The organism is Nitratireductor alexandrii (assembly GCF_004000215.1).
Taxonomy (GTDB): domain Bacteria; phylum Pseudomonadota; class Alphaproteobacteria; order Rhizobiales; family Rhizobiaceae; genus Mangrovimarina; species Mangrovimarina alexandrii.
In genome coordinates this window covers 57672-170684 of record NZ_RBVY01000010.1, presented here as the reverse complement: position 1 = coordinate 170684, position 113013 = coordinate 57672, and the positions used below count along the sequence as shown (strand labels likewise).

At 66.6% G+C, this 113013-nt stretch carries 110 protein-coding genes and 1 pseudogene (2 of these 111 running past the window's edge); 69 read left to right on the top strand and 42 right to left on the bottom strand.

Annotation, left to right across the window (positions count from 1 at the left end):
- The 7 genes from soxZ to EP380_RS20435 all read left to right on the top strand — a co-directional run.
- On the top strand, positions 1–240 hold the 3' portion of the coding sequence (gene soxZ, locus EP380_RS20465; protein WP_106570800.1) for a thiosulfate oxidation carrier complex protein SoxZ. The gene continues 87 nt to the left of window position 1, outside the view; the window shows 240 of its 327 coding nt (coding positions 88–327); its start codon lies off the left edge, out of view; it ends in the stop codon at positions 238–240.
- A gap of 74 nt (positions 241–314) precedes the next feature.
- Complete coding sequence (soxA, locus tag EP380_RS20460; protein ID WP_106570801.1) at positions 315–1169, top strand: sulfur oxidation c-type cytochrome SoxA; 855 nt, start codon at positions 315–317, stop codon at positions 1167–1169.
- 108 nt (positions 1170–1277) lie between these two features.
- Positions 1278–2969, top strand: a complete 1692-nt coding sequence (gene soxB, locus EP380_RS20455) for a thiosulfohydrolase SoxB (protein WP_127600399.1) — start codon at positions 1278–1280, stop codon at positions 2967–2969.
- A gap of 97 nt (positions 2970–3066) precedes the next feature.
- Complete coding sequence (soxC, locus tag EP380_RS20450) at positions 3067–4323, top strand: sulfite dehydrogenase (RefSeq protein WP_106570803.1); 1257 nt, start codon at positions 3067–3069, stop codon at positions 4321–4323.
- Positions 4307–5446 (top strand): c-type cytochrome, encoded by a 1140-nt coding sequence (locus tag EP380_RS20445; RefSeq protein WP_127600397.1) that lies wholly within the window; start codon positions 4307–4309, stop codon positions 5444–5446. Before soxC ends, EP380_RS20445 begins: the two co-directional genes overlap by 17 nt.
- Positions 5447–5488: 42 nt before the next feature.
- On the top strand, positions 5489–5923 hold the full coding sequence (locus EP380_RS20440) for a c-type cytochrome (protein ID WP_127600395.1): 435 nt from the start codon (positions 5489–5491) through the stop codon (positions 5921–5923).
- Between the two features lie 162 nt (positions 5924–6085).
- Positions 6086–7354: an NAD(P)/FAD-dependent oxidoreductase gene (locus tag EP380_RS20435; RefSeq protein WP_127600393.1), complete on the top strand. Its 1269-nt coding sequence runs from the start codon at positions 6086–6088 to the stop codon at positions 7352–7354.
- A 107-nt stretch (positions 7355–7461) separates the two neighbouring features.
- On the opposite strand, the gene EP380_RS20430 is transcribed toward EP380_RS20435, so the two are convergent.
- From EP380_RS20430 to ehuB, 11 genes are all read right to left on the bottom strand, one after another.
- On the bottom strand, positions 7462–8559 hold the full coding sequence (locus tag EP380_RS20430; RefSeq protein ID WP_127600391.1) for a YeeE/YedE thiosulfate transporter family protein: 1098 nt from the start codon (positions 8557–8559) through the stop codon (positions 7462–7464).
- A gap of 161 nt (positions 8560–8720) precedes the next feature.
- Entirely contained in the window at positions 8721–10091 is a 1371-nt protein-coding gene (locus tag EP380_RS20425; RefSeq protein WP_106570808.1) for an aspartate aminotransferase family protein, read from the bottom strand.
- A gap of 9 nt (positions 10092–10100) precedes the next feature.
- Complete coding sequence (locus EP380_RS20420; protein WP_127600389.1) at positions 10101–11252, bottom strand: M24 family metallopeptidase; 1152 nt, start codon at positions 11250–11252, stop codon at positions 10101–10103.
- 7 nt (positions 11253–11259) lie between these two features.
- Positions 11260–12744 (bottom strand): NAD-dependent succinate-semialdehyde dehydrogenase, encoded by a 1485-nt coding sequence (locus tag EP380_RS20415; RefSeq protein ID WP_127600387.1) that lies wholly within the window; start codon positions 12742–12744, stop codon positions 11260–11262.
- A gap of 116 nt (positions 12745–12860) precedes the next feature.
- Complete coding sequence (locus tag EP380_RS20410; RefSeq protein ID WP_106570811.1) at positions 12861–13355, bottom strand: Lrp/AsnC family transcriptional regulator; 495 nt, start codon at positions 13353–13355, stop codon at positions 12861–12863.
- An 11-nt stretch (positions 13356–13366) separates the two neighbouring features.
- A complete protein-coding gene (locus tag EP380_RS20405; protein ID WP_127600385.1) occupies positions 13367–14359 on the bottom strand; it encodes a cyclodeaminase in 993 nt (330 codons plus the stop codon).
- Positions 14349–15359 (bottom strand): hydroxyectoine utilization dehydratase EutB, encoded by a 1011-nt coding sequence (eutB, locus tag EP380_RS20400; RefSeq protein ID WP_127600383.1) that lies wholly within the window; start codon positions 15357–15359, stop codon positions 14349–14351. Before eutB ends, EP380_RS20405 begins: the two co-directional genes overlap by 11 nt.
- A 56-nt stretch (positions 15360–15415) precedes the next feature.
- Complete coding sequence (gene ehuA, locus EP380_RS20395) at positions 15416–16192, bottom strand: ectoine/hydroxyectoine ABC transporter ATP-binding protein EhuA (RefSeq protein WP_106570813.1); 777 nt, start codon at positions 16190–16192, stop codon at positions 15416–15418.
- 10 nt (positions 16193–16202) lie between these two features.
- Positions 16203–16871 carry an ectoine/hydroxyectoine ABC transporter permease subunit EhuD gene (gene ehuD / locus EP380_RS20390; protein ID WP_127600381.1) on the bottom strand — a complete coding sequence of 223 codons (669 nt, stop codon included), beginning with the start codon at positions 16869–16871 and terminating at the stop codon, positions 16203–16205.
- The gene (gene ehuC / locus EP380_RS20385; RefSeq protein WP_127600379.1) at positions 16868–17539 is read right to left on the bottom strand and encodes an ectoine/hydroxyectoine ABC transporter permease subunit EhuC; all 672 of its coding nucleotides are present in this window, start codon (positions 17537–17539) and stop codon (positions 16868–16870) included. Before ehuC ends, ehuD begins: the two co-directional genes overlap by 4 nt.
- 91 nt (positions 17540–17630) lie before the next feature.
- Positions 17631–18476: an ectoine/hydroxyectoine ABC transporter substrate-binding protein EhuB gene (gene ehuB, locus EP380_RS20380; protein WP_127600377.1), complete on the bottom strand. Its 846-nt coding sequence runs from the start codon at positions 18474–18476 to the stop codon at positions 17631–17633.
- A gap of 193 nt (positions 18477–18669) precedes the next feature.
- Between ehuB and doeA the strand changes: the two genes are divergently transcribed.
- The 10 genes from doeA to EP380_RS20330 all read left to right on the top strand — a co-directional run bounded on the left by doeA (position 18670) and on the right by EP380_RS20330 (position 31126).
- Positions 18670–19854, top strand: a complete 1185-nt coding sequence (doeA, locus tag EP380_RS20375) for an ectoine hydrolase DoeA (protein WP_127600375.1) — start codon at positions 18670–18672, stop codon at positions 19852–19854.
- Positions 19855–19859: 5 nt separating this feature from the next.
- Positions 19860–21020: an acetylornithine deacetylase gene (gene argE, locus EP380_RS20370; protein WP_106570817.1), complete on the top strand. Its 1161-nt coding sequence runs from the start codon at positions 19860–19862 to the stop codon at positions 21018–21020.
- Positions 21017–21787: a GntR family transcriptional regulator gene (locus EP380_RS20365; protein ID WP_238719954.1), complete on the top strand. Its 771-nt coding sequence runs from the start codon at positions 21017–21019 to the stop codon at positions 21785–21787. The genes argE and EP380_RS20365 overlap by 4 nt, the downstream gene beginning before the upstream one ends.
- Before the next feature lie 77 nt (positions 21788–21864).
- Positions 21865–22983, top strand: coding sequence for a 2Fe-2S iron-sulfur cluster-binding protein (locus EP380_RS20360; RefSeq protein WP_127600373.1), 1119 nt, complete (start codon positions 21865–21867; stop codon positions 22981–22983).
- Entirely contained in the window at positions 22980–25319 is a 2340-nt protein-coding gene (locus EP380_RS20355) for a mechanosensitive ion channel family protein (RefSeq protein ID WP_127600371.1), read from the top strand. The genes EP380_RS20360 and EP380_RS20355 overlap by 4 nt, the downstream gene beginning before the upstream one ends.
- Before the next feature lie 223 nt (positions 25320–25542).
- Entirely contained in the window at positions 25543–26763 is a 1221-nt protein-coding gene (locus tag EP380_RS20350; RefSeq protein ID WP_127600369.1) for a glycosyltransferase family protein, read from the top strand.
- On the top strand, positions 26760–28028 hold the full coding sequence (locus tag EP380_RS20345; protein ID WP_127600367.1) for a glycosyltransferase family 4 protein: 1269 nt from the start codon (positions 26760–26762) through the stop codon (positions 28026–28028). The genes EP380_RS20350 and EP380_RS20345 overlap by 4 nt, the downstream gene beginning before the upstream one ends.
- On the top strand, positions 28025–29176 hold the full coding sequence (locus EP380_RS20340; RefSeq protein ID WP_238719953.1) for a glycosyltransferase family protein: 1152 nt from the start codon (positions 28025–28027) through the stop codon (positions 29174–29176). Before EP380_RS20345 ends, EP380_RS20340 begins: the two co-directional genes overlap by 4 nt.
- Positions 29177–29228: 52 nt before the next feature.
- Entirely contained in the window at positions 29229–30368 is a 1140-nt protein-coding gene (locus EP380_RS20335) for a glycosyltransferase family 4 protein (RefSeq protein WP_164749927.1), read from the top strand.
- Complete coding sequence (locus EP380_RS20330) at positions 30365–31126, top strand: polysaccharide deacetylase family protein (RefSeq protein WP_127600363.1); 762 nt, start codon at positions 30365–30367, stop codon at positions 31124–31126. The genes EP380_RS20335 and EP380_RS20330 overlap by 4 nt, the downstream gene beginning before the upstream one ends.
- Here EP380_RS20330 and EP380_RS20325 read toward each other — a convergent pair.
- The 5 genes from EP380_RS20325 to EP380_RS20305 form a co-directional block, all read right to left on the bottom strand.
- The gene (locus EP380_RS20325; protein WP_106570825.1) at positions 31120–32295 is read right to left on the bottom strand and encodes an ABC transporter permease; all 1176 of its coding nucleotides are present in this window, start codon (positions 32293–32295) and stop codon (positions 31120–31122) included. The two genes, EP380_RS20330 and EP380_RS20325, sit on opposite strands and share 7 nt — an antisense overlap.
- Positions 32292–33290, bottom strand: a complete 999-nt coding sequence (locus EP380_RS20320; RefSeq protein ID WP_106570826.1) for an ABC transporter permease — start codon at positions 33288–33290, stop codon at positions 32292–32294. Before EP380_RS20320 ends, EP380_RS20325 begins: the two co-directional genes overlap by 4 nt.
- Before the next feature lie 5 nt (positions 33291–33295).
- Positions 33296–35215, bottom strand: a complete 1920-nt coding sequence (locus EP380_RS20315; protein ID WP_238719952.1) for an ABC transporter substrate-binding protein — start codon at positions 35213–35215, stop codon at positions 33296–33298.
- Entirely contained in the window at positions 35212–37104 is a 1893-nt protein-coding gene (locus EP380_RS20310; protein WP_127600362.1) for an ABC transporter ATP-binding protein, read from the bottom strand. Before EP380_RS20310 ends, EP380_RS20315 begins: the two co-directional genes overlap by 4 nt.
- Before the next feature lie 131 nt (positions 37105–37235).
- Positions 37236–37838 carry a histidine phosphatase family protein gene (locus EP380_RS20305; RefSeq protein WP_127600360.1) on the bottom strand — a complete coding sequence of 201 codons (603 nt, stop codon included), beginning with the start codon at positions 37836–37838 and terminating at the stop codon, positions 37236–37238.
- A 70-nt stretch (positions 37839–37908) separates the two neighbouring features.
- On the opposite strand from EP380_RS20305, the gene EP380_RS20300 reads away from it, so the two are divergent.
- On the top strand, positions 37909–40386 hold the full coding sequence (locus EP380_RS20300) for a mechanosensitive ion channel family protein (RefSeq protein ID WP_238719951.1): 2478 nt from the start codon (positions 37909–37911) through the stop codon (positions 40384–40386).
- A gap of 19 nt (positions 40387–40405) precedes the next feature.
- Positions 40406–41245 carry an FkbM family methyltransferase gene (locus tag EP380_RS20295; RefSeq protein ID WP_127600358.1) on the top strand — a complete coding sequence of 280 codons (840 nt, stop codon included), beginning with the start codon at positions 40406–40408 and terminating at the stop codon, positions 41243–41245.
- A gap of 14 nt (positions 41246–41259) precedes the next feature.
- Here the strand turns inward: EP380_RS20295 and EP380_RS20290 are convergent, their stop codons facing one another.
- The 4 genes from EP380_RS20290 to EP380_RS20275 all read right to left on the bottom strand — a co-directional run bounded on the left by EP380_RS20290 (position 41260) and on the right by EP380_RS20275 (position 47939).
- Positions 41260–42819 (bottom strand): carbamoyltransferase C-terminal domain-containing protein, encoded by a 1560-nt coding sequence (locus EP380_RS20290; RefSeq protein WP_127600356.1) that lies wholly within the window; start codon positions 42817–42819, stop codon positions 41260–41262.
- Positions 42820–42940: 121 nt separating this feature from the next.
- Positions 42941–46723 carry a methionine synthase gene (gene metH, locus EP380_RS20285; RefSeq protein ID WP_127600354.1) on the bottom strand — a complete coding sequence of 1261 codons (3783 nt, stop codon included), beginning with the start codon at positions 46721–46723 and terminating at the stop codon, positions 42941–42943.
- Between the two features lie 208 nt (positions 46724–46931).
- Positions 46932–47480: a copper chaperone PCu(A)C gene (locus EP380_RS20280; protein ID WP_106570832.1), complete on the bottom strand. Its 549-nt coding sequence runs from the start codon at positions 47478–47480 to the stop codon at positions 46932–46934.
- A 78-nt stretch (positions 47481–47558) separates the two neighbouring features.
- Positions 47559–47939 carry a hypothetical protein gene (locus tag EP380_RS20275; protein ID WP_127600352.1) on the bottom strand — a complete coding sequence of 127 codons (381 nt, stop codon included), beginning with the start codon at positions 47937–47939 and terminating at the stop codon, positions 47559–47561.
- A gap of 229 nt (positions 47940–48168) precedes the next feature.
- Between EP380_RS20275 and EP380_RS20270 the strand changes: the two genes are divergently transcribed.
- The 3 genes from EP380_RS20270 (at position 48169) to EP380_RS23815 (ending at position 51186) form a co-directional block, all read left to right on the top strand.
- Complete coding sequence (locus EP380_RS20270) at positions 48169–49581, top strand: MATE family efflux transporter (protein ID WP_420845883.1); 1413 nt, start codon at positions 48169–48171, stop codon at positions 49579–49581.
- Between the two features lie 150 nt (positions 49582–49731).
- On the top strand, positions 49732–50421 hold the full coding sequence (locus tag EP380_RS20265) for a helix-turn-helix transcriptional regulator (RefSeq protein ID WP_127600350.1): 690 nt from the start codon (positions 49732–49734) through the stop codon (positions 50419–50421).
- Positions 50422–50424: 3 nt separating this feature from the next.
- Positions 50425–51186 carry a helix-turn-helix transcriptional regulator gene (locus EP380_RS23815; RefSeq protein ID WP_238719950.1) on the top strand — a complete coding sequence of 254 codons (762 nt, stop codon included), beginning with the start codon at positions 50425–50427 and terminating at the stop codon, positions 51184–51186.
- 15 nt (positions 51187–51201) lie between these two features.
- Here EP380_RS23815 and EP380_RS20255 read toward each other — a convergent pair whose 3' ends face one another.
- The 6 genes from EP380_RS20255 to motA are packed head-to-tail and all read right to left on the bottom strand — an operon-like array spanning position 51202 to position 56150.
- A complete protein-coding gene (locus EP380_RS20255; RefSeq protein ID WP_106570836.1) occupies positions 51202–51636 on the bottom strand; it encodes a hypothetical protein in 435 nt (144 codons plus the stop codon).
- Positions 51633–52724, bottom strand: a complete 1092-nt coding sequence (flhB, locus tag EP380_RS20250) for a flagellar biosynthesis protein FlhB (protein ID WP_106570837.1) — start codon at positions 52722–52724, stop codon at positions 51633–51635. Before flhB ends, EP380_RS20255 begins: the two co-directional genes overlap by 4 nt.
- Before the next feature lie 58 nt (positions 52725–52782).
- On the bottom strand, positions 52783–53826 hold the full coding sequence (locus EP380_RS20245) for a FliG C-terminal domain-containing protein (RefSeq protein ID WP_106570838.1): 1044 nt from the start codon (positions 53824–53826) through the stop codon (positions 52783–52785).
- A 7-nt stretch (positions 53827–53833) separates the two neighbouring features.
- A complete protein-coding gene (gene fliN, locus EP380_RS20240; RefSeq protein ID WP_106570839.1) occupies positions 53834–54283 on the bottom strand; it encodes a flagellar motor switch protein FliN in 450 nt (149 codons plus the stop codon).
- A 51-nt stretch (positions 54284–54334) separates the two neighbouring features.
- Positions 54335–55270: a FliM/FliN family flagellar motor switch protein gene (locus tag EP380_RS20235; RefSeq protein ID WP_127600348.1), complete on the bottom strand. Its 936-nt coding sequence runs from the start codon at positions 55268–55270 to the stop codon at positions 54335–54337.
- Position 55271: 1 nt separating this feature from the next.
- Complete coding sequence (gene motA / locus EP380_RS20230) at positions 55272–56150, bottom strand: flagellar motor stator protein MotA (RefSeq protein ID WP_106570841.1); 879 nt, start codon at positions 56148–56150, stop codon at positions 55272–55274.
- Positions 56151–56297: 147 nt separating this feature from the next.
- Here motA and EP380_RS20225 point away from each other — a divergent pair, with 147 nt between their 5' ends.
- From EP380_RS20225 to EP380_RS20035, 39 genes and pseudogenes are all read left to right on the top strand, one after another.
- Complete coding sequence (locus EP380_RS20225; RefSeq protein WP_106570842.1) at positions 56298–57074, top strand: DUF1217 domain-containing protein; 777 nt, start codon at positions 56298–56300, stop codon at positions 57072–57074.
- 10 nt (positions 57075–57084) lie between these two features.
- Positions 57085–57804 (top strand): flagellar basal-body rod protein FlgF, encoded by a 720-nt coding sequence (gene flgF, locus EP380_RS20220; RefSeq protein ID WP_106570843.1) that lies wholly within the window; start codon positions 57085–57087, stop codon positions 57802–57804.
- Between the two features lie 22 nt (positions 57805–57826).
- On the top strand, positions 57827–59227 hold the full coding sequence (fliI, locus tag EP380_RS20215; protein ID WP_106570844.1) for a flagellar protein export ATPase FliI: 1401 nt from the start codon (positions 57827–57829) through the stop codon (positions 59225–59227).
- Positions 59220–59825 (top strand): hypothetical protein, encoded by a 606-nt coding sequence (locus EP380_RS20210; RefSeq protein WP_106570845.1) that lies wholly within the window; start codon positions 59220–59222, stop codon positions 59823–59825. Before fliI ends, EP380_RS20210 begins: the two co-directional genes overlap by 8 nt.
- Before the next feature lie 167 nt (positions 59826–59992).
- Positions 59993–60370: a flagellar basal body rod protein FlgB gene (flgB, locus tag EP380_RS20205; RefSeq protein WP_106570846.1), complete on the top strand. Its 378-nt coding sequence runs from the start codon at positions 59993–59995 to the stop codon at positions 60368–60370.
- Positions 60371–60375: 5 nt separating this feature from the next.
- Positions 60376–60795 (top strand): flagellar basal body rod protein FlgC, encoded by a 420-nt coding sequence (gene flgC / locus EP380_RS20200; protein WP_106570964.1) that lies wholly within the window; start codon positions 60376–60378, stop codon positions 60793–60795.
- Positions 60792–61118: a flagellar hook-basal body complex protein FliE gene (gene fliE / locus EP380_RS23810; protein WP_106570847.1), complete on the top strand. Its 327-nt coding sequence runs from the start codon at positions 60792–60794 to the stop codon at positions 61116–61118. The genes flgC and fliE overlap by 4 nt, the downstream gene beginning before the upstream one ends.
- 9 nt (positions 61119–61127) lie before the next feature.
- A complete protein-coding gene (flgG, locus tag EP380_RS20190) occupies positions 61128–61916 on the top strand; it encodes a flagellar basal-body rod protein FlgG (protein WP_106570848.1) in 789 nt (262 codons plus the stop codon).
- A gap of 4 nt (positions 61917–61920) precedes the next feature.
- Positions 61921–62391, top strand: coding sequence for a flagellar basal body P-ring formation chaperone FlgA (gene flgA, locus EP380_RS20185; protein WP_106570849.1), 471 nt, complete (start codon positions 61921–61923; stop codon positions 62389–62391).
- The gene (locus EP380_RS20180) at positions 62388–63584 is read left to right on the top strand and encodes a flagellar basal body P-ring protein FlgI (RefSeq protein ID WP_127600346.1); all 1197 of its coding nucleotides are present in this window, start codon (positions 62388–62390) and stop codon (positions 63582–63584) included. Before flgA ends, EP380_RS20180 begins: the two co-directional genes overlap by 4 nt.
- 23 nt (positions 63585–63607) lie before the next feature.
- Complete coding sequence (locus tag EP380_RS20175; RefSeq protein ID WP_106570851.1) at positions 63608–64132, top strand: MotE family protein; 525 nt, start codon at positions 63608–63610, stop codon at positions 64130–64132.
- Positions 64129–64833 (top strand): flagellar basal body L-ring protein FlgH, encoded by a 705-nt coding sequence (gene flgH, locus EP380_RS20170; RefSeq protein ID WP_106570852.1) that lies wholly within the window; start codon positions 64129–64131, stop codon positions 64831–64833. The genes EP380_RS20175 and flgH overlap by 4 nt, the downstream gene beginning before the upstream one ends.
- A gap of 16 nt (positions 64834–64849) precedes the next feature.
- Entirely contained in the window at positions 64850–65392 is a 543-nt protein-coding gene (locus EP380_RS20165) for a flagellar basal body-associated FliL family protein (RefSeq protein WP_106570853.1), read from the top strand.
- Entirely contained in the window at positions 65389–66126 is a 738-nt protein-coding gene (fliP, locus tag EP380_RS20160; RefSeq protein ID WP_106570854.1) for a flagellar type III secretion system pore protein FliP, read from the top strand. Before EP380_RS20165 ends, fliP begins: the two co-directional genes overlap by 4 nt.
- Positions 66127–66397: 271 nt before the next feature.
- Entirely contained in the window at positions 66398–67363 is a 966-nt protein-coding gene (locus EP380_RS20155; RefSeq protein ID WP_106570855.1) for a flagellin N-terminal helical domain-containing protein, read from the top strand.
- Positions 67364–67554: 191 nt separating this feature from the next.
- Positions 67555–67878 (top strand): annotated as a pseudogene (locus EP380_RS20150) (flagellin N-terminal helical domain-containing protein); the annotation flags it as partial.
- Positions 67879–67927: 49 nt separating this feature from the next.
- The gene (locus EP380_RS20145) at positions 67928–68650 is read left to right on the top strand and encodes a flagellin (RefSeq protein ID WP_127600344.1); all 723 of its coding nucleotides are present in this window, start codon (positions 67928–67930) and stop codon (positions 68648–68650) included.
- Positions 68651–68783: 133 nt separating this feature from the next.
- Positions 68784–70430 carry a flagellar basal-body MS-ring/collar protein FliF gene (gene fliF, locus EP380_RS20140; protein WP_127600342.1) on the top strand — a complete coding sequence of 549 codons (1647 nt, stop codon included), beginning with the start codon at positions 68784–68786 and terminating at the stop codon, positions 70428–70430.
- On the top strand, positions 70430–71083 hold the full coding sequence (locus EP380_RS20135; protein WP_127600340.1) for a valine--tRNA ligase: 654 nt from the start codon (positions 70430–70432) through the stop codon (positions 71081–71083). Before fliF ends, EP380_RS20135 begins: the two co-directional genes overlap by 1 nt.
- Positions 71080–72366 (top strand): MotB family protein, encoded by a 1287-nt coding sequence (locus EP380_RS20130; protein WP_127600338.1) that lies wholly within the window; start codon positions 71080–71082, stop codon positions 72364–72366. Before EP380_RS20135 ends, EP380_RS20130 begins: the two co-directional genes overlap by 4 nt.
- On the top strand, positions 72363–73685 hold the full coding sequence (locus EP380_RS20125; protein WP_127600336.1) for a chemotaxis protein MotC: 1323 nt from the start codon (positions 72363–72365) through the stop codon (positions 73683–73685). Before EP380_RS20130 ends, EP380_RS20125 begins: the two co-directional genes overlap by 4 nt.
- Entirely contained in the window at positions 73682–74926 is a 1245-nt protein-coding gene (gene fliK, locus EP380_RS20120; RefSeq protein ID WP_127600334.1) for a flagellar hook-length control protein FliK, read from the top strand. The genes EP380_RS20125 and fliK overlap by 4 nt, the downstream gene beginning before the upstream one ends.
- A complete protein-coding gene (locus tag EP380_RS20115; protein ID WP_238719949.1) occupies positions 74871–75428 on the top strand; it encodes a lytic transglycosylase domain-containing protein in 558 nt (185 codons plus the stop codon). The genes fliK and EP380_RS20115 overlap by 56 nt, the downstream gene beginning before the upstream one ends.
- Positions 75429–75618: 190 nt before the next feature.
- Complete coding sequence (locus EP380_RS20110) at positions 75619–76287, top strand: response regulator transcription factor (RefSeq protein ID WP_106570862.1); 669 nt, start codon at positions 75619–75621, stop codon at positions 76285–76287.
- A 143-nt stretch (positions 76288–76430) separates the two neighbouring features.
- Positions 76431–77690, top strand: a complete 1260-nt coding sequence (locus EP380_RS20105) for a flagellar hook protein FlgE (protein WP_106570863.1) — start codon at positions 76431–76433, stop codon at positions 77688–77690.
- Positions 77691–77722: 32 nt separating this feature from the next.
- Positions 77723–79174 (top strand): flagellar hook-associated protein FlgK, encoded by a 1452-nt coding sequence (flgK, locus tag EP380_RS20100; RefSeq protein WP_127600332.1) that lies wholly within the window; start codon positions 77723–77725, stop codon positions 79172–79174.
- A 7-nt stretch (positions 79175–79181) separates the two neighbouring features.
- Positions 79182–80234, top strand: a complete 1053-nt coding sequence (locus EP380_RS20095) for a flagellar hook-associated family protein (RefSeq protein ID WP_106570865.1) — start codon at positions 79182–79184, stop codon at positions 80232–80234.
- A 39-nt stretch (positions 80235–80273) separates the two neighbouring features.
- Positions 80274–80621, top strand: a complete 348-nt coding sequence (flaF, locus tag EP380_RS20090) for a flagellar biosynthesis regulator FlaF (protein ID WP_106570866.1) — start codon at positions 80274–80276, stop codon at positions 80619–80621.
- Positions 80618–81064 (top strand): flagellar biosynthesis repressor FlbT, encoded by a 447-nt coding sequence (gene flbT / locus EP380_RS20085; protein WP_106570867.1) that lies wholly within the window; start codon positions 80618–80620, stop codon positions 81062–81064. The genes flaF and flbT overlap by 4 nt, the downstream gene beginning before the upstream one ends.
- Positions 81061–81459 (top strand): flagellar hook assembly protein FlgD, encoded by a 399-nt coding sequence (gene flgD / locus EP380_RS20080; RefSeq protein ID WP_106570868.1) that lies wholly within the window; start codon positions 81061–81063, stop codon positions 81457–81459. The genes flbT and flgD overlap by 4 nt, the downstream gene beginning before the upstream one ends.
- Before the next feature lie 50 nt (positions 81460–81509).
- Entirely contained in the window at positions 81510–81776 is a 267-nt protein-coding gene (fliQ, locus tag EP380_RS20075; RefSeq protein WP_106570869.1) for a flagellar biosynthesis protein FliQ, read from the top strand.
- Positions 81777–81897: 121 nt separating this feature from the next.
- Positions 81898–83502, top strand: coding sequence for a serine hydrolase (locus EP380_RS20070; protein WP_127600330.1), 1605 nt, complete (start codon positions 81898–81900; stop codon positions 83500–83502).
- A 115-nt stretch (positions 83503–83617) separates the two neighbouring features.
- Complete coding sequence (gene flhA / locus EP380_RS20065; RefSeq protein ID WP_106570871.1) at positions 83618–85714, top strand: flagellar biosynthesis protein FlhA; 2097 nt, start codon at positions 83618–83620, stop codon at positions 85712–85714.
- A complete protein-coding gene (fliR, locus tag EP380_RS20060) occupies positions 85714–86457 on the top strand; it encodes a flagellar biosynthetic protein FliR (RefSeq protein ID WP_106570966.1) in 744 nt (247 codons plus the stop codon). The genes flhA and fliR overlap by 1 nt, the downstream gene beginning before the upstream one ends.
- A 2-nt stretch (positions 86458–86459) precedes the next feature.
- A complete protein-coding gene (locus EP380_RS20055; RefSeq protein WP_127600328.1) occupies positions 86460–86852 on the top strand; it encodes a hypothetical protein in 393 nt (130 codons plus the stop codon).
- A 60-nt stretch (positions 86853–86912) separates the two neighbouring features.
- Complete coding sequence (locus tag EP380_RS20050) at positions 86913–87470, top strand: rod-binding protein (protein WP_127600326.1); 558 nt, start codon at positions 86913–86915, stop codon at positions 87468–87470.
- A 20-nt stretch (positions 87471–87490) separates the two neighbouring features.
- Entirely contained in the window at positions 87491–87910 is a 420-nt protein-coding gene (locus EP380_RS20045; RefSeq protein WP_420845882.1) for a hypothetical protein, read from the top strand.
- On the top strand, positions 87907–88410 hold the full coding sequence (locus tag EP380_RS20040; RefSeq protein WP_127600324.1) for a hypothetical protein: 504 nt from the start codon (positions 87907–87909) through the stop codon (positions 88408–88410). Before EP380_RS20045 ends, EP380_RS20040 begins: the two co-directional genes overlap by 4 nt.
- 52 nt (positions 88411–88462) lie before the next feature.
- A complete protein-coding gene (locus tag EP380_RS20035) occupies positions 88463–89431 on the top strand; it encodes a fumarylacetoacetate hydrolase family protein (RefSeq protein WP_127600322.1) in 969 nt (322 codons plus the stop codon).
- A gap of 30 nt (positions 89432–89461) precedes the next feature.
- On the opposite strand, the gene EP380_RS20030 is transcribed toward EP380_RS20035, so the two are convergent.
- Positions 89462–90265 carry a crotonase/enoyl-CoA hydratase family protein gene (locus tag EP380_RS20030; protein ID WP_238719948.1) on the bottom strand — a complete coding sequence of 268 codons (804 nt, stop codon included), beginning with the start codon at positions 90263–90265 and terminating at the stop codon, positions 89462–89464.
- A 246-nt stretch (positions 90266–90511) separates the two neighbouring features.
- Between EP380_RS20030 and EP380_RS20025 the strand changes: the two genes are divergently transcribed.
- The gene (locus tag EP380_RS20025; protein WP_238719947.1) at positions 90512–91027 is read left to right on the top strand and encodes a MarR family winged helix-turn-helix transcriptional regulator; all 516 of its coding nucleotides are present in this window, start codon (positions 90512–90514) and stop codon (positions 91025–91027) included.
- A gap of 23 nt (positions 91028–91050) precedes the next feature.
- On the opposite strand, the gene EP380_RS20020 is transcribed toward EP380_RS20025, so the two are convergent.
- From EP380_RS20020 to EP380_RS19995, 6 genes are all read right to left on the bottom strand, one after another.
- The gene (locus tag EP380_RS20020) at positions 91051–91473 is read right to left on the bottom strand and encodes an acyl-CoA thioesterase (protein ID WP_106570875.1); all 423 of its coding nucleotides are present in this window, start codon (positions 91471–91473) and stop codon (positions 91051–91053) included.
- 13 nt (positions 91474–91486) lie between these two features.
- A complete protein-coding gene (locus EP380_RS20015; protein ID WP_127600320.1) occupies positions 91487–92731 on the bottom strand; it encodes a thiolase family protein in 1245 nt (414 codons plus the stop codon).
- Between the two features lie 115 nt (positions 92732–92846).
- On the bottom strand, positions 92847–94832 hold the full coding sequence (locus EP380_RS20010) for an acetyl/propionyl/methylcrotonyl-CoA carboxylase subunit alpha (RefSeq protein ID WP_127600318.1): 1986 nt from the start codon (positions 94830–94832) through the stop codon (positions 92847–92849).
- Positions 94833–94913: 81 nt separating this feature from the next.
- Positions 94914–96080: an acyl-CoA dehydrogenase family protein gene (locus tag EP380_RS20005; protein WP_127600316.1), complete on the bottom strand. Its 1167-nt coding sequence runs from the start codon at positions 96078–96080 to the stop codon at positions 94914–94916.
- A gap of 31 nt (positions 96081–96111) precedes the next feature.
- Positions 96112–97722 (bottom strand): acyl-CoA carboxylase subunit beta, encoded by a 1611-nt coding sequence (locus tag EP380_RS20000; RefSeq protein ID WP_127600314.1) that lies wholly within the window; start codon positions 97720–97722, stop codon positions 96112–96114.
- Positions 97722–98597, bottom strand: a complete 876-nt coding sequence (locus EP380_RS19995; RefSeq protein ID WP_127600313.1) for an SDR family oxidoreductase — start codon at positions 98595–98597, stop codon at positions 97722–97724. The genes EP380_RS20000 and EP380_RS19995 overlap by 1 nt, the downstream gene beginning before the upstream one ends.
- A gap of 143 nt (positions 98598–98740) precedes the next feature.
- On the opposite strand from EP380_RS19995, the gene EP380_RS19990 reads away from it, so the two are divergent.
- The gene (locus tag EP380_RS19990) at positions 98741–99022 is read left to right on the top strand and encodes an SCP2 sterol-binding domain-containing protein (protein ID WP_106570880.1); all 282 of its coding nucleotides are present in this window, start codon (positions 98741–98743) and stop codon (positions 99020–99022) included.
- 103 nt (positions 99023–99125) lie between these two features.
- On the opposite strand, the gene EP380_RS19985 is transcribed toward EP380_RS19990, so the two are convergent.
- Positions 99126–99716: a GNAT family N-acetyltransferase gene (locus EP380_RS19985; protein WP_127600435.1), complete on the bottom strand. Its 591-nt coding sequence runs from the start codon at positions 99714–99716 to the stop codon at positions 99126–99128.
- Between the two features lie 121 nt (positions 99717–99837).
- A complete protein-coding gene (odc2, locus tag EP380_RS19980) occupies positions 99838–100971 on the bottom strand; it encodes an ornithine/lysine decarboxylase (protein WP_127600311.1) in 1134 nt (377 codons plus the stop codon).
- Between the two features lie 548 nt (positions 100972–101519).
- On the opposite strand from odc2, the gene EP380_RS19975 reads away from it, so the two are divergent.
- The 4 genes from EP380_RS19975 to EP380_RS19960 all read left to right on the top strand — a co-directional run bounded on the left by EP380_RS19975 (position 101520) and on the right by EP380_RS19960 (position 105459).
- Positions 101520–102725: an amidase gene (locus tag EP380_RS19975; RefSeq protein ID WP_127600309.1), complete on the top strand. Its 1206-nt coding sequence runs from the start codon at positions 101520–101522 to the stop codon at positions 102723–102725.
- A 3-nt stretch (positions 102726–102728) separates the two neighbouring features.
- A complete protein-coding gene (locus EP380_RS19970) occupies positions 102729–103628 on the top strand; it encodes a LysR family transcriptional regulator (RefSeq protein WP_127600307.1) in 900 nt (299 codons plus the stop codon).
- A gap of 89 nt (positions 103629–103717) precedes the next feature.
- On the top strand, positions 103718–104371 hold the full coding sequence (locus EP380_RS19965; RefSeq protein ID WP_238719945.1) for a DUF1007 family protein: 654 nt from the start codon (positions 103718–103720) through the stop codon (positions 104369–104371).
- 8 nt (positions 104372–104379) lie between these two features.
- Entirely contained in the window at positions 104380–105459 is a 1080-nt protein-coding gene (locus tag EP380_RS19960; RefSeq protein ID WP_127600305.1) for a nickel/cobalt transporter, read from the top strand.
- A 9-nt stretch (positions 105460–105468) separates the two neighbouring features.
- On the opposite strand, the gene denD is transcribed toward EP380_RS19960, so the two are convergent.
- Genes denD through EP380_RS19935 form a run of 5 tightly spaced genes read right to left on the bottom strand, consistent with a single transcriptional unit; the run spans position 105469 to position 109013 of the window.
- Entirely contained in the window at positions 105469–106440 is a 972-nt protein-coding gene (gene denD, locus EP380_RS19955) for a D-erythronate dehydrogenase (RefSeq protein ID WP_127600433.1), read from the bottom strand.
- Positions 106441–106442: 2 nt separating this feature from the next.
- Positions 106443–106643, bottom strand: a complete 201-nt coding sequence (locus EP380_RS19950) for a hypothetical protein (protein WP_106570887.1) — start codon at positions 106641–106643, stop codon at positions 106443–106445.
- On the bottom strand, positions 106643–107401 hold the full coding sequence (locus EP380_RS19945; protein ID WP_127600303.1) for an SDR family oxidoreductase: 759 nt from the start codon (positions 107399–107401) through the stop codon (positions 106643–106645). Before EP380_RS19945 ends, EP380_RS19950 begins: the two co-directional genes overlap by 1 nt.
- 12 nt (positions 107402–107413) lie before the next feature.
- Positions 107414–108370, bottom strand: coding sequence for a cation diffusion facilitator family transporter (locus tag EP380_RS19940; RefSeq protein WP_127600301.1), 957 nt, complete (start codon positions 108368–108370; stop codon positions 107414–107416).
- 10 nt (positions 108371–108380) lie between these two features.
- Complete coding sequence (locus tag EP380_RS19935; RefSeq protein WP_420845885.1) at positions 108381–109013, bottom strand: GNAT family N-acetyltransferase; 633 nt, start codon at positions 109011–109013, stop codon at positions 108381–108383.
- Positions 109014–109150: 137 nt separating this feature from the next.
- Here EP380_RS19935 and EP380_RS19930 point away from each other — a divergent pair, with 137 nt between their 5' ends.
- Both EP380_RS19930 and EP380_RS19925 read left to right on the top strand, forming a co-directional pair.
- The gene (locus EP380_RS19930; RefSeq protein ID WP_106570891.1) at positions 109151–110320 is read left to right on the top strand and encodes a pyridoxal phosphate-dependent aminotransferase; all 1170 of its coding nucleotides are present in this window, start codon (positions 109151–109153) and stop codon (positions 110318–110320) included.
- A 63-nt stretch (positions 110321–110383) separates the two neighbouring features.
- A complete protein-coding gene (locus EP380_RS19925) occupies positions 110384–110758 on the top strand; it encodes a YciI family protein (RefSeq protein ID WP_127600297.1) in 375 nt (124 codons plus the stop codon).
- A 19-nt stretch (positions 110759–110777) separates the two neighbouring features.
- On the opposite strand, the gene EP380_RS19920 is transcribed toward EP380_RS19925, so the two are convergent.
- Positions 110778–112556 (bottom strand): SLC13 family permease, encoded by a 1779-nt coding sequence (locus tag EP380_RS19920; protein ID WP_127600295.1) that lies wholly within the window; start codon positions 112554–112556, stop codon positions 110778–110780.
- A gap of 165 nt (positions 112557–112721) precedes the next feature.
- Positions 112722–113013 carry the final stretch of an SDR family oxidoreductase gene (locus EP380_RS19915; RefSeq protein ID WP_127600293.1) on the bottom strand. The gene runs 464 nt beyond the window's last position, so 292 of the gene's 756 nt are visible here — the last part of the coding sequence; its start codon lies off the right edge, out of view; it ends in the stop codon at positions 112722–112724.

The window sequence follows — 113013 nt, the reverse complement described above, 5'->3', positions numbered from 1 at the left end:
ATGGAATCGGGCCAGCGCAAGGACAAGAACGGCGATCCGATCCCGCGCCAGATCATCAACAAGTTCACTTGCGAGTTCAACGGCACGCCGGTGTTTTCCTGCGATATTGACCCGGCGATTTCGGCCAACCCCTATTTCGAGTTCAACGCCAAGGTTCCCGAGAGCGGAACCTTCAAGTTCACCTGGATCGACGACGACGGCTCGGTCTACGAGCACGAGGCCGGCATCGAGGTCAAATAAGACGGCCGGGCAAAAGGGGATCCGCGCGAACGGTCCCGGCCCGCAACCGCGAGGCAAGAAATGGGAGGAAGGCCGTGAGGAATAGATACGCAATTGTCGGGCTTGGCGCGCTCCTGGCTGTCGCCACGGCCTTGCCGGCCGCGGCCGAGCCGGTCGACGACGAACTGGTTATCGACGGACAGGCCATGACGGTGCGCACCGCCGCGCCGGAGGGCCATCCCTTCGACGAACTCCTGTCCGGCTGGCTGTTCCGCGAAGCCGAAACGCGCGAATTGGAGGCCGATTCCTTCCAGAACCCGGGCATGCTTTACGTCGACCGCGGCGCCGACATCTGGAACGCGGTCGACGGCACGATGGGCAAGTCGTGCGCGTCGTGCCACGACGACGCCGCCGACACGATGAAGGGCATCGCCGCCAACTATCCCAAATGGGACGCCGACGCCAAGCGGCCGATCAACATCGAACTGCAGATCGACAAGTGCCGGGTGGAGAACATGGGCGCCGAGGCCTACAAGTTCGACACGCCCGACCAGAAGGCGCTGACGACCTATATCAAGCACCAGTCGCTCGGCACGCCGGTCGCCGTCGATCTGAGCCAGGGCGACCTGCAGAGCTGGTGGGATCGCGGCAAGGACATTTACTACACCCGCACCGGCCAGTTGAACTTCGCCTGCGCCTCCTGTCACGAGGCCAATTCCGGCCAGTATATCCGCGCCGACCATCTGAGCCAGGGCCAGGCGAACGGCTTTCCCACCTACCGGCTGAAACAGGCCGACATGGTGTCGCTGCACAACCGTTTCCGCGGCTGCATCCGCGACACGCGGGCGGAATTTCCGAAAGCCTTTTCCGACGAGCTGATGGCGCTGGAAGTCTACGTCACCTGGCGCGGAACGGGCCTGTCGGTCGAAACGCCGGCCGTGCGCCAATAACGCCGACAAGACCGTGCGCGGCGCGGGCCGTCGCGCGTCAAAGCCAAAGCAGAACGCATTCCGCCCCGTGTTGCGCCGGGCGGACGTGGGAGCCGTCGGGGCAAGGACATGATCTCAAGACGCGAATTCCTCATGGCAACGGCGGCGCTGTCGGCCGTCGCCGGTCCGGGCCTCGTCGGGCGCTGGTCGCGGGCCGCCGCGCAGCAGACGCTCACCGAAGACGCGCTGCTCGACTTCGAGGCGCACGGCAACGTCACCCTCGTGCACCTGACCGACATCCATGCCCAGCTTCGGCCGGTCTATTTCCGCGAGCCGTCGCAAAATATCGGCGTCGGGGCGGTTGCCGGCCTGCCGCCGCACGTCACCGGCGCCGACTTCCTCAAGCTCTACGACATCGCCCCGGGCAGTCCGCATGCCTATGCGCTGACCGCGGAGGATTTTTCCGCGCTCGCCCGCACCTATGGCCGCATGGGCGGGCTCGACCGCATTGCCACCATCGTCAAGCGCATCCGCGCCGAGCGCGGCGACCAGATGCTGCTTCTGGACGGCGGCGACACCTGGCAGGGCAGCTACACCGCGCTGAAGACCAACGGCCAGGACATGGTCGAGGCCATGAACGCGCTGGCGCCCGACGCCATGACCGGCCATTGGGAATTCACCTATGGCGCCGAGCGGGTCACCGAGATCATCGGTTCCCTGCCCTTCCCCTTCCTCGGCGGCAACATCTACGACGCGGAATGGAACGAACCCGCCTTCGAGGCCTACAAGATGTTCGAGCGCGGCGGCGTCAACATCGCCGTGCTCGGCCAGGCTTTTCCCTATACGCCGATCGCCAATCCGCGCTGGATGTTTCCGAACTGGTCGTTCGGCATCCGCGAGGAGGATATCGCCGCCAATGTGGAGGCCGCGCGCGCCGCCGGCGCCGATCTCGTGGTGCTTTTGTCGCATAACGGCTTCGACGTCGACCGCGCGCTCGCCGCGCGCGTCTCGGGCATCGACATCATCCTGACCGGCCACACCCACGACGCCCTGCCCGAGCCGGTCAAGGTCGGCTCGACGCTGCTGATCGCCAGCGGCTCGCACGGCAAGTTCGTCACCCGGCTCGACCTCGACGTGCGCGACGGCGCGCTCAAGGGCTTCCGCCACCGGCTGATCCCGGTCTTTTCCGACGTGATCGCGCCCGACGCGGAGATGGACGGCCTCATCACGCGGCTGCGGGCGCCGTTCGAGGACGAATTGAGGCGCGAACTGGCGACCACCGAAACGCTGCTTTACCGGCGCGGCAATTTCAACGGCACGTTCGACGATCTGATCTGCCAGGCGCTGCTCGACGTGCGCGAGGCCGACATCGCGCTTTCGCCGGGCTTTCGCTGGGGCACCTCGGTGCTGCCGGGCGAAAAGATCACCGTCGAAGACCTGCACAATGCCTGCGCCATGACCTATCCCGCCGCCTATCGCTCGACGATGAGCGGCGAGACCATCCACGCCATCCTGGAGGACGTGGCCGACAATCTGTTCAATGCCGACCCCTATTATCAGCAGGGCGGCGACATGGTGCGCGTCGGCGGCATGGCCTACACGATCGATCCCGGCGCGGCGATGGGCAACCGCATCACCGACATGACGCTGGTCAAGACCGGCGCGGCCGTCGAGCCGGGACGCGACTATGTCGTGGCCGGCTGGGCCTCCGTGAACGAGGCCACCGAAGGCCCGCCGATCTGGGAGGTGGTCGAGGACTATCTCGCCCGAAACCCGGTCGTGGAGCTAAAGGAAAACCGGCTCGTCAGGCTGAAAAACTGACCACCGGGACAGGGCGGCAATGGACAGGCGAGCTGCGGTTTGATATATATTAAAATTCATATGTGTAAATGGATACCCGGCCGGACGGAACCGAACCATGCCTGATCAGCCATCGAGACGCGGCTTTCTGAAGGGCGGCCTGGCCGCCGGCGCGGCACTCGCCACCGCGACGACCGCCGCGCGCGCGGCCGACGATCCCGCCATCACCGAAATCCAGGACTGGAACCGCTATGCCGGGCCGGGCGTCGACGCCGAGCCCTACGGCGTGCCCTCGCCCTACGAGGCCCATGTGGTGCGCCGCAACGTGCCGTGGCTGACGGCCGATCCGATTTCCTCGGTCAACTTCACGCCGCTGCACGAGCTCGACGGCATCATCACGCCCAACGGGCTGTGCTTCGAGCGCCACCACGCCGGCATCGCCGAGATCGACCCCGCGCAGCACCGGCTGATGATCAACGGCATGGTCGACACGCCGCTGGTCTTCACCATGGCCGATTTGATGCGTTTTCCGCGCGAAAACCACGTCTATTTCCTCGAATGCGCCGCCAATTCCGGCATGGAATGGCGCGGCGCGCAGCTCAATGGCTGCCAGTACACGCACGGTATGGTGCATTGCGTGATGTATACCGGCGTCAAGCTGCGCCACCTGCTGGAGGAGGCCGGCATCCGCGCGGGTGCGGCCTGGGTCATGCCCGAGGGCGCGGACGCCTCGGCGATGTCGCGCTCGCTGCCGCTCGAAAAGGCGCTCGACGACTGCCTGGTCGCCTTCAAGATGAACGGCGAGGCGTTGCGGCCCGGCCAGGGGTATCCGCTGCGGCTGGTGGTGCCCGGCTGGGAAGGCAATCTGTGGGTGAAATGGCTGCGCCGCATCGAGATCGGCGACAAGCCGTGGCATCTGCGCGAGGAGACCTCGAAATATACCGACCTGCTCGCCAATGGCAAAGCCAGGCGCTTCACCTGGCAGATGGACGTCAAATCCGTCATCACCAATCCGAGCCCGCAGGCGCCGGTCACCCACGGCCGCGGCCGGCTGGTTCTGGCCGGGCTTGCCTGGTCGGGCGGCGGGCGCATCAGCCGGGTCGACGTCTCGATCGACGGCGGCCGCAACTGGACGACGGCGCGTCTCGACGGGCCGAGCCTGCCCAAGGCGCTGCACCGCTTCTACCATGCCTTCGACTGGGACGGTTCCGAGCTCTTCCTGCAGTCGCGCGCCATCGACGAAAACGGCTTCGTGCAGCCGACCAAGAACGATCTGCGCGCCGCGCGCGGGGAGAATTCCATCTACCACAATAACGGCATCCAGACCTGGCATGTGGCGAAAGACGGAGTGGTCGAGAATGTCGAGATTTCCTAGGCTCGCCGCCGCGCTTGCCCTGTCGCTGCTGCCGGCAGCGGCCCTGGCCGAAGGCGACGTTGACGCCGGCGAAAGGGTCTTCGCCAAATGCAAGGCCTGTCACGCCGTCGGCGATGGCGCCAAGAACCGGGTCGGCCCGCAACTGAACGACGTGTTCGGCCGTATCGCCGGCACGGCCGAGGGCTTCCGCTATTCGCCCGCCATGATGAAGGCCGGCGAGGACGGGCTGGTCTGGAACGAGGAGACGCTGACGGCCTATCTCACCGCCCCGCGCGCCTTCATCAAGGGCAACCGGATGGCCTTCGCCGGTCTGAAGAAGGACGCCGAAATCGACGATGTCCTCGCCTATCTGGCGACGTTCTCGCAATCGGGCGACGACGACGCGGCCTCCGCCGAACCGGCGCCGGCCGACGCGCCCGACACGGCGACCGAGGATGGCGCGGCAGCCGAACCCAAAGCCGGCGAGCCCGAAGGGGCCGTGGTGGAGGCGGAAGCTGCGGCCGAGCCGCCCGCCCATGGCGTCTTCCATCTCGGCCGCCCCGCCACCGAGGCGGAGGTCGCGGCCTGGGACATCGACATCCGTCCCGACGGCGCCGGCCTGCCGGTCGGCAGCGGCACGGTTCTGGAGGGCGAGACGGTCTATACCGAGCAATGCGCGGTCTGCCACGGCGATTTCGGCGAGGCGATCGGGCGCTGGCCGGTGCTGGCGGGCGGCTACGATACGCTGACCCGCGAGCGTCCGGTCAAGACGATCGGCTCCTACTGGCCCTATCTGTCGACGGTCTACGACTATGTGCGCCGCGCCATGCCCTTCGGCAACGCCCGCTCGCTGTCGGACGACGACGTCTACGCCTTGACCGCCTATGTGCTATATTTGAACGACATCGTCACCGACGAGGCATTCGAGTTGAACCAGGATAATCTGGCCACGATCCGGCTGCCGAACGAGGACGGCTTCGTCGCCGACGACCGGTATGAGGAACCGCATTATGCGGCCGGGGCCGAGCCCTGCATGCGCGAGTGCAAGCCGGGCAAGGCCGAGATCGCCCAGCACGCCGCCGTGCTCGACGTGACGCCGGACGGCGACAGCGACGAGGACGGCTCCGGCGGCGGCATCGACTGACCGGCAATGCCAGCGCCAATGACGCAGCGCGGGAGGAACGACGTGCCGAAGAATGCCGGTATCGTGTCGCGGCGCCCGACACCGAGCCCGATACTGGGCCCGCTCTTGGGCCTGATGCTCGGTGCCGTTGCCCTATCCATGGGCTCCCCCGTCCTGGCCAGCGAGGCCGGCCCGCCGCCGCCATCGGCCGAAGACCTGCTGCGGGCCGAGCATCTGGAGACCGAAATTCTGTCCCTCGACGGCGACCCCGCTTTCGGCGAATATCTCGGCGGCGAATGCGTGACCTGCCACCAGTCGTCCGGCGCCGGCGGCACCATACCGCCGATCGCCGGCCTGCCGGTCGATCACACGGTGCGCGCGCTGGTGGAATACAAGCTCGGCCTGCGCGCCAACGAGGTCATGCGATTGATGACGGCGCGGCTGGAAGCCGACGAAATCGCCGCCCTAGCCGCCTATTTCGCCGAGCTGTCGCCTTAGAGCGTTTCCGGGCGAAGGGGATGCCGGTTCGCCGTCCGGAAACGCATCGAAACGAGAAGGTGAAGCCGGCCTGCGATTTCGTGACAAGCAGAACGGCACTTGGATTTGGAGCATGACGCGCAAGAACGTCTTTCACTGAAAACCGGTACTCGGGAGGATGCCATGACCGGATTGACGAGAAGGCAATTTACAACACTGGTCGGCGCCGGCGCGGCCAGCCTCGCCGCGCCCACATATCTGCGCGCCCAGGGCAAGCCGCGCGTGGTCGTGATCGGCGGCGGCGCGGGCGGCGCGACGGCGGCGAAATATGTCGCCAAGGATTCCAACGGGGCGATCGACGTCACCCTGGTGGAGGACGGCGACAGTTTCACCACCTGTTTCTTCTCCAATCTCTATCTGGGCGGCTTCCGCGACTTGCAGTCGATCACCCACAGCTACGACCAGCTGGTCTCGGCCTACGGCATCACCAAGGTCACGGGCCGCGCGAGCGCGGTCGACCGCGCCGCCAAGACCGTGACCATGGCCGACGGCGCCACGCTTGCCTATGACCGGCTGATCCTGTCGCCCGGCATCGATATGATCTGGGATTCCGTGCCCGGCTATTCCCAGGCCTCGGCCGAGATCGCCCCGCATGCCTGGCAGGCCGGCCCGCAGACCGAGCTTTTGAAAGCCAGGCTCGACGCCGTCGCCGACGGCGAGACGATCGTCATGGTCGCCCCGCCCAACCCCTATCGCTGCCCGCCCGGGCCTTACGAGCGCGTCTCGATGATGGCGCATGTGCTCAAAGCCAAGGGTTACACCGGCGCCAAGATCGTCGTCCTCGATCCGAAGGCGAAATTCTCCAAACAGGGCCTGTTCCAGGCCGGCTGGGAAAAACACTATCCCGGCATGGTCGAGTGGTACGGGCCCGACATCCATGGTGGCATCAAGACCGTCGACGCCGCTGCCGGCACGGTCGAGACCGATTTCGACACCTTCAAGGGCGTGCTCTTAAACGTCATCCCGGCCCAGAAGGCCGGCGCCATCGCCGACGGCTTTGCCGACGACAGCGGCTTCTGCCCGATCGACGCGGCCTCGATGCGCTCGACGATGGACGAGGCGGTGTTCGTGATCGGCGATGCCTCGATCGCCGGCGACATGCCCAAATCCGGCTTCTCGGCCAACAGCCAGGCCAAGATCGCGGCCATGAATGTCCGCGGCGACCTGACGGATTCCAGGGTCTTTCCGGCGAAATATTCCAACACCTGCTGGTCGCTGATCGAGACCGACGACGGCGTCAAGGTCGGCGCCCAGTACGAGCCCAAGGATGGCAAGATCACCTCGGTGGCGAGTTTCATCAGTCAGACCGGCGAGGACGCCGCGCTGCGCAAGGCCACCTACGAGGAATCGATCGGCTGGTATTCCGGCATCGTCTCCGACATGTTCGGCTGAGCGCACGCCGCTTGTCGGAAAAGGATCGGCTCCGTGGCGCAGACAACCGGGATGGCGGCCCTTTGAAACGCCATCCCGCCTCGGGGCCGCTGCGCCGCCTACGGGCTTTATTCGGCCGGCACCGCGTGCGAACGCGACGCCACGGCAGCCGCCGCCGGGCGGGCGTCGATCAGCCTGTCGGCCGCCGCCGCGCCGCCGATCATGGCGGCTAGGCCGAGCAGCGACGACAGCGCCAGCACCGCGCCGCCGGTGAAACCGGCGCCGATGGTGCAGCCGACGGCCAGGATGCCGCCGAACCCCATCAGCGCCGCGCCGAGCGTGTAGCGCAGGACCGAAGGCGTTCCGGGTTCGGAAAAACGGGCGATCCGGAACTCGCGGAACAGCAGTGCCGCCGCGAAGGCGCCGGCGAGCGTGCCGACCAGCACGCCCTGGTCGAGACCGGGTCCGTCGCTGCCGGCTGCCGCCAGCCCGCCCGTCGTGGCGAGTGGGCGGATATAGGACAGGCTCTCGGCCTGGATCGGGTCGAACACCTGCAGCGACAGCGTGTAGGTGAACCACCAGCCGGCGACCACGGACAGGCCGACGCCGATCCCGCCGACGACCCGCCAGGGCGACGGCCGCGCCTTCACCGCCAGCAGCAGCGCCGCAATCGCCAGCGCCGCGCCGATGACGACACCGGCCTGCTGGCCGAGACCGGCATGGGCGAGAACGTCGTTGCCGCCAAGCTGCGCCGTGCTCCACAGGCCGCCGATTGCGTCGCGCGCCGGCACCAGCACGCCGCTATAGGTGGCCAGTCCCACCACCGCGATCACCACGGATGTGTAGAGGGCGCGCAGATTGCCCGAGGCCGACAGCACGATCAGTCGCGATACGCAGCCGCGCGCCAGCACCATGCCGACGCCGAACAGGGCGCCGCCGATCAGCGCGCCCGACAGGCTCTGCGCGGTGGAAAAGAAGCGCGTTTCCAGGACGTCGAGACGGCCGCTTGCGAGTAGATATTGCACGCCGAGCACGGCAGCGGCGAAACCGGCCGCCCAGACGGCGAGCGCCTTCGGATCGCGCCCCCGCGTCAGGTCGAGCACGGCCGAACGGGTGCAAAAGGCGCTGCGCTGAGCGAAAACGCCAAAAAGCGCGCCGATCAGCGCGCCGCCGGCGATCGCGGTTCCGCGCTCGCCCAATTGATCGATCAGGGGGACGAAATCCATGGCTCGAGGCTCCGGATGACACTGGCTGCAAAATAAGCCATCCGGGGCGGATTAGCAGGAAACCGTCCTCTCACCGGAACCCGGCTTGCGGAACGGCTTTGCGCGGTTTTGCCGGCAAGCGGCATTTCATTCCACTTGCCGGATCGCGCGCAGCCGGCCGTTCAGCCCAGCACTTCGGCGACGGCCTCGGCCGTCTTGGCAACGATCTCGTCGGCCTCGGCCGGCGTCAGGCAGAGCGGCGGCGCAAAACCCAGTATGTCGCCCTGCGGCATCGCGCGGGCGATCACGCCGCGTTTCAGGAGCGCGGCCGCAACGGCCGGGCCGACCTTCCTGGAGGGATCGAGAAATGTCCGCTTGTCCTTGTCGTCCACGAATTCGACAGCGGCCAACATGCCCTCGCCGCGCACCTCGCCGACATGAACGTGGCCGGCGAGCGCGTCGCTCATCGCCGCGTTGAGATAGGCGCCGGTTTCGGCGGCGTTTTCGACCAGGCCGAGACTGTCGATCAGCTTCAGATTGGCGACACCGGCCGCAGCACCGATCGGGTGCGCGGAATAGGTCCAGCCATGGCCGATCGGCCCGTTCTCGTCGGTCCCCTGCTCCAGCACCGTCCACACCCGGTCGCCGATGATCGAGCCCGACAGCGGCGCATAGGCCGAGGTCAGCCCCTTGGCGATGGTGATGATGTCGGGCTTCATGCCGTAATGGTCCGAGCCCATCATCGTGCCCAGCCGACCGAAACCGGTCACCACCTCGTCGGCAATCAGCAAGATGTCATGCTTTTCCAGCACCGTCTGGATCGCCTGCCAATAGCCTTGCGGCGGCGGCACGATGCCGCCGGTGCCGAGCACCGGCTCGCCGATGAAGGCGGCGATGGTGTCCGCCCCCTCGCGCGCGATCAGCGCTTCGAGCTCGGCCACGCAATGGGCGACGAAATCGGCCTCGCTCATCGCCAGGTCGGGCCGGCGGAAATAATAGGGGGCTTCGGTGTGCAGGATGCGCTCGAGCGGCAGATCGAACTTCTTGTGGAAGAGCTCCAGCCCGGTCAACGATCCGGTCACCAGGCCCGAACCATGATAGCCGCGCCAGCGCGAGATGATCTTCTTCTTTTCCGGCCGGCCGAGAATATTGTTGTAGTACCAGGTAAGCTTGACGTTGGTCTCGTTGGCATCGGAACCGCCAAGGCCGAAATAGACCTTCGACATGCCCTGCGGCGCACGCTCCAGCACCATTTTGGCGAGCGTGATCGAGGCCTCCGTGCCGTGGCCGACATAGGCGTGATAATAGGCGAGTTCCTTGGCCTGTTCGGCGATCGCCTCGGCGATTTCCGGCCGCCCATAGCCGACATTGACGCAATAAAGGCCGGCGAAGGCGTCGAGCAACCTGTTGCCGTCGCGATCCTCGATGAACACGCCCTTGCCGCCCGACACGATGCGGTTCGGCGCTTCGCCGCGCGCGTGCTGGGCGAGATGCGTGGAGGGATGGAAGAAATTCTCCCGGTCCCACTGGTCGAGCAGATCGTTTCTGAGCATGGCTTCCTCCTATGTCACGGTCGGGCCGAGATCCGTCTCGGTCAGTATCTCGGCGCCGTTTTCGGTCAACAGCACGGGGTTCGACACGAAATAGTCGCCCCGGCCCGTACCCATCAGCCAGGAGAGTACGTGAAAACTCATCCCGGTCTTGATTTCCATGTCGCTGCCGGCGCGCAACCCGGTCACGCGGTTGCCGCCGGTCCACGATGGCGGCACGCCGATGCCGACCGCGTAGCCGCAATGATGGCGGCGGTAATGCGAAAGCCCGGCCGCATCGACCACGTCCTGCCAGGCCCTATAGACCGCACCGGCCGTCCGTCCCGGTCTGAGCGCGGCCAGAACCGCGTCGAAGCCCGCCTTTGCCGTCTCCGCCATCGCCGCGTCGTCGGCTTCGATCCCGCCGACATGGACCAGCCGGCCGATCGGCGCATGATAGCGCGCCACGCAGCCCGACAGTTCCAGAAACACCGGCTCGCCGGCCGGGTAGCGCCCGTCGCCCCAGGTCGCGTGCTCCTCGCCGAGCCGCGCGCCCGGCCGGATGAAGGGACCGAAGCCCGGCGTGTCGCCGCCGGCGCGGATCATCGCCGCGTGGCATTCCGCGGCCACCTCGCGTTCGTCCGCCCCCGCGCCGATCGCCGCCATCGCCGCCGCCACCGCCGCGTCGGTCACTCCGGCGGCCTGGCGCATCAGCGCCTGCTCGGCCGGCGACTTGACCAGCCGCATGGCATCCACCAGCCCGGTCATATCGTGCCAGTCGACATCCGCCAGCCCCGCACTGAGCGCCTGGCCGAGGCCGAGGCTCAGCCCCCCCGACCAGTGCTCGAGCCCCAGCCGCGCCCGGGCGGCGAACCGGCCGCGCAGGATCCGGACCGCCAGATCGGCCGCCGTCTCGGTGTCGGCATGCCCCTCGAAGCGGGCATTGCGCACATAGGTCTCGATCGAAACCCTTTCCATCGCCCGCGTGACCAGCACCAACTCGCCATCGGCCGGCACGATCAGGATATGCGGGGCGAAATAGCCCCAATGGTCGAGACCGGTCAGATAGAAGATGTTTTCCGGCGTGGAGATCAGCGCCGCGTCCAGGGCGAGCGCCGCAAGCGCCTCACGCAGCCGCGCCACGCGCCCGGCCAGTTCCGCGTCGGAAAACGGGTTGCGGTGCATCGGCGCCTCAATCGGTTTCGCGGCAGATATATTTGATCTCGGCATAGGCTTCCATGCCGTGGCGCGAGCCCTCGCGCCCGAGGCCGGCCTGCTTGACGCCGCCGAACGGCACCGGCGCGCCGGTGATCTTGGTGCGGTTGACCGCCACCATGCCGAATTCGAGCGCCCGCGCCAGGCGCGCCGCGCGCCCGGTATCGCCGGTATGCAGATAGGCCACCAGCCCGGTCTCGGTGGCGTTGGCCCTGGCCAGAACCTCGTCCTCGGCATCGAACGGGGCGAAGGCGGCCACCGGGCCAAACGTTTCCTCGCGAAAGATCAGCGCGTCGTCGTCGACATCGGCAAGCACGGTCGGCGCAAAGAAATTCTCGCCCGCCGGATGCGGTTCGCCCCCGGCCATCAGCCGCGCGCCGCGCGCCAGCGCGTCGGCCACCTGCTCGCGCTGCTTGGCGACCGCGCGGGCATTGATCAGCGGCCCGATATCGGGATCGGCAAGGCCCGGCCCAACGGTCAGGCGGGCCACGCGTTCGGCAAAAGCCGCCACGAAGCGCGCATAGATCGGCCGTTCGACATAAAAGCGGTTGGCGGCCAGGCAGTCCTGTCCCGAGGTGGCGAACTTGGCCGCGACGGCGCGCTCCACCGCGCGTTCGAAATCGCAATCGGCGAAGGCGATGAAGGGCGCATGGCCGCCGAGCTCCATCACCAGGCGCTTCACCGTCGGCGCCGATTGGGCGTAGAGCAGCCGGCCGATCTCGGTCGAGCCGGTGAAGGAGACGACACGCACCAGCGGCGAGGCCGTCATCGCGCCGACCACCTCGGCCGCGCGTCCGGTCAGGACGTTGAAGACGCCGGCCGGCAGCCCGGCCCGTTCGGCCAGCTCGGCCAGCGCCAGCGCCGAAAACGGCGTCTCGGACGACGGATGGGCGACCACGGTGCAGCCGGCGGCGAGCGCGGCGGCCGCCTTGCGCGTCAGCATGGCGGCGGGAAAGTTCCACGGCGTCACCAGCGCCGCCACACCGGCCGGCTGGCGGATCACCGACATCTCGGCCCCGGGAAGATGCGAGGTCACGCTTTCCACGTTGAGCCGTTTCGCCTCCTCGGCGTAGAACTCGATGAAGGAGGCGGCGTAGTCGATCTCGCCGCGCGCTTCCGACAGCGGCTTGCCCTGCTCCTCCACCATCAGCCGGGCGAGATCGTCGCCCGCCGCGCAGACCAGCTCGAACCAGCGCCGCAACACGGTGGCGCGCTCCTGCGGCAATTTCGCCGACCAGGCGGAAAAGGCGCGATGCGCGGCCGCGATCGCCGTCTCGACATCGCCTGCCGTCAGCGCCGGCACCGCGCCGATCCTGCGGCCGTCGGCGGGATCGGTGACGTCGATCGCCGTTCCCGACGCCCCGGCGACCCACGCGCCGTCGACATAGGCGAACTCGCGGAAAAGCCGCGGATCGCGCAGCGCGGACAGGGATGTCTTTTCCAGCTTGGCGACCGCGTTCATGGCAGGGCTCCTCCGTTCCGGTTGCGCCTGAAGTGTCGACCGGCGGCCGGCGAAGTTTTTCTTGAAGACCCCGCCCCGCGCAGACGGTTTTTCCGTTTTGCCCGCCCTGGGAGCGCTCATTCGTCTTCCGGGGCCGGCGGCACCAGCGCGGCAAAGGGCAGCCGCGCCGAAATCTTGACCGGCTTGGTCACGACATAGGTGAAATAGCGCGCCAGCCCGACCTGGCTTTCCAGCAACTCGTCGACCAGGCGCTGATAGGCGTCGATGTCGCGCGCGATCACCTGCAGAATATAGTCGAAACCGCCGCCGACCGCCCAGCAGGCAACGATCTCATCGTGACGGGCGACCGCGCGCTCGAAAATCTGGAAATGTTCGGCCCGGTGTCCTTCCAGTTCGGCCGCCATGAAGATCACGACATGCGGCGCGATCTTCTTCAGCGCCACCTCGGCCCGGTAGCCGGTGATGATGCCGGCGTTTTCGAGCCGCTTCAGCCGCTCCCAGCAGGGCGCCGCGGTCAGGTTGACGCGCCGGGCGAGCTCGGATTTCGAGATCCGCCCCTCCTCGCGCAGTATGGCGAGGATCTTCATGTCGCGATCGTCGAGTTTCAGCATGCGCGCGCCATTCAGGTCGAAATCACCGTGCCCGCCCCGCCGGCGCGCGCCGCCGCCAGCGCCACGGTGGCGATCGCGGTATCCTGCGCGCCGGTGCCGGTCAGGTCGCACACCGTCACCTGCATCTCGCTTTCCCGGCCGGGCCTGGCACCGGTGACGATGTCGCCCAGTTCGCCCGGCGTGCCGCCGCGCCAAAGCCCGGCCTCGATCGCGCTGCGCAACTCGCCGAGCCGTTCGCACTGGCTCACCCGGTCGGCGACGTAAAGCCCCGCCTCGACCAGCACGCGCGGCTCGATCTCGTTCTTGCCGCCCTGGTCGGAGCCCATCGCCGTCACGTGTAGACCGGGATGCAGCCAGTCGGCGAGGAAGATCGGCTCCTCGGCCGGCGTCGTGGTCACCACGAGCTGCGATTGCGCGGCCAATTCGGCCGGATCGGCGATGGCGCTGGCCTCGATGCCGAGTGCGGCCGAAATGTCGGCCGCACAGGCCGCGGCCTTGGCGCCGTCGCGCGCCCACACGAGCACACGCCGGAACGGACGCACCAGGTGAGCGGCCTGGATTTGCAGACGCGCCTGCACGCCGGCGCCGTAGACGCCGGCGGTCGTCACCGTCGCCGGCGCCAGATGCCGGGCCGCGACCGCGCCGGCGGCCGCGGTGCGCACGTCGGTCAGGTAGCCATTGTCCAGAAGCACGGCCTCGACCAGCCCGGTCTTCGCCGAAAACAGCACCATCAGCCCGTTCAGGCTCGGCAGGCCGAGCGCCGGATTGTCGAAGAAGCCGGGGCTGACCTTGATCGCGAAACCGTCGAAGCCCGGAATATAGGCGGTCTTGACGTCGACCTCGCCATTGGCGTCGGGGATCGCCATCGACAGGACCGGCGGCATCACCACCTTGCCCGAGGCGAGCGCTGCGAAAGCGCGCTCGACCGTGTCGACGGCGGCGAGATCGAGGCGCACCGCCGCGCGTAACTCGGTTTCGGTCAGAATGGTGATCTCATGCGGCATAAGGCGCTCCCGTGATGCGATAGTCGCCAAGCGTCACAGCCGCGCCGCCAATGATGGCGCTGAACACCGTCATGTCGACATTGCGGCCGGTGATGATGGTGGCGACCGGGCCGGCGAGATCGCCCAGCCTTCCGGCGAGGAGGGCGGCGGCGCCGACCGCGCTCGCGCCCTCGCACACCAGCCGGTCCTCGAAATAATGCGTCTGCAGGGCGCGGTAGATGTCCTCCTCCGTCACCAGGATCACATCGTCGAGAAAATCGCGGCAAAGCCGGAACGACAGCTTGTTGTCGAGCCCGATGCCGCCGCCGAGCGAATCGGCCAGGCTCGCCACCTCCTCGACCTCGACCGGACGGCCCGCCGCCAGCGAGGCGTGCATGGCGGCTCCGCGGTCCATCGATATGCCCACCACCCGCACCGACGGCTTGATCGTCTTGGCCGCCAGCGCCACCCCGCCGGCAAGCCCGCCGCCCGACAGCGGCACCAAAAGCGTCGCGATATCGGGGCGGCGCTGCATGATCTCCAGCCCGATCGTGCCCTGGCCGGCGATCACGTGCGGGTCGTCGAACGGCGAAATCTCCGTCAGTCCCTCCTCCGCGCACAGGCGCTGGCTTTCCGCCAGCGCCTCGTCCTGGCTCCGGCCGACGATGCGCACCTCCGCGCCCAGCGCCTTGATGCCGTCGATCTTGGTCTGCGGCACCAGCGAGGACATGCAGATCACCGCCCTGATACCGCGCGCCCGCGCCGCGAAAGCCACCCCGCGCCCGTGATTGCCGGTCGAACAGCAGGTCACGCCGCGCGTGGCGTCCTTCAGCTTGAAGACGGCGTTGACCGCGCCGCGCAGCTTGAAGGCGCCGACGGGCTGCGTCGTTTCCAGCTTGAGCAGGAATTCGCCGCCGGCGCGCGCGCCCAGATACGGCGACGGCACCAGCGGCGTGTCGCTCGCGATGCCGTCAATGGTGCGCCGGGCCTCGAAAATATCGCAAAGGGTCAGGGAAGTCATGTCAGGATCGATCGCAACAGAAAAGACAAAGCGGCTGTCGAACAAAACCCTGCCCGCTACCCCGCCTCCAGCACGGCGCTCAGGAACTGGCGCGTGCGGTCGCTGTCGGGGTCGTTGAACAGCTTGTCGGGCGGTCCCTGCTCGGCGATCTTGCCGCCGTAGAAGAAGCAGACCCGGTCGGAGAATTCACGGGCAAAACCCATCTGGTGGGTGACCATCAGCATGGTGAGGTCGTGCTCGGCGCCCAGTTGCCGGATGACGTTGAGCACCTCGCCGACAAGCTCTGGATCGAGCGCGGAGGTCACCTCGTCGAACAGCATCACCTTCGGCCGCATCGCCAGCGCCCGGGCGATCGCCACGCGCTGCTTCTGGCCGCCCGACATCTGGATCGGGAAATGCCCTTTCTTGTCGGCGAGGCCGACCATGTCGAGCAGTTCGGCCGCGCGGCTCTCGGCCTCGTCCCTGGGCAGGCCGAGGACTGACACCGGCGCCTCCATGCAGTTCTGCAGCGCGGTCATGTGCGGAAACAGGTTGAAGTGCTGGAACACCATGCCGATCTTGCCGCGCACGCGCCGCAAATGACGCTCGCTGGCCTTCACCAGCGTGCCGTTCCTGTCCATATGGGTCAGCGGCTCGCCGTCGACCCAGATCACGCCATCATTGATGCGCTCGAGCGTCATCAGCATTCTAAGCACCGTCGTCTTGCCGGAACCCGACGGCCCGATGATCGACACTTTCTCGTTGCGCTCGATGTCGAGATTGAGCTGGTCGAGCACGGTCAGCGCCCCGTAGCGCTTGGTGACGTTTTCGAAACGGACCATCGGATCGCTCATGGCGAGGCTCCTACTGCAGATGGTAGCGGCGGTTGAGCCACAGGCTGATCATCTGGACGATCACCGACGCGACGAGGCTGAACAGCAGATAAAGCGCGCCCGCCATGGTGATCGCCTCGATATAGCGATAGTTCTCGGCGCCGAAATTCTTGGCGCGCTGCAGCATTTCCAGGATCGCGATCGCCGCCAAGATCGGCGTATCCTTGAACATGCCGATGAAATAATTGCCGAGGCTGGGCACGATCGGCGGGATCGCCTGCGGCAGGATGATCACCCGCCAGGCCCGCGCCGTCGACAGGTTGAGCGCGGTGCAGGCCTCCCACTGGCCGCCGTCGACATTCTCGATGCCGGCCCGGTAGCACTCCGAGCAATAGGCGGCGTAATGGATGCCCAACATGCCGATGCCGGCCGTCCAGGCCGGAATGACGATACCGAATTGCGGACCGACGAAATAGACGAAGAAGATCTGCAAAAGCAGCGGCGTCGAGCGGATGAACTCGACGATCTCGGCCATCGTGCCGGAAACGATCCGGTTTTGCGATTGCCGGATCAGCGCGAAGACCAGGCCCAGCACCAGCGCGATCGCGAAGCCCAGAAACGTCGCCTGCACGGTGACGATCGCGCCCTGAAGGAGATAGGGCATCGCCTCCCAGACATACTCCCAGTCCCAGATGCTCATGCCACCACCTCCCGGATGAAGCCGCGCGAGAAGCGGCGCTCCAGCCAGCGCACCAGCGGCGTGATGATGGCGCGGGCGATCAGGTAATACCCGAACAGCGCGACGGCGAAGAACAAGAGATAATTGCCGGTGGCATCGGCGGCGAGCTTCGAGGCGGTGGTCAGTTCGGTAATGGTGATGAAAAAGATCAGCGACGTGCCCTTCAGCAATTCGATCAGGAGATTGCCCCAGGGCGGCAGCATGCCGCGGATCGCCTGCGGCACGATGATGCGCCGCATCATGGTCAGCCGCGGAAAGTTGAGCGCTGTCGAGGCCTCGTACTGGCCGCGATCGACGCTTTGGATCGCCGCGCGCACCAGCTCCGCCCCGTATCCCGAAACGTTCATGCCGACACCGACGATGGCCACGGTCCACGGCGACAGCGACAGACCGAAAATCGGCAGCACGAAGAACCACCAGTAGAGCTGCACCAGCATCGAGGTGCCGCGGAAGAACTCGATATAGGCCACGGCCAGCCAGCGCAGCGGCGCCAGCGTCGACACGCGGACCAGACCGACCACCAGTCCGAGCACGATGGCCACGATCGAGGCGCCGGTGGTGACGAGGAGCGTGACCGCCGCGCCCTTGACCAGGGCAGCGACGCTGAAACCGAGGGCGAACTCGTTCATGAAGCCGATTCCCATCCCGCGTCCTCCGGCTCACCGGCCGGAAGACGCCCCGGGTTCACATCGGATACGACACGCCAAACGCGGCGCCGTCTCAGCCCTTGCAGAGCTCCGCCGTCGGGGTTCCGTCGGGCAGATTGGCCTTGGAATAGCCGTAGGGCTCGACCGACTTCATCATCTCCTCGGACCCGACATACTCCTTGAGCGCGGCATTGAAGGCGTCGACCTCTTCCTGCTGGTTGGGCAGGAAGGCGAGACCGGGATAGCCGTCGATGACCGGCGGGGTGAACGGGTCGGCGAGTTCGACCGCCTCATCCTTGTCGGCGAATTCCTTCATGGTGAAGTAGGTGCCGCTGCCGGCCGCCGCGCGTCCGGCCTTGACCGCCTGCAGGATCTCGGCCGGGCCGGCGACCTGCATGATCTTGTCGTCGGCGATGCCGACATTCTTGGCGTTCTTGACGGTGTTGTAGCCGGCGCCGGTGACGAACATCAGCTCCTTGTCGCGCACGTCGTCGAAGGAATGCAGGTCCTCGGGATTGCCCGTCGGCACGAGCAGCGCGTCGGCGAACGTGCCCAGCGGCTCGGTGAACAGCGCGTTGCGGCAGCGTTCCGGCAAAATATACATGCCGCCGGTGATGATGTCGAAACGGCCGGCCTGAAGGCCCGGGATCAGAGAGCCCCATTCGGTCACCACCGGCTCGATCTTGGTCGTGCCCATCTTCTTCAGAATGTCGATGGTGATCGCGTTGACGAAACCGAGCGGCTCGTTGTTGTCGCCCGGATACGCCCAGGGAACTTCGTTCGAGAAGCCGACACGGATCGTCTCGCCGGCCTTGATCTTGTCGAGCAGGTCGCCCGCCGAGGCCGATCCGGCCCACGAACCGACCGTCAGCGCAGCGATACCGAGCGCGACGGCGCCTTTCAGGATTGCACGTCTCATAACGATACTCCCATTGTGAGGTTCACCCATTATGCTTTTGTTGTGTACAACATCACGCCCAAACGCAGGATGTCAACGGATTTCTGCTCTTATCGATAGTCTTGAGTATGTTTTTTTGCTTGCGCGCAAATAGATGTACACATTATCGTCCGACATCGGGCGACGCCGCGCAACCGTCGCCGAGGGAGGAACCATGCCGGCCGCCGACTTACCGTTCACGCAGACCGAATATCAGCGCCGCCTGACCAAGGTGCGCGCGGCGATGGCCAAGGCCGATATCGACGTGCTTTTCGTCGAGGATCCGTCCAACATGGCCTGGCTGACCGGCTATGAGGGCTGGTCGTTTTACGTGCATCAGGGCGTGGTCGTGTTCCACGACGCCGATCCGCTGTGGTGGGGCCGCACCCAGGACGCCAACGGCGCCCTGCGCACGGTATGGATGCCAGACAGCGACGTGGCCGGCTATGCCGACCGCTACATCCAGTCGACGCGCTATCACCCGATGGAGGACCTGGCCGAGCGGCTGCGCGCGCGCGGTTACGCCGGCAAGCGCATCGGCGTCGAGATGGAGAATTATTATTACTCCGCCAAGGCGCATCTCGTGCTGACCGAAACCCTGCCGCAGGCGACCTTTGTCGACGCCACCGCGCTGGTCAACTGGCAGCGCGCGGTCAAGTCGCCGGAGGAGATCGTCTTCATGCGCCGCGCCGCCTCGATCTCCGAAAAGATCGTCGACGGCATTCTCGCCCGCGTCGAGCCCGGCCTTCCCAAGAACGAACTCGTCGCCGAGATCTACGCCGACGCGATCCGCGGCACCGGCGAAGCCTGGGGCGATTATGCCGCCATCGTGCCGCTTCTGCCGAGCGGCGCCGACGCCACCGCCCCGCACCTGACCTGGGACGGGCGGCCCTTTTCATCCGGCGAGGCGACCTTTTTCGAGATCGCCGGCTGTTATCGGCGCTATCACGCGCCGTTCTGCCGTACCGTCTTCCTCGGCAAGCCGCCGCAGGAGATGCTGGACGCCGAAAAGGCGCTGGTCGAGGGGTTGGAGGCGGGACTGGAAGCGGCCCGGCCCGGCAACCGGGCCGGCGACGTCGCCCGCGCCCTGTTCGGGTCGCTCGAACGCGCCGGCATCAAGAAGGAGGGCCGCTGCGGCTATCCGATCGGGCTTTCCTATCCGCCCGACTGGGGCGAGCGCACGATCTCCTTCCGCCATGAGGACGAGACCGTGCTCGAGGCCGGCATGACCTTTCACTTCATGCCCGGACTGTGGATGAGCGACTGGGGTCTCGAGATCACCGAAAGCATCCTCATTCGCGACGGCGGCCCGGCCGAGTGCTTGTGCGTCCGGCCGCGCGAGCTCTTCGTCAAGGACTGAGCGCCATGGCCGATCTCGATCGCACCCGCGCGATCCTGGCCGACCTGGTCGGCTTCGCCACCGTTTCGGCGGACAGCAATCTCGACCTGATCACCTTCGCCGCCGACCTGTTGAGCAGCGCCGGGGCGACCATGTCGATCATGCGCGACGAGACCGGCGGCAAGGCCAATCTGTTCGCCACGCTCGGACCGCCCGGCGATGGCGGCATCGTGCTTTCGGGCCACACCGACGTCGTCCCGGTCGAGGGCCAGGACTGGTCGAGCGATCCCTTCCAGCTCGAAGAGCGCGACGGCCGCCTCTACGGCCGCGGCACCTGCGACATGAAGGGGTTCATCGCCTGCGCGCTCGCCATGGCGCCCGCCTTCGCCGAAACCGAACTCGCCCGTCCGGTCCATTTCGCCTTCACCTATGACGAGGAAATCGGCTGCTTCGGTGCCCGGGCGCTGGTGCGCGAACTCGCCGGCGCCGGCCTGCGGCCCGCCGTGGCCATCATCGGCGAACCGACCGGCATGGGCGTGATCGAAGGCCACAAGGGCTGCTACGAATACACGACCGAGTTCACCGGTCTCGAAGGCCACGGCTCGGCGCCCGAACGCGGCGTCAACGCCGTCGAATACGCCGTCCGCTACATCGCCCGCCTGCTCGATCTGGGCGAACAACTCAAAGGCCGCGCGCCGCAACAAAGCCGTTTCGACCCGCCCTGGACGACCGTCCAGGTGGGCCGCATCGCCGGCGGCGCGGCGCGCAACATCATCGCCGGCCAATGCGCCGTGGACTGGGAAATGCGCCCGGTCAGCACCGAGGACGCTGATTTCGTGAAGGCCGATCTCGGCGCCTATGTCGACCAGGTTTTGCGCCCGGCCATGCGCGCGGTCTCGGCCGACGCCGAGATCGTCACCCATGTGATCGGCGAGGTCGAGGGCCTGCGCACCGTGCCCGATTCGGAGGCCCGCCGCATCGTGTTCGAACTCACCGGCGAGACGCATGCCGGCGTCGTGCCGTTCGGCACCGAGGCGGGCCTGTTTCAAAGCGCCGGCATCTCGTCGGTGATCTGCGGCCCGGGATCGATCGACCAGGCCCACAAGCCGGACGAGTTCGTGGCACTCGACCAGCTCGACGCCTGCCTGGGCATGCTGGAGCGGTTGCGACGGAAGATGAGCCGATGACCGCCGTTCCGACGCTGGGCAGCCTGCCGGCCGCAGACGGCGCGATGCAGACCGGAGGGTCGCGCGAACGCATCGAGCGCATCTATGCGGTGCTGCGCAAGCGGATCTGCCTGCTCGACTACGCGCCGGGCGAACGCCTGCGCGAGGAAACGCTGGCCGACGAGTTCGACGTCAGCCGCACCCCGATCCGCCGGGTGCTCGCCCGGCTCGAGGACGAGGGCCTGCTGCGCTCCGTCCACGGCGTCGGCACCATCGTCACCGATATCGACATCGACGCGCTCGAGCAGGTCTATCAGCTGCGCGTCGAGCTCGCCGAGCTGATCGGCAAGTTGAGCCCCGTCCAGCCGGACGCGGACAAGATCGATGCCTTTCGCGCCCTGCTGGCGCGATGCGAGGCGCTGGTGGCGAGACCCGACGCGCGCGCCTTCGCCGAGATCAACATGGACTTTTTCCATCTGCTGAACTCGCTGACCGCGAACGAGCCGCTGCGCGCCATCAGCGAGTTGCTCTATTATCAAACGACCCGCATCTGGCTGAAGACCGCCTCGCGGCTGGAAAGCTACCAGGCGGTGCTCAACACCGAGATCACCATCTTTCACCGCGAGATGGCCGACATCGTCGCCGCCGTGGAGATCGGCGACCTGGAAGTCGTCGGCCATATCCGCCGCGCGCACATCTCGATGAGCTTCTTGCGGTTGCGCAACAGCGCCCACGCCGACGCGACCCGCGCGCACGACGCCGGTCACGACGCTAGTCACGACGATTGAACCGGGCGCGCGCCGCGCCTGTTGCCATGCCACCGTCATTTGCGGCAAGGTGATCGGCGGGCACGAAAGGGGGGTCGATGGCACGGCGGATCAGGATCATCAGCGGCCTGATCTTGTTCGTCTTCGTGACGATCCATCTCCTCAACGTGGCGCTCGGACTGCATTCGATCGCGCTTATGGACCGGGCCAGGCCGGTTCTCATGGGCCTGTGGTCGAACCCGCTCGGTACCGCCATATTGGCCGGGTCGATGATCGCGCACGCGGCATTGGGCCTTGTCGCGGTCTACCAGCGCAACACGCTTCGCCTGTCCGCCTCCGACAGCGTCCAGCTCGTGGCGAGCCTGGCCATCGTGCCGCTGCTGACCCCGCATGTCGTCGGCACGGTCGTCGCCGCCAGTTTCGGCATCGTGCCGAGCTTCGCCCTGCTGATCCCCTATTTCTGGATCGACCAGCCCCAGGAGGGTCTCAGGCAGGTGCTGCTTCTCGCCTTTTTGTGGGTCCATGGCTGCGTCGGCGTCTACACCTGGGCGCGCATCCAGCCCTGGTGGCCGCGCATCGGGGGCTTCCTCTACCCGCTCGCCGTCGCCATCCCGGTGCTCGGCCTGCTCGGTTTCGTGGAGGCCGGAAACCAGGCGATCGCCTATGTCGACGACCCGGCCGCGTTCCCGGGCGCCATACCGCCGCTCGATCCCCCGGTCCTGACCCGCCCCTTCGACGAGATCCTGGCCCTTTTGAAGCGGATCAACTGGACCGTCTTCATCCTCTATCTGATCCTGCTGGCCGCCGTTTTCGCCGCCCGCCAGTTCCGCGTCGCCGGCAGTCACGGTCGCGCGCGCATCACCCTTGCCGGCGGGCCGGTCATGACCGGCTCCACCAGCCTGAACCTGCTCGAAATCGCCCGGCTGAACCATACGCCGATGGCCAATCTGTGCCGCGGTCGCGGGCGTTGCGGAACATGTCGCGTGCGCGTGCTTGCGACGACGGAAAAACTGCCCGAGCGCACAGAGGCGGAGGAAAAAACCCTTGCGAGGCTGGCCGCGCCGCCGGACGTCCGGCTTGCCTGCCAGCTTAAGCCTCCGGCCGGCGAGATGACGGTCGAGCGGGTATTGTCGCCGTTCCTGCGGCCGCGCGACATGCATGACCTCGAAGCCGAGGCGGCGGACGGGCCGCGCCACGGCGAGCCGAGCACGGCATGATGATGCGCTCGGCTCGTGCCCTCGCCGCCTTGCTGATGTGGTTCGCCTGCATGGCGCCGGCGGCCGGCCAGGTCGCTCAGCCGGCCGCGCAGACTGAGGCCCAGGACGAGGCCGTCGGAGAGCCCTCCGCCAACGATGTCCAGGAATTGCTGCGCATTCTCGGCGATCCGCGCGTCGTCGAATGGCTCAAGACCCGCCTTGCCGATCTGCCGCAGCCGGAAACGGCGAACCGGTCGCTGCGCGCCGAGATCGAGGACCGGCTGAAGGCGGCCCGCCGGCGCATCGCCGAATTGGGCGAGGCCTGGTCCAATTTTCCTTATCTTCCCGATGTGCTCGCAGAGGCCTGGCGCGCGCAGCTCGAGCGCGGCGCGGCGCTGCGCAGCCTCACCTATGTGATCGTCTTCCTGTTTATCGGCGGCGGACTGGAATGGCTGTTCTGGCAATATTTCCATCCGGTTCTGCTGCGCATCGAACACACACCGCCGCACAGCCTTGCCCAGCGCCTGCGCGGGGCGGGCGGCCGCCTGCTGCTCCAGGCAAGCGGCCTGCTGCTGTTCGCGCTCGGCAGCATCGGCACGTTTTTGAGCTTCGGCTGGCCGGCCTTTTTGGAGCGGGTGGTCGTCAGCGTGCTGTTGACGGTGATCGGCATCCGCGCGCTCGCCATGCTGTCGCGCTTCATCCTCGCCCCGCGCAACGCCCAGTTGCGGCTGGTGCCTCTGGAAACACCGATGGCCGGGCGCATCCATCGCTGGCACCTGGTGGTGGCCGTCGTGTTCGCCAGCGCGATGATGCTGTCCGACACGTTCGCCTTCCTGGCGCAGGGCCCGTCGGGCTCGCCGCAGGCCGTCAATGCCGCGCTCGCCGTCGCCGTCGTACTCGGCGCCGGCGCCACGGCGGCGGTGATCGCCATGGTTTGGACGTTGTCGCGCGGGCTGGCCCGCGACCACGCACCGCCGGCAGGGGCCGCGCGGCGTTTCGAAACGGCCCGCCTGCGTGTCCAGCCGACGGTGATCAGCGTTGTCGTCTTCCTCGCCTATCTGTTGTGGGTCTTCGACGCCCACGAATTGATGTGGACCGTGCTGGTCCTCGGCATGTTCGTGCCGGCCGCGCGGCTGATCCGGGTGATGGCCGACCATTTCGTCGACCGCGCCGAGCAAAGCGCAAGAGAAGACGCACCCGTCGCGCAGCAGGCCGACGCCGCCGGGCCAGACGACGCGAGACCGGAAGAACCCGCCGACGGCGCGGTCGCAGACGCCCCCTCGGACGCGCGCGACCCGGCCCAGGCCGAAGACGAGCGCTACGCCATCTATCGGCCGCTGATCCACCGTGTCGCCCGGTTTGCCCTGGCAGGCCTGGCGCTGCTGGTGCTGGCGGCCGCCTGGAACACCAATATCGCCGCCTTGTCGGACTCGCCGCGCTTCGCCGGGCGTCTGGTCAAAATCGCCATCGACATCGCCGCCGCCGCGCTGATCGCCGATCTGGTCTGGGGCTGGGCCAAGACCGCGATCGACCGCCGCATGGCGGGTTACGTCGCCCCGCCGCCCGGCGAGCCGCCGGGCCCCGAAGCGCGCATGGCCACGCTCCTGCCCTTGACGCGCAACATTCTTCTGGTCGCCCTGATCGCGCTCGTCGGCCTGACGGCGCTCTCCTCGCTCGGCGTCAACATCGCGCCGCTGATCGCCGGGGCCGGCATTCTCGGCGTCGCGATCGGCTTCGGCGCGCAATCGCTGGTGCGCGACATCGTGTCGGGCATCTTCTTCCTGATCGACGATGCTTTCCGGGTCGGCGAATATGTCGAGATCGGCGACCTGCGCGGCACGGTCGAATCGATGTCGCTGCGCTCGATGCGCGTGCGTCACCATCGCGGCGCCGTGCATACGATTCCGTTCGGCGAACTGAAATCGCTGACCAATTACAGCCGCGACTGGGTGATCATGAAGCTGGAGTTCAGGGTTCCCTTCGACACCGACCTCAGACTGGTCAAGAAACTGGTCAAGAAGGTCGGTGCCGAGCTCCAGGCCGACGAAAATTACGGCCACTATTTGATCGAACCGTTGAAATCCCAGGGTGTGCGCCGCATGGAAGAGTTCAACATGGTCGTCGGCGTCAAATTCATGGCCAAACCCGGCGCGCAATGGGTGATCCGCCGGGACGCCTACCAGAAACTGCGCGACACGTTCGAGGCCAACGGCATCAACTTCGCCCAACGCAACGTCAAGGTGGAGGTGTTGTCCGATCGTCCCCTGTCGGCGGAGGAAAAGGAAGCCGTCACCGGCGCCGCGCAGGACGCGATCGACCCGCCCCGCCAGCAACAGCCGACCCCCGACGAGCCATGAGCCCGAAACGCGTCGATTTGACCATTCGGACAAAAACCTCGATGCCAAACCTTGAAACGGCGGCTGCGAATGGTCACTTGGCGCGGGAACCAGGTCGGATCGAAGCGTCCGCGGCAGCGGGAAAAAAGGTTCGTTTGGCCGAGCGCGCGAGCGTTTCGTTGCGCTTAAGAGTTATATCGCCTATCACCAGCTAATCGTTGGTGGCGAACCTTCCGGGCTGTGCATGAACCCGTTCGACAAGTTCAAAGTGCTCATGTACAGCCATGACACCTTCGGCCTGGGGCATTTGCGCCGTAGTCGGACCATCGCGCACGCACTCGTCTCCCATTTCCGCAACGTCGAAGTGTCGATTATTTCCGGGTCCCCGGTGGTTTCGGCCTATCCGTTCGAGGACCGCGTCGACTACGTGCAGATTCCGGCCGCGCACAAACTCTCCGACGGCTCCTACGTCTCCGGCAGCACCACCTCCACCTTCGACGACACCATCCGCCAGCGCGAAGCGCTGATCGACGAGGCGGCCGACCGGATCGATCCGCAACTGGTCATCGTCGACAAGGAGCCGCTTGGCCTGGCACGCGAGATGCTGCCGGCCTTGCAGCGGCTCAAAGACCGCGGCGCCACCACGGTGCTGGGCCTGCGCGACGTCCTCGACGCGCCGGAGCTTTTGCGCGAGGAATGGGCCCGCAAGCACATTCTCGACCATCTCGAAGCCCTCTACGACGAGATCTGGATCTACGGGCCGGGCAGCTTCTACAATCCGCTCGCCGGCATCGACCTGTCCGAGGCCGTGCTCTCGCGCACGCGCTATACCGGCTTCCTGCCGCGGGCGCTGCCCGAGACCGGCGACGCATCCAACGACTATGGCAGCGGCTACGTGCTGGTGACCGCCGGCGGCGGCGGCGACGGCTACGACCTGATGGCCGCCGCGCTCAACGTCATCAAGCAGGGGCTTTGCGGCCACCTGTCCTTCCTGTTCGTGCTCGGCCCGTTCATGACCGACGGGCAGCGCTTCGAGATCATGGCGCGCGCCTCGGGCGTTGCGAATGTGCGCGTCGTCGACTTCGACGCCAATCTCGAACAGATCGTGGCCAATGCGCGCGCGGTGATCGGCATGTGCGGCTACAACACGTTTTGCGAGGTGATGTCGTTCGACAGGCCGGCGCTGTTCGTTCCGCGCACCGCGCCGCGCCGCGAACAGTCGATCCGCGCCCACCGTGCCGAGGAATTCGGCTGGGTCGACGTGCTCGACATCGACAGCGCCAAGAACCCGCACCGCTTCCTGGCCGCGATCGACCGGCTGCTGGAGCGCGCGCCGCCATCGGCGGCCGTTGCCCGCCCCGACATGGACGGCCTCAACCGCATCTGTGCATTGTCGGAAATCCTGCTCGACCGCCGGCGCGAGGCCGCCACCGCCACGGCCTCGCTCAGGGCCGCCAGCCTATGAATTCACACATCGCCGTCGTCCTGAAATGCTATCCGCGCCTGTCGGAGACGTTCGTGGCGCAGGAATTGCTCGAACTCGAGCGCGCCGGCTTCCGTCTCACGCTGGTTTCGCTGCGCCACCCGACCGACAAGAAGACCCACCCGATCAACGACGAGATCCGCGCGCGGACCCTCTATTTGCCCGAATATCTCCACCACGAGCCCGGCCGCGTGTTGGCGGCCTGGCGCAAGGTACGCCGCCTTCCGGGCTATCGGCAGGCGCGCAACAATTGGCTGCGCGACCTGCGCCGCGATCCGAGCGCCAACCGCATTCGTCGCTTCGGCCAGGCACTGGTCTTCGCCGCCGAGTTTCCGCAGGACGCGGCCTGGATCTACAGCCATTTCCTGCACACCCCGTCCTCGGTCGCCCGGTATGCGGCCGAGATGCGGCAAATGCGCTGGAGCGCCTCGGCTCACGCCAAGGATATCTGGACCTCGCCGGATTGGGAGATCCAGGAAAAGCTCGCCGCCAGCGACTGGACCGTCACCTGCACGGCGGGCGGCGCGCGCCACCTCAAAAGCCTCGCCGACGACCCCGACAAGGTGAGCCTCGTCTATCACGGCATCGATCTGTCGCGCTTTTCGCCGCCAGCGGCGCCCGCCTACGCCCGCGACGGCTCCGACCCGCGAGACCCCGCGCGCATCCTGTCCGTCGGCCGGGCGGTGACCAAGAAGGGGCTCGACACGCTCGCCGCCGCGCTCGCCCGCCTGCCCGCCGACTTGAACTGGCACTGGACCCATATTGGCGGCGGCGAATTGAGCGAGGCGCTGAAGGCGCAGGTGGCCGAACTCGGGCTTGCCGGGCGGGTCAGCCTGCACGGCTCGATGCCGCAACGCGAGGTGCTGGCCGAGTACCGCAAGGCGGACCTGTTCGTGCTGCCCTGCCGGATCGCGCCGAACGGCGACCGCGACGGACTGCCCAACGTGCTGGTGGAGGCGCAAAGCCAGGGCCTGGTCTGCGTTTCGACGCCCGTCTCCGGCATTCCCGAACTGATCCTCGACGGCGAAACCGGCTTTCTGGTCGCCCCCGACGAGCCGGAGCCGCTCGCCGTCACGATCGAAACCCTCATTCGCGACCCGGGCCTGCGCCGACGCATCGGCGAGGCGGCCGAGCACCGCGTGCGCACGGCGTTCGACCATCGCGGGGCGATCGGACGCCTGATCGCACGTTTCGTGGCCTCCGGCGTCGCGCCGGCCAAACCGTCCGCGGAGAAAATCGCCTCGTGACCAAAAAGGTCTTCTTCTACGTCCAGCACCTGATGGGCGTTGGCCATGTCTTCCGGGCCGCGCGCATTGTGCGCGCCCTGGTCGCGGCCGGCTTCGAGGTCGATCTCGTCTTCGGCGGCGTGCCCATCCCCGATTTCGACAGCGGCGCGACGCGGACCCATTTTCTGCCGCCGGTGCGCGCCGGCGAGGCCGTTTTCAACAAGCTGGAACTGCCGGACGGCACGCCGGTCGACGACGCCTGGAAGGACCGGCGGCGCGACATCCTGCTCGACCTGTTCGAGCGAACCCGGCCCGACATCGTGCTCACCGAGGCGTTTCCGTTCGGCCGGCGCCAGATGCGCTTCGAGCTGCTGCCGCTGATGGAAGCCGCACGCGCGCGCAGGCCACGGCCGCTGATCGCCGCCTCGATCCGCGATATTCTCCAGGCCAACACCAAGAAGCCGGAACGCGACCACGAGGTGGTCGAGATTATCCAGTCCTATTTCGACCATGTCCTGGTTCACGGCGACCCGGCCTTCACGCGTCTCGACGACACGTTCCGCCTGACCGGCGAGATCGCCGACAAGGTCTTCTATACAGGCCTCGTCGCGCCCGAACCGCCGCCCCCCGCGCGCCGGCGCGCCGGGGTTGTGGTTTCGGTCGGCGGCGGCGCGCTCGGCCACACCCTTCTCAGGACCGCGCTGCAGGCCAAGCCGCTGTGCAGCCTGCGCGACGAGCAATGGACGGTGATCACCGGCCTGAGGACCAGCGAGGCCCAGAAGGCGGAATTGAGCGCGCTCGCCTCCGGAAGGCTCGAATTCCTGTCCTTCGTGCCCGACCTGCCCGCCCTTCTCGCCGCCGCCAGGCTGTCGATCTCGCGGGTCGGCTACAACACCGTGGCCGACATCTATGCCGCCGGCTGCCGGGCGGTGGTGGTGCCCTTGTCGGACGGCATCGAGACCGAACAGATCACCCGCGCCGCGCTGATGGGGCGCTCCGGGCTCGCCGAAGCCGTCGCCCATACCGACGAAACGCCGGACGGGATCGCGGCCGCCATCGACCGTGCGATTGAAGCGCCTGTGCCCGACCGGGCCGCGATCCGCCTTGACGGCGCCGCGGAAACGGCGCGGCTCCTTGCCCGCTTCGCCGCCGCGCCCGCGCCGGCGTGACACGGCCACACGGCTTGACCGCGCCGCCGCGTTCTCTCTAGCGTCGATGCCGATGCCCGCAAAAATCGCCTTTTACGCGCCCTTGAAATCGCCCGATCACCCGATCCCGTCGGGCGATCGCGAGATCGCCCGCGCGATGATGAAGGCGCTGCGCCTGGCCGGCTACCAGGTGACGCTCGCCACGGAAACGATCTCCTATCAAAAGCGCCCCTCGTCCACGCTGTTTTGCGAACGCCGGGCCGCGTGCGAGGCCGAGCGCGACCGGCTGCTCGGTGCCTGGTCGCACACGCCGGCGACCGCGCCCGATCTGTGGTTCACCTATCACCCCTATTGCAAGGCCCCGGACTGGATCGGGCCGGCCGTGTCCCAGGCGTTCGGCATTCCCTACGTGACGGCCGAAGCCTGCCGCACCCGCCAGGCAACCGACGCCGACTGGGCAGAGGCACGCGCCGCCGTCCAGGCCGCCGTTGCGGGCGCCGCCGCGAATTTCTGCCTCAAACCCTCGGACCGGGCCTATCTGGAGAGTTTTCTCGACGATCCCGGCATGATCGTCCCCCTGCCCCCCTTCATCGACACGGCCGCGCCGGCACCGCAGGCACCGCCGCCCGTTCCCTTCGACAACGACGCGCCGCTGCTTCTGGCCGTCGGCATGATGCGGCCCGGCGCCAAGATGGCCTCCTACCGGGCCCTGGCCACGATCCTGTCGGGCCTCGCCGCGCGCCGCTGGACCCTCGTCGTCGTCGGAGACGGTCCCGGCCGCGCCGATGTCGAGGCGATGTTTTCCGAGCTGCCCGCCGGCCGCGTTTTTTTCGCCGGCGCGCTGCCGAAACCCGAAGTCGCCGGCTGGATGGGCGCGGCCGACATTTTCGTCTGGCCGGGGCTCGGCGAGGCGTTCGGCATGTCCTATCTCGAGGCACAGGCGCTCGGCCTGCCGGTCGCCGCCTACGCCGCCGCCGGCGTGCCGGTCGTTGTCACGCCCGCAAGCGGTCTGCTCGCCCCCGAAGGCGACGTCGAGGCCTTTCGCGCCAATCTCGCCCGCCTCATCGACACGCCCGCGCTCCGGCAGGCGATCGGCGCCGCCGGGCGCACCAACGTCGCCGACCACCATTCGATCGAAGCGGCCGCGCGGCTGTTCAAACACACGCTCGACCCGCTGCTCGAGCGCGCCAGGCAATCGAGGCGACAACGATGAGCCCCTTCGCCGAGCTCGACCGCGAACTGGCGCGCTGGGCCGGCGAGGGGCTCGCGCCGCGCCTGTTCTTGCGCGACGACGACGCCACCCGTCCCTCCCCGGCGCTCGACCGGCTGATCGCGCTTGCCAGGCGGCACCGGGCGCCGGTCCTGCTCGCAATCATTCCGGCCGACGCGACGCCGGCGCTCGCCGAGCGCATCGCCATGGAACCCCTGGTGACGCCCTGCGTCCACGGTTATGCCCATCGCCGCCACACGCCCGACACCGAAAAGGCGGTCGAACTCGGCGGCGACCGCGACGTCGACGAGGTGCTGGCCGAGTTGCGCGCCGGGCGCGCCCGGCTGCAAGAGCTGTTCGGTTCCCGTCTCTCCGGCATTCTGGTGCCGCCCTGGAACCGGATCGCGCCGGCGGTGGCCGCCCGCGTCCACGAAGCCGGATTTCGCGCGCTCTCGACCCATGCCTGGCGCCCGACAGGCACGCGCTTGCCCGAACTCAACACCCATGTCGACATCGTCGACTGGCATGGCGGCCGCAAGGGGCGCCCGCTCGACTGGACGATCGCCGAGACGCGCCGCCGGCTCGGCGAGGCGCGCGCGCGCGGCGGCCTGCCGGTCGGCATCCTGTCGCATCATCTCGTCCATGACGACGACGCCTGGGCGACGCTCGACGGCCTGCTGTCCTACCTCACCGGCGACAAGGGACTGGCTTTCCGCAACGCCGACGATCTCGCCGCCGCGCTGCCTCCCCCCGCTCAGTGATAGGGGTCGGCGGCGTCGCGCAGGCCGTCGCCGAGGAAGTTGAAGGCCAGGATCACCAGGATCACCGGCACGACCGGCAGGATCAGCCACGGATAGAGCGCGACCACGTTGATGTTTTGGGCCTCGTTGAGCAGCACGCCCCAGCTCGTCACCGGCGGGCGCAGGCCGAGGCCGAGAAAGCTCAACGCCGTTTCGCCCAGGATCATGGTCGGGATGGTGATGGTCGCCGAGGCGATCAGATGGCTCATGAAGCCGGGGATCAGGTGGCGGAAGATCACCCGCGTCGGGCTCGCCCCCATCAGCTCCGCCGCCACCACATATTCCTCCTCGCGCAGCGACAGCAGCTTGGAGCGCACGGCGCGCGCCAGCCCCGTCCAGTCGATCAGGCCCAAAATGATGGTGATGCCGAAATAGACCAGGATCGGACTCCAGGTCACCGGCATGATCGCCGCCAGCGCCAGCCACAGCGGAATGCTCGGCAGGCTTTGCAGCACCTCGATCACGCGCTGCACGATATGGTCGACCCAGCCGCCGTAATAGCCGGCCGCGCCGCCGATCGAAATGCCGAGGACGAAGCTGACGGTGATGCCGATCAGGCCGATGGTCAGCGAGATACGCGTGCCGTAGATCATGCGCGACAGCACGTCGCGTCCGAGCCTGTCCGTGCCGAGCAGGAACACATCGCCCCCCTCGGCCGGGCAAAACAGGTGTACGTCGCTCTCCCACATGCCCCAGAAGCGGTAGCGGTCGCCGCGGCAGAAGAAGCGCAATTTCTGAACCTGGGACGTGTCGGCGGTGTATTCGCGCTTCAGCGTCTCCATGTTGAGCTCGAATTTGGTGCCGTAGACGAACGGACCGACAAACGCGCCCTCATGGAACAGATGCACGCTCTGAGGCGGCATGTAGATCGCGTTGACGTTGCGGCTTTCCAGATTGTAGGGCGCCAGAAACTCGCTGATCAGGATCGAGGCGTAAAGCAGCACCAGAAAGATGCCCGAGACGACCGCCGCGCGGTGGCGGCGGAACTTCCACCACATCAGGCGCAGTTGCGAGGCCAGATAGATGCGCTCCTGCGCCGGCGTCAGTTTCTCCGTCACCTCGGGGTCGAAGGCGGTCTGCGAAACGAAATGCTCGAGCGGTCCGCCGTCCGGCGGCAGGGGAGACGTCATCGCCGGCGTCCCTCCTGCAGCCTGATCCGCGGATCGAGAATGGCAAGCGCGATGTCGGAGATCAGCACGCCGATCACCGTCAACGTCGCCAGGAACATCAGGAACGATCCGGCCAGATACATGTCCTGGCTCTGCAGGGCGCGGATCAGCAGCGGCCCGGTCGTCTCCAGCGACAGCACGATCGCCACCACCTCCGCGCCGGAGATCACCGCCGGCAGGATACTGCCGATGTCGGCGATGAAGAAGTTGAGCGACATGCGCAGCGGATATTTCAGCAGCGCCCGCAGCGGCGGCACGCCCTTGGCGCGGGCGGTCACGACATATTGCTTCTGCAGCTCGTCGAGCAGGTTTGCCCGCAGCCGGCGGATCATGCCGGCCGTACCCGCCGTGCCGATGACGATCACCGGGATCACCATATGCTCGGCCATCGACCGGAATTTGGCCCAGCTCATCGGCTGGTCGATGAAGCGGGCGTCCATCAGATGGCCGATCGAGGTGCCGAACCACACATTGGCGAGGTAAAGCAGGATCAGCGCCAGCAGGAAGTTCGGTGTCGCCAGGCCCAGAAGGCCGATGAAGGTCAGCCCGTAATCGCCCCAGGAATATTGGTGCGTCGCCGAATAGATGCCGATCGGAAACGCGATCAACCAGGTGAAGATGATCGTCACCATCGAGACCACGATGGTGAGATAGAGCCGGTTTCCGACCACGTCGCTGACCGGAAGCTCATATTCGAACGAATAGCCGAAATCGCCCTGCAGCATGCCGCCGACCCAGGTGAAGTAGCGTTCGAGCAGCGGCTTGTCGAAACCGTATTGTTCCTTGAGATATTCGATCTTCTTCGGATCGACCGTCTCGCCCTGCGCCTGCAGTTCGGCGACATAGGTCTCGAAATAGTCGCCCGGCGGCAGTTCGATGATCAGGAACACCAGCGCGCTGATCAAGAACAGCGTCGGGATCGCGGCCAGCAGTCGGTAGACGATGTAACGCAGCAACCGGCCTAATCCCCTGCCGAGAACCAGAACGCGTCCGGCATGTAGACCCCGAAATAGGCGACCGGAGAAAACGCGTAAATGCCCTTGTCGGGCACGTTCTGCAACGTGTCGCGCACCACCACCGGCTGCAGCACCCCGTTGACCGTGCCGATCGTGTAGACCTGGTCGGTATAGATCTCCAGCATCTCGTGCCAGATCGCCCGGCGCTCCTCGGTCGTCGACGACACCCGCCAGGACTGGAACAGCTCGTGCAGGCGCAGCGCCTTCGGTTCGTCGACCATCTCCCCCGCCTTGCCGCCGGTCTCGACATATTGGCCCCATTGCGGCCAGATGCCTTGCACCGACGAAACCGGCGCCAGTTCCTCCGGCGGCATGTCGGCGGTGGCGAGCCCGACATTCAGGCCGCTCCATACCGACATCTGCGTGTCGCCGGCCAGGAACCGGCGGCGCAGATTGTCGAGCTGCATGGAGCGCGGGAACACCTTGATGCCGATCTTGCCCCAATATTCGCCGACGAGCTGGGTGACGTCGGATTCCTCGGTGCCGCCCGCCAGTTCCACGATCAGTTCGGCCGGGCGGCCGTCCGGCAGCCGGCGCACGCCGTCGCCGCCGCGCTCCAGCCCGATCTCGTCGAGCAGCCGGTTGGCGAGGTCGGGATCGTATTGCGCCCAGGCCTGGTCGTATTCCGGCCGGAACAGCGGCGAGGTGTCGAGCACCGTGTTGGCGGCCGGATGCGCCAGGCCGAAATAGAACTGCTGGTTGATCTCCTCGCGGTGGATCGCCACCGACAGCGCGCGGCGGAACCGCACGTCGCGAAAGAGCGTGCGCCAGACCGGATCGTTGACGTTGAGGTTGGGCAGGTAGGCGACCTGCGAACCGTCGCCGTCGCGCCACAGCTTCACCTCGTAGCCGTGCGACTGGCTGGCCTGTTTGAGGAAGGTGTAGTTGTCGAAGCGCAGATAGCGGGCCTGCAGGTCGCTGTCGCCGCTGCCGGTCTTGGCCGGAATGATGTCGGCCGAGCTGATGCCCATGAAGATTTCGTCGATATAGGGCAGTTGCCGGCCGGACTTGTCCACCCGGTGATAATAGGGATTGCGCTTGAAGATGAAGCGTTCGGCCGGCGGCGGCGTGGTGTTGACCCAGGGTTCCAGCGACGGCAGGTCCGGGTTTTCCGGCCGGTAGGCGCGCGCCCGGATCGTGTGCAGCGCCACCCAGTCGCGTACGCCGGCCTCGGCGACCTTGGCATCGAGTTCGGCCTTGTCTGTATATTTTTGGTGGAACTGTTTCAGATAATGCGCCGGCACGGCGATGTAGTTCGGGCTGCCGCCGGCGAGCGACGGCAGGAATTGCGGGTTGGGTTTCGACCAGGTGTAGCGAACCGTCTGCTCGTCGATCACCTCGAATTCCGGCGGCTCCCCGTCGACCAGCATGACCTGCGAGGGCCCTGCCCGCGACAGATCCTCGTTGGTCTCGACATCCTCCCAGGAATAGCGAAAGTCCTCGGCCGTGAACGGATGGCCGTCGGACCAGCGGTGGCCCGGCCGCAGCTTCAAGGTGAAGATGCGGCCTTCCTCGACTTCGAAGCTCTCCAGGATGTCCGGCACGAGATCCAGCTTCTCGTCGAAGCCGACCAGCCGCGCATAGCCGTAGATCGTCATCATGCGGATGTCCTTGGACTGGGCCATCAGCATGGTCAGCGTGCCGCCGTAACGCCCTTCGCTGCGGCCGAGCGCGGCAAGGTCGATCACGCGCGGCGTGTCCGGCAGCCTTTCGGCCATCGGCGGCAGGGCGCCGCTTTCCACCGCCTGTTTAAGCGCCGGAGGCTCCTGCGCCAGCACCGGCGCACCAGCAAGCGCGCACGCGACGATCAGGCCGGCCATGCAGGCCGACAGGCCCATGCGGCGGACGAGAGCTGAAACGGTCATGCTGATATCCTCTCCCGGGATGGCAGCGAACGGGCAAGCACCCAATGGTCCTGGGCAACCGGCACGAGCCGCAGCGGGTCGCCGTTTACGCCCGGCTTGAACTCGTCCGGCCAGTCCCGCGCGGGGTCATGGGTGTCGCCGTCGTGATGTGAGAAGTCGAGCTTGCGATCGAGGCGAATGGTGGGTACGGCCGCAAGCAGGCTTTTGGTGTAGGGGTGGACGGGCCGCGCAAACAGCGTCTCGACATCCGCGACCTCGACGATGCGGCCCCGTCGCATCACCGCGATCCGGTCGGCGATATATTTGACCACCGCCAGATTGTGGGAGATGAAGATCATCGTCAGGCCGAGATTTTTCTGCAGATCCTTCAAAAGATTGAGGATTTGCGCTTGCACGGAGACATCCAGCGCCGAGACCGGCTCGTCGCAGATCAAAAGGTCGGGCGACAATGCGAGCGCGCGCGCAATGCCGATCCGCTGGCGCTGGCCGCCGGAAAAACTGTGCGGATAGCGGTTCAGCTGGCTGGTCTGCAGCCCGACCAGCGCCATCAGCTCCGCCGCGTTGCGGCTGTTGGCCTTGCCGCTCGCGACGCCGTGGATTTCCAGCGGCTCGCTCAGCGTGTTGAGGATCGTCGAGCGCGGGCTGAGTGAACCGAACGGGTCCTGGAAAACGATCTGGATGCGCTTGCGGAACGCCTTCAGCGCGTGCCCTTCAAGGTCCAGCACGTCGCAGGCGTCGGTTCCGTTGTCGAACCGGATCGTGCCGCTATCGGCTTCGATCGCCCGCATGATCAGCTTGCTGATGGTCGACTTGCCGCAACCGCTTTCGCCCACGATGCCGAAACACTCGCCAGGCATCACGTCGAAGCTGACATCGTCGACGGCGAGCGTGCGCGTGCTCGCGCCGCCGAACCAGCGCCCCGCCTTGCCGACATAGCTCTTCGACAGGTTGCGCACGCGCAGCAAGGGTCCGTCGATGCGCGAAAAATCGCGGGTCTGGCCCTTCATCGAGCTCGGGATCACCGGGGTACTGTCGCGCAGGGCGACGAGCTTCTGGTCGCGGTCCATATCCAGGTCCGGCACCGCCTTCATCAGCGCGCGTGTATAGGCATGGCCGGGCGCCTTGAAGATCGCCTCCAGCGGCCCGGCCTCCACGACTTCGCCGTGATAGATCACCACCACCTCGTCGGCCATGTTGGCGACCACGCCCAGATCGTGGGTGATCAGAAGCAGCGACATGCCGAGTTTGGCCTGCAGCGACTTCAAAAGCCCGAGCACCTGGGCCTGCACCGTGACGTCGAGCGCGGTCGTCGGCTCGTCGGCGATCAGCAGGGCCGGCCGGCAGATCAGCGCCATCGCGATCATGGCGCGCTGGCGCAGCCCGCCCGAAAGCTCCATCGGATACATGTCGTAGGCGCGCTCCGGATCGGGAAATCCGACCAGGTGCAGCATTTCCTGCGTCGTCGCGCGCGCCTCGGTGCCGGCGATTTGGCGATGCAGGACAAGCGCCTCCTCGACCTGATGGCCGACCTTGTGCAGCGGCGACAGCGACGTCATCGGTTCCTGGAAGACGATGGCGATACGCCCGCCGCGCAAGGCCCGCATCTCCGCGCTGTCGGCGTCGAGCGCGGCGATGTCGCACTCGTCGTCCGGTCTCAGCGGATCGCGAAACCGGATATGCCCGCCGGTGATGCGGGCCACGCGCGGCAGAATGCCCAGAATGGATTGGGCGATGATCGACTTGCCCGATCCGGACTCGCCGACGAGCGCAACCGTCTTGCCGGCGGGGATGCGAAAGCTCGCATTCTTCACCACCTCCAGACTGGTATCCTGGATCGCGATCGAGATGCTGAGGTTCTCGACGCGCAGCAGGTCTTTGTTCGCGCTCACGCCCGATTCCCCCGATCGCGCTGTCTTCGCCGTAGTCGCGGCAGGGTAGACGCGCCTTCGATTTTTGCAATACGTCCCGTCGCCGCAGTTCTGGCAGGGCTGCATGACGCGTGTATTTCACCAGGCGGCCGTCACGCCGGCCGCGCTTGCCGCCCGTCGAAAAAATGCACCGTGCCATGGCCGACCGGGTCGCGCAGCGCCTCGGCCGGGTCGCGGCCCGCCGCGCGCATCATCAGGATGCGCAGATTGCCGGCATGGGTGACCAAAAGCGACAGGGGCGCCCGATCCAGCTCGTCGATCAGCCCGCGCATCGCGCGGTCGATATCGGCATAGCTTTCGCCGCCGGGCGGGGCGTAGGACCAGCGCTCGGCCTTGCGCCGCCGGCGCTCCTGGGGAAAGCGCGCCTTGACCTCCAGCGTCGTCAGCCCCTCCCAGTTCCCGAATCCCGCCTCGCGCAGTCGCACGTCCACGCACAGCGCCGCCTCCGGCAGGCCGAGCGCGTCGCGCACGATCTCGGCCGTCTCGCGGGCGCGTGCGAGCGGCGAGGTCACGATGCGTTCCGGCGCGGACAATCGCGGCTCGTTCGCCAGCATCGCCCGAAGACCCGCAGCACCCGCCCTGGCCTGCGCGCGGCCTGCGGGCGAAAGCGCGATATCGCTGTGCCCCTGGAAACGGCCTTGCGCATTCCACGCCGTCTCGCCGTGACGCATTGCGTAAAACGCGATTTTGACCATAATTTACTCTGATTGGGCGCCGTTTTGTGGCATTAAATCCGAAAAGATTGGCATTTTCGGCGCAGATTTCATGAAAAACCAATCCCTTTTCGGGCCGATCGTTCAAAAATTGCGGCTTTTGCGCCCGACCCTGTTTGTCCTGAGCGTCCTCGTGTTGCAAGCCCTGCTTCATGCCGGCGCGGCGTTGGCACAGGCGCCCCAGGCGCAACCCCGGGACGGCGCTGCCCTGGAAGCGTTTCTGGAAGCGGCCCGCAAGGACGGCTCCACGGTGATCGTCGTCCAGCCCGGCGGCGACGACAAGCAGGCCGCCGCCCCGCCGATGACGATGGCGTTTTCGAACAAGAATCTGCTCGAGGCGCGCGCCAACATGCGCCGCATGATCGCCAACGCGATGGTTTTCCTCGACGACCTGCCGAAATCGCTGAAGGCGGCGAGCCCGGACGGCACCGCCTGGTGGCTGGTCATCGCGCTGGTCACGGCGGTCGGCGGCCTGATTGCCGGTCATTACATGTTCCGTCTGGTGACGCGCTGGGGACGCGATCATTTCCGCGCGCTCTACGACGAAAACGAGCAGAAACGCTCCGGAAAGCTCGCCTATCTGCTGGCGCGGGCGGGCTGGATGCTCTTGAGCGCCGGCATCATGTTCGCCACGGCGATCCTGGTCGCGGTGATCTTCGACACCGGCCACGAACCGACCCGGGCGACGATTTTCATCGTCGTGTCGACCTATATCGGCTACCGCGTGCTGCGCGGCGTCGTGTTCTGGAATTTCTTCGCCCCCACCTCGCCGGCGCACCGCCTGGTCGAACTCGACGACGCCCAGGCGCAGCGCGTGTTCAGGCACTGGGCGGTCGCGCTGGCGATCGGCGCCCTCATCATCGGGCTGTGCCGCTGGATCCAGATCCTGGCCTTGAAAGACGGTCCTTCCGGCGCCTCGATGGACATCGTCAACGCCGACGCCCACAGCCTCGCTTTCATCGTCGGCCTGCTGATCTGCGCGGCCATGCTGGCTCTTCTCGCCGTCGTCCACAAGCAGGATCTGCGCATCATCATCCTGGGCAAGGGCGACCCCGCGCAGAAACCGGCCTGGCTGAAAACCATCGCCTTTCTGGCGGTGCCGCTGCTGCTTCTATATCTGGCGCTGGCCTGGTTCGTCAGTTCGGTGCGCCTCACGCTCGGCCTGCCCGGCGGTTATATTCCCGTCCTCGCCCCGATCATCGTCTTCGTGGCCGCGATCTTCGCCTACGCCGTCGCCTCCTATCTGATCGAGATCGTCTACGAACGGCGCGCGGCCGCACATCTCAGGCGCGAGGAGATGAAGCTGCAGGCCGAAAAGCAGGCCTGGGAGCGCGCGCAGGCCGCCGACGAGATGATGTCGGAGATGAGCGAAGACATGCGCGACATGATCGAGGAGGGGGGCGAGATGACCGTCATGCGCACCACGCCGGAGCCCTCGACCGCGATAAGGCCCTATTTTCCCGCCTTCAAGCCGTTTTTCGAAAACGTCGTCCAGGCCACGATCCTGGTGGTCTCTGCCGGCGAGCTCGCCCGGCTGTGGGGCATCGATATCGGCCGCGAGGGCGGGCATCCGCTCGCCGCCGCCCTCGACATCCTGCTTGCCGTCATCGTCGCGGCCTCGGCCTACCGGACCGTCAACGGCTACATCGATCACCGCATCGTCGAGGAGGGCGGCACGCTCGACGACCAGCCGAGCAATCCCGGCGAAGGCGACAGCGAAGGCGGCAAGGGCCAGTCGCGGCTCGCGACCCTGTTGCCGATCTTCCGCAACGTGCTGATCTCGGCCATCATCGCCATCGGCGCGATGGTGGTGCTGGCCAATCTCGGCGTCGATATCGGCCCGCTCTTCGCCGGTGCGGGCGTGATCGGCATTGCGATCGGCTTCGGCGCCCAGACCCTGATCCGCGATATTTTCTCCGGCGCCTTCTTCCTGATCGACGACGCCTTCCGCAAAGGCGAATATATCGAGATCGACAATGTGAAGGGCGTGGTGGAAAAGATCTCGATGCGCTCCTTCCAGCTGCGCCATCATCTCGGTGCCGTCCACACGGTGCCGTTCGGCGAGATCCACCAGCTCACCAACTATTCCCGCGACTGGGTGATGATGAAGCTGCCGCTGCGGCTGACCTACGACACCGATGTCGAAAAGGTCCGCAAGCTGATCAAGAAGCTCGGCCAGCAATTGCTCGAGGACGAGGTGGTCGGGCCGCTCTTCCTGCAACCGCTGAAATCGCAGGGCGTCTACAAGATGGAGGATTCGGCGATGATCGTGCGGGTCAAGTTCATGACCCGGCCGGGCGACCAGTTCGTCACCCGCAAGGTCGTCTATGCCGCGATCCGCGATCTGTTCGAGAAGGAAGGCGTGCGCTTCGCCCATCGCGAGGTCACCGTGCGGCTTGCCGACGGCGAAAAGGCAAGCGAACTGAGCCCGGCGCAGAAGGAGGCGATCGCGGGGTCGGTACGCTCGGCAATCGACGAGGAAGACACCGGCGACAAGAGCGCCGGCAAATCGACCACGCCGGCGCTCTGACCGGCAAGCGCACGACGCCATGACCACGCCCCGCCCGCCGCTCGACACGACGACCCCGTTTGGCCAGCGCCGGCCCGGCTTCGCGCCGGCGGCGGCGTGGCGTCTGGCCACAGCCGGCCTGCTTTCGCCCGCTTCCCGGCGCCTCGTGCGCAAGCGTCTCGCCGGCCGCTTTGCCGGCCCGTTCGATGTCGAGGTGGCGGGGCTGAAGCTGCGCGCCTATCCGACCGAAAACCGCGACGACCGCATCCTGCTCGGTCGCGCAACGATGCCGGAGCCGGCCGAGCTGGCGCTGATCGCCCCCCGGCTCGCGCCGGGCATGGTGTTCGTCGACATCGGCGCCAATATCGGCACCTATGCGCTGTTCGTGGCAGGAACCGCCGGACCGGCCGGGCGGGTGGTCGCCTTCGAGCCGCATCCGCGCACCTTCGCCAAGCTCGCCTTCAATGTCGCGGCCAACGCCAACCACACCATCGCCGCCCGAAACCTCGCGATCGCCGAAACGGCCGGCACGATGACGCTGCACAGCGACGGCGGCGGCAATATCGGCCATGCCTCGCTGCTGGCCGAAGCCGCCGGCACGGTGCGCGCCGGACACGAGGTCGCGGTCCGGCCGCTCGCCGCCGAAATCGCCGACCAGGGGCTTACGCGGATCGATCTCCTGAAGATCGACGTCGAGGGTTTCGAGGATCGGGCCCTGTTGTCGTTTTTCGACCAGGCCGAACCGTCGCTATGGCCGGCCGCGATCCTGATCGAGACCGTCTTGTCCCAATTGTGGCGCACGGACTGCCGCGCCGCGTTGGCACGGCGCGGCTATGCCGTGGCCGGCGAGACGGCGGAAAACCTGCTGCTCGTCCGGTAGAGGTCCCGTTTGCCTCAGGCCTTGCGATAAAACACGTCGCCGACGACAAAGCCGTCCAGCCCCGTGTCGCGGGCATACCGCACCAGATCGCTCATCCGGTTGATGAAGCCCTTGCCGGAAAAATTGAGCGAGGTGTTGCACAACACCCCGTAGCCGGTCGCGTCCTTGAACGCCGACAGCAGCGCATGGATCTGAGGGTTCTGGGCCTGCGTCACCGTCTGGGCGCGCGCCGAGCCGTCGACATGCGTCACCGCCTTCAAAGCGTCGGTGGTCACCGTCTGGAAGAACAGCATGTGCGGGCTCGGCCCGTGATGACCGAAATACCGGTCGAGCTCTTCTTCGAGAAGGATCGGCGCGATCGGCCGAAAACCCTCGCGCTGCTTGATGGCGTTGAGACGCGTGTGGGTCTCGGCCGAAAACGGTGCCGCGATCAGCGAGCGGTTGCCGAGCGCGCGCGGTCCGATCTCGTAGCGTCCCTGCACCCAGGCAAACACCGCCCCCGCCTTCAGCCGCGCGGCGAGTTCACCATCGTCGCGGGCGACGGCCTCGAAACCGGACAGGTCGGCCTCGTCATGCACGAAATCCTCGCCGGCATAGGCGTCCCAGGCGATCTTGGCGTTGCCGGTGTAGCGATACTGGGCGTCGGCGGCGGTGCCGATCGCGGACCCGGAATCGTTGGTGCAAGGCTGGACGAAGACGTCGGCGAACAGGCCCGAGCCGATCCAGGCGCTGTTCCAGTCGCAATTGAGCCCACAGCCGCCCGACACCAGCAGCGGCAGGCCCTCGGTCATCTCGCGGCGCGCAAACGCGGCGAAACGCTCGAACACGGCATCCTGAAACCGGCGGGCGAGATTGCGGAACGCCTGGCTGTCGAGGCCGATATCGAAAAACGGCGTGTCGGTGAAATCGGCCTTGCGCAACGGCGCGGCGACCGCGTCCCAGGCGATCAGCCGTTCCATCAGCGCGCGCTCCTCGGGCGTCTCCGGCGTGTCGTGTCCGTACCCGGCGATCGCCATCAGCTTGCCGGCATCCTCGCGCCGCGATTTGCGCGCCTCGACCGGCAGTTTCGGATCGGCGAGCCCGTAGAGAAAGCCGTATTTGTGGCCGGGGCCAGACATCGGCGTGCCGAGCCTTCTCACGCCGAGCTTTTCGTCGATCCGGTAGAAGCTGCCGATCACGCCTTCCCAGACCAGCGCGTAGCAGGGCTGGCCCTGCGGAAAGGGCGACATCGCATAGCTGCCGACAATATGGGAGCGTTCGTGCGAGGAAGAGAAATAGCGAACGTCGCGGCCCTGGAAACGATGCGGCCGGTCGATGATGCCGGCCTCCGTTTCGCCGAAATAGCCCGCCCCGATCGGATCGGCCATCGGCCGGAACGAGCGCAGCCAGCCGGATACGGCCAAGACGTCGGGTACGTTGTCGGCCAGCGACAGTCCGTGCAGCATCAGTTCCGGCGTGATCGGCCCGTAGCGCGGGCCGGAATCCTTTTCCGCCTCGATCGAGAAGGCGAGCCGAGCGTCCTCCAACAGCGCGACATGGCCGTCATGGCCAGGCTTGTAGGCAAAGATTTTCATGAAAGCTCCGAACTGCGGGAGAACGAGACGGCGGCGATCCGACCTCCAGTCCTTACCCGATCATCGTTCGGCATGAAACCGGTCCCGGCGCCCGAGGCGCCGGGATCGTCCGCGAGGCGGCTTATTCCGCCGCCTCGGCATATTTCTTCGGAGTATAGTTGAGCACCGGCCCGAGCCACCGCTCCACCGCCGCGACCTCCATGCCCTTGCGGGCGGCGTAATCCTCGACCTGATCGCGCTCGACCTTGGCGACGCCGAAATAATAGCTTTCGGGATGCGAGAAATAGAGCCCGGACACGGACGAGCCCGGCCACATCGCATAGCTTTCGGTGAGCTTCACCCCGATTGTCGCCTCGGCGTCGAGCAGGCCGAACAAAGTGGCCTTTTCGGTATGGTCGGGCTGGGCCGGATAGCCGGGCGCCGGACGGATGCCGTGATAGGGCTCGCCGATCAGCTCTTCCGGCGTAAACGCCTCGTCGGCGCCATAGCCCCAATAGTCCTTGCGCACGCGCTCGTGCATACACTCGGCGAAGGCCTCGGCGAAGCGATCGGCCAGCGCCTTGACCATGATCGAGGCGTAATCGTCATTGGCCCGCTCGAAACGCTCGGCGATCGCGATCTCCTCGATGCCGGCCGTCACCACGAAGCCGCCGATATAGTCCGGTTTGCCGCTTTCGACCGGTGCGACAAAATCGGCAAGCGCCAGGTTCGGCTTGCCGTCGCGGCGGGTCAGTTGCTGGCGCAACGTGTAGAACGTCGCCAGCTCCTTGTCGCGGCTGTCGTCGGCGAAAAGGCGGATGTCGTCGCCGACCGCGTTGGCGGGCCAGAAACCGATCGTCGCCTTGGGCACGAACCATTTTTCGTCGATGATCTTTTTCAGCATTTGCTGGGCGTCGTCGAAGAGCTGGCGCGCGGCCTCGCCCTGCTTTTCGTCCTGCAGGATCTTGGGATAGCGCCCCTTCATCTCCCAGGTCTGGAAGAACGGCGTCCAGTCGATATAACGCGACAGCTCCTCCAGGTCCCAGTTGTCGAAGACGCGCGTGCCGGTGAAGGACGGCGCCGGCGGCTCGTAGCCGGCCCAGTCGGGCTTGAACGTGTTGGCGCGCGCCGCCGCCAGCGGCAGCCGGCGCTTTTCGGCCTCGTTGCGCTCGTGCGCGGCCGCCACCTTCTTGTATTCGGCCTGGACGGTCTCGACATAGGAGGCGCGGGTTTCCGGCGACAGCAGGCTCGACACCACGCCCACGGCGCGGCTGGCATCGGTGACGTAGACCGCCTGTCCGCGCTCATATTGCGGATGGATCTTGACCGCCGTGTGCACGCGGCTGGTCGTGGCGCCGCCGATCAGCAGCGGAACGTCGAAACCTTCGCGCTCCATCTCCGCCGCGACATGCGCCATCTCGTCCAGCGACGGCGTGATCAGGCCGGAAAGCCCGATAATGTCGACCTTTTCCTCGCGCGCGGTCTGCAAAATCTTGGTTGCCGGCACCATCACGCCGAGATCGATGATCTCGTAATTGTTGCAGGCCAGCACCACGCCGACGATGTTCTTGCCGATATCGTGCACGTCGCCCTTGACGGTAGCCAAAAGCACCTTGCCGGCATTCTTGGTGTCGTCGCCGCTCTCGCGCTTCTCGGCCTCCATATAGGGCAGCAGATGGGCCACCGCCTGCTTCATGACGCGGGCCGACTTGACCACCTGCGGCAGGAACATCTTGCCGGCGCCGAACAGGTCGCCGACCACGTTCATGCCGGCCATCAGCGGCCCCTCGATGACGTGCAGCGGCCTTTCCGCCTTGGTCCTGGCCTCTTCGGTGTCGTCCACCACATATTCGGTGATGCCGTTGACGAGCGCGTGTTCGAGCCGCTTTTCAACCGGCCATTCGCGCCACGACAGGTCCTTTTCCCGGGCCGCCTTGCCGCCGGTTCCGCGGAAGCGCTCGGCAAGGTCGAGCAGGCGCTCCGTCGCGCTCCCCTCGCCTTTCGGCGTCCGGTTCAGCACCACGTCCTCGCAGGCCTCGCGCAGTTCGGCGTCGATCGTGTCGTAGACGGCGAGCTGGCCGGCATTGACGATGCCCATATCCATGCCCGCCTGGATGGCGTGATAGAGGAAGACCGCATGCATCGCCTCGCGCACCGGCTCGTTGCCGCGGAAGGAGAACGACAGGTTCGACACCCCGCCCGACACGTGGGCGTGCGGCAGGGTGCTGGTGATCTCGCGCGTCGCCTCGATGAAGTCGACGCCGTAATTGTCGTGCTCCTCGATGCCGGTGGCGACCGCGAAAATATTCGGATCGAAGATGATGTCCTGCGGCGGGAAGCCGACCTTTTCGGTCAAAATCTTGTAAGCGCGGGTGCAGATCTCGACCTTGCGCTCTTTGGTATCGGCCTGGCCGGTCTCGTCGAAGGCCATCACCACGACCGCCGCGCCATAGGCCCGGCACAGCCGCGCCTGCTTCAGGAAGGCCTCCTCGCCTTCCTTGAGCGAGATCGAGTTGACCACCGCCTTGCCCTGCACGCATTGCAGGCCGGCCTCGATCACCTCCCATTTGGAGGAATCGATCATCACCGGCACCCGCGCGATGTCGGGCTCGGAAGCGACCAGATTGAGATAGTCGACGATGACGGCCTTCGAATCGATCAGGCCCTCGTCCATGTTGATGTCGATCACCTGGGCGCCGTTTTCGACCTGGTCGCGGGCGACCTCGAGGGCGGCGGCGTAATCGCCGGCGGTGATCAGCTTGCGGAAGCGCGCCGAGCCGGTGACGTTGGTGCGCTCGCCGACATTGACGAACGGAATGTCGTCGGTCAGCACGAACGGCTCCAGCCCGGAAAGGCGCATGCGCGGCTCGATGTCGGGCAGCGCGCGCGGCGCGTATTTGGAAACCGCCTCGGCGATGGCGCGAATATGCTCCGGCGTCGACCCGCAACAGCCGCCGACGACATTGACAAGCCCCTCGCGCGCGAAGGCCTCGACCTGCTCGGCCATGAATTCCGGGCTTTCGTCATATTCGCCGAACGCATTCGGCAGGCCGGCATTGGGATAGGCGCAGGTAAAGGTGTCGGCGACGCTCGAAATCTCGGCCAGATGCGGACGCATCTGCTCGGCGCCGAGCGCGCAGTTGAGCCCGACCGTGAACGGCTTGGCATGGCAGATCGAGTGCCAGAACGCCGTCGGCGTCTGGCCGGACAGGGTGCGCCCCGAAAGGTCGGTGATCGTGCCCGACATCATGATCGGCAGCTCGATCTCCTTTTCGGCGAACACTTCCAGCGCGGCGAAGATCGCCGCCTTGGCGTTCAGCGTATCGAAGATCGTCTCGATCAGCACGATGTCGGCGCCGCCGTCGATCAGGCCGCGCAGCTGGTCGGCATAGGCGATCCTGAGGTCGTCGAAGGTGACCGCGCGAAAGCCGGGATTGTTGACGTCGGGCGAGATCGAGGCCGTGCGGTTGGTCGGTCCGAGCGCGCCGGCGACGAAGCGGCGGCGGCCGTCCTTCTGCTGGGCGCGGATCGCGGCGCGGCGCGCCAGCCGGGCGCCGTCGCGGTTCAGCTCGTAGACCATCGCCTCCATGCCGTAATCGGCCTGGGCGATCGAGGTCGAGGAAAACGTGTTGGTCTCCAGGATGTCGGCGCCGGCGAGCGCGTATTCGAGGTGGATGTCCTCGATCGCCTTGGGCTGCGACAGGATCAGGAGATCGTTGTTGCCCTGCTGGTGGCAGGCGCAGCCGGCGAACTTGTCGCCGCGATAATCGTCCTCGCCGAAGCCGAGGGCCTGAATGCGCGTGCCCATCGCGCCGTCGAGAACGAGAATGCGTTCGCGCGCCGCCTGTTCGAGCGCGGCGCGAATTTCCTTGCCGTCCGGCTTTTCCGCAACCGGGCCGAACAGCTCATCAAGGCTGGAAGCCATAAAATATACTCGCGTGATCGTGTTCTAGAATTCCTTCCATGGTCACATAAGGATATCTTTATGTCAACATGACGTCGCAATCGGGTGCGGCATGTGTCGCATTCGCGAATATGGCGCCGGATTCCGACCGCGCATGAGCCGGGCAAGGTCCGGCGCAGTCGGGTTCTGCCCGAAGCGCCGGACGCCGATCACGGCCAAGCCGGCGGGGTCAGTCGCCGTGCTTCTTGTGGCCGCCGCCCATGCCGGTGACCTCGAAGGTCAGGTCGACCGGCCCCGCCTTTTCGAAAATCAGCCGCACGGCGAAGGTCCCGCCTTCCTCCGGCTGGGCAGTGAGCCCCATGAACATGAGGTGGAAGGAGCCCGGCTTCAATTCGACGGTTTCGCCGGCCGGGACAACCAGCCCGTCCGCCAGCGGGCGCATGGTCATCACGCCCTTGTCGTCGATCGCCATCTCGTGGATCTCGCCGCGCGCGGCGATGTCGGTCTCCGCCGCGACCAGCCGGTCGTCGGCGCTGCCCTGGTTGCGGATGACGACGAAGCCGCCCGCCACCTTGGCGCCGGCGGGCGCGGCGCGCGACCAGCCATGCTCGACGACGATGTCGCCGACCCTGGCTTCGGACGCCATCAGTGACAATGCGCTCGCCAGGAGCAGCGCGAAGGCGAGAACGGCAAGGCCGAGCCTTTCCTCGACGCTGGCGAGGAAGGACGGTTGCGGACGGAAGAAACGCGCGAAAGCCGCGCCGAAAACAGTCGACATGATAATCTCCAAGAACAGTCGGGAGCCGGGGCCTGCCCGGCGACAAATCCAAAACGGAACCGTCGAGAACGGTCCGGATCAGCCCGAAAGCGGAGGCGCGCGCGGCCGGCCCGGTTCGCCGCGCCCGCGTGTCGTCGGGAGGGCGCGATGGGATACGCGAACGGAGGCGTCGTCGAAAAGGGCGGGAAATGGCGCGGTTTCGTGCGCGGCGGTCGCCATGACCGGCGCGAACATCGAACAGGCCGCCGCACAGCAAGCCGGCACTTGGTGGCCGCCGCCGCCGTTTTCGCCCGGATCGCCGACGCTGTTGCCGATGCACAGCGGATTGCCGAACGCGTCGAGCGCCGGTGGAGCGGCATTGGCGCCGCCGACAAAGCCGGCGAGCACGGACTGCAGGACGAGGAAGGCGGTCGCGACGATGGCGATCCACGATCGTGTCCGGTGAAGCCGTCCTTGCACGCTGTCCGCCTTTTTGTTTCGAGCCCCGTCATAACAGCGCGGCGGTTTCGCGCAAATCGCAAAAACCCGCCTGCGGCAATTCGGACCGCGCCGTAAAACGGCGCCGCTGTACCAATCGATTAAGGCGCGCAGCCGCTTGCCTTGCCGCGCCGCTTGTCCCAAGAGCCGGATCGATGCATGGCACGGACGCCCGCGAAAGCTCCGCGCGACCGCGTATCAAGAGGCCACAATGAGCAGAACGGCAGCCTACCCGGCCGCGCCCCCGGCGCCGGCACGGATGACGGTTTGGCGGCGGGAAATCCGCGCCACCCTGGCGCTCGCCTGGCCGATGGTCATGACCAATCTCGGCCAGAACGCCATGACGGCCACCGACATCATCATGATGGGGCGGCTCGGCCCGGTCACGCTGGGCGCCGGCACGCTCGGCTGGTCGCTCTACTTCGCGCCGATGATCTTCGGCCTCGGCCTGATCCTGGCGACCGCGCCGATGATCGCCAGCGAACTCGGGCGCCGCCGCCATTCGGTGCGCGATGTGCGCCGCACGGTGCGCCAGGGCCTGTGGATCGCGACGCTGGCCGCGCTGCCGATCTGGCTGTTTTTGTGGTTCGCCGAACCGCTGCTGCTGATGATGGGCCAGCAGACGGAACTGGCCCGCGAAGCCGGCCGCTACATGATCTGGCTGCAATGGGCGATCCTGCCCTTCTTCTGGTATATCGTGCTGCGCTGTTTCATGGCCGCGTTGGAGCGGCCGGGCTGGGCGCTGGCGGTCACCTTTTGCGCCGTCGCCTTCAACGTTCTGGCCAATTGGTGCCTGATGTTCGGCAATCTCGGCTTTCCGGCGATGGGCATCGCCGGTTCCGGGCTGGCGACGACCCTGTCGAGCCTGTTGATGTTCGCCGGTGTCACCCTGGTCGTGACCGTGGACAAGCAGTTTCGCCGCTATCGGCTGTTCGGGCGCTTCTGGCGCCCCGACTGGCCGCGCTTCGTCGCCCTTGCCCGCCTCGGCCTGCCGATCGGCGCGATCGTGCTCTTCGAGGTCTCGATCTTCAATGTCGCGGCCATGCTGATGGGACTGATCGGCACGACCGCGCTCGCCGCCCACGCGATCGCCATGCAGGTCGCCTCGCTGTCCTTCATGGTGCCGATGGGCATCTCCCAGGCGGTCACCGTGCGCGTCGGCCGCGCCTACGGCGCCGGCGATCCCGAGGGCATCGCGCGCGCCGGCTGGACATCCTTCGCGCTCGGCGTCGGCTTCATGGCGCTGATGGCGCTGGTCATGATCGCGGTGCCCGAGCTTCTGATCGGGGTCTTCATCGACGCCTCCACGCCCGAAAACAGAGCGGTTGCGCAACTGGCGGTCGGTTTTCTGGCCTTCGCCGCCCTGTTCCAGATCTTCGACGGCGCCCAGGCGGTGGCCGGCGGCATGCTGCGCGGCCTTCACGACACCCGCGTGCCCATGCTTTACGCCGCGCTCGGCTATTGGGGCGTCGGCCTGCCGGTCGGCGCGCTCTTGGCCTTCCGGGCCGACCTGGGCGGCGCCGGCATCTGGCTCGGCCTCTCCTCCGGCCTGGCCGTGGTGGGTGTGCTGCTGCTGGCGCGCTGGCTGGCGCGCGGACGGCTCGGCCTGATGAAGCCGCGATAGCCGCGCCGGCCGGTTTCGGCATCCGCAGCAAGATTTGGCGGTTGACCCGATTCGCGCTGCGTGGAAATCGTTGGACATGTCGAGTGATTCGCCAAATTCCGCGACCCGCCCCTGTGGCGGCGACGCGCCGCCCTTCCCGGGCCGGCGGTCATGAACGGCGCGCGGCAAACGCTCTCGCGCGAGACCCTGGCCGCGATACCGGCCGTCACCACCCGCAGCGACCTTTCCGACTGTCTCGGCCGCATCTGCGCCGAAGCGGGCGCGGAACGGTTTCTTCTGTTGGGCACCCTGATCGATCATGGCGGCGAGCGGCCCTACATCATCGCCTCGAACTGGGTCTACGACACCGTCCACATTCTCGGCCTGGAGCGGCTCGCCCGGCTTTCGGCCGGGCCGCGCACCTGCGCGATCGGCGAGCCGGCGAAACCGATCGCCACCGACGGCGACGACGCGCTGCGCCTGCTCGCCCGCCACGGGCACGCGGAAATCTACTGTGTCGGTCTCAACGCCACCGCACAGCGCTGCAAGGCGCTGTTTTCGTCCGGCCGGGTCGGCGCAATCGACGACCAGATGCTGCCGCAGGCGCAACTCGCCTGTTGCTATTTGCTGTCGCGGGTACCGGCCGACCTTCTGGGCACCCCGCCGCCCAATTCGCTCTCGGTGCGCGAGCGCGAATGTCTGCGCTGGGTTTCAGAGGGCAAGACCACCGGCGAGGTCGCGATGATCCTCGGGGTCACCGCCAACACCGTCAACAGCTATCTCGCCCATGCGATACGCAAATACGGCGCCAGCAACCGCGCCATGGCGATCGCCACCGCGATCCGCAGCGGGACCATCTGAGTGATGAAGCACCGCACGGCCCAGGACGGTCCGGCCAGCCCCGCCAAGGCGAAAGCCGCCGCCGACGGTCTCGACGTCACCCAGGAGAACGTGGCGGTCGTGCTCGACACGGTGCGTCAGGCTCGGCGCCTGGCCGCCAGCGCGGCGGCATCCTTCTACGGCCTTTATGTCGAGACCCGCCACCGCCGCATACCCGGATTGGCCACCGTCTTCGACCGGGAATTCCCGCGCACGTCCGACCTGTCGCGGGCGATCTGCGGCCCCGCCGGCATGGCCTGGATGGCCACGCGCGCCGAATCGCTCGCGCCGGCCTGGTGGTACTGCGAAACCGGCGCCCAGCAATGCCCGGCCTTTCCACTGGTTTCGCTCGGCCACAAGGTTCCCGCCCTGACGCCCAACCTGCCGGGTCTCGCCCTGCCGGTTTTCGCCGAGGGCGGCATCGGCGGCTTCTTCGTGCTGGCCGGACGCGACATGGCCGTCGACGACGGCCTGGTGTGCGACCTGCACATCCGCGCCTTTTCGCTGTTCCGGTCGCTCGCCCGGCTGCGCCTGTCGCAGCTCGACGGCACGCCGCCAATGTCGAAACGCGAGCTCGAATGCCTGACCATGACCGCCGAAGGCAAAACCAGCGAGGATATCGCGGCGGCACTCGGCCTGTCGGTCCACACCGCCAACCAATATCTCGCCACCACCACCCACAAGCTCAACGCGATGAGCCGCACCCACGCGGTGGCCAAGGCGCTGCGGCTCGGGCTGATCGAATAGGTTCCAGGCCGGCCCTCAGATGTCCAGCGGCACCGTTCGGCGGATCTTGGACGCATCGAGCGCGTTTGCCAGAAACCGCGTGTTTTCCATCGGATCGGGCGAGGGATCGTCGAGCGCGACATAGCCGATCTCGACCCCGGCCTTGAGCGCGGTCATGTTGAGCGTGAAATAGACCGTCGCCCCCTTCGGCCGCAATTGCAGGTCGAGATTGACGGTCGGCTCCCCCGACCAGCCGATGTCGACATCGCCGCCATGGCCGAAACGCAGCGTGTCGGGCATGAAATAGAGTTCGGCCGCCGATTCCACGATATCGGCCAGATTGGCGAAATATTCCAGCCGGATATAGGCCACGTAATCGGCGACATCGACCAGCCGCAGTTCCGATACGACCTCACGGATCGCATCGGCTACGATGATTTCGCGTGCAGAAGTGTGCGGCTGGCGATTCATGAATGCGACTTGCCTGTCTTCGCGCCGTTGCGGCTGCTGTGAATGATGCGGACCAGTTCCGCGACCGCCTCGTAGAAATGAGGCGGGATCATGCTATCGACCGAAACTTGTTTGAAGATGGAACGGGCGAGCGCCACGTCCTCGAAAACCGGCACATTGTGCTCCTCCGCGATCTCGCGGATCTTGAGCGCGATCAGATCCTGTCCCTTGGCCACCACGACGGGTGCTGCGCTTTCCTCGCGCACGTAACGCAGCGCCACCGCATAGTGGGTCGGATTGGCGACCACCAGCGTCGCGCGCGGGACCGCCGCCATCATGCGCTGGCGCGCGCGATCGCGGGCAAGCGAGCGCATCCGCGACTTCAGGATCGGATCGCCCTCGGCCTGCTTGACCTCGTCCTTGACCTCCTGCTTGGTCATGCGCAGTTCCTCAAGCCAGTGATAGCGCGACCACAACAGGTCCGCCGCGGCGATGAGGACCATGACGATGGTGATGGTCACCACCAGCTCCACGGCCAGGTCCCGGATGACGAGGCCGAAGCCCAGCGGGTGTGTGACCATGCCCTGCAGCAGCCGCACATCGACGTCGTGCATGACGAAATACAAGAACACCATCGCAAACAGCACTTTGCCGAGAGACTTCAGGAACTCCACGAACCCCTTGACCCCGAACACCCGCTTCCAGCCGCCGATCAGCGAGATGCGGGAGAATTTCGGCATCACGCGCTTGCCGACGAAACGCGGCATGTTCTGGAAAACCGACGCCGCGAGCCCGGCCGCCACCAGCAGGAACATCACCACCATGACGGCCCGTCCGATCTCCATGAAGACGGTCTGGTAGAGCGAGATCGCGTCGAGCTCGGTCTCCAGCCGCCATTCCTCGGGCCGTTCCAGAAATGTCGACAGGAAACCGGCCAGGCGGATGCTGGTATCGTAGGCGAAGAACAGCAAAAAAATGGCGATCGCGGCAAAGGAGGCCAGGATCGGCGTCTCGCGCGAAAACGGCTGGTTGCCCTTCTCGATACTGTCACGGATCTTCTTTTCCGTGGCCGGTTCGGTTTTGCTGTCCTTGTCCTGATCTTCGGACATGAAGGAGCCGTCCTTTCATCGCCATGGCCGCCGCATGGCGAGTGCCGACGCGTCTCGGCTAAGCGGCGGCCTGGGTGGACGGCAGCTCGATCTTGCCGTCCTTGGACAACCGGATGGCGGTGGCGGCGATGGCGCGGCGGGCCTTGGCGATTTCGGCCGCCGGAAGGCCGTCGAGCTCCATCGCCAACTCGGCCTCGATCATGCGGCGCGAGCGCACGCCGAGCGCCGACAACACCACTTCCGTCAGTTCCTTGCTTGCGTTGCGCAGCGCCAGGGTGACGATTTCCGTCGACAGCCCATCGAAGAGCATCAGCCGCGCCTTCTGGCTGAGCAGCGGCAGATCCTCGAACGAGAACAGTTGCGCGCGGATGGCATGCACGTCCTGCGATCCGGCCGTTTCCATATCCGACAGGATCTCGTCGAGCTGTGCTTTTTCCAGCTCGTTGAGAACGGTGGCGACGCGCGCCTGGCCTTCGCTCGACGATTTTTTCGCACTGTCGCCGAGAAGCGTCGCCCGCACCTGGTTTTCCACGATCCGCAACGCGCCGGGCTTGACGTTGCCCATCGTCACCATGCGTTTGGCGACTTCGCCGCGCAGCTGCTTGGGCATGGCCAGCAAGACGTTGGCCGTGGCGGTGGAGGACAGTTTGGTCAAAACCAGCGCCGCGGTCTGGGGATGCTCGCCGGCCAGAAAGGCGCCGACGCGTTCGGGCTCGAGTTTTTCGACCTGCGGCCAGACCGCCACCGGCACCTCGCCGCCCGTCTCCGCGCCGTGGTTCATGATCGCGCTGACCTCCTCGGGCGACAAAGACTCGCTCAGGATCTTGTCCATGGTCGCGGCCGAATCCATCAGCCCCGCCCCCTCGGCGAACTCGTCCTCGAACTCGGCGATGATCTTTTCCAGCTCGCCCTGCGGGATCGTCTTGAGCATCCGCGCCGCCTCGATCAGCGACTTGAGTTCCTCATGGCTGAAGAACTTCAAGAGCCGACCCGCCGCCGGCTTGCCCATCGCCACCAGGATCGCCGCCGCCTTTTGCGCCCGCGTCAGGCTTTCGGCCGTTATCCCCTGCGACGTGGTCGATGTGTGCGCGTCGAAATCCATGAAACGGTCAGGATGCCTTCGAGTTGCTGATGATTTCCGTCAGCCGGATTCCGAAACGCGACGAATCGCTTTCCAGAACGGTGATCTCCCCGCGCGCGATCTTGCGGCCGTTGACGACCACGTCGACCGGCTCGCCGATCCGGCGATCGAGAGCCACGGTTGCGCCCTTGCGCAGCGACATCAGTTCCGAGACCTGCATTTCCGTGCTGCCCAGAACGATCTGCACGTCGACGGGGATCCCCATGATGACGCCCGAACCGGCCGCGTCCGTGTCGTCGCTCGCCGCGCCCAGCGTGAAGTCCGGAGCCGCCCCTTCCCCAACGGCAAAATCGGGCGTGGGCTCGGGTTTGCCGGCCGCCTCCTCGCCTTCGTGCAGGACACCGCGCAATTCGTCGATCGCCCGGTTCAGGTCCTCTTCCTCGTCCCCGGTCCCGGCCGGGGCGTTGACTTGGTTCATCGTCCAGCTCCTGGTCCCGCGACCATGACGGGACGGGTCAGGTCAGGCAGGTTAAAGCCCATCGATCAGTTCCTCTTCGGTATTCCAGGGGCTTTTGATTCGTACGGTGTAGTGTTGTCCAAGCCGGCCGAACTCGCAAACGAACAGCGTCTTGTTCTTGCTGGCAAGCGTGGCCTGCGCGGTCGCGTCCGCGGCCAGCGCGATCGTCTGGCCCTGCTTCAGCTGCGCGATCGCCCCCAGGCTCATGCGCGCGAGCGGCATCGTCGCCTGCAGCGTGACCTTCGAGCGCATCACCTCCTCGCTGAAACGCGCCGACCAGTCGTCGCCCCGTCCGCCCGGCTGCGCCGTCTCGTCCGCGCCTGCCTCCTCGCGCGGACGCAGCAGGATGCGCTGCGGCATCGTCACCACGACACGACCGGGTTGGGGGTCGGTCTCGACGAGAAACTCGATTTTGACCGCCGGCCCGTCCCGCAGCACGATCTTGTGCAGCCCCTCGCCCGACTGCACAGGCGGCAACGGAAACCGGACCTGCAGAGCGCGCTGGCCGAACCCGTTGAAGGCGGTGGCGACCTGTTGGACGATCAGCCCGGCGACGTCGCGCTCCAGCGACGACAGATCGCGGTCGATCGCCTGCGGCGCGGCGTCGGGTTCGGCGCCGAACAGCGCGTTGATGAACACCGCGATCGCCAAAGGGTCGACGCGGATGACCAAAGCGTCGGGCGAATTCGCCGACGCCGCCACCACGACCGCGTCGTGCGGTCCCGCATCGCCGATCGCCTGCTTCATGCGCGCCATGTCGACCTCGCCCAGATCGATCGAGACCGGGTGGCTCATGCCTTCGCCCATCGCCGCGCGCAGCGGCTTCAGCGTCCGCTCGCCCAGCGTGCGCGCGCTTTCGAGGATCAGATCCGGCTCGCCGGTATCGCCGAGCAGACGTTCGAGAATGTCGTTTCCGCCGCGCTCGGAGACGGGGGCGCCATCCGCCATGTCAGGCCGCCTTTTTCGCTTCGCCGCCGCCCGGGTTCAGCGTGTGCTGCTCGACCGCGTCGATCGAGGGCCGGTCGTAGGAGGAGATCGTCTTGCGGCCGAATTCGAGCGCGACCTGCGGCAGGGCGCCGTTCATGTAGGCCAGCAGGGTCTGCTTGACGATGATGTAGAGCCGGTTGCGCTTTTCGCGCACGACCTTGATCTTGGCCGCGATCGGCCCGACCACGCCGTAGGACAAAAAGATGCCCAAAAACGTGCCCACCAGCGCGGCGCCGATCAGCGCGCCCAAGACTTCGGGCGACTGGTCGAGCGCGCCCATCGCCTTGATGACGCCGAGCACGGCGGCGACGATGCCGATCGCCGGCAGGCCGTCGCCGATGGCGACCAGCGCGTGGTAGGATTTCAGCTTGTCGTGGCGGATGGTGTGGATTTCCTCGTCCATCAGCGCCTCGATCTCGTGCGAGCGGGCATTGCCGATGATGATCAACCGGCAATAGTCGCAGATGAAATGGGTGAGGTCCTTGTTTTTCAGCACCAGCGGATAGGATTGGAAAATCGGCGATTCGTCGGGATTGTCGATATGGCCTTCGACCTCGCTGCGCGATTTGGTCTTCAGCTCCCGCATCAGGCTGTGCAGCACGCCGAGCGTTTCCAGATAGTCGTTCTCGTTGGGAACGGCGTGCTTGAACGCCTCCACGATCGCCCGGCCGGCGTCCTTGACCGTCGACATCGGATTGCCGATCAGGAAAATGCCGAGCGCCGCGCCGGCGATGATGACGAACTCCCAGGGCTGGATAAGCACATCGATGTGCCCGCCCATGGCCATGAAGCCACCCAGAACGCAGCCGAACGTGACGACCAGACCGATGAGAATGCCCAAAGCGGCGCCTCCGCAATTCGCTTGAAGGTTTCCCCTAGCGCGGCTTGCTTGTGTGAGGCTTGACCGCGCGCCGCGCGGCCCCGGAAAGGTTCACGCAAGCAATTGCGCCTAGTGTGAGGGCGGTCGAACCCGTATCGGAGCACCCGCTTGGTCAGCACCTTTGTCAGCTACAACGCGATCGCGCGCGATCTCGATCGATCGCTCGAGCGGGTTCAGACCCAGCCGATGGTTCAGCGCGAGAGCGACTATTATCTGGAAAACATCGAGAAGGTGAACTCGGTCGAGGAGTTCATCGGCAATGACCGCCTGTACCGTTATGCCATGAAGGCCTTCGGCCTGGAGGACATGGCCTATGCCAAGGCGTTCATGGTCAAGGTGCTGGAGGGAGGCATCGACGACAACGACAGTTTCGCCAATTCGCTCAACGACCAGCGCTATCGCGAGTTCGCCGAGACCTTCAACTTCGCCCGCTTCGGCGAAGACGCCACGCTCTTCGAGCGCACCCGCCAGGGCACCGTCGACCGCTATCTGCGCCAGACGCTGGAGGAAAACGCCGGCGACCAGAACGAAGGCGTCAGGCTGGCGCTTTATTTCGAGCGCAAGGCGCCCGATATCGAGAGTTTCTATTCCATCCTCGCCGACAGCGCGCTCGCCAAGGTGGTGCGCACCTCGCTGAGCCTGCCCGATTCCTTCGCCCTTCTCGACGTCGACAAGCAGGTCGAGATTTTCGAGCGCTCGCTCGACATCGAGGATTTCAAGGACCCCGAGGCCCTGTCGAAATTCCTGACGCGGTTCACGAGCATGTGGGAAATCTCCAATCCGACCTCGGCCAACGTGCCCAACACGGCCATCCTGTTCGGCCAGCCGGCCGAGCTGGGGATCTCCACCGACCTGCTTTTGACCATGCAGAAGCTGAAATTCTGAGGACGCGCCCGTGCAGACCGGTCTTTATGTCGCCCTTTCCTCCCAGGTCGCGCTCGAAAAGCGGCTGCGAACGATCGCCGACAACGTCGCCAATGCCAACACGGTCGGCTTCCGGGCGACGGAAGTGAAATTCGAGGACGTGGTGTCGCAATCCGGCTCGGATTCGGTCGCTTATGTCTCGCCGGGCTCGACCTTCCTGTCGGCCACGTCCGGCCCGCTCAAGCAGACCGGCAATCCGCTCGATTTCGCCGTGCGCGGCGAGGCTTGGTTCGCCATCGACACGCCCGTCGGCCCGGTGATGACACGCGACGGCCGCTTCACCATGCTGGAAACCGGCGAACTGGTCTCGACCGAAGGTTACCCCGTTCTGGACGCCGGCGGCGCGCCGATCCAGCTCGATCCGTTCGAGGGCGCCCCGACCGCCGGCAGCGACGGCATGCTGCGCCAGAACGGCCAACCGGTCGGCGCGATCGGCCTGTTCACGTTCACCCCCGGCGCGGAATTCGCGCGCTACGGCAATTCCGGCGTCATCCCGGCGACCCCGCCCGAGGCGGTGGTCGACAATCTCGAGGTCGGTGTGATGCAGGGCTTCGTCGAGGAGTCCAACGTCAATCCGGTCAAGGAAATGACCCGGCTGATCATGGTCCAGCGCGCCTTCGAGAACGCCGCCGCCGCGATCCGCGAGAGCGACAAGTCGCTCGACGGCGCCGTCAAGGCGCTCGGCGGCTAGCGCCGTGGAACCGAGCGGACCATTGCAGGAATACGCCGCCTCGTCGGCGCCCGCCCCGGCCCCGGACGCCGGCGGCAAGGGGCTCGACGCTCTGGAGGCCCTGGGGCGCCTCCACCGTGGCCTGGTCGAGGACGAGGCGCTCGTGCGCCGCGGCGGCCACGTGCGCGAAGTCTCCGCCACCCATTACAGGGTCGGCGGACTGTCGGCGGCGGCCAGGCTGGGCGACATCGTCGAACATCGCGGCCGCCACGGACCGAAAACCGGGGAAGTGGTGCAGATCAGCGCCGAAAGCGTGCTCGTCGCACCGTTCGAGACCACCTTCGACGCCGGCATTTCCGACCCGGTCTTTCTGCGCGGCCCGTTCCGCATCCGCCCGGACATCTCTTGGAAGGGACGGGTGGTCGACGCGCTCGCACGCCCCGTCGACGGCGGCGCGCCGCTGGTGCCCGACACCGCCAATCCGGCGACATCCGTGACCCCGCCGGCCCTGTCCCGGCAGCGGGTCGACGCCTCGTTCCGCACCGGCGTGAAGGTGATCGACATCTTCACGCCGCTATGTTTCGGCCAGCGCATGGGCGTGTTCGCCGGCTCCGGCGTCGGCAAGTCGACGCTGCTTGCCATGCTCGCCGCCGCCGAGGCCTTCGATACGGTCGTCATCGCGCTGGTCGGCGAGCGCGGCCGCGAGGTGCGCGAGTTTCTCGAAGACACGATCGGCACCGAAAGCATGAAAAAGACCGTCGCGGTGGTGGCGACCAGCGACGAAAGCGCGATGATGCGCAAGCGCGCCTCCGGTACCGCGATGTCGGTGGCCGAATATTTCCGCGATCGCGGCGACAAGGTGCTTCTGATCCTGGATTCGGTGACCCGGTTCGCGCACGCCCTGCGCGAGGTCGCGATCGGCGCCGGCGAGCCGCCGGTCGCGCGCGGCTATCCGGCCTCCGTCTTCACAGATCTGCCGAAACTGCTCGAGCGCGCCGGTCCCGGCAGCGAAGGCACCGGCTCGATCACCGCGATCATCTCGGTCCTGGTCGACGGCGACGACCACAACGACCCTGTGGCCGATTCGGTTCGCGGCATCCTCGACGGCCACGTCGTGCTCGACCGCGCGATCGCCGAACAGGGCCGCTACCCCGCCGTCGACCCGCTGGCGTCGGTGTCGCGGCTGGCCAACCGCGCCTGGAGCGATGGCGAGCGCACGCTGGTGACGCGGCTCAAGGCGATGGTCTCCCGTTTCGAGGAAACGCGCGACATCCGCATTCTCGGCGCCTACAAGCCGGGCGGCGATGGCGAACTCGACAATGCGGTACGCCAGGTCCCCGCGATCTATCAGGCGCTGATGCAATCGCCGCAAGACGGCGCGATCCCCGATCCCTTCGCCGAACTGGCCCGGCATCTCAAGGCTCAGGAGGCAACGGATGGCTAACTGGCGTATCTTCGGCCAAAAACGCGGCAAGCGGCACGAACCCGCCCTCGCCGGCACGCCGTCGACCCCCGGGCCCACGGGCGTCCGTCCCCGGCGCAAGGGACGCTACAGCCTGTCCGACGCCATCCTCGCCGGCCTCGGGCTCGGCATCGGCGCGGCAAGCTTCACCTTCCCCTGGTATGTTTTTTTCCATCAGGAACAGTTCGGGGTGCGTGTCGTCGATTTCGACGGCACGGAGATCGAATCCGACCTGTCCGGCCCATTCTACACGCCGCGGGTCAATTGGGCGCCGCAGCGCCTCACGCAGGAAGAGATCGCCGAACTGCCACTGGATTTCGCTCCGACCGGCACGGTCCTGCCGGACAGGACAGCGCCCGACACCACGGGAAGCGTGCAGCCCTTTCCGGCTCGCAAGCCCGCCTACGCGCTGGTCCACGTCGCCAAGGGGCGGGCCATGATCCAGGACGCGAACGGTTTCTGGGTGGTCGAGCGCGGCTCGATCCTGCCGGACAATTCGCGGGTCATGGCAATCGAAAAACGCTCCGGAGCCTGGATCCTGCGCACCAGCAACGACGACGTGATCGAAATGACGCCCTAGGGCCGGGCCGTTCGGGGCGCCACCGTCCCGACCCGGAAAACGGCCGGCAGCGACCGGCGATCCCGCATGCGGCCTTCGACGAGACCTCTCAAGACGAACGGCGGCGCGGCCACGCAAGGTCCGCGCAAGACTGTGTTTCTAATCTGACCCTGACCGAGGGAAAGATCATGCAACCGGTAAGTCTGTTCGATCTCGCCGCGCAGCAGGCGCGCTGGCTGTCCGTGCGTCAGTCGGCCGTGGCGGGCAACATCGCCAACATCAACACGCCCGGCTACCAGGCGATCGACGTCGTGCCGTTCGAGCAGGTCCTCGACAGCGCCAAGCTCGCCTTCGCGCCGACCCGGGCCGGCCACATTCCGCTCGGCGCCGGCCGCGAAACCTTCAACGTGCGTCAGGACGCGATCGAAACCACGTCGCCCTCCGGCAATTCGGTCACCGTCGAGCAGGAGCTGGTGAAAGCCGGCGAGGTTCGCCACGCCTTCGAACTGAACACGGCGATCGTGAAATCCTTTCACCGCATGATGATGATGGCGACGAGGGGCTGATGGCGATCGATCCGCTTTCCGCCGCCCTCAAGATCGCCGCCTCGGGTCTCGGCGTGCAGTCCGAACGCCTGCGCGTCGTCTCCGAGAACCTGGCCAACGCCCAGTCGACCGGCAACACACCGGGCGCCGATCCATATCAGCGCAAGACTGTGACCTTCGCCACCGCGCTCGACCGCGACAATGGCGGCTCCTTCGTACGCGTTCAGTCGGTCGATCTCGACCGCAGCGAATTCCCGGTCGAATATCTGCCAAGCCACCAGGCCGCCGACGATGGCGGCTTCGTGAAGATGCCCAACGTCAATCCGATCATCGAGATGGCCGACATGCGCGAGGCCAATCGCTCCTACGAGGCCAACCTTCAGGTGATCAAGCAGGCGCGCCAGCTGATCTCCATGACCATCGATTTGTTGAGGTCGCAAACATGATCGCCGGACTGGGACTTGTCGACCGCCTCAACCAGACGTCTCTGGGCAACGGCCTGGCCGGCGCCGGGACGGTCGCCCCGCCCGTAGCCCCCGCGATCGCGCCGACCTCGTTCGAAGCGGCGCTGGAGGCGGCGGCCAGCCAGTCGGTCGCCACGCTGGAGCGCGCCGAGAGCGCGTCCATGCATGCCTTGAAAGGCGGCGACATCCAGGCGCGCGACGTCGTCGACGCCGTGATGAGCGCCGAGCAGACCCTGCAAGCCGCGATCGCGATCCGCGACAAGATCGTGACCGCCTATCTCGAAATCAGCCGCATGGCGATCTGAGGAACAGCGATGAAAGCCCTAGCCATTGCCGCCACCGGCATGAACGCCCAGCAGCTCAACCTGGAAGTGATCGCCAACAACATCGCCAACATCAACACGACCGGCTTCAAGCGCGCGCGCGCCGAGTTCTCCGACCTTCTCTACCAGGTCGAGCGGCTGCAGGGCGTGCCGAACCGGGCCGACCAGAGCATCGTGCCGGAAGGCGCCAGCATCGGCCTCGGCGTCAAGGCGTCGGCGGTGAGAAACGTGCATATGCAGGGCGCTCTCGACAGCACCGGCAACAAATTCGACCTGGCGCTCACCGGCCCCGGCTGGTTTCAGATCGAGGGCGCGGACGGGCAGACGCTCTACACCCGCGCCGGCGCCTTCAACACCAACGCCAATGGCGAACTGGTCACCGTGGACGGGTTCCGCGTCGTGCCCGACATCGTCTTCCCGGCCGAGACGGTCGAGGTGATCGTCAACAAGTCGGGTCAGGTCTTCGCCCGTCTGGACGGCCAGGTCGACCTGCAGGATCTCGGCCAGATCACGCTTGCCACCTTCCCCAACGAGGCCGGCCTCGCCCCGCTCGGCGACAATCTCTTCCAAGAGACCGCCGCCTCCGGCGCGGCCAATGTCGGCGTGCCGGGAGACCCCGGTTATGCCGCCATCGAGCAGGGTTATCTCGAGAATTCCAACGTCGATCCGGTCAAGGAGATCACCGAGCTGATCTCGGCCCAGCGCGCTTACGAAATGAACTCCAAGGTTATCAAGGCGGCCGACGAGATGGCGTCCGTCGTCACCCAGAGCATCCGGTAGATCGATGTTGCGGCTTCGCCTGTCCTCACTCGTCCTCGGCGCCGCCCTGACGCTCGCCGCCTTCGCCGGGGCGGCCGTCGCGCAGGAGATGGCGGTGGTGGCGAAGCGCGTCATCTATCCCGGCGAGACCGTCGACGCCGGGGCTCTGAGCGAAGTCAAGCTCAGGCGCGGCAACAACCGCATTCTGACCTCGATCGCGCAATATGCCGACCAAGTCACCGGCAAGGTCGCCAAGCGGACCCTCCTGCCGGGCAAGCTGATCCCGATCAACGCCCTGCGCGAGGCCTATATGGTTGAGGCCGGCGCGCCGGTCGCCGTCAGCTATGTCCATGGCGGACTTCAGATCTCCACCATCGGCATCCCGCTCCAGCCGGGCGCGATCGGCGACATGGTCAAAGTCAGGAACGCCGATTCCGGCGCGGTGTTCACCGGCATCGTGATGGCGGACGGATCGATCCGGGTCGGCGCGATATGATCAAGCGCCTCGCCCTGGCCCTGTGTTTCGGCCTCACCCTGGCAGCGCCGGCCAGTTCCGGCGGCGAGCTCAATGACGGGTATGACGGCGTGCAGGCCGTGCGGGTCTCCGCCAGCGGCCAGGCGTCCAACCTGCCCGCCCCCACCGGGCCGGCATCGCGCATCAAGGATATCGCCACGCTGCAGACCGCGCGCGACAACCAGCTGATCGGCTACGGCCTCGTGATCGGCCTGCAGGGCACCGGCGACGGGCTGCGCAATTCGCCGTTCACCGAGCAATCGATCCGCGCCATGCTGCGCAATCTCGGCATCGCCATGGAGGACGGGCGCGCACGGGCCAAGAACGTCGCCGCCGTGATCGTCACCGCCAACCTGCCGGCTTTCGTGCAATCGGGATCGCGCATCGACATCAACGTGTCCTCGCTCGGCGACGCGACCTCGCTCGCCGGCGGCACCCTGGTCATGACGCCGCTGCGCGCCCCCGACGGCGAGATCTACGCCGTCGCCCAGGGGCCCGTCTTCGTCTCCGGCTTCACCGCCCAGGGCGAGGCCGAAACCCTGACCAAGGGTGTGCCGACGTCCGGCCGCATCCCCAACGGGGCCATCGTCGAACGCCAGGTCGCCGCCCGCTTCAACGACGACAGCGTGTTGACGATGCAGTTGCGCAATCCCGACTTTTCGACCGCCGTCAGGATCACGGACGAGATCAATCGCTACACCACCAGCCGCTTCGGCAAGCGCCTGGCGAGCGAACAGGACGGGCGCACGATCCTGATCACCCGGCCGGGCGGCATCTCGGCCGCGCGTTTTGTCGCCGAGATCGAGAACCTGATCATCCGGACCGACACCCCGGCCCGCGTGGTCATCGACGAGCGCACCGGCACGATCGTGATCGGCCAGGACGTGAAGATATCGCAGGTCGCCGTCAGTTATGGCGCCTTGACCGTGCGCATCACCGAGCAGCCGAAAATCGTCCAGCCGGCGCCGTTCTCGCGCGGCGAAACCGCCGAGGAGCCTTCCACGATCATCGACGCCCAGCAGGACGATGCGCGCGTCGCGCTGCTCGACGGCCCCGACCTGCAGACGCTGGTGGGCGGCCTCAACCGTATCGGCGTCAAGCCGGACGGCATCATCGCGATCCTGCAGGGCATCAAATCGGCCGGCGCGCTGCAGGCCGAGCTGGTTCTGCAATAGGAGACGGAAAGGTGGCGACAAGGATGCGAACCGCGAAACGCGCCCTTCCCAGGGCGTTGGCGATCGGCGCGCTCGCCGCGCTGTGTTTCGGCGCGGGCGCCTTTGCCGTCTCCGATTCCTTCGCCCAGGCGCGCAAGGTCCCGTCCCGCCTGACCGACGAGGTGCGCGAATTCTGCGCCAACATCATCGACGCCGCCCGCGACCGCCGCTACGCCGTGCAGGCCCAGGAGCTTGAAAAACTGCGCTCCGAGATCGACGAGCGCATCGTCGCGCTGGAAGCCAAGCGCAGCGAATACGAGGCGTGGCTGAAGAAGCGCGACGAGGTCATCAACAGCGCCGAGGACAGCATTGTCGGCATCTATGCCCGTATGCGCCCCGACGCGGCCGCCGCGCGGCTGGAAAAGATGGACGCCATGCTCGCCGCCGCGATCATCCTGAAGCTCAAGGGCCGCCAGGCCGGCGGCATCCTCAACGAGATGGACGTGCAGGCGGCCGCGAAACTCACCGGCATCATCGCCGATGTCGCCAAAGCCGAGGATCCGACATGAAACGCAGCCTGCCGATCCTGGCGACGGGGCTCTTTCTGGCCGGCTGCGCCGGGGAGCTGAACGAAATCGGCCGCGCCCCGAGCCTGTCTCCGGTCGGCTCGGGTCTCGACCCGGCGGCCGGCTCCGTGCAGGCCTATCCCGAAGCGCCGGCCGCGCCGGTCAAGCGCTTCTCCTTGTGGGACGACCGCCAGAGCCAGCTTTACGAAGACGCGCGCGCCCTGGTGGTCGGCGATATCCTGACCGTGTTCATCTCGATCAACGACAAGGCGATCCTCAACAACGAATCCGACCGCAGCCGCACCACCAACCGCACGCTGGGCCTGTCCGGCGGCTTCGAGGCGGAGGGCGTCGGCAAATCCGCGTCCGCCGATCTCGACATCAATTCGCGTTCGACGGCCGCCGGCTCCGGGGCGACGGCGCGCTCGGAAAACATCCGCCTGTCGGTCGCCGCCGTCGTCACCGAAGTGTTTCCCAACGGCAATCTGATGATCCGGGGCTCCCAGGAGGTGCGCGTCAACGCCGAGCTGCGCATCCTCACCATCGCCGGCATCGTGCGGCCCGCCGACATCAGCGCGAGCAACACCATCCCCTACGAGCGCATCGCCGAGGCGCGGATTTCCTACGGCGGCCGCGGCCGGCTGACCGAGGTCCAGCAGCCTCCCTATGGCCATCAGATCCTGGATCTGATCTCTCCGTTCTGAGGATTAACAAGGGGCAATGTCGCTCGCCAACGTCGAAGACCAGGCCGAAGCCGAAGCCAAGAAGGGCCCCTCGCTGATCGTCCAGCTCGGCGTGATGGCGGTGCTGACCCTGCTGGCGGTCGGTGGCGGCTGGGTTGCCGGCATGTATCTCAAGACCGGGTCCGAGGCCGAGCCCGCGACCCAGAAAGTCTCGGTCGAACCGGTGGTGCCGGAGACGCCGGACGAGGCCCATGGCGGCGAGGACGAACAGGAGGCCGACGGCGAGGCGAGGCCCGTCCCGCGCCTGGTGCCGCTGGAGCCCATCACCACCAATTTGAGCGCGCCGGCCGACATCTGGGTGCGCATGGAACTGTCGATGGTGTTTGCCGCCACGCCCGATCCCGAACTGGTCCGCAGCATCCACCAGGACATTCTCGCCTATATGCGCACCGTCACCCTCCAGCAGGTCCAGGGCGCAAGCGGCTTCCAGCATCTCAAGACCGATCTTGAAGAACGCGCCCGCATTCGCAGCAACGGCCTGGCGCGCGAACTGGTGATCAGGACCCTTTTGTTCGAATGAGAACGCTACTCGCCACCGCAACCGCCCTGCTCGCGCTGACCGGGGCCGCACACGCCCAGCAACTCGATCTCGGCCAGATCGCGGGTCAGGCCGACGGTGCCACGATCGGCTACATCATCCAGATTTTCGGGCTTTTGACCGTGCTTTCGGTGGCGCCCGGGCTGTTGATCATGGTCACCAGCTTCACCCGCTTCGTGATCGTGTTCGCCATTCTGCGCGCCGGCATCGGCCTGCAGACCACGCCGGCCAACATCATCCTGATCAGCCTCGCCCTGTTCATGACCTTCTACGTCATGACCCCGACTTTCGACAGCGCCTGGAATAACGGCGTGCGCCCGCTGGTCAACAACCAGATCGACGAGACCGAGGCCATGCAGCGCATCGCCGATCCGTTCCGCGACTTCATGCTGGCCAATGTCCGCGACGCCGATTTCAACCTGTTCGCCGACCTCGCCCGGGAACGCGGCCAGAACGTGGTCGAGGGCGAGCAGGTCGATCTGCGCGTCCTGGTGCCGGCCTTCATGATCTCGGAGATCAGGCGCGGCTTCGAGATCGGCTTCCTGATCGTGCTGCCGTTCCTGGTGATCGACCTCGTGGTTGCCACCGTCACGATGGCGATGGGCATGATGATGCTGCCGCCCACCGTCATATCGCTGCCCTTCAAGATCCTGTTCTTCGTACTGATCGACGGCTGGAACCTGCTCGTCGGCAGTCTGGTCCGCTCCTTCAACTGACGTCGCCGCACGGCATCCGTCCGCGCTCGAGACCGGCGCCGCCGTCTCGGGCCCGCCCGCGGCCGCGGTAAGGAAGCGTTAGTCATTTTCTTGAAATCCCGACCGAAAATTATCGGTTTGGTAAATTTTTTCCATCACAACATGGTTAAGCAGGATGGATCGGCGACCTGACCGAGGGATGTCGACTGGCATGATGCCAAGCCGTCTTACCGGTGAAGCCCGGTATGTCCCTGTTCGTTAGTTTGTGACAGTCAGTAAGGGACAGTTCCCAATGTCGAGTATTATGACCAACGCGTCGGCGATGACCGCGCTCAAGACCCTCCAGGCCACCAACAAGGCTCTCGAAACCACCCAGGCCCGCATCTCCACCGGCTACCGCGTCGGCGAGGCGAGCGACAACGCCGCCTATTGGTCGATCGCCACCACGATGCGCTCCGACAACAAGGCCCTGTCCACGGTCCAGGACGCGCTCGGTCTCGGCGCCGCCAAGGTCGACACCGCCTATACCGGCGTGAAAGCGGCGATCGAGGTCGTCGACGAGATCAAGGCCAAGCTGGTGGCAGCCCGCGAGCCGGGCGTCGACCGCACCAAGATCCAGGCCGAGATCACCGCGCTGCAGGGCCAGCTGTCCTCGAACGCGGCCGCCTCGACCTTCTCGGGCGAGAACTGGCTGTCGGTCGATTCCGACGCCGCCAACTACAATGCGACCAAGTCGGTCGTGTCGTCCTTCAATCGCGCCGCCGACGGAACCGTGACCGTTTCCACCATCGCGATCGACACGCTCAGCATCAAGCTGTTCGACGCCGGCGCCGACGCGGCCGCGGCCGGCACCGGCATTCTCGACGGCCGCTACGACGCCGCCACCGGCGCGTTGCTCGCCGACCAGTCGGCAGGCGGTTTCCGTGTGATGGACCTCACCATCTCGGCCCTGACCAACAGCGCCGCCGACCTGACGACGCTGGAGAACTACATCAAGGGCGTCGACGACGCGCTCAGCAAGATGACCACCGCCGCCTCCGATCTCGGTGCGGTGAAAAAGCGCATCGACCTGCAGACAACTTTCGTCTCCGACCTGATGGACACGATCGATCGCGGCGTGGGTACGCTTGTCGATGCCGACATGAACAAGGAATCGACCCGCCTGCAGGCCCTCCAGGTCCAGCAGCAGCTCGGCATCCAGGCCCTGTCGATCGCCAACCAGAACTCGCAGTCGATCATGTCGCTGTTCCGCGGCTAGTCTTACGGTTAACCGACCGTCTCCACCCCATTAACTGAATCAAAATGTCCCGGCCTTAAAAGGGTCGGGACGTTAGTCGTTTCAGGACGGATCAAAGCCCGTGTTTCGGGTCGCTTGATTGGCATGATGCCGAGCCGTCTTACCGGTGAAGCCCGGTATGTCGAGTATCTGCGTTTTGTAAGGGGACACCCATGTCGAGTATCATGACCAACGCGTCGGCGATGACCGCGCTCAAGACCCTCCAGGCCACCAACAAGGCTCTCGAAACCACCCAGAACCGCATCTCCACCGGCTACCGCGTCGGCGAGGCGAGCGACAACGCCGCCTATTGGTCGATCGCCACCACGATGCGCTCCGACAACAAGGCCCTGTCCACGGTCCAGGACGCGCTCGGTCTCGGCGCCGCCAAGGTCGACACCGCCTATACCGGCGTGAAAGCGGCGATCGAGGTCGTCGACGAGATCAAGGCCAAGCTGGTGGCAGCCCGCGAGCCGGGCGTCGACCGCACCAAGATCCANCGCGCTCGGTCTCGGCGCCGCCAAGGTCGACACCGCCTATACCGGTATGACGGCCGCCATCGACGTCGTCGACGAGATCAAGGCCAAGCTGGTGGCCGCCCGCGAGCCGGGTGTCGACCGCACCAAGATCCAGGCCGAGATCACCGCGCTGCAGGGTCAGCTGACCTCGAACGCGGCCGCCTCGACCTTCTCGGGCGAGAACTGGCTGTCGGTCGATTCCGACGCCGCCGGCTACAGCGCGACCAAGTCGGTCGTCGCCTCCTTCACCCGCGCCACCGACGGTTCGGTGTCGATCGGCACGATTACGATCGACACGTCCAGCACCAAGCTGTTCGACGCCGGCGCCGACGCGGCCGCGGCCGGCACCGGCATTCTCGATGGCCGCTACGACGCCGCCACCGGCGCGCTGCTCGCCGACCAGTCGACAGGCGGCTTCACCGTCGCCACGCTGGACATCTCGGCCCTGACCAACAGCGCCGCCGACCTGACGACGCTGGAAAACTACATCAAGGGCGTCGACGACTCGATCAGCAAGATGACCACCGCCGCCTCCGATCTCGGCGCCGCCAAGAAGCGCATCGATCTTCAGACCGAGTTCGTCGGCAACCTGATGGACACGATCGATCGCGGCGTGGGTACGCTCGTCGATGCCGACATGAACAAGGAATCGACCCGCCTGCAGGCCCTCCAGGTCCAGCAGCAGCTCGGCATCCAGGCCCTGTCGATGGCCAATTCGAACTCGCAGTCGATCCTGTCGCTGTTCCGCTAATCGACCAAGCGGCGCGTCGGCGCCGCACCTGAAACGATCCGGGCCGCGCTCGTCACGAGCGCGGCCCGATTTCATTCTCGCGCAAGCTTCGCGCATTAGTCTTCCCGGGCCATTCACTGCGGGACGACGCGCTTTGCCTGAACAACTCCAGAAAATCGCCGACAATCTCAAGGCGCTGGGCACCCAGCGCCTGATCGTCATGGGCGGCATGGCCGCCCTGGTGATGGCTGTCATCACGGTGGCGTCGCTCTATCTGAACCGACCGGCGATGGAGACGCTCTATGTCGGTCTCGACCGTGGCGACGTCAACCGGATCGGCGTGGTTCTGGGCGAAGCCGGCGTCACCTACGACATCGGCGCAGAGGGGGCTTCGGTCCTGGTGTCGTCCGGCCAGGCCGGCCGCGCCCGCATGATCCTGGCCGAAAAGGGACTGCCGGCCAGCTCCAACGCCGGCTACGAACTGTTCGACAATGTCGGCTCGCTGGGCCTGACCTCCTTCATGCAGGAAGTGACCCGCGTGCGCGCCCTCGAAGGCGAGATCGCCCGCACCATCCAGTCGATCGCCGGCATCAAGTCGGCGCGCGTCCATATCGTCATGGCCGAACAGGCCAATTTCCGCCGCGGCGAGCAGAAGCCGACGGCCTCGGTCGTCATCCGCACCGGCGGCGTCGACGCCACGCGCAGCGCCAATTCGATCCGCCATCTCGTCTCCGCCGCCGTGCCCGGCCTGACCGCCGACAACGTGACCGTGCTCGACGCGGACGGTTCTCTGCTGGCCGCCGGCGAGGATCCGACCACCAGTTCCCTCAATCAGTCGATCTCGATCCAAAGGACGGTCGAAAGCCAGATCGCCGACAACATCTACCGCGCGCTGTCGCCCTATCTCGGACACGAGAATTTCCGCGCCAGCGTCAAGGCGGTGGTCAACACCGACAGCCGCCAGATCGAGGAGACGATTTTCGATCCCGATTCGCGGGTCGAGCGCTCGATACAGATCATCCGCGAAAACGACAATTCCAACAAAAGCACCGCCGCCGCGCCGGCATCCGTCGAGCAGAACCTGCCCGACGAGGACACGGGCGGCGCCACGACACCGCAATCGAGCGAAGAGCGCGAGCGCAAGGAGGAAATCACCAATTACGAGCTGAATTCCAAGCGCATCGCCACGGTCAGCAACGGCTATTCGATCTCGCGGCTCTCGATCGCGGTGGTGGTCAATCGCGAGCGGCTGGCCGCCGTACTCGGCGAGGGCGCGACCCCGGAAATGGTCGAGGCCCGTGTGGCCGAAATCCAGCAGGTGGTGTCGACCGCCGCCGGCCTTGACGAGGAACGCGGCGACAAGATCAACGTCACCGCCCTTTCCTTCGTCGACGCCATGGAGGCCGAGGCCGCCGCCGCGCCCGGCTATCTGGAGATCGCCGCGCACTATACCGGGTCGATGGTGAACGCACTCGCCTTCATCGTCGTCGCCTTCCTGGTGTCCTGGTTCGGCCTGCGTCCGCTGGCCGGCATGCTGACCAAGAAAGAGGACGGCGAAGCACCGAATTTCGAGGACCTGCAGCTTTCCATCGGTTCGCCGCTCGACAATATCGCCCTGCCCGACCCGCTGGCGGAGATGGCGCCGAACGAAAACGACGTCATGGAAGAACTGAAGATGCGGCTGCGGCCCGCGCCTCAGGAACGGCTCGCGCAGATGGTGGACCTCAACGAGGAACGCACGGCCGCGATCCTGCGTAAATGGACCCAGGGCGAGAGCGTCGGCGAGGCGATGGCGGGCTGATGGCGCACCTGTCGCTCGCGGATATGCTGGTCGATTTCGGCAAGCGGGACGAGCCCGCGCCTTTCCAGGCTTCGATGCCGGACTTCGACATGCCGCTGGTCATGCAGCCGGCCGCGCCCGAAACGGACCCGCCGGATGTCGACGCCCTGATCGCCGAGGCGGTCGACAAGGCGGTCGACAAGGCGGTGGCCGACGCCACCGCGCGGCTGGAGGCCGACCATGCCGCGGCGCTGGAGGCCGAGCGCGAAAAGCACGCCGCCGAGGTCGCCGCGCTTCAGGCCGGCATCGGCGAGGAATTGGGAACCGCAATCCGGCAGCGTTTCGAGGCCGCCGAAAAGCGGGTGCTGGACCTGACCGCCGAGGTGGTGACGCGCGTTCTGGGGCCGGTTCTGGCCGAGGATCTGCAACAACGCTCCGTGGCGCGGCTGGCCGAAATCATCAGCGCCGCCCTGCGCGACGCCGAAACGACCAAGATCCGGGTCCATGGACCGATGTCGCTTTACCAGGCGCTGGAAACTGCGCTCGGCGAGCAGGCGAGCCTGCTCGAATTCACCGAATCGAACGGGCTCGACCTTTCCGTCGCACTCGACGGCAGTGTCTATGAGACGCGGCTTTCGGAATGGTCGGTCTCGGCGGCAAAGGTGCTGGCATGACCACCGACAAGTCCGATCACCCGCACGAGATCATCATCGTCAAGCACGCCCGCGGCGACGATCACGACGGCCATCACGGCGGCGTCTGGAAAATCGCCTTCGCCGACTTCATGACCGCTTTGATGTGTTTCTTCCTGGTCATGTGGCTGATCAACGCCGCCAACGAGGAAACCAAGGTCTCGGTCGCCAGCTATTTCAACCCGATCAAGCTGGTCGATCGCAATTCGAGCCGGCGCGGCCTCGACGACGCCGGCTCCGGACCGCAGAAGGAACAGGGGTCCGACAGCGACGAGGAGTCCGACAAATCCACCAAGTCGGAAGGCCCCTCGGCCAGCGGAACCGGCGACGAGCGCAGCGCCAGGGCCGGCGACAGCACCGATTCGGCGTCGGACGAGCATCTGTTTTCCGACCCCTACGCCGTGTTGGCCGAAATCGCCGCCGAATCCGGTGAACTGCAGAACCTGAGCGCCAAGGGCGACGGCGGCTCCGACACGGCCGGCGCGGCCACCGGCGCCTCGGGCGGCGAATCCTACCGCGATCCGTTCGCGCCCGATTTCTGGTCCAAGCAGGTCGAACAGGACGATCCCGGCGAGCCGGATCTGTTCGAGACGCCGCAGGTCGAGACCGCGACCGACGGCGCCGACCCGCGCGCCAGCATCCGCCACCAGGAATTCGAGGACGATCCGTTCGCGCCCACCGTCGAGAAAAAACCCGACGAAAACCCCGATGCCGGCGCGCAGAGCGAAACCGCCGGCGCGGCTGCCGACGAAGGCGACAAGACCGAGGACGCCAAGGCCGAAGCCGAACAACCCGACGCCGCCGCACTGGCGGAAGCCAAGGCGATCAGCGAGGAACTGGCCGAGGCCTTCGGCACCGGCGAGAAGATCTATGACGGCATTTCGGTGACTCCGACGGAGCGCGGCGTGATGGTGTCGCTGACCGACCAGCTCGACTACGGCATGTACGAGATCGGCTCCGCCGTTCCGCGCCGCGACCTGGTGCTGGCGATGGAAAAGGTCGCCGCGGTGCTGAGCACGCACAAGGGCGCGATCGCGATCAACGGCCACACCGACGGTAGGCCGTTCCGCAGCAAGGATTACGACAATTGGCGGCTTTCGACCGCCCGTGCCCACTCCGCCTATTACATGCTGGTGCGCGGCGGCCTCGACGAAAGGCGGATTCGCGAAGTCACCGGGTATGCCGACCGCCAGCTCAAGGTGCCCGAGGATCCGTTCGACGACCGCAACCGGCGTATCGAAATCGTCCTGGAGACGAAAGGGTGATCGCCCGCCTGGTTCTGCTCGGCGCGCTGATCGCGACAGGTCCGGCAACCGCGATCGCCCAAGGCGCTGCGATGGCGCCGTTCAAGGTGGTCCGGTCGCTGCAACTGGTGCAGGACCGTCTGGCACGCGGCGATCATGCCGCCCTGCCCATGCAGCGCAAGCTGCTCGAGCTCACCGACGAGCGCTTCCGGGCCGTGACCCGCAAGGAGTTCGAAGACCGCCGCAACTTCACCGCGCTGATGGTCTACGCGATGAGCGGCGGCAATCCGGCCACGCTCGACGTGGTGCTGTCGCGCACCATGCCGGCCGGCACCGACCGCGCGCTCGGGCTGGGCGTTCTGGCCTATATGCGCGGCCAGTTGCCGAAGGCCGCCCAGGCGCTGGCCGATATCGACCCGATGGCGCTCGACCCCGAGGTTGGCGCCTATCTGGCGCTGGTGAAGGGCTCGATCGTCGCGCTCAGCCAGCCGGGCACGGCTCTGGGTTTCATGGACCAGGCGCGGCTGCTCGCGCCCGGCACGCTGGTCGAGGAGGCCGCGCTGCGGCGCTCGCTGCCGGCCTGCATCACGCTCAACCAGCCCGAGCGCTTCATGACGGTGGCCGAGCAATATACGCGCCGCTTCCTGCGCTCGCCCTATGCCAGCGAATTCGCCGACGCCTTCGTCGAGGGTCTCGTCGCCTTTCATGACCGCATCGGCACGCGGGAGATCGACCGCATCGTGTCGCTGATGCGCCCCGCCCAGCAGGAGGCGATCTATCTGCGGTTGGCGCGCCGCAGCACCATCAAGGGACAGACAGAACGGTCCGCCTTCGCCTCCACCAGGGCGCGCGAGGTGGCCCGCAAGACCGACGAGCCGGAAGACCCGCGCGCGGTGCTCTACGCCGCCCTTGCCTCGATCACCTCGGAAAACGCCCGCGATGTCGTGGCGACCCTCGAAAAGGTCGATCCGGCCGCCTTGTCGCCGCGCGACCGGCGTCTTTTCCAGGCCGCGCGCGCGATCGCGGCCGAGATGCTGGCCCCGCCGGCGGCACCGGCGGGGCCAGCGCCCGACGCGCAAGCACCCGGACCCGCGCCCCGGCTCGTGGCCCCGGCCGAGCCGCCCGCCGAGGCCGCCGTCGCGCCGCTGCCCGAACCGACCGCCGAACCGACGGTGCCGGCCACGGACGAACCCGGCCCGGCGGCGACCGAGACCGCCGCCGCACCCGGCGAAGACGACGAGGCCTACCGGCAAGGCTCCGAACTCGTCACCTCGGTGCGCGAAAAACTCGAGGCCATCGACCGCATGCTGGAAGAACAACAAGAGGTGGAACGCCCATGACAGAAATTTCCGGCCCGGCCGCCGCCCTGCCGCTGGCCAATGCGCGTCTCGCGCGCCGCGACGGGGAGCCGCAGGACGACGCCTTTTCCGGCATCCTGCAGCGCGGGCCCAACAAAGCGCCCAAGCCCGGCAACGACCCGGAAGAGCCAGCGGCACGCCGCTTGGCCGACCCGGACGACACGGCCGCGGACAAACGCCAGCCGGCCGAAAACGCCCGCGCCGAGGACGCGCAGCGCCGCGAACTTTTGCCGGCACCTGTCGAGGGTCCGTTCGCCCTGCTGCGTCATCCGGGCCTTGCCCTGCGCGCGGCCGCCGCCGGCGAGCACCAGGACGACACGACCGCGCCCGAGGAAAAACCGGCCGAAGACCAACCGGTCGGCGAGGGCGCCGAGCCGGCCGCGATCGTGCCGCCAGTGCCCTTGGCCACGGCCGAGGCGCCCCGTCGCACCGGCGGTCCGGGCCTCGCCGGACAGGCTGCGCCAAACGCGGGCGGCGACGACCGCAGGGCGCCTTCCACGCAAATGCGCGTCGGCGAGACCGTGCCGGCCGAGAGCGGAGAGGACGCGCCGCGCGCCGACCAGCCGCGCGCGGCCGCGCAGGAAGCCGGCCCGGCCGGCCGGGCCGCGACACCGATGGCCGGCGAGCCGGCCGAGCCGCTGCCGATCAAGATCAAGGTGCTCGCCGAGACCAGCCATATCGGCCTCGGTCCCGCCCAGCCGGGCGAAACCGTCTCCGCGCTGGCGAAATCGATCGCCGCCGACCGCGGCATGAGCGAATTTGCGCGCGCCGCCGCCAGCCCCCCGGATACGCCCGGAGTCAAGTGGCAGGCGCCGGTCCGCGATCTCACGATTCAGCTTCAGCCGCTATCCCTGGGGACGGTGAACGCGCGCCTGCGCACCCAGGGAGAACAACTTACGGTAGAAATTAGCGTCGACAATGCCGAGGCGTTTCAGCGGCTTTCGGCCGAGCGCGACGCCCTGACGACCTCTTTGCGCGGCCTCGGCTTCAAGGTCGACGACGTGTCGATCGTCCAGCAGCCCGCCTCCGCCCAGACGGCGCAGGCCGGCCTTTCGGCACGCGACGGCAACGGCTCGCCAGGATTTTCGCCCGGCGCGCGCGAGCAAAACGAAAACCGCTCCCAGACGGGCGATCAGTCAAGGCACGACAGGCAAGAAGGTGGCTCGAATGCGGATGCGCGCACTGGCGATTCCGGTTCTGCTTCTGGCGGCATTTACATCTGAACCGGCGGCGGCGAACCCCTGCGAGGGCGAGATCCTGCGCGCGGCCGAAAAATACGGCGTGCCCGCCGGCATACTATATGCTGTGGGCCTGACGGAAACCGGACGCAAGGGAAGCCTTCAACCCTTTGCGCTGAACATCGAGGGGCGGGCTGTCTTCGCCCATGACAAGGCGACGGCGATCCGTGCCTTCACCAAGGCGCGATCGGAGGGCGCCACGCTGATCGATCTCGGCTGCATGCAGATCAACCATTATTATCATCGCGACCGCTTCTCCGGCGTGGCGGACATGCTCGACCCGCGCCGCAATGTCGACTACGCCGCCCGGTTTCTGGCCAGGCTGAAAAAGCGCCACACGAGCTGGTCGATGGCCGTGGCGCGGTATCATGCCGGTCCCGACAACGACCCCGCGCAAAAGCGCTATGTGTGTCGCGTGATCCAAAACATGGTTGCAACCGGGTTCGGCCGCTGGACCGCAAACGCACGCGCATTCTGCAATCAATAAGTGCATGACACTGCAGGATTCCGGCACCGCAAACGCCGGCCACTTCTGTGGACAAGCTGTGGACAAGCCTGTGAAGCGCGGCACCCGAATCCCAAATTGATACATACAAGAAATCACAGTTGCCGGTGATTCCCGCCACCGGTTACGCCTTTGTCCGGCGAACCATGAAACTGATTCGGAGGGCGGGCCGATGATTGTGATTGTGGATGAGCGTGATCGAGTAAAAGAGGGATATTCTTCGCTTTTCGGTAGAGAAGGTGTCCCCAGCGCTGGCTTTTGCGCCAGCGAGTTCGGCGAATGGGTATCGACGGCGGCCGAGGACGACCTCAAGGCGGTCGGCGCGTTCCTGATCGGCGAATGCGACAGCCATCCTGTCTCACCACGGGCCTTGCGCGAACGCAGCGGGGCTCCGGTGATCGCGCTCAGCGATCATCATTCGTTGGAAAACACGTTGCGGCTGTTCGAGCTCGGCGTCGACGACGTCGTTCGCAAGCCCGTGCATATTCGCGAAATCCTGGCTCGGATCGCGGCGATCCGCCGGCGGGCGCAAGACGAGGCGGCCCACACCGAGATCGGCAAGCTGCGCATCTACACCAACGGCAAGGATCCCGAGATCGACGGCACGCCGTTGCCATTGCCGCGCCGTGAGCGACGCATTCTCGAATATCTTGCCAGCAATCGCGGGCGGCGGGTGACGAAAACCCAGCTTTTCAACGCGATTTACGGAATTTTCGACGACGAGGTCGAGGAAAACGTCGTCGAAAGCCATGTCAGCAAGCTGCGCAAGAAATTGCGCGAGCGGATCGGCACCGATCCGATCGATTCAAAGCGTTTCCTCGGATATCGGCTGAACGTGTGACCGGGTCGGCCCCGGCCGCCGCACGGCGGCAAAGGCAGCCCCCGGCACCGGCCTTGGCCAGGCCTTTGTGCCCAAGACAGTTTCGCGCAAGTCAGGAACGATAGCCTGTCAGGAAGCGGTGCTGACCACGAGGAGAAGTTGCAATGAGCCTTTACGGGATGATGCGGACCGGCGTATCCGGAATGCAGGGCCAATCCAACCGGCTCGGCACGGTCGCCGACAACATCGCCAACGCCAACACCAACGGCTATAAGAAATCGATGACGGAGTTCTCCACCCTGGTGATCGCCAGCGGTGAAGGCAGCTATTCCTCCGGCGGCGTGGTGTCGAACGTCCGCTCGGCCGTCTCGCGCCAGGGCGTCATCCAGTACACGCCGTCGGCAACCGACCTTGCCCTTTACGGCAACGGCTTCTTCGTGGTGCAGGATACCGCCGGCCAACCCTTCCTGACGCGCGCCGGCTCCTTCGTGCCCGACGACGAGGGCCGTCTGGTCAACGCGGCCGGCTTCTACCTGATGGGCTACAGTTTCGAAAACGGCACGCCGACCCCGGTCAGCAATTCCTTCGCCGGGCTCGAGCCGATCCAGGTTCTTCAGCAGGCGCTGACCGCCATTCCGAGCACGTTCGGGCGTTTCTCGGCCAACCTGCCGGCCGGCGCCGCGGTCGTGCCCGCCGCAGACCTCCCCTCCACCAACGCGCCGGGCGCGACATTCACCAACAAGACCTCGATGGTCACCTATGACAGCCTAGGCGGCGAGGTCCTGCTCGACATCTATTTCACCAAGACGGCGGCGAACGAATGGGAGGTGGCCGTCTACAATCAGGCCGACGGCGCCCCGACGACCGGCTTCCCCTATGCCACGGGTCCGCTGGCGACCGAGACGCTCACCTTCGACGGCACGACCGGCCAGCTTGCCACCGCCAGCGCCGACGATATCCAGATCCCGATCCCGGGCGGAGAAACGCTCGACCTCGACTTTTCCACGCTCAGCCAGTTGTCGGCCGGCTACATTCCCGGCGACTCCAACGTCAATGGCAGCGCGGCCAGCGCCATGAAGGAAGTCAAGATCGACGGCGACGGCACGGTCTACGCCCAGTACGAAAACGGCACGCTGCAGGAGCTCTACCGGATCCCGCTCGCCAATGTCCGCAGCCCCGACCGGCTGAATGTCGAGAGCGGCAATGTCTACAGCCAGAGCACCTCCTCGGGCGACGTCTTTCTCGGCTTCGCCGGCGAAGGCGGCTTCGGGGCGGTGCGCTCGGGCGCGCTGGAAGCCTCCAATGTCGATATCGGCGAGGAACTGACCGCGATGATCGAATCGCAGCGCAGCTACACCGCCAATTCCAAGGTTTTCCAGACCGGCTCCGAGCTGATGGACATTTTGGTTAACCTTAAGAGGTAGTCTGGCGTGTCTTTGTCGGAAAGAGCTTTGGAATGTCGCTGACGACTGCTCTCGGGATCGCGCAGAACGCGCTGCTGACGACGGCGCGGCGGACCAGCATCGTCTCGCAAAACGTCACCAATGCCTCCAATCCCGACTATTCTCGCCGCTCCGCCGTTCTGTCGAGCGACGCGCCCGGCGTTCGCGTCGCCGAAATCCGGCGCGCGGCGGCCGAGGCCCTTTTCCGGCAGAACCTGGCCGCCTCCTCGTCGTGGGAAGCACAAAAGCAGTTGCTTGCCGGCCTCGACACGCTCGCGATTTCGGTCAACGGCGCCGACAATGCCGCCTCTCCCGCAACCGCGCTCGGCAAGCTTCAGGAAGCCCTGCAGCTCTATGCGACCAGCCCGTCGAGCGCCACCGTCGCCGAGGGGGCGCTCGACGCCGCGCGTCAGTTCGTCCATTCGCTCAACAATGGCAGCGCCCAGATCCAGACGTTCCGCACCAATATGGATGTGGAAATCGGGCTCGCGGTCAACGACCTCAACAGCCTGCTCGCCGATTTCGAGATTGCCAACAAATCGGTGATCGCCGCCCGCGCGACCGGGCGCGACGCCTCCGACGCGCTCGATCAGCGCGATGCGATCCTCAAGCAGATATCCGACCATATTCCCGTCTCGACCTTCTCGCGCGCCAATGACGACATGGTCATCACCACCGCCGACGGCGCCACCTTGTTCGAGACCAGGCCGCGCGCCGTGTCTTTCGAGAGCACCACCGCCTTCGCGCCGGGCATCGGCGGCAAATCCGTCTACATAGACGGCGTTCCGTTGCGGCCCGACAAGAACGGCGCGGTTTCGGGACGGCTTGCCAGCGTCGTCGCCCTGCGCGACGACGTCGCCACGACCTTGCAGACGCAGCTCGACGAGATCGCGCGCGGCGCCATCGCCGCATTCGCCGAGACCGACCGCACCGGCGCGGGCGCGCCCCCGCTTGCCGGGCTGTTCACATGGGCCGGCGGCCCGGCCCTGCCGCCGGCAGGGACAACCACCACGGGGCTGGCCTATTCGATCTCCCTCAATCCGGCGTTCGATTCCGACGTCGGCGGCAATCCGGCCCTGTTGCGCGACGGCGGCGCCAACGGAGCCGCCTATGTCGCCAATCCGGGCGGCGCCTCCTACGCCGACCTTCTGATCGACTACGGCGACCGGCTCGGCGACCCGATCGCCTTCGATCCCGCCGCCGGGCTCGCCACCAATGTCAGCGTCACGGAATTCGCCAGCGGCGCGATCGGCTGGATCGAGGCAAGTCGCCAGACCGCCTCGAATGCCGAAATGACGACAAGCGCCCTGAAAGTGAGGACCGCCGAAGCGCTGTCGAACGAAACCGGCGTCAATATCGACGTCGAGATGTCGCTTCTGCTCGATCTCGAACACGCCTACGAGGCGTCGGCCCGGTTGATCCGCACCGTCGACCAGATGATGGCGACCCTGTTGGACGTGGTGTGAGGCAGCCGTGAAAGTTTCCTACGTCTCCTCCCAGGCAATTTCCCAGGCGCTCAGGCACTCTTTGCTGCGGATGCAAAGTGAACTCGTGAGCGGCCAGAAGGAGGCCCAGTCGGGCAAGGTCGCCGATGTCGGCCTGGCGCTCGGCATCCGCACCGGACAGGCGGTGTCGCTGGCGCGGGACGTCGGTCGGCTCGAATCGATCGTCAGTTCCAACACGCTGGTGTCGTCGCGTCTCGCCGCGACCCAGGATTCACTGAGCCGGATTTCGGAAGCGGGGTCGACCTTCCTGTCCGCGCTGACCGCGGCCGTCTCGGGCGATTCCAATCCGGCCACCACCCGGCAGGCGGGTGTGGTCATGGGCGAAGCGCTGACCGGGATCGTCAATTCCAGTTTCAACGGCGAGCATTTGTTCGCCGGCGTCAATACCGACGTGCTGCCGCTCGCCGACTATCGCGCCGATCCGCCCTCGGCCGCCAAGACCGCCTTCGACGCGGCGTTCCTGGCGCATTTCGGCTTTGCCCAGGACGATCCCGCCGCCACCGCTCTCGACGGCCCCGCCATCAAGGCCTTCCTGGACGGGCCCGCCGCAGCGGAATTTCTCGGCGCGGGCTGGGAGGCCAACTGGTCGAGCGCCACCGATCAGGGGATATCGACGCGTATCGCGCTCAACGAAACCGTGGAGACGTCCGTCAGCGCCAATATCGACGGCATACGCAAACTCGCCATGGCCGCCACAATTGTCGACGATCTCTATTCGAGCGCTTTGAACGAAGGCGCTCTGGTGGCCGTCGCCGAGACCGCAACCTACCTGGTCACCGAGGCGATGGGCGACATCGCCCAGGTGCAGGCCGCCACCGGCTTCACCGAACAGCGCATCAAGAGCGCCAGCGAGCACCTGTCCATGCAGGTCGATATCTTCAACGGCTTCCTGAACGACATGCAGGGCGTGGACCCGTTCGAGGCGGCCACGCGCGTCAACGCGCTGATCAGCCAGATCGAAACCTCCTACGCGCTGACCGCGCGCATCCAGCAACTGAGTCTGACGAGGCTGTTGTCCTAATCCGGCGCCACGACGGCAGAAAGTGAACACGGAAAGAAGATGTATCAGTTTTCATACGCCGACATCCAATCCGACTCGGCCGCGGATGCGAAGGACCGCGAACGGCAATTGCTGACCCGATCGATCGACCTACTGATCGCCGCGCGTGACGCGGGCGCCGGCTCGATGCAGGCGGTCGAGGCGGTCCATTTCCTCAATCGGCTGTGGACGGCTTTCGTGGAGGATCTCGGCAGTCCCGAAAACGGCCTGCCCTCCGAGTTGCGCGCCAATCTGATTTCGATCGGCCTGTGGCTGCTGCGCGAGGCCGAAGCGATCCGCCAGGGCGAAGCCGAGAATTTCGACGGGCTGATCGAAGTCTCCCAGATCATCAGGGACGGCATCCAATGAAGGGCAAGCTGCGGATATCGCTCAAGGCCAACGAGAAGATCTACATCAACGGCGCGGTGGTGAAGGTCGACCGCAAGACCTCGATCGAGTTCCTCAACGACGTGCAGTTTCTGCTCGAAACCCATGTCATGCTGCCCGAGAACGCGTCCACGCCGCTGCGCCAGCTCTATTTCATCATCCAGGTCATCTTGATGAATCCGAAGGATTCGAACGATGCGCGCGACATGTTCCGCCGGTCGCTGCCGCTGCTTCTGGCCAGCTTCACCAGCGAACAGATCCGCGCGACGCTGAAACAGATCGACAGGCTGGTCGCCGAGGAACACACCTACGAGGCGCTGAAAATGCTGCGCGGCCTGTTTCCGCTCGAGGCGGCCATTCTGGCCGAAAGCGATACCGCCCACAAACCGATCGAAAACCTGGCGCTGGAGGCGCTTGCATCATGACCGTAACCAGCGCGACATCCGCACCGCCGGCCACGACGCCGCAATCCGACGCCAAACGCTCCAACACGGTCGACTATGATTCCTTCCTGAAGCTGCTGGTCACGCAGATGAAGAACCAGGACCCGACCAAGCCGATGGAATCCACCGACTATATCGCCCAATTGGCGACATTCTCGCAGGTCGAGCAGACCGTGCAGACCAACAGCAAGATCGACCAGCTCATGCAGATGTCGCTGCTCGGTCAGGCCGACGCCATTATCGGGCGCACCGTCACCTCGGCCGACGGCGCGGTCTCCGGCCAGGTCGCCGAAGTGCGCATCGGCAGCGCCGGTCTGATCGCCGTCTTGGCGGACGGAACCGAATTTCCGGTCGAAGCGGGCATGACCGTCAGCTAGGGTGGCGCCTTGGCCCGGCGTTCCCTTTCGGCCGGCGGATTCGAAAACCCATGAACGAAGCCGACGCTCTCGATATCGTCCAATTCGCCATCTGGACCGTGCTGATGGCATCCGGCCCGGCCGTGATCGTGGCCATGCTCGTCGGCGTCTCGATCGCCCTGATCCAGGCGCTGACGCAGATCCAGGAAATCACGCTCACCTTCGTCCCGAAGATCATCGCCATCCTGCTTGCCGTCGCCTTTTCCGGGCCGTTCGTGGGCGCGCAGATCTCTTCCTTCACCAACGTCATCTTCCAGCGCATCCAGGGCGGGTTCTGATCGCGCCGCGATCCGCCCGCCAGGGCCGACACGGCGCGTAACGCTGAGCCTGCCCCGCTTGCGGGCCCGCACCCTTGCCCATTGCGGCGTCTGCCGTTCGACAGAAAGGAAATTCGTGTTGATGCTCAAAACCATCGCGATCCGCGCGGCGGGCCTCGCCACCGCGCTCACGCTCCTGTCGGCGCCCGCACAGGCCGAACACGACGACGCGGCGGGCGCCCGGCCCGCGCCCTCGCCCGCCCAGGAGGTCGCGATCGAGACCACCCGGACCGAGATCGACGCCGCCATAGCCGGGCTTGACGACCTGGCCGCCGACATTCTGCGCCGCTCGGCCGTTCCCGGTCTGGCGATCGCGGTGGTGCACGCAGGCGAGACCGTTTACGCCAAGGGGTTCGGGGTGCGCTCGCGCGCCGAGGGCGGGCCGGTCGACGCCGACACGGTGTTCCTGCTGGCCTCGCTGTCCAAGCCGATCGGCGCCACCGTCGTCGCGCATCAGGTCGCGCGCGGCGTGGTCGGCTGGGACACGCCCGTCCAGACGCACCTGCCCTGGTTCCGGCTGGCCGATCCCTGGGTATCGGCACATGTCACGATCGGCGACCTTTACGCGCATCGCGCAGGCCTGCCCGACCATGCCGGCGACGATCTGGAAGACATCGGTTATGGCCGCAAGGCGATCCTGGAGCGCCTCCATCTGCTGACGCAGGCCGCCTTCCGCGACAGCTACGCCTACACCAATTTCGGACTGACGGCGGCGGCCGAAGCCGTGGCCGCGGCTGCCGGCAAGTCCTGGGAAAAGCTCTCGGCGCAGGCGATCTACCGCCCGTTGGGCATGACGGCGACCAGTTCGCGCCACGGCGACTATCGCGCCCGCGCCAACCGCGCCGCCTCGCACATCCCCGGCCCCGACGGGTACGAGGTCGCGGACCTGCGCCAGCCGGACGCGCAATCCCCGGCCGGCGGTGTCAGCTCGAGCGCCAACGACATGGCCAGATGGATGACCATGGTCCTCGGCGGCGGCACGTTCGACGGCCGCGAGATCATCGCGCCCGCCGCGCTCGCGCCGGCCGTCAGCCCGCAGATCCTGCCCTCGCCGCCGCATGCGCTCGACGCGCGCGCCGGCCAATACGGCTTCGGCTTCAATGTCGGCGTGCGCGCCAGCGGCCGCGTCGTCTTCAGCCACTCGGGCGCCTTCGCGCTGGGCGCGGCCACCGCCGTCACGCTGATCCCCGGCCTCGATCTCGGCATCGTGGTGCTGACCAACGCACCGCCCGTCGGCGCAGCCGAGGCGATCGCGGCCAGCTTCGCCGACATGGTCGAATTCGGCGAGGTCGGCCGCGACTGGTTCGACGGCTATCGGACACGCCTGGCGCCGCTGACGGCACCGGCGGGCGAACTCGCCGGCCGCAAGGCGCCCGCCGGCGCACGCCCGGCGCAGCCGCTGGAAGCCTATCGGGGCACATACGAGAACGCCTATTACGGAGCGGCCACCATCACCGTCGACGACGGCCGCCTGCAGCTTGCCGTCGGCCCCGCCGGCATCGCCTTTGCGATGACGCCGTGGGAGGGAGACAGTTTCATCGTCGAACCCTTCAACGAGAACCAGCCGAAGGGTTCTGTGTCCAAGGTCACGTTCGACATGGCGGACGGCGCGGCGAGCGCGGTGCGCATCGAACATCTCGACGCCTATCGCGACGGCGTCTTCACGCGGGTTGCGACTGAGCGGTAGACCCATGCGGCCGGCGGTCGCGCCGGCGGCCGGCCGCGCCGCAAAACTCATCCTCGCGCAAGCTTGGGGTCCTAGTCTGCGACCTTCAAATCAGGCGCGGAGATAGCAAACAGACATGGCGGCAGGCCCGACCACATACACGCCCGTCCCGGCGGCCTCCGCCCGCAACGGCCGCGACGTCTTCTTCGCGATCGGCATCATCACCATCCTGTCGGTCCTGTTCCTGCCGATCCCCTCCTTCATGATCGATATCGGGCTGGCGTTTTCGATCGCCATCTCCGTCCTGATCCTGATGGTGGCGCTTTGGATCCAGCGGCCGCTCGATTTCTCCTCCTTCCCGACGATCCTGCTGATCGCCACCATGCTGCGGCTGGCGCTCAACATCGCCACCACACGCGTCATCCTCGCCCACGGCAACGAGGGCACCAACGCGGCCGGCTACGTGATCGGCGGGTTTTCCAACCTGGTCATGGCCGGCGATTTCGTCATCGGCCTGATCGTGTTCCTGATCCTGATCGTGGTGAACTTCATCGTCATCACCAAGGGCGCCACCCGCATCGCGGAGGTCGGCGCCCGTTTCACCCTCGACGCCATTCCCGGCAAGCAGATGTCGATCGACGCCGACCTTTCCGCCGGCATGATCAACGACAAGGAAGCCCAGGCGCGCCGGCGCGAGCTCGAGGAGGAAAGCTCGTTTTTCGGCTCCATGGACGGCGCCTCGAAATTCGTTCGCGGCGACGCGATCGCCGGCCTGATCATCACCGGCGTCAACATCGTCGGCGGCGTGGCGATCGGCTATGGCCGCCACGACATGAATCTCGGCCAGGCCGCCGACGTGTTCGTCAAGCTGTCGGTCGGCGACGGCCTCGTCACCCAGATTCCGGCGCTGATCGTCTCGCTGGCCGCCGGTCTGCTGGTCTCCAAGGGCGGCACGCGCGGATCCGCCAACCAGGCCGTCTTCGGCCAGCTCACCGCCTATCCGCGCGCCCTGCAGGTGGCGGCGCTGCTGCTGGCGGTTCTGGCTTTTCTGCCCGGCCTTCCCTTCCTGCCCTTCGTCGGGCTGGCGCTGGTGATGGCCGGCATCGGCTACGCGATACCGCTGCGCCAGAACCGTCGCGCCGCGGCCGAGGCCGAGGACGAGAAGCAGCGTCAGCAAGCGATCGAGGCGGAGGACAAGAACTCGATCAAATCGTCGCTGAGGACGCCGGAAATCGAGCTCCTGATCGGCAAGCAGCTTTCCGCCCGCATGCTCGCCTCGCATCAGGAACTCGCCTTCCGCATGGGCAAGATGCGCAAGAAATTCGCCCTCGACTACGGCTTCGTCGTGCCGGAAGTGCGCCTGACCGACGATTTCGCCATCCCGCCGAAGAGCTACCAGATCAAGATCCACGGCACGGTGGTAGCGGAATACCAGATGCGCGTCGGCGAGGTGATGGTGCTTCTGGGCGGCAACGAGCCGCCGGACATGCCCGGCGAGGAGGTGCGCGAGCCGGCCTTCGGCATGCGCGCCTATTCCGTGCCCGAAACCTTCTCCGAAGAGTTGAAGCGCGACAATTTCGCGGTCGCCGACAATCTCTCGGTCTTGCTCACCCATCTCTCCGAGGTGATCCGCAACAACCTGCCGCAGCTCCTGTCCTACAAGGACATGAAGACGCTGATCGAGCGCCTCGATCCGGAATACAAGAAGCTGGCCGAGGAAATCTGCACCAGCCACATCTCCTATCCGGGCTTGCAGGCGGTGCTGAAGCTGCTGCTGGCCGAGCGCGTCTCGATCCGCAATCTGCATCTGATCATCGAGGCGATCGCCGAGATCGCCCCGCATGTGCGGCGCACCGAACAGATCGTCGAACACGTGCGCATCCGCATGTCGCAGCAGATCTGCGGCGACCTGTCCGAAGCCGGGACGCTGAAGGTGCTGCGGCTCGGCAATCGCTGGGATCTCGCCTTCCACCAGGCGCTCAAGCGCGACCAGAAGGGCGAGGTGCGCGAATTCGACATCGACCCCCGCCTGCTGGAGGAATTCGGCCAGGAGGCGAGCAAGGTGATCCGCCAGCATTTCGACGCCGGCGAGCGCTTCGCGCTGGTCACCGCGCCCGACGCCCGGCCCTATGTGCGCATGATCATCGAACGCCTGTTCTCGACGCTGCCCGTCCTGTCGCATGTCGAGATCGCCAAGGGCGTCGAGATCAAGGTGCTCGGCTCGCTGTCGTGATCACCGACCAGATCGTCATCACGGCGTTTCTGGCCTTTTGCCGCATCGGCGCCTGTTTCATGCTCATGCCCGGCCTGTCGAGCGTGCGCGTGCCCATGCAGATCCGGCTGTTCGTCGCGATCGCGGCGACCTTCGCGCTTCTGATCCATCTTTGGGACAGCCTGCTTCCCTACGCCAGCCGCGCGCCGGACGTCCTGGCCCAACTGATCGTGTCGGAACTTTTGACCGGCGCGCTGATCGGGCTGGTGACCCGGCTCTACATTCTCGCGCTGCAATTCGTCGGGTCGGCCATCGCCATGCTGTCGGGTTACGGCAATATGGTGGCCTCCGGCATCGAGGAGGCCGAACCGCAGGCCGCCGTGACCAATCTGATCACGCTTTCGGCGCTGCTTTTGCTGTTCATCTTCAATTTCCACCACGAAATCATCAAGGCCCTGGTCAATTCCTACGAGGTCGCCCCGCCGAACCTGCTGTTCAATCCCCGCTCCGCGCTCACCGACATGGTCGACGTGCTGGCCGAGGCGTTCCTGGTCATGATCCAGCTCGGCAGCCCGTTCATCGCCTACGGCATCATCGTCAATCTCGCCATCGGCTTCGTGAACAAGCTCACGCCCCAAATTCCGATCTACTTCATCTCGCTGCCCTTCGTGCTGGCCGGCGGCATCCTGCTTCTTTATCTCGGCATCGGACCGTTGCTGCGCCTGTTCGCGGACGGGTTCGTGCCGATCACGATCGGTCGCTAGCGATGGAAAAAAGTCAACGCCTGGCCCGGCTTCTCAAGGTCCAGAACCAGTTGAAGGCGCTGCACGAAACCCAGCGCGCCGGCCATCTGCGCGCCGCGCACGAGGCCGAGGCCAGGGCAAGCGAGGTCGCCGCGCGCAAGGACGCCCCGGACTCGCTGGCGGCGCTGTTTCCCGAACTTTACGAGCGCAGCATCGCCCGCGCCTTTCAGGATCGCGATCGCGCCTTGAGCGCGGCGGAAACCGAAGCGGCCAAAATCGCCGTCGAAACCGCGCGCTGCCGACTGCTCGACCGCGATCGGCAAATCGCCTTCCGGCAGGAAGAACGCGCCCGCGAGGAGCGCGACGGGCTGGAAAGCGTCGAGCGCATGCTCGGGCGCGCGCCCGACAGCAAGTAAGGTTGCGGCAAGCTCTGTCTGCGACAACGGATGGAACGGAATTTCGAGAAGAGGATCGCCTTGGCCATTTCGCCCCCCAGCGACATCGTTCTCGATGTCGCCCGCGCCGTCGACCAGGCCGACCTCGCCGCCGCGCGCACGCGCCTGGCGGCCGCGGCAAGGTCGGTGATGGCCGAGTTCGAGGCAGGCGGCGCGCCCGACCTGCGCGGCAGGCCCGCCGACGCCGTCGGCACCAGAGCGCCCGAGGCCTTCCGCGACTTCGAGGCCATGGTGCTGCAGACCTTCGTGCAAAGCATGCTGCCCGAGGACGCCCAAAACGTTTACGGCGAAGGCCTGGCCGGCGAGATGTGGAAGACGTTTCTGGCGCAGGAGCTCTCCAGCGAGATGGCCAAGCGCGGCGGCATCGGCATCGCCGAGCGGGTTCTGGGCGATTTCTACATGGATGACGACAAGCGCGTCGCGATGGCCGGCGTCGCCGCCGATACACAGGAAAAACGCGTCGCCGACACGCAGGATCTGCTGTCGGTGGCGTTGATCGACGAAATCCAGCGCACGATCGTGCGCAGCTTCGAGGACGAGGCCGACCTCACGGGTCTGGCCGAACGGTCCGGACGCTGAGACAGGGAGCTTGCGCGACAGTGAGCGAACAGGACATCTACACATCCGTCCCGAGCACGCGCGCCGGCGCGCCGTCCGGGCCCAGCCCGCGCTCCGGCTCGCTCGGCACCATCATCGCCCGCATCGAGGAAGCGATCGAGGCCGAGACGGCCGCTATCCGCACCGACGTCAATTTCGATCTCAAGGCCTCCAACGCACGCAAGAGCCGCCATCTCTACGACCTGAACCGTGCCGTGCGCGACGTGGGCGCCGACACGCTCGAAGCCCATCGCCCGGACATCGCGCGCCTGCGCGCCAAACTTGCCGACAACGAATCCGCGATCAAGGCTCATCTGAGCGCGGTCAATGAGGTCGCCAGGCTGCTGCAGGACGCGATCGAGCGCTCGGAGGACGACGGCACCTATTCCACCAGGGCCTTCGGCGCCGGCGGTCGCCCATGATCAAGTTCGTCATCGGCGCGCTATGGATCGTCGCCGTCACGATCGGCTCGATCTTCTTTGCCTTCTCGGCGACCGGCGACAAGGGCGACACCGGCGAGCGCGCCTATCTCGAGGGCCTGGAATACTACAAGACCGAGATCGTGTCGGTGCCGGTCATCCAGAAGGGCGAGGTGCGCGGCTATTTCCTGACCCGGCTTGTCTATACGGTCGAGCCCGAGAAGCTGAAGAAACTCGAGCTGCCGCTCGACACGCTGCTCGTCGACCAACTCTACACCTATCTGTTTTCCAATCCGCAGATCGATTTTTCGCAGACCGACACGCTCGACATCGTCGCACTGCGCAACGGCCTGCGCGACAGCATCAACGAGCGCGTCGGCGACAAGCTGGTCGAGGAAGTGCTCGTCCAGCAGCTCGACTATCTGACCAAGAGCGACATCCGCGACAACGCGCTGCGCCGGCGCGACGCCAACGGCGGCGAGAACCGGCCGGTCCTGCGTTGAGCCCGGACACGATCCGCCGCGACGTCACTGTGGCCAGAAAGGATCGCGACGCATGAAACTCGTCACTTTCGAGCAGCAGACCACGCGCCGGATCGGCCACGTGGATACCGACACGCAAACCGTCTTCGACCTGACCCGGGCCTCGGGCAACGATCCCGCCTTCGCGACCATGCTCGACCTGATCGACGCCGGCGAGGCCGCGCTCGGCCACGCCCGCGAGATGGCCGCCGACCCGGCGCTGGTCGCCCGCCATTCCTCTCCGCTGGCGCAGTTGCGGTTGCTCGCACCGCTCCCCGTGCCACGGCAGATGCGCGACTTTTCCGTCTTTCCCGGCCACATCAAGCAGGCACCGCGCGGCATGCGGCGGCTTGCGGCCATGGCACGCGGCGACGAGGCGGCGGCAGCGGCAGCCAAGCCGCTCGACGCGGTGCCCGACATCTACAGCGCCCAGCCGGCCTATTATCTGACCAACCGCTTTTCGGTCATCGGACCCGACACCGTGGTTGCCTGGCCGCGCTACAGCCGGGTGATGGATTTCGAATGCGAATTCGGCATCGTCATCGCCAGGCCCGGCCGCGATATCGCCGTCGGCGACGCCGGCTCCCATATTTTCGGCTACACGATCTACAACGACTTTTCCGCCCGCGACACGCAGCTTGCCGAGATGCAGACCATGCTCGGCCCGACCAAGGGCAAGAGTTTCGACTACGGCAACGCGATCGGCCCGTGGATCGTCACGCCGGACGAACTCGCCGATCCCTACAAGCTCGCCATGGAAGCGCGGGTGAACGGCGAGGTCTGGGGACGCGGCTCGTCGGCCGACATGTTGTTCACCTTCGAGGACATGATCGCCCACGTCTCGCGCGACGAAACCCTGCATGCCGGCGAATTCTTCGGTTCCGGCACGATGGGCAACGGCTGCGGGCTGGAACTGGATCGTTTCCTAACCGACGGCGACGTTGTCGAACTGGAGGTCGAGGGGCTCGGCGTGCTGCGCAACACCGTGCGCGCGCAAGGCTAAAAGCTTCGGCCGCGCGGCGCTTTCCGGACGCTATCTGAAACGGGGATCGCGCTTTTCCAGAAACGCCCGCAGACCCTCCCTGGCATCGGTACCGGTCTGCGACAGCGCCGCACTGAGGCTTTCGGCAAACAGACCGTCGCCGCGCCCCATATCGTCGATGCGCGAAACCGCCTGGATGACCAGATAGTTGACCAGCGGCGCGTTGGCGGCGATCTCGGTGGCGAGTTCACGAGCCTTGGCGATCCCCTCGCCGTCGTCGACCAGATAGTGCGCCAGACCGAGGCGGTGTCCCGTCTCGGCATCGTAGGAACGCCCGGTCAGCATCATTTCCGTCAGCCTGTCGGCGCCCAAGATGCGCCCGATCCGCACGGTCGCGCCGCCGCCGACAAAAATCCCCCTTTTGCCTTCCGGCAATTGAAACCGGGCCGAAGGCTCGGCAATGCGCACATGGGTCGAGGCGGCGATCTCGAGCCCGCCGCCGATCACCGCGCCGTTGAGCACCGACACCACGGGCAGACCGCCGAACTGGATCTCATCCATGACCTGGTGCCAGCCGCGCGAATGCCGCATCACCTCGGCCGGCTCGCGCGCGACCTGTTCGGAGAGGTCCAGCCCGGCCGAAAAATGTCCGCCCAGCCCGTGCAGAACCGCCACCCGCACCGCTTCGGGCGGCGCGGCGAAAAAGCGCTTCAGCCGGTCCAGCAAGGCGTCGCTGATCGCGTTGCGCTTTTCCGGCCGGTTGAAGGCGAGGAAGGCGATCGGCCCGTCGATCGTGATGCGCAAGGGCGCGGCGGCATCGTCGTCGCGCATGGCCGCGCCGTTGGAGGCATTCATTCCGTCGCGTCTCCCGGTGTGCAACCGCGTTGGACAGGTCAAAAAATGTTTTATATCATAACATTAATACGCGACACAAGGCGATGCGACGGACCGAACAGGCAGTTGACCCGGCTTCGCCCTTCGTGCGAACAAAATTGCCGGGGGACCGGACACCGCCAGTGTTCGCCGGGCAAAAACGGACAAGGCCACCCGCGGCGACAACGCGGCGACGAACCGGATACAGGGGAGCGGTCGGCAGGCACAGTGAGCGTTGATTCCAAGAAGACAGGCCCGAGCGATGGGCGCGACGGCCCGGCCGACGCCCGGCCTGTAACGCAGGCCGGCACCGCCATGCCGGCGATGTCGACCATCATCGGCTACAAGCTGCGCCGCGCCCAGTTGCATGTCTTTCAGGATTTCATCGGCACGTTTTCGAAACTGAAACTGCGGCCGGCCGAGTTTTCGGTCCTGACCATCATCGCCAACACGCCGGGGCTGAAACAGTCCGAGATCGCCGAGATGCTCGGCATCAAGCGCGCCAATTTCGTCGCGCTGATGGACGGGCTCGAAAAGCGCGGCCTGGCCGAACGCCGCAAGGCCGACACGGATCGGCGTTCACATTCCCTGCATCTGACCCCTGAAGGCGAGAGATTCGTGCGCAGGATGGCCGTCGTCTGGGCCGAGCACGAAAACCGCCTGATCGAGCGCCTGGGCGGCGCGCGCGAGCGCGACCGCCTGATCGACCTGCTCGACCGCCTGATCGAACCTGCGGGGCAATAGGCCCCGGACCGGGACGGGCAGCGCTATCCGGCCGACAGCGCGGCGATCACCTCTTCGGGGATGGTCTTGCCGCGTATGCGATCGGGATCGTCGGGGTGCTTTTCGGCCCACACCCGGGTCTCGCGCGCCTCGATGGCGAGCTCTTCGCCCTTGAACACGCGGTGGCGGACGTCGAAGCTCGAGCGGCGCAGGTCGCCGACCCGGCTTTCGATGACGATCACGTCGCCATAACGCGAGGGCAGGATGAAGCGCGCCCCGGTGTCGACCATCGGAATGCCGACAATGCCGTAGGCCTTCGTCCAGGCGATTTTCTTCATGCCCAGCGCCTTTTCGAACAGATAGGCGGTGGAGGCGTCGAACATGGCGAAATAGCGCGGGTAGAAGACGATGCCGGCGGCGTCGCAATCGCCCCATTCGATCTCGACCTCGCGGCGGTGAACGAGCATGGCCGACGCTCCGTCAGCCCGCGTCCGGGTTTTCGACCAGAACCGCGATCCCCTGCCCGCCGCCGATACAGGCCGCCGCGATGCCGTAACGCAGGCCGGCGCGGCGCAACTCGCGCGCCACCGTGGTGGTGATGCGCAGACCGGTCGCGCCCAGCGGATGGCCGATGGCGATCGCGCCGCCATTGACGTTGAGCTTGTCCTCGTCGAGGCCGAGCTCGCGCGCGCAGGCGATCGTCTGGGCGCCGAAGGCCTCGTTGATCTCGATGCGGTCGATCGCGTCGAGGCCGAGCCCGGCCTCATCGAGCAGCGCCCGGATCGCCGGCGCAGGGCCGATGCCCATAATGTGCGGCGGCACGCCGACCGTCGCGCCGGCGACGATGCGGGCAAGCGGTTTGCGTCCGCTGGCGCGCGCCTTGCTGACGACGATGGCGGCGGCCGCACCGTCGACGATCGCGGAGGAATTGCCGCCCGTCTGGACCCCGCCGAAAGCCGGCCTGATTCCAGACAGCATGTCGTAGGACGACGGGCGGATATGGCTGTCGGTGTCGACCGTCTCGATCTTGCGCGGCAGCCGGATGCCGCGCTGGTTGAAACCGTCGACGGCAAAACTCTCGCTGACCACCGGCGTGATCTCGCCGGCCAGAAACCCGTCCGCCTGCGCGGCGAGCGCGCGGGCGAAGGAACGTTCGGCGTAGCGGTCCACCTCCTCGCGCGTGATGTTGTAATCGCGCGCCAGATTTTCGGCCGTGTCGCCCATGGTGCACGAGCAGGCCGGATCGAGCAGCGCCTCCCACAGGAAATCCTTGAACTCGACCTGACCCATGCGGAACCCGGAACGGTGCGTGTAGGCGGCGACCGGATTGCGGCTCATCGATTCGGTGCCCACGCACAGCGCCGCCTCCACCCGCCGGCGCTCGACCAGCTCAGCCGCCTGCAGCACCACCTCGATGCCGGTGCCGCAAATGCGCTGCACCAGATGCGCCGGCCGCTCCACCGGTACCCCGGAATAAAGCCCGATATGGCGCGGCGTCATATAGGCGTCGAACGAGGCCTGGGCCATCGAGCCGGCGATGGTGGTGCCGATATCGGCCGGGTCGAACCCGGTCTTGTCGAGCACGGCGCGTGCGACCTTGATGCCGAGATCGATCGGCGAGATCGCCGACAGCGCGCCGGTATAGTCGACGAACGGCGTGCGCGTGCCGTCGAGCAGCCAGGCGTCGTCGAAGCTGAAACGCAAGCCCTGCGGAGTGTCGGTCATGTCGGTTGCAGCCTCTTATGCATCATCGTGAACGCCGCCGGCCGGCAAGTCGCACAGGTCGCGCCCGTCGCCGCCGGCGATTAATGTTATTGATTATAACAAAATAGCGCCGGACTCAACCGGGCCGATCGCCGTCCGTCGGGTCTTGTGGGCCCGGATCGAGTTCGATCAGCAGGTCTCCGGCGCCGACCTGCTCGCCTTCGCCGCGATGGACCGCCCGCACCGTGCCGGCGACCGTGGCCGCAAGCGCGGTCTCCATCTTCATCGCCTCGATCACGGCCAGCGTATCGCCGGGCTCGACGGAATCGCCCGCGACAACGGCGAGCGAGCGCAAAAGCCCGGTGACCGGCGCCGTCACGCGCGAAGCGTCCGCGACCGGCGGCCGGGCGGCCAGGGGATCGGTTTCGCGGAACGCTAGACTGTGCCCGTCCACATCGAGCCACAGCGTCCGGCCGGCGAGCGAAAAGATCGCCCGCGCCGGCGTGCCGGCATGGACGTAGCGCACCTCCTGGCCGTGCAACGCGATCTCCGTCAGCGCCACCGCGTCGCCATCGACACGGATCGCCGAGACGAGGCCACGCGCGATCTCGGCCACGACATGGCGGGTGTCGCCGCCGCATGTCAGCGTCAACGGGCAGGCCGCGATGCCGCTTGAGCGGAACCAGTCGCCGTCGACGTTAAGCGCAAGAACGGCGCCGGCGAGCGCGAAGTGCCAGTCCTGCAAGGCTTGCGCACCCATCGCCTCGCGTCCGCTGTCGAGCAGGTCGTCGATGAAACCGGTGGTGACGCCGCCCTGCCTGAACTCGGCCCCCTCCAGCAGGTCGATCAAGAAACCGCGATTGGTCGTCAGGCCGAACAGCGGCCGCGCCCTGAGGGCCCGCACCAGCCTGTCGAGCGCCTCGTCGCGGTTGGGACCATGCGCGACCAGCTTGGCGATCATCGGGTCGTAATGCGGCGAGACCCGGTCGCCCGCCGCGACGCCGCTGTCGATCCGGATACCCGTCTCGCCAATCTTGACCTGCGGCTGCCAGAACAGGATTTCGCCCGTCTGCGGGCGGAACCCGTCGGCCGGGTCCTCCGCGTAGAGCCTGGCCTCGATCGCATGGCCAAAAAAGTCGATATCCTCCTCGCGCAACGGCAACGGCTCGCCCGCCGCCACCCGCAACTGCCATTCCACCAGGTCGATGCCGGTCACCATTTCCGTGACCGGGTGTTCGACCTGGAGCCGGGTGTTCATCTCCAGGAAATGATGCTGGCGGTCGGCGCCGACGATGAATTCGACCGTGCCCGCCCCGACATAGTTTACGGCCCTGGCCGCCGCGATCGCGTCCACCGCCATCGCCGCGCCCATCGCCGCATCGACGAAGGGCGACGGCGTTTCCTCCACGATCTTCTGATGCCGGCGCTGCGCCGAACAATCGCGCTCGCCCATGTGCACGACATTGCCATGCGCGTCGGCGAACACCTGCACCTCGACATGGCGGGCCTCGGTGACGAGCTTTTCGAGCAGCACGCGCCCGTCGCCGAACGCCGCCTCGGCCTCGCGCCGCGCGCTTTCCAGCGACGCCTCGAACGCCTCGGCCCGATCGACCCTGCGCATGCCACGCCCGCCGCCGCCGGCCGCCGCCTTGATCAGGACGGGAAAACCGATCTCGCGCGCCGCCGCGGCCAGCCGTCCGGCCGACTGGTCGGCCCCGTCGTAACCCGGCACCACCGGCACGCCGGCCTCGACCATCACCGCCTTCGCCCCGGCCTTGTCGCCCATGACGCGGATCGCGTCGGGCGGGGGGCCGACGAAGACCAGTCCCGCCGCCTGGCAGGCTTCGGCGAAATCGGCGTTTTCCGACAGGAAACCGTAGCCGGGGTGGATCGCCTCGGCTCCCGTCGCCCACGCGGCGGCGATCACCGCGTCGCCGTCGAGATAGGACAACGAAGCCAGTGCCCCGCCGATGCGCACCGCCTCGTCGGCCTGGCGCACATGCAACGCCGCGCGGTCGGCATCGGAATAGACCGCCACCGTGGCGATGCCCATCCGGCGCGCGGTGGCGGCGATGCGGCAGGCGATCTCGCCGCGATTGGCGATCAGCAGGCGCGCAATCACGCCGCCGCCTTCCATGAGCACGGGCGGGAGCGGCAATTGCCGAACGGCGACATCGGGTCAGATCCTCGCAAGGCCATGCGACTACCCGCGCGCCTTGTTGCTCGTGCCCGGCAGCGTGCCTTCCAGCTTGCAGATGATGCCGAGCATGATTTCGTCGGCGCCGGCCCCGATCGACACCAGGCGCGTGTCGCGAAAGGCGCGGCTGACCGGATTGTCGAGCGTATACCCCATGCCGCCCCAATATTGCAGGCAGGAATCGGTGAGTTCGCGCGCCAGGCGCCCGGTCTTGAGCTTGGCCATCGAGGCGAGCCGGGTCACGTCGCGGCCGGCGACATATTGCTCGATCGCGCTCCAGGTCAGCGCCCTTAAAGCCTCGACCTCGGTCCTGAGTTCGGCGAGCCGGAAATGCACCACCTGGTTGTCGAGCACCGGTTTGCCGAAGGTCGTGCGCGCGCCGGCGTAGTCGATCGTCAGGTCGATCAGCCGGTCGAAGCCCTTGAGCGAGCTCGCCGCCGAATAAAGCCGCTCCTCCTGGAACTGCAGCATCTGCATGGTGAAGCCCATGCCCTCCTGGCCGATGATGTTGCGCCGCGGCACCCGCACCTCGTCGAAGAACAGTTGCGCGGTATCGGACGAATTCATGCCGATCTTCCTGATCTTCTGGCGCGAGATGCCTTTGGCATCCATCGGCACCGCGATCAGCGACTTGTTCTTGTGCGCCGGGCCGTCCGACGTGTTGGCGAGCAGGCAGCACCAGTCGGCCTTCATGCCGTTGGTGATCCACATCTTGGTGCCGGAAATGACGAAATCGTCGCCGTCCGCGCGTGCCGTCGTCTTGACGGCGGCGACGTCCGAGCCGCCGCCGGGTTCCGACACGCCGAGACAGCCGACCACATCGCCGGCGATCGAGGGGGCGAGAAACGTCTTCTTGACGTGATCGGACCCGAACCGGTTGAGTGCCGGCGTGCACATGTCGGTATGCACCCCGATCGCCATCGGTACGCCGCCGGCCGCGCACAGGCCGAGTTCCTCGGCCATCACCATCGAATAGGAAAAATCGAGACCCAGCCCGCCATAGTCGGGATCGTATTTGATGCCGAGCAGGCCGAGATCACCGAGCTTCTTGAAGAGGTCGTGCGAGGGAAATTCCTCCGCCGCCTCCCAGTCGTCGACATGGGGGTTGATCTCGGTGTCGACGAACCTGGCCACGGTACGGCGCAGATTGTCGTGCTCGGGGGTGAACTGCATCGCTGTCATTCCTTCCTGTGTGCCTGGACGCTCATCCCCGTGCCACGCCGAAGGCGTTGGGCCTGAGTTCGCGCCCAGCGCCTTCCGCCGCGATCTGAAGACAGAGCCCCAGCACGCGCCGGGTGTCGCGCGGGTCGATGATGCCGTCGTCCCACAGCCTGGCGGTGGCGAAGAGAGCCGTCGACTGCGCCTCGACGCCGGCGCGTATGCCGGCGCTCATCTTCGCAAGCTGCTCCTCGTCGGGCTGCGCGCCGGAAGCGGCCGCCTTGCCGCGGCTGACGATCTCCATCACCTTGGCCGCCTGCGCGGCGCCCATCACCGCGGTGCGCGCCGAGGGCCACGAAAAGATGAAACGCGGCGAGAACCCCCGCCCGCACATGCCGTAATTGCCCGCGCCATAGGAGCCGCCGAGAATGAAGGTGAATTTCGCCACCCGCGCATTGGCGACCGCCTGGATCATTTTCGAGCCGTGCTTGATCGCGCCGTCGCGCTCGGCCCGCGAGCCGACCATGTAGCCGGTGGTGTTCTGCAAAAAGACCAGCGGCGTGCCGGCCTGATCGCAGAGCTGGATGAACTGCGCCGCCTTGAGCGATCCGGTCGGCATGATCGGGCCGTTATTGGCGAGAATGCCGACGCGATGTCCCTCGACCGTGGCATGACCGCAGATCGTGTCGGGCGAATGGGCCTGCTTGAATTCCAGAAAGTCCGACCCGTCGACGATGCGCGCGATCACCTCCTTCATGTCGAAGGGCGCCTTGTCGTCGAGCGGCACGATGCCCATCAGTTCCTCGGCGTCGTAAAGCGGCGGCGCGGCCGGCCGCGCGGGCGCGACGGCGTCCCAGCCGATCGTCTTCATGATCTCGCGGCCATAGGCGATCGCCTGAACGTCGTCCTCGGCGAGATATTCGCCGAGCCCGGTGACCGTGCCGTGCAGGTCGGCGCCGCCCAGCGCCTCGTCGTCCGCCTCCTCGCCGATCGCCGCCTTGACCAGCGGCGGGCCGGCCAGAAAGATCTTCGAGCGCCCGCGCACCAGAACGACATAGTCGGACAGTCCCGGCAGATAGGCGCCGCCCGCCGTCGAGGATCCGTGCACGATGGCGATCTGCGGAATGCCGGCGGCCGACAGCCGGGCCTGGTTGGCGAAGGAGCGTCCGCCTTCCACGAACATCTCGGCCTGATAAAGCAGGTTGGCGCCGCCGCTTTCGACCAGATAGATCAGCGGCAGCCGGTTTTCGAAAGCGATCTCGTGCAGGCGCAACGCCTTCTTCAGCCCGATCGGCGGGACCGTGCCGCCCTTGATGCCGGAATCGGAGGCCGAGACGATGCACCGCCGGCCGGCCACCACGCCGATGCCGGCGATGGTGCCGCCGCCCATGATGGTCTTGCCGCCGTCGTCGTCGTGCATCTTGTAGCCGGCGAGCGTGCACAGCTCGATAAAGGGCTGGCCGCGATCGAGCAGCCGCTCGACACGCTCGCGCGGCAGGATCTGACCGCGCGCCTCGAACCGCGCCCGGCGCGCCGCCGAATTGTCGCGCACGCGCTGCTCGAGCGCCCGCACCGCGTCGAGCTTTTCGGCCATAGCCTCGGCATTGGCCGCAAAATCCTGCGAGCGGACATCAAGCGCGGACATCAGCGCCGGCATCAGCCCGCATCCTCCCCGGCAAGGGCCGCGGGCGTCACGGCGCGGTGAAACCCGTCGAAGGCGGCGATCCGGCTCTTCGCCTGCACCGGGTAGAGCGGGCTGCCGAGCGGCGCGCCGCCGTCGATCGGCACGGTGACGCCGGTGACGAAGGACGCCGCCTGCGACAGCAGGAAACACACCACCGACGACACTTCGGCCTCGACCCCGATGCGCCCGATCGGCACGTGATCCTTCAGATGCGGGATCAGCGCTCTGGTCATGCCCTCATAGGTGTCCATGCCCGACGAGGCGATCCAGCCCGGCGCGACGGCGTTGACCCGCACGCCGTGCCGGCCCCACTCATAGGCCGCCGTCTTGGTCAGATTGACGATGCCCGCCCGTGCCGCGCCCGAATGCCCCATGCCCGGCATGCCGCGCCACATATCGGCGGCCATGTTGACGACCGCGCCGCCATGCTTGCGCATCGACTGGCAAAACGCCTCGCGCATCATCAGGAAACCGCCGGTCAGATTGTTGGCGACCACCGCCTCGAAACCACGCTTGGAGATCGCCTCCAGCGGCGCGGGAAACTGCCCGCCGGCATTGTTGACCAGCCCGTGAAGCCGGCCGTGGCGTTCCACGACGCCGGCCAGTGCCTGTTTCACCGCCTCTTCGTCGCGAATGTCGAAGGCCCGCGCCTCGGCGCTGCCGCCATCCTGCGTGATCTCGGCGACAACCGCCTCGAGCTTGTCCGGCTTGCGGCCGGTGATGACGACATGGGCGCCGAGCGCTGCCAGTTCATGCGCGATGCAGCGGCCGATGCCCGACCCGCCGCCGGTGACGAGATGGACCTCGCCGGCAAAGCAGTCGTCCCGCAAAATGCTTCGATAGCCCATCGCGCGCCTCCTCCCGCGACGACGACGCTAGTCAACGTTGACGTAAACGTCAATCGACTGCTATCACCGGCCTGCCCGTCGCCTTGCCGGCGGGACGAACCGACATCGCCACAAAGGCGCGCGCCGCCACGAGGAGAAAGCCCATGAGCCTTGATTCGATCGCAGCAAAAATCGGCGAGCGCCTCGCCGATTCCGGATTCGACAAATCGGTGAAGTTCGACCTCGGCGAGGCCGGCGCCATCATGATCGACGGCACCAGCGTCTCGACCGGCGGAGGCGAGGCGGACTGCACGATTTCCATGTCCAAGGACGATTTCGAGTCGCTGGTCGCCGGCGAACTCAACCCGACGGCCGCCTTCATGCAGGGCAAGATGAAGGTCGACGGCGACATGTCGGCGGCGATGGCCTTGAGCCAGGTGCTCTGATCCGAAAACCTGCCTTGCCGCGACGATCGCCCGGCGCTTAGCGCCGGGCTTTTTACTGGCTGCATGCCGCCGAGCGACCGGATGCGAGTTCGCGGGACGTGGTCTAGGCCGCCATCCTGCGCGCGCGGCTCCGCGGGCTCCTTTTCCCGCACGCGCCCAGCACGCCGCTTGCGCCGTCGAGCGCACCCGGCCGCAGTTCCAGCGCCAGAAGCCGGTGTTTTTCGTAGGGGCCGGGCATGGCGAGCGCGTCGGTCTTGTCGGCGCTGAAGCCGAAACGCCGATAATAATCCGGGTCGCCGACGAGCAGGATCGCGCCATGGCCGAGGCGGCCGGCCTCCCCGATCGCGTGGCGCATCAGCGCCGCGCCGACGCCCGCGCCCTTGAGCGAGGGATCGACCGCCAGCGGGCCGAGCAGCAACAAGCCGGAAGGCGACGGCGACCGTGCCGCCGCCACGTTCCACAGCCGCACCGTACCGACCAGCCGGCCCGCGCCGTCGCGCGCCGCAAACGCCAGGCCGGCGGCCGGCAGGCGGCCGCGGCGCAGTCTTTCGGAGGATTTGCGTGTGCGGCCGGGCCCCATCGCCCGGTCGAGCAGCGCCTCGCGCGCGAGCGCGTCGGCGTCGGTCTCAAGCGTGATCGTCGCGGCGCCTGCCCCCGTGCCCGGCGCAGCGGGCAAAGGCGGCACGAGCGCCATCACCGGAAAAAATTCGCGCTGGTCCATCTCCAGATCCTTCCCAAGCGGAGACACGTGTCCACAAGCGGGCCGGGGCGGGCAGAACGCCCGCCGCCGGATGATCCGACGGTCTTGCGAACCGTCAGATCACGTAGGATCGCAGCGGCTCGAAGCCGTTGAAGGCGACCGAGGCATAGGTGGTGGTGTAGGCGCCGGTGCCCTCGATCAGCACCTCGTCGCCGATGGTCAGCGACAACGGCAGCGGATAGGGCGTCTTCTCGTACATCACGTCGGCCGAATCGCAGGTCGGGCCGGCGAGCACGCAGGGCGCGGCCTCGTCGCCGTCACGCGCCGTCACGATTGGGTAGCGGATCGCCTCGTCCATCGTCTCGGCCAGGCCGCCGAACTTGCCGATGTCGAGATAGACCCAGCGCACATTGTCGTTGTCGGCCTTTTTCGAGATCAAGACGACCTCCGACTTGATGACGCCGGCATTGCCGACCATGCCGCGGCCGGGCTCGATGATGGTCTCGGGCAGCCGGTTGCCGAAATGCCGCGACAGCGCCTCGAAGATCGCCTGGCCGTAGGCCTGGGCGGCCGGGACGTCCTTCAGGTAGCGGGTCGGGAAACCGCCGCCCATATTGACCATCTTCAAGACGATGCCCTCGTCGGCGAGCGTCGCGAACACCGCCTTGGCGTCGCCCAGCGCCTTATCCCAGGCCGACAAGTCGGTCTGCTGCGAGCCGACATGGAACGACACGCCATGAGCGTCGAGGCCCAGCGCCGCGGCGTGGCGCAACACGTCGACGGCCATCGCCGGCACGCAACCGAACTTGCGGCTGAGCGGCCATTCGGCGCCCTCGCCGTCGGTCAGCACGCGGCAGAAGACGCGGCTGCCGGGCGCAACGCGGGCGATCTTGTCGACCTCTTCCACGCAGTCGACGGCGAACAGCCGGATGCCGAGGTCGTAGGCGCGCGCGATGTCGCGCTCCTTCTTAATGGTGTTGCCGTAGGAGATGCGGTCGGACGTCGCGCCGGCCTCCAGCGCCATCTCGATCTCGGCCACCGAAGCCGTGTCGAAGGACGAGCCGAGCGAGGCGAGCAGGCGCAGGATCTCCGGCGCCGGATTGGCCTTGACGGCATAGAAGATGCGGCTTTCCGGCAGCGCCTTCTCGAAGGCACGGTAATTGTCGCGCACGACGTCGAGATCGACGATCAGGCAGGGGCCGTCGGGACGGCGGGTGGCGAGGAAATCGAGGATACGCTGCGTTGCCATCGGGTCTCTCCAACAGGCGGTTCGACCCGCCAGGCTCAAGGGTCGCGGGCATCGGCGCACACGGCGTCCGGCCCCGCGGTGGACAAAGGGCGCGAAAATGCGCGGCGGGATCCGGACGGTGGAAATGACCGGAGCTCGAAACGCGTTTCACGCGGCGATGAACCTGCGCCTTTGGGGCGAAGATTCGCTTTGTCTGCCTCAGCTTTGGATTGGGAGACCCGTTCCGCACTGCCGGCAATGAAGGTGTGCCTCTTCAGTAACCCCGGTTTATGGACAACCGGCAGACACCAGAAAGGCCCGCACCGTCGTTGCTTCAAGATGTCCTCGATCTGCGGTTGGGCCGCGAGATCGACTGGAGTGGTTAGGTCCAGGTACCGTACCGGCTTCCTCGCCATTTCGAGGACCGGCGGACACCCACAGGCACGTGCGACTTTGGGCAGGCGCGGATATAGGCGCGACGTTCGTCACAATCAATGAAAAATCGATCCGGACTTGCAATTTTTCGCCCGTCGAACATTCTTGCCCACACCGTAAACTGATTGCGAACGATGACCCATACACTTCCGCCCCACAACGCCCTGCTCGACTATCCCGCCCCCGATCTCGGCGAGGTCGCGTCCGGCCCGCTTTCGGGCCTGACACTCGCCGTCAAGGATATTTTCGACGTCGCCGGCATGAAGACCGGCTGCGGCAACCCCGACCGCGAGGCCGAGGCCGGCATCGCCGAACGCTCGGCACCGGCGGTCGAGCGTCTTTTGACGGCCGGCGCCCGTTTCGTCGGCAAGACCCAGACCGACGAACTCGCCTTCTCGCTGATGGGCCAGAACGCGCATTTCGCCCCTCCGGTGAACCCGGCAGCACCCGAGCGCGTGACCGGGGGCTCGTCCTCGGGATCGGCCGCCGCCGTCGCCGCCGGCCTGGCCGACATCGCCACCGGTTCCGATACCGGCGGCTCGGTCCGCGCGCCGGCGAGCTTTTGCGGCGTGATCGGCCTGCGCACCACCCACGGCGCGATCTCGCTCGACGGCGCGATGCCGCTGGCGCCGTCCTTCGACACGTTCGGCTGGTTCGCCAAGGACATCGACACTTACGCCAAGGTCGGCGAGCTGCTGCTTGGCGACGCGACCGACGGGCCTAAGGACGAACCGGCTTTGCGTCCCATGCGCCTGGCCGTGCTTGACGATCTCGTTCTGGGACCGGCGGAGGCCGATGAGTACCGGCGCATGGCGGCGATCGTCGCCGCGGTGCTGGGCGAGGCGGAAACCGCGCCCGCTTTGCCGTTCGCCGTCGACGATCTCTACTGGGCGTTTCGCAGGTTGCAGGCTCACGAGGCCTGGGCCGCGCACGGCCAATGGTTGTCGGCAAAAGACCGTCATCTCGGCCCGGGCGTGCGCGAGCGCTTCGATTTCGGCCGCAGCATCGGCCCGGACGCGGCGGCGGCCGAGACCGGCCGGCGCAACGCCCTGCGCGAGGCGCTTGCCGCCATGCTCGGGAGAAACGGCCTGCTGGTCCTGCCGACCGTGCCCGGGGCCGCGCCGCGCGCGGACGCGCCCTTCGAGGCCTTGCAAGCTTATCGCGAGCGCGCGCTCGGCCTGTTGTGCCTGTCGGGCCTCACCGGATTTCCGCAAATCACCCTGCCGCTCGGCCGGGTCGACGGCGCGCCGTTCGGAATTTCCCTGCTCGGACCTGCCGGCAGCGACCGGGCGCTGATCGGGATTGCGCGAACGATCCTCGGCCACGCCGGGAAAGGCTGAGCCATGGACACACTCACCCGGATGCGTGCCTTCATCTCGGTGGTCGAGGCGGAAGGGTTTTCCGCCGCCGCGCGCAAGATCGGCCGTTCCAAGGCGCTGCTGTCGAAATATGTCCGCGAGCTGGAGGATGATCTCGGTGCGCTGCTGCTCAACCGCACGACGCGCCAGTTCTCGCTGACGGAAGCCGGCCATACTTATTTTCGCCGCGCTTCCGAAATCATCCGCGAGATCGACAGCCTGGCCGATTCGGTGCGCGAATCCTCCGGCGACGTGAAGGGCCGCATCAAGCTGTCGGCGCCGCGCACCTTCGCCGACGCGCCGATCGGCCAGTCGCTGATCGACTTCGCCGCCGCCCATCCCGATATCGTGCTCGACATCAATCTCGACGACCGCTTCGTCGATCTGGTCGAGGAGGGCTTCGATCTCGCCATCCGCATCGCCCGGCTTGAAAATTCCTCGCTGATCGCGCGCCGCCTCGCCCCGTTCACGGTCAAGGTCTGCGCCACGCCCGGCCTCATTAAAAAAAGCGGCGCACCCAGGCGGCCGCAGGACCTGGCGGACCTGCCCTGCATCATCGACACCAATGGGCGCTGGCTTTCCAACTGGCCGTTCATGGGCGACGACGGCGAGACGATCACCGTGCCGGTTTCCGGCCCGATCGAGGTCAACAGCCCGCTGGCCGCGCGCGCGGCGGCGCTGGCCGGGCTCGGTTTCGCCATCCTGCCCGACTTCATCGCCGCCCCCGAGATCGAGGCCGGACGGCTGACGACGCTGTTCGACGACCGCATGCCGACGGATGCCGGCATTTTCGCCGTCTATCCGCATCGCCGCTATCTGCCGGCCAAGGTTCGTGTCTTCGTCGACTTCCTCGTGCAATGGTTCAAGGACGAACGTGCGCCATGACACGGGACGGTCCTAATTTCGCCCGCTTTGTGGTCATGCTGCGGCACGATTCCATCTTCCCATCCGGCAGGTAGTCCATGCGGCCGACCATGCGACATTCGATCCTCACCGCTCTCGTGGCCGTGGCCGCCAGCACAGCCGGACCGGCCGGCGCCCACCCGCATGTTTTCGCCGAGGCACGGCTCGACGTCGTGATCGGCGCCGACAAGTCCGTCACCGCGCTGCGGCATCTGTGGCGCTTCGACGACCTGTTCTCCAGCACCGTACTGGTGGAATTCGACAAGAACGGCGATCTGAAACTGGGCCCCGACGAACTCGAGGAGGTCTCGAGCGTGGTCTACGATTCGATCGGCGAGTTCGACTATTTCCAGATCGTGTCGGCCAACGGCAAGCCGGTCGCCATGAAGGCGCCGGACCGGCTGATGGTCAATTTCGAGGACAATCAGCTCATCATCCTGTTCGAATCCCAGCCCAAGGACAGGCTGGAACTCGACGGCACGGTGGATTTCGGTGTCTACGACCCGACCTTCTATACCGCGATCGATTTCATCGAGGATGCCTATATGGCGGTCGAAGGCCTGCCTTCGGGCTGCGAGCGCCAGGTGGTGCGGCCCGATCCGGACGAGGCGATCGCCCAAAACCAGTCCTCGCTGACCGAGGCCTTCTTCAACGACCCGACCGGCAACGACATGAGCAAGCTGTTCGCGACCCGGCTCGAAATCTCCTGCCCCGCACAGGGTTGAGGCCGGCCATGACCAAAGCACGCACGATCCCCGCACTGGCCGTCCTGGCCGCCGGAACCCTTCTGCTGGCGGTCGAACCCGGCCATGCCCAGAGCTCGCTCGGCATCGGCACCAACGAGGCAATGCTGCCGCAAACCGGGCTTTTCGGCGGCCTGGTCAACTGGGTCAACACCCAGCAGCAGGCCTTCTACCGCGCGCTCACCGGCGCGTTGAAGGCGATGCGCGAGGATAGCGGCAAGCTTTGGCTGCTCGTCGGGCTCTCCTTCGCCTACGGCATCTTTCACGCCGCCGGACCGGGCCATGGCAAGGCGGTGATCTCGTCCTACATGCTGGCCAACGAGGTGGCGCTCAAACGCGGCGTGATGCTCTCCTTCGTCTCGGCCTTCCTCCAGGCACTGAGCGCCATCCTGCTGATCGGCGCGGTCTTTTTGGTCCTGCGCGGCACCGCGATCTCGATGACCGGCGCGACCTGGTTCCTGGAAGTGGCCAGCTACGCTCTAATCACGCTGTTCGGTGCCTGGCTCCTGTGGCAGAAAGCCGGTCCGCGGCTGCGCACGCGGCTTTTCGGCGGTCCGGTGCAGAATCTTTCGGCGGCGATCGCGACCGACCACGACCATCATCATCATCATCATCACGGCGCTCACGCACACGATCACGCCCATAACCACGGCGACGGGCACCATCACCATCATGACCACGCCCCCGGCGCGGCCTGCGCCAGTTGCGGCCATGCCCATGCGCCGAACCCTCAACTTATCTCCGGCGACCGTTTCACCTGGCGCACCGCCTGGTCGGCGGTGGCGGCCGTCGGCCTGCGGCCCTGTTCGGGCGCGCTGATCGTCCTGACCTTTTCCTTCCTCAACGGCCTGTGGCTCGGCGGCATCGTCTCCGTGCTCGCCATGGCGCTCGGCACCGCGATCACCGTCTCGGTGCTCGCCACGCTGGCCGTCGTCGCCAAGAACTGGGCCGTGGCGCTTGCCGGCGACGGCCGTCTGGGCAATCGCATCCACGCCGCGATCGAGATCGGCGGCGCCGCCTTCGTCTTCCTGATCGGCCTCACGTTGCTCACAGCGAGCCTGCAAGCGTAGCAACGGCGGTCAGAGCGTGCCGCCGCGCTCGTCCTCGATATGCGCCCTGACGATCTCGTCGAAGCCGGTCTCGGCCCTGAACCCGAGCGCGCGGGCTCGTTCGGCCGTAAACCGCGTCGGCCAATTGCGCACGATCGCCCAAACCGTCTCGTCGCGCCGCTCGCGGATCAGCCCAACCGCCTTTGTCCCGGCGATACGCTCGAGCGCGTCGATCTGTTCGCCGACCGTGCAGGCGACGCCCGGCATGGTGAGGTTGCGCCGCGGCCCGACCGCCTCGCCGTCGAGCCCGGCCGCGTGTAGCAGGAAACCCACCGCCGCGCGCGGGCTGGCATGGGTGTGCAGCACCGAGCGCGGCACCGGCAGCACCGTCTCGCGGCCGGCGAGCGGTTCGCGAATGATCGCCGAAAAGAACGAGGACGCCGCCTTGTTAGGCTTGCCCGGCCTGACGCAGATGGTCGGCAGGCGAAGCCCGATCCCGTCGAGAAAGCCGCGGCGCGAATAGTCGGCCAGCAGCGCCTCGCCGATCAGTTTCTGGGTACCGTAGGAGGTCAGCGGCGTGGGGTGGAAATCGTCGGGGATCGTGTCGGGAAACGGCGCCCCGAACACCGCGATCGAGGACGAAAACACCAGCCGCGGCGCGTGGCCGGCATGGCGGATCGCCTCGAACAGGGCGCGCGTGCCGTCGAGATTGACCCGATAACCCTTGTCGAAATCGGCTTCGGCCTCCGCCGACACGACGCCGGCGAGGTGAAACACCACATCCGGTTTCGCCGCGACCAGCCTGTCGGCCTCTCCGGGCGCGGCAAGGTCGCCGATATGGGTCGAGACCGTGGCCCCGTTCATCGCCGGCGCGTCGGCGCCGACGATGTCGTGCAGGTCGAGCGCGGCGAGCCGCCTGCCGTTGAGCGCCCCGTCGCGCGCGAGCCGGGCGACGAGCTTGCGTCCGATCATCCCGGCCGCGCCCGTTACCAGGACCCGCATGCTCATTTGCGTCGCTGCGCGCGGCCACGCAGCCAGAACACCAGAAAGAACGCCACCACGAAGGCCACCGCGATGGCCCCGGCGGCAAGCGGCGAGCTCTCGCCGACCGCGAGCATGATCGTGGGCATGTAGAAGGCGACCAGGCCAAAGCCGACCAGGATGATCGCGGCCGCGATCGCCGCGTTGCGGGTCCGGGCGTCCATCACAGCGTCCACCCGCCATCGACCGGGATCGCCGTGCCGGTGGTGAAGGCCGATTCGTCGGCGGCCAGATAAAGCGCGAGCGCGGCGATTTCGGCGGCTTCGCCGACCCGGCCCATCGGCTGGCGCGACACGAACATTTCCATCGCCTTGTCGGTCCCCCCGACGGATTGGCCGAGTTCCTCCACCCGCGCCTCCCAGGACGGTGAACGCACCGTGCCGGGGCAGATCGCGTTGCAACGCACACCCTGGCGGATGAAATCGACCGCGACCGACTTGGTCAGGCCGATCACCGCCGCCTTGGTCGCGCCATAGGCGTAGCGGTTGGGAGCGCCCTTCAGCGACGAGGCGCCGGAGGACAGATTGATGATCGAGGCCGAGCTCCCGGTCTCCCCGGCGCGCCGGAGCATGCCGGGCAGGAAAGCCGCGATCATGCGGTGCATGGATTTGACGTTGAGGTCGAAGGAGAAGTCCCAGTCCTTCTCAGAGCAGTCGAGCACGGTGCCGTGATGCACGAAACCGGCGACATTGACCAGAATGTCGATATCGCCGACCTTTTCGGCGTATTTTTCCACCGCCCGCGTCGAGCGGACGTCGAGCCTGGCCCGTTTGACCCGCCGCAGATCGTCCAGCTTGTCACGCGCCAGATCGGACGCGTAGACCGTCGCGCCCTCGGCGACGAACGCTTCGGCGATCGCGCGCCCGATCCCCTGCCCCGCCGCGGTGACGACCGCGATCTTGCCTTTCAGCCTGCCGGCCATGTTCACCTCTCTTCAATGCGAATGGTTCGTGTGATCGTTGCGTTGGTCGGCGCAATCGCCATATTCGGGCTCGACGGTGGTGTGGCCGATGCCGTGCACGTCCGAAAGCCGCGCCTTGATGCGCGCGATCGCCTCGCCGGCCGCCATCCCGCCGTCCAGACTGGCATGCAGGGTCGCCATGGTGCGGCGGCCGTCCATCGACCACACATGCATGTGGTGGATGTCGCGCACGCCGGCGACATGGGTTTCCAGATCGCGCGCGATGGCGTCGCGGTCGAGGCGCGTTGGCGCGCCTTCCAGAAGCACATGGCCCGAATCGCGGATTAGCGCCCAGGCGCTGCGGAAAAGCAGCACCGCCACCAACACCGACAGGATCGGGTCGATCGGATACCAGCCCGTGGCCAGAATGATGAGCGCGGCGGCGATCGCGGCGACGGAGCCGAGAAGGTCGCCCAGCACGTGCAGAATGGCGCCGCGCATGTTGAGGTCGTCGCGCGACCCACCGTGCAGGACGAAAAACGCCGCGACATTGACGAGGAGGCCGGCAAGGCCGACGACAAGCATCGGACCGCCCAGCACCGGCGACGGCGTCGAAAACCGCTCCCACGCCTCGTAGACGATCCACAACGCGATCACGAACACCGTCAGGCCGTTGGTGTAGGCAACCAGCGTCTTGATGCGGTCGTAGCCGTAGGTCAGGCGCTCGTTGGCGCGGCGTTCGGCGAGATGGAAGGCATACCAGCCGAGCGACAGCGCGACCGTATCGGTCAGCATGTGGCCCGCATCGGCCAGCAGCGCCAGCGACCCGGTCAAAAGTCCGCCGGCCGCCTCCACGATCATGAAACCGCCGGTCAGGAGCGCGGCGATCAGCATGCGCGTCTTGTTGCCGGAGCCATGGTCGTGCCCGTGATCGTGACTGTGATCGTGGCTGTGATCGTGGCTGTGGTCGTGGCTGTGGTCGTGCCCCATGACCGAAGACCTACTCCTTGATCGCCTCACGGCATGCCTCGAGCCGGCGCCGCTGTCGTCCTTCACCGTCGAAATTGGCCGGGTCGAGCCAGGCCTCGAAGGCCCGTTTCAGCGCCGGCCATTCCGAGTCGATCATCGCATACCATGCCGTGTCGCGGTTTTCGCCCTTCACGACCATATGCTGGCGGAAAACCCCTTCGAACGAAAACCCGAACCGTTCCGCCGCGCGCTTGGACGGCGCGTTGCGGTCGTTGCATTTCCATTCGAAGCGCCGATAACCGAGCGCGTCGAACGCATGGGCGGCGAACAGATAGAGGGCCTCGGTGGCGGCCGGCGTGCGCGCGATCACCGGCCCCCAATAGATATTGCCGATCTCGATCACCCCGTTCGCCGCGTCGATGCGCATCAACGTCTGGCGTCCGCACACCGTCCCGCTGCGGCGGTCGATGACGGCGAAGAACAGCGGGTCCGCGCTCGCCGCCGCCTTGTCGAGCCAGGGCTGGAAGTCGGCCCGGCTTGCCGGCGGAAACTCGGGCAGCCACCGGAACCGCTCCGGCGCATCGGCAACGGTCGAGGCCGCATAAAGCCCGTCGCCGTGGCGTGCCGGGTCGAGCGGTTCGAGCCGCACGAAACGCCCTTCCATGGCCGTATGGTGCGGCCGCGGCCGCCCGGTCCAGTTTGCAAGCTCCTCACCCACCTCAATGCTCCTGCCGTTTGACTTTTGCCGCCGGAGGCTCACAAAAGTCGCGCAGAACGGAAAGGACCACAAGGATACGCCGCATGCTCCACACGATTCCGGCCTTCGACCGCATCGGCGAGGAAAACGCCTTCGCCGTGCTCGCGCGGGCCACCAAGCTTGCCGAACAGGGGCGCGACATCATCAATCTGGGCATCGGCCAGCCCGATTTCAGCACGCCCGCCCACATCGTCGAGGCCGCCGTCAAGGCGCTGCGCGACGGCCATCACGGCTACACCCCCGCCAACGGCCTGATCGCCACCCGCGAGGCCGTCGTGCGCCGCACGCTGGCCACCACCGGCGTCGAGGTTTCGCCTGAGTCTGTGATGATCATGCCGGGCGGCAAGCCGACCATGTTCGCGGCGATCCTGATGTTCGGCGAACCGGGTGCGGACATCCTCTATCCCGATCCCGGTTTTCCGATCTACCGCTCGATGATCGAGTTCACCGGCGCCACGCCCGTTCCCGTGCCGATGCGCGAGGAAAACGGCTTCGCCTTCTCCGCCGAGGAAACGCTGGCGCTGATCACGCCGCGAACCAGGCTTTTGGTGCTCAACTCGCCCGCCAATCCGACCGGCGGCGTCACGCCGCGCGCCGAGATCGAAAAACTGGTCGCCGGCCTTGCCGCGTTTCCCGATGTCGCCCTGCTGTCGGACGAGATCTACGACGTGATGACCTATGACGGCGAGCGGCACTCTTCGCTGCTCGGCTTTGCCGAAATCCGCGACCGGCTGATCGTGCTCAACGGCTGGTCCAAGACCTGGGCCATGACCGGCTGGCGCATGGGCTGGTCGATCTGGCCGGAGCGGCTCTACGACAAGGTGCGCAAGCTCGCCGTCAATTGCTGGTCCTGCGTCAACGCCCCGAGCCAATATGCCGGCATCGCGGCGATTGACGGGCCGCAGGACGAGGTCGAGACCATGCTGCGCGCCTTCGATCGCCGCCGCAAAGTGATCGTGGAAGGGCTGAACGGCCTGCCCGGCATCTCCTGCGTGACGCCGAAGGGCGCTTTCTATGCCTATCCGAACGTGCGCGACACCGGCTTGCCGGCCAAGAAAATGGCGGCCGCCCTTCTCGACGAGGCCGGCGTGGCGACGATCGGCGGGCCGGATTTCGGCGTGCTCGGCGAAGGCTATCTGCGCCTGTCCTACGCCAACTCGGAAGAAAACATCCTGCGCGCGATCGAGCGTATGGAGGCGTTCTTGACCCGCTGATCCACGGCAGCCGGGATCAACACCGCCCTCACCGCCGGGCGCGTGGGGCAATCGGGAGGAAGCATGCTCTACGCCATACTCGCCTATCACGAAGAACAGGCCGTTTCCGCGCTGTCGCCCGACGAGGACGCCGCGCTGATGGCGGGCCTGATGAGGGTTCACGACAAGATCGCCCGGCAAAACCGGCTCGGGCCGGCGGCCCGGCTCGATGGAACCGGCACCGCCGTCACCCTGCGCGGGCCCGGCGAACCGATAGTAATCGACGGCCCCTTCGCCGAGACCAAGGAGCAGTTGCTCGGCTTCTACGTGCTGGAATGCGACACGCTGGACGCCGCGGTCGCGGCCGCCCGCGACCTGCAGCGCGTCAACAGATCGGCCGTCTACGAGATCCGCCCGATCACGCTCTACCTGCCCGGCGCGGCCGTGCAAGACGGCTGAAGGCGGCCCGCCGCGAGGCTCACAGATCGTAGAGATACCAAATCGCCAGACAGGTGGTGGCGGCGATCGACAAATTCATCGGCACGCCGATCTTGAGGAAATCGGCGAAACGGTAATTGCCCGCACCGTAGACCAGCGTGTTGGTCTGATAGCCGATCGGGGTGGCGAAACTGGCGCTGGCGCCGATCATCACCGCGATCAGGAAGGGGCGCGCGTCGATGCCGAGCTGGGCGGCGAGCCCGATCGCGATCGGCGCCATCAGCACCGCCACGGCGTTGTTGCTGACCAGTTCGGTGAAGATCGAGGTCAGAATATAGATCGCGGCGAGCGTGACCAGCGGCGGAGAGGCCTCAAGCAGCGGCGTCAGCGCCGAGACGATCAGCATGACCCCGCCGGATTTCTCCAGTCCGGCCCCGACGATCAGCATGGAAAAGATCAGCACCAGGATCGATCCGTCGATCGACCCCCACGCCTCGTCGCTGTCGATGCAGCGCAGCACCAGGATTGCCGCGACGGCGAGCATCGCCAGGATCGCTATGTCCATGACCTGGACGGCGGCAAGCAGCACCACGGCGGCGAGCGCCAGCACGGCGACCGGCGCCTTGCCGCGCCGATAAGGACGTCCGCTCGGCCGCGTTACCGAAACCAGCGCCGCATCCTCGGTGAGGGCGTCGAAATTGGCCGGCGGGCCTTCCAGAAGCAGCTTGTCGGCCGGCCGCAGCATCACGCTTTCCAGATCGGAACCGGGAATGTGGCGATGCCGGTGCGCGCCGAGCACGCGCACGCCATAGCGCCGGCCGAGCGACAGGTCGGCGATGCGGCCGCCGGCCGTGCCGCGATGCGGCGCCACAACCGCCTCCACCGCGACCCGTTCGCCGGTGCGCTCCTGCCCGCGGCGCATGCCCACCCGCAGGTCGGCTTGTTCGTTCAGCGTCAGGATCTCGGCCGCCGTCGCCGCAACGATTAGCGAATCGCCGCGTTTCATGATCCGGTCCTGGATATTCTCGCGCATGATGTCGGTGCCGCTGCGCAGACCGAGGATGCGCAGGCCGGAGCGCTTGAAATCGGCCAGTTGCCCGATCTTGTGTTGGGTGTAGCGGCCTTCGGCCCGCACCGTGATCTCGGACAGGAATTCGGTCTGTCCGGCCGGCGAGGTTTCGCCGCCTGTGCGCCGGTCGGGCAGCAGAAAACGGCCGAGAGTGAGCATGACGACCGTACCGGTCAGGGCCGCCACCAAGCCGACCGGGGTCATCTCGAAGATCGAAAACGGCGCCAGCCCGGCCTCGCGCGCCACGCCGTCGACGAGAATGTTGGTCGAGGTGCCGATCAGCGTGCAGGTGCCGCCGAGGATCGCGGCGTAGGAGACGGGGATCAAAAGACGGGTCGCGGCGACATCGAGCGAGCGGGCGAGCCGGAACACGATCGGGATCAGAATCAACACCACCGGGGTGTTGTTCATGAAGGCCGAGGCCGCGACCGCGCCGAACAGGAGCACGCCGATGGCGGTCGCCGGGCGGCGCGCCGCCTGGCCGATCACCCTGTCGGCGACCATTTCCAGGACCCCGGTACGCACCAGCGCTCCCGACAGCACGAACATGGCCGCGATCGTCAGCGGCGCTGCATTGGAAAAAACCTTCGTGGCCTCTTCGGCGGGCGTCAGCCCGAGGACGAGAAATGCCGCCGCGCCGGCAACCGCCGTGACCTCCGGCGGATACCGCTCGATGATGAAAAACACCAGCAGGACGGCCAACACCGCGAGCGCGACATAGCCTTGATAGCCGTCGATAATCGCTGCCATGGTTAGGGTCTGTCCTTACTCTGGCCCCGGTCCGGGGCGCGGCCTCGCGGCACAGCCGCCTACCTGCGCCGCCACGCTCGCGCACCCTTGCCTATCGAAGCGTGCAATACCGGTCGTGTCCAAGCAATTCCGTTGAAGTTGGCGCGGCCTGCGGAACGGTTTTTCTCAACCGCGGCCGACAAAGGGCATCTTCGTCGCCATCACGGTCATGAACAGCACATTGGCGTTAAGCGGCAGGTTGGCCATGTGCAGCAACGAACGGGCAACATTGTCGACATCCATCACCGCCTCGGGCGCGATCCGGCCATCGGCCTGCGGCACGCCGTCGGCCATCGGCGCGGCCATGTCGGTCAGCGCGTTGCCGATATCGATCTGCCCGCAGGCGATGTTGAAGGGCCGCCCGTCGAGCGCCAGCGTCCGCGTCAGGCCGGTGATGGCGTGCTTGGTCGCCGTATAA

What these genes read in the sequence shown, in the direction of transcription:
- soxB (WP_127600399.1), top strand. Translation starts at nt 1,278, where the DNA reads ATGATCTCAAGACGCGAATTCCTCATGGCAACGGCGGCGCTGTCGGCC.
- soxC (WP_106570803.1), top strand. Translation starts at nt 3,067, where the DNA reads ATGCCTGATCAGCCATCGAGACGCGGCTTTCTGAAGGGCGGCCTGGCC.
- EP380_RS20445 (WP_127600397.1), top strand. Translation starts at nt 4,307, where the DNA reads ATGTCGAGATTTCCTAGGCTCGCCGCCGCGCTTGCCCTGTCGCTGCTG.
- EP380_RS20435 (WP_127600393.1), top strand. Translation starts at nt 6,086, where the DNA reads ATGACCGGATTGACGAGAAGGCAATTTACAACACTGGTCGGCGCCGGC.
- EP380_RS20430 (WP_127600391.1), bottom strand. Translation starts at nt 8,559, where the DNA reads ATGGATTTCGTCCCCCTGATCGATCAATTGGGCGAGCGCGGAACCGCG.
- EP380_RS20425 (WP_106570808.1), bottom strand. Translation starts at nt 10,091, where the DNA reads ATGCTCAGAAACGATCTGCTCGACCAGTGGGACCGGGAGAATTTCTTC.
- EP380_RS20420 (WP_127600389.1), bottom strand. Translation starts at nt 11,252, where the DNA reads ATGCACCGCAACCCGTTTTCCGACGCGGAACTGGCCGGGCGCGTGGCG.
- EP380_RS20415 (WP_127600387.1), bottom strand. Translation starts at nt 12,744, where the DNA reads ATGAACGCGGTCGCCAAGCTGGAAAAGACATCCCTGTCCGCGCTGCGC.
- EP380_RS20410 (WP_106570811.1), bottom strand. Translation starts at nt 13,355, where the DNA reads ATGCTGAAACTCGACGATCGCGACATGAAGATCCTCGCCATACTGCGC.
- EP380_RS20405 (WP_127600385.1), bottom strand. Translation starts at nt 14,359, where the DNA reads ATGCCGCATGAGATCACCATTCTGACCGAAACCGAGTTACGCGCGGCG.
- eutB (WP_127600383.1), bottom strand. Translation starts at nt 15,359, where the DNA reads ATGACTTCCCTGACCCTTTGCGATATTTTCGAGGCCCGGCGCACCATT.
- ehuA (WP_106570813.1), bottom strand. Translation starts at nt 16,192, where the DNA reads ATGAGCGATCCGATGGTCCGTTTCGAAAACGTCACCAAGCGCTACGGG.
- ehuD (WP_127600381.1), bottom strand. Translation starts at nt 16,871, where the DNA reads ATGAGCATCTGGGACTGGGAGTATGTCTGGGAGGCGATGCCCTATCTC.
- ehuC (WP_127600379.1), bottom strand. Translation starts at nt 17,539, where the DNA reads ATGAACGAGTTCGCCCTCGGTTTCAGCGTCGCTGCCCTGGTCAAGGGC.
- ehuB (WP_127600377.1), bottom strand. Translation starts at nt 18,476, where the DNA reads ATGAGACGTGCAATCCTGAAAGGCGCCGTCGCGCTCGGTATCGCTGCG.
- doeA (WP_127600375.1), top strand. Translation starts at nt 18,670, where the DNA reads ATGCCGGCCGCCGACTTACCGTTCACGCAGACCGAATATCAGCGCCGC.
- argE (WP_106570817.1), top strand. Translation starts at nt 19,860, where the DNA reads ATGGCCGATCTCGATCGCACCCGCGCGATCCTGGCCGACCTGGTCGGC.
- EP380_RS20365 (WP_238719954.1), top strand. Translation starts at nt 21,017, where the DNA reads ATGACCGCCGTTCCGACGCTGGGCAGCCTGCCGGCCGCAGACGGCGCG.
- EP380_RS20360 (WP_127600373.1), top strand. Translation starts at nt 21,865, where the DNA reads ATGGCACGGCGGATCAGGATCATCAGCGGCCTGATCTTGTTCGTCTTC.
- EP380_RS20355 (WP_127600371.1), top strand. Translation starts at nt 22,980, where the DNA reads ATGATGATGCGCTCGGCTCGTGCCCTCGCCGCCTTGCTGATGTGGTTC.
- EP380_RS20350 (WP_127600369.1), top strand. Translation starts at nt 25,543, where the DNA reads ATGAACCCGTTCGACAAGTTCAAAGTGCTCATGTACAGCCATGACACC.
- EP380_RS20345 (WP_127600367.1), top strand. Translation starts at nt 26,760, where the DNA reads ATGAATTCACACATCGCCGTCGTCCTGAAATGCTATCCGCGCCTGTCG.
- EP380_RS20335 (WP_164749927.1), top strand. Translation starts at nt 29,229, where the DNA reads ATGCCCGCAAAAATCGCCTTTTACGCGCCCTTGAAATCGCCCGATCAC.
- EP380_RS20330 (WP_127600363.1), top strand. Translation starts at nt 30,365, where the DNA reads ATGAGCCCCTTCGCCGAGCTCGACCGCGAACTGGCGCGCTGGGCCGGC.
- EP380_RS20325 (WP_106570825.1), bottom strand. Translation starts at nt 32,295, where the DNA reads ATGACGTCTCCCCTGCCGCCGGACGGCGGACCGCTCGAGCATTTCGTT.
- EP380_RS20315 (WP_238719952.1), bottom strand. Translation starts at nt 35,215, where the DNA reads ATGACCGTTTCAGCTCTCGTCCGCCGCATGGGCCTGTCGGCCTGCATG.
- EP380_RS20305 (WP_127600360.1), bottom strand. Translation starts at nt 37,838, where the DNA reads ATGGTCAAAATCGCGTTTTACGCAATGCGTCACGGCGAGACGGCGTGG.
- EP380_RS20300 (WP_238719951.1), top strand. Translation starts at nt 37,909, where the DNA reads ATGAAAAACCAATCCCTTTTCGGGCCGATCGTTCAAAAATTGCGGCTT.
- EP380_RS20295 (WP_127600358.1), top strand. Translation starts at nt 40,406, where the DNA reads ATGACCACGCCCCGCCCGCCGCTCGACACGACGACCCCGTTTGGCCAG.
- EP380_RS20290 (WP_127600356.1), bottom strand. Translation starts at nt 42,819, where the DNA reads ATGAAAATCTTTGCCTACAAGCCTGGCCATGACGGCCATGTCGCGCTG.
- metH (WP_127600354.1), bottom strand. Translation starts at nt 46,723, where the DNA reads ATGGCTTCCAGCCTTGATGAGCTGTTCGGCCCGGTTGCGGAAAAGCCG.
- EP380_RS20280 (WP_106570832.1), bottom strand. Translation starts at nt 47,480, where the DNA reads ATGTCGACTGTTTTCGGCGCGGCTTTCGCGCGTTTCTTCCGTCCGCAA.
- EP380_RS20270 (WP_420845883.1), top strand. Translation starts at nt 48,169, where the DNA reads ATGAGCAGAACGGCAGCCTACCCGGCCGCGCCCCCGGCGCCGGCACGG.
- EP380_RS20265 (WP_127600350.1), top strand. Translation starts at nt 49,732, where the DNA reads ATGAACGGCGCGCGGCAAACGCTCTCGCGCGAGACCCTGGCCGCGATA.
- EP380_RS23815 (WP_238719950.1), top strand. Translation starts at nt 50,425, where the DNA reads ATGAAGCACCGCACGGCCCAGGACGGTCCGGCCAGCCCCGCCAAGGCG.
- EP380_RS20255 (WP_106570836.1), bottom strand. Translation starts at nt 51,636, where the DNA reads ATGAATCGCCAGCCGCACACTTCTGCACGCGAAATCATCGTAGCCGAT.
- flhB (WP_106570837.1), bottom strand. Translation starts at nt 52,724, where the DNA reads ATGTCCGAAGATCAGGACAAGGACAGCAAAACCGAACCGGCCACGGAA.
- EP380_RS20245 (WP_106570838.1), bottom strand. Translation starts at nt 53,826, where the DNA reads ATGGATTTCGACGCGCACACATCGACCACGTCGCAGGGGATAACGGCC.
- fliN (WP_106570839.1), bottom strand. Translation starts at nt 54,283, where the DNA reads ATGAACCAAGTCAACGCCCCGGCCGGGACCGGGGACGAGGAAGAGGAC.
- EP380_RS20235 (WP_127600348.1), bottom strand. Translation starts at nt 55,270, where the DNA reads ATGGCGGATGGCGCCCCCGTCTCCGAGCGCGGCGGAAACGACATTCTC.
- EP380_RS20210 (WP_106570845.1), top strand. Translation starts at nt 59,220, where the DNA reads ATGGCTAACTGGCGTATCTTCGGCCAAAAACGCGGCAAGCGGCACGAA.
- flgB (WP_106570846.1), top strand. Translation starts at nt 59,993, where the DNA reads ATGCAACCGGTAAGTCTGTTCGATCTCGCCGCGCAGCAGGCGCGCTGG.
- fliE (WP_106570847.1), top strand. Translation starts at nt 60,792, where the DNA reads ATGATCGCCGGACTGGGACTTGTCGACCGCCTCAACCAGACGTCTCTG.
- flgG (WP_106570848.1), top strand. Translation starts at nt 61,128, where the DNA reads ATGAAAGCCCTAGCCATTGCCGCCACCGGCATGAACGCCCAGCAGCTC.
- flgA (WP_106570849.1), top strand. Translation starts at nt 61,921, where the DNA reads ATGTTGCGGCTTCGCCTGTCCTCACTCGTCCTCGGCGCCGCCCTGACG.
- EP380_RS20180 (WP_127600346.1), top strand. Translation starts at nt 62,388, where the DNA reads ATGATCAAGCGCCTCGCCCTGGCCCTGTGTTTCGGCCTCACCCTGGCA.
- EP380_RS20175 (WP_106570851.1), top strand. Translation starts at nt 63,608, where the DNA reads ATGCGAACCGCGAAACGCGCCCTTCCCAGGGCGTTGGCGATCGGCGCG.
- flgH (WP_106570852.1), top strand. Translation starts at nt 64,129, where the DNA reads ATGAAACGCAGCCTGCCGATCCTGGCGACGGGGCTCTTTCTGGCCGGC.
- EP380_RS20165 (WP_106570853.1), top strand. Translation starts at nt 64,850, where the DNA reads ATGTCGCTCGCCAACGTCGAAGACCAGGCCGAAGCCGAAGCCAAGAAG.
- fliP (WP_106570854.1), top strand. Translation starts at nt 65,389, where the DNA reads ATGAGAACGCTACTCGCCACCGCAACCGCCCTGCTCGCGCTGACCGGG.
- EP380_RS20155 (WP_106570855.1), top strand. Translation starts at nt 66,398, where the DNA reads ATGTCGAGTATTATGACCAACGCGTCGGCGATGACCGCGCTCAAGACC.
- EP380_RS20145 (WP_127600344.1), top strand. Translation starts at nt 67,928, where the DNA reads ATGACGGCCGCCATCGACGTCGTCGACGAGATCAAGGCCAAGCTGGTG.
- EP380_RS20135 (WP_127600340.1), top strand. Translation starts at nt 70,430, where the DNA reads ATGGCGCACCTGTCGCTCGCGGATATGCTGGTCGATTTCGGCAAGCGG.
- EP380_RS20130 (WP_127600338.1), top strand. Translation starts at nt 71,080, where the DNA reads ATGACCACCGACAAGTCCGATCACCCGCACGAGATCATCATCGTCAAG.
- fliK (WP_127600334.1), top strand. Translation starts at nt 73,682, where the DNA reads ATGACAGAAATTTCCGGCCCGGCCGCCGCCCTGCCGCTGGCCAATGCG.
- EP380_RS20115 (WP_238719949.1), top strand. Translation starts at nt 74,871, where the DNA reads ATGCGGATGCGCGCACTGGCGATTCCGGTTCTGCTTCTGGCGGCATTT.
- EP380_RS20110 (WP_106570862.1), top strand. Translation starts at nt 75,619, where the DNA reads ATGATTGTGATTGTGGATGAGCGTGATCGAGTAAAAGAGGGATATTCT.
- EP380_RS20105 (WP_106570863.1), top strand. Translation starts at nt 76,431, where the DNA reads ATGAGCCTTTACGGGATGATGCGGACCGGCGTATCCGGAATGCAGGGC.
- flgK (WP_127600332.1), top strand. Translation starts at nt 77,723, where the DNA reads ATGTCGCTGACGACTGCTCTCGGGATCGCGCAGAACGCGCTGCTGACG.
- flaF (WP_106570866.1), top strand. Translation starts at nt 80,274, where the DNA reads ATGTATCAGTTTTCATACGCCGACATCCAATCCGACTCGGCCGCGGAT.
- flbT (WP_106570867.1), top strand. Translation starts at nt 80,618, where the DNA reads ATGAAGGGCAAGCTGCGGATATCGCTCAAGGCCAACGAGAAGATCTAC.
- flgD (WP_106570868.1), top strand. Translation starts at nt 81,061, where the DNA reads ATGACCGTAACCAGCGCGACATCCGCACCGCCGGCCACGACGCCGCAA.
- fliQ (WP_106570869.1), top strand. Translation starts at nt 81,510, where the DNA reads ATGAACGAAGCCGACGCTCTCGATATCGTCCAATTCGCCATCTGGACC.
- EP380_RS20070 (WP_127600330.1), top strand. Translation starts at nt 81,898, where the DNA reads ATGCTCAAAACCATCGCGATCCGCGCGGCGGGCCTCGCCACCGCGCTC.
- flhA (WP_106570871.1), top strand. Translation starts at nt 83,618, where the DNA reads ATGGCGGCAGGCCCGACCACATACACGCCCGTCCCGGCGGCCTCCGCC.
- EP380_RS20055 (WP_127600328.1), top strand. Translation starts at nt 86,460, where the DNA reads ATGGAAAAAAGTCAACGCCTGGCCCGGCTTCTCAAGGTCCAGAACCAG.
- EP380_RS20040 (WP_127600324.1), top strand. Translation starts at nt 87,907, where the DNA reads ATGATCAAGTTCGTCATCGGCGCGCTATGGATCGTCGCCGTCACGATC.
- EP380_RS20035 (WP_127600322.1), top strand. Translation starts at nt 88,463, where the DNA reads ATGAAACTCGTCACTTTCGAGCAGCAGACCACGCGCCGGATCGGCCAC.
- EP380_RS20030 (WP_238719948.1), bottom strand. Translation starts at nt 90,265, where the DNA reads ATGAATGCCTCCAACGGCGCGGCCATGCGCGACGACGATGCCGCCGCG.
- EP380_RS20020 (WP_106570875.1), bottom strand. Translation starts at nt 91,473, where the DNA reads ATGCTCGTTCACCGCCGCGAGGTCGAGATCGAATGGGGCGATTGCGAC.
- EP380_RS20015 (WP_127600320.1), bottom strand. Translation starts at nt 92,731, where the DNA reads ATGACCGACACTCCGCAGGGCTTGCGTTTCAGCTTCGACGACGCCTGG.
- EP380_RS20005 (WP_127600316.1), bottom strand. Translation starts at nt 96,080, where the DNA reads ATGCAGTTCACCCCCGAGCACGACAATCTGCGCCGTACCGTGGCCAGG.
- EP380_RS20000 (WP_127600314.1), bottom strand. Translation starts at nt 97,722, where the DNA reads ATGCCGGCGCTGATGTCCGCGCTTGATGTCCGCTCGCAGGATTTTGCG.
- EP380_RS19995 (WP_127600313.1), bottom strand. Translation starts at nt 98,597, where the DNA reads ATGGGCTATCGAAGCATTTTGCGGGACGACTGCTTTGCCGGCGAGGTC.
- EP380_RS19990 (WP_106570880.1), top strand. Translation starts at nt 98,741, where the DNA reads ATGAGCCTTGATTCGATCGCAGCAAAAATCGGCGAGCGCCTCGCCGAT.
- EP380_RS19985 (WP_127600435.1), bottom strand. Translation starts at nt 99,716, where the DNA reads ATGGCGCTCGTGCCGCCTTTGCCCGCTGCGCCGGGCACGGGGGCAGGC.
- odc2 (WP_127600311.1), bottom strand. Translation starts at nt 100,971, where the DNA reads ATGGCAACGCAGCGTATCCTCGATTTCCTCGCCACCCGCCGTCCCGAC.
- EP380_RS19975 (WP_127600309.1), top strand. Translation starts at nt 101,520, where the DNA reads ATGACCCATACACTTCCGCCCCACAACGCCCTGCTCGACTATCCCGCC.
- EP380_RS19970 (WP_127600307.1), top strand. Translation starts at nt 102,729, where the DNA reads ATGGACACACTCACCCGGATGCGTGCCTTCATCTCGGTGGTCGAGGCG.
- EP380_RS19965 (WP_238719945.1), top strand. Translation starts at nt 103,718, where the DNA reads ATGCGACATTCGATCCTCACCGCTCTCGTGGCCGTGGCCGCCAGCACA.
- EP380_RS19960 (WP_127600305.1), top strand. Translation starts at nt 104,380, where the DNA reads ATGACCAAAGCACGCACGATCCCCGCACTGGCCGTCCTGGCCGCCGGA.
- denD (WP_127600433.1), bottom strand. Translation starts at nt 106,440, where the DNA reads ATGCGGGTCCTGGTAACGGGCGCGGCCGGGATGATCGGACGCAAGCTC.
- EP380_RS19950 (WP_106570887.1), bottom strand. Translation starts at nt 106,643, where the DNA reads ATGGACGCCCGGACCCGCAACGCGGCGATCGCGGCCGCGATCATCCTG.
- EP380_RS19945 (WP_127600303.1), bottom strand. Translation starts at nt 107,401, where the DNA reads ATGGCCGGCAGGCTGAAAGGCAAGATCGCGGTCGTCACCGCGGCGGGG.
- EP380_RS19940 (WP_127600301.1), bottom strand. Translation starts at nt 108,370, where the DNA reads ATGGGGCACGACCACAGCCACGACCACAGCCACGATCACAGCCACGAT.
- EP380_RS19935 (WP_420845885.1), bottom strand. Translation starts at nt 109,013, where the DNA reads ATGGAAGGGCGTTTCGTGCGGCTCGAACCGCTCGACCCGGCACGCCAC.
- EP380_RS19930 (WP_106570891.1), top strand. Translation starts at nt 109,151, where the DNA reads ATGCTCCACACGATTCCGGCCTTCGACCGCATCGGCGAGGAAAACGCC.
- EP380_RS19925 (WP_127600297.1), top strand. Translation starts at nt 110,384, where the DNA reads ATGCTCTACGCCATACTCGCCTATCACGAAGAACAGGCCGTTTCCGCG.
- EP380_RS19920 (WP_127600295.1), bottom strand. Translation starts at nt 112,556, where the DNA reads ATGGCAGCGATTATCGACGGCTATCAAGGCTATGTCGCGCTCGCGGTG.